105 protein-coding genes, 8 pseudogenes and 1 other annotated feature (1 of these 114 only partly in view) are annotated in these 113,235 nt (G+C 61.0%); of the genes and pseudogenes, 51 read left to right on the forward strand and 62 right to left on the reverse strand.

Annotated features, from left to right (window positions below):
• Positions 1-224: 224 nt before the first annotated feature.
• Both DQ405_RS05080 and DQ405_RS05085 read right to left on the reverse strand, forming a co-directional pair.
• Positions 225-539 (reverse strand): hypothetical protein, encoded by a 315-nt coding sequence (locus DQ405_RS05080; protein WP_057380855.1) that lies wholly within the window; start codon positions 537-539, stop codon positions 225-227.
• The gene (locus DQ405_RS05085; protein ID WP_049326336.1) at positions 539-943 is read right to left on the reverse strand and encodes a DUF6957 family protein; all 405 of its coding nucleotides are present in this window, start codon (positions 941-943) and stop codon (positions 539-541) included. Before DQ405_RS05085 ends, DQ405_RS05080 begins: the two co-directional genes overlap by 1 nt.
• 1,387 nt (positions 944-2,330) lie before the next feature.
• Between DQ405_RS05085 and DQ405_RS28080 the strand changes: the two genes are divergently transcribed.
• The 7 genes and pseudogenes from DQ405_RS28080 (at position 2,331) to mobH (ending at position 9,677) form a co-directional block, all read left to right on the forward strand.
• The gene (locus DQ405_RS28080) at positions 2,331-2,462 is read left to right on the forward strand and encodes a hypothetical protein (protein ID WP_003291465.1); all 132 of its coding nucleotides are present in this window, start codon (positions 2,331-2,333) and stop codon (positions 2,460-2,462) included.
• 251 nt (positions 2,463-2,713) lie between these two features.
• Entirely contained in the window at positions 2,714-4,213 is a 1,500-nt protein-coding gene (locus DQ405_RS05090; RefSeq protein ID WP_003291466.1) for an aldehyde dehydrogenase family protein, read from the forward strand.
• A gap of 63 nt (positions 4,214-4,276) precedes the next feature.
• Positions 4,277-5,401 carry an alkene reductase gene (locus DQ405_RS05095; protein WP_168423420.1) on the forward strand — a complete coding sequence of 375 codons (1,125 nt, stop codon included), beginning with the start codon at positions 4,277-4,279 and terminating at the stop codon, positions 5,399-5,401.
• A 66-nt stretch (positions 5,402-5,467) separates the two neighbouring features.
• Positions 5,468-6,451 carry an LLM class oxidoreductase gene (locus DQ405_RS05100; protein WP_063543695.1) on the forward strand — a complete coding sequence of 328 codons (984 nt, stop codon included), beginning with the start codon at positions 5,468-5,470 and terminating at the stop codon, positions 6,449-6,451.
• A 138-nt stretch (positions 6,452-6,589) separates the two neighbouring features.
• Positions 6,590-6,895, forward strand: a complete 306-nt coding sequence (locus DQ405_RS05105; RefSeq protein ID WP_049326338.1) for an ArsR/SmtB family transcription factor — start codon at positions 6,590-6,592, stop codon at positions 6,893-6,895.
• Between the two features lie 266 nt (positions 6,896-7,161).
• Positions 7,162-7,656 (forward strand): annotated as a pseudogene (locus DQ405_RS05110) (IS66 family transposase); the annotation flags it as partial.
• Between the two features lie 179 nt (positions 7,657-7,835).
• Positions 7,836-9,677, forward strand: a pseudogene (gene mobH, locus DQ405_RS05115) (MobH family relaxase).
• Between the two features lie 79 nt (positions 9,678-9,756).
• Here the strand turns inward: mobH and DQ405_RS05120 are convergent.
• The 7 genes and pseudogenes from DQ405_RS05120 to DQ405_RS05145 all read right to left on the reverse strand — a co-directional run bounded on the left by DQ405_RS05120 (position 9,757) and on the right by DQ405_RS05145 (position 19,035).
• Entirely contained in the window at positions 9,757-12,408 is a 2,652-nt protein-coding gene (locus DQ405_RS05120) for an excinuclease ABC subunit UvrA (RefSeq protein WP_168423213.1), read from the reverse strand.
• Between the two features lie 8 nt (positions 12,409-12,416).
• Positions 12,417-12,993 (reverse strand): annotated as a pseudogene (locus DQ405_RS05125) (ATP-dependent DNA helicase); the annotation flags it as partial.
• Complete coding sequence (locus DQ405_RS05130) at positions 12,990-14,294, reverse strand: VRR-NUC domain-containing protein (RefSeq protein ID WP_446730865.1); 1,305 nt, start codon at positions 14,292-14,294, stop codon at positions 12,990-12,992. The pseudogene DQ405_RS05125 and the gene DQ405_RS05130, both read right to left, overlap by 4 nt.
• 129 nt (positions 14,295-14,423) lie before the next feature.
• Positions 14,424-14,629 (reverse strand): annotated as a pseudogene (locus DQ405_RS28465) (VRR-NUC domain-containing protein); the annotation flags it as partial.
• A gap of 668 nt (positions 14,630-15,297) precedes the next feature.
• A complete protein-coding gene (locus tag DQ405_RS05135; protein ID WP_003291480.1) occupies positions 15,298-16,437 on the reverse strand; it encodes a glutathione-independent formaldehyde dehydrogenase in 1,140 nt (379 codons plus the stop codon).
• Between the two features lie 307 nt (positions 16,438-16,744).
• Positions 16,745-17,967, reverse strand: a protein-coding gene (locus DQ405_RS05140) for an IS3 family transposase (RefSeq protein WP_168423214.1) whose coding sequence is annotated in 2 segments (ribosomal slippage) — positions 16,745-17,682 and positions 17,682-17,967 — 1,224 coding nt in all. Because the reading frame shifts where the segments join, the coding sequence is not laid out codon by codon here.
• Positions 17,573-17,689: a sequence feature (AL1L pseudoknot), on the reverse strand. (Overlaps the previous gene by 117 nt.)
• 153 nt (positions 17,968-18,120) lie before the next feature.
• Positions 18,121-19,035, reverse strand: coding sequence for a LysR family transcriptional regulator (locus DQ405_RS05145; protein WP_021206411.1), 915 nt, complete (start codon positions 19,033-19,035; stop codon positions 18,121-18,123).
• A gap of 144 nt (positions 19,036-19,179) precedes the next feature.
• Between DQ405_RS05145 and DQ405_RS05150 the strand changes: the two genes are divergently transcribed.
• The 5 genes from DQ405_RS05150 to DQ405_RS05170 all read left to right on the forward strand — a co-directional run bounded on the left by DQ405_RS05150 (position 19,180) and on the right by DQ405_RS05170 (position 23,336).
• Entirely contained in the window at positions 19,180-19,923 is a 744-nt protein-coding gene (locus DQ405_RS05150) for an SDR family oxidoreductase (RefSeq protein WP_031310677.1), read from the forward strand.
• A gap of 60 nt (positions 19,924-19,983) precedes the next feature.
• A complete protein-coding gene (locus DQ405_RS05155; protein WP_013970887.1) occupies positions 19,984-20,208 on the forward strand; it encodes a metal-sensing transcriptional repressor in 225 nt (74 codons plus the stop codon).
• A gap of 59 nt (positions 20,209-20,267) precedes the next feature.
• A complete protein-coding gene (locus DQ405_RS05160; protein WP_003291553.1) occupies positions 20,268-21,377 on the forward strand; it encodes an S-(hydroxymethyl)glutathione dehydrogenase/class III alcohol dehydrogenase in 1,110 nt (369 codons plus the stop codon).
• Positions 21,378-21,420: 43 nt separating this feature from the next.
• Entirely contained in the window at positions 21,421-21,819 is a 399-nt protein-coding gene (locus DQ405_RS05165) for a VOC family protein (protein WP_036993209.1), read from the forward strand.
• A gap of 185 nt (positions 21,820-22,004) precedes the next feature.
• A complete protein-coding gene (locus tag DQ405_RS05170; protein ID WP_168423215.1) occupies positions 22,005-23,336 on the forward strand; it encodes a DUF3422 family protein in 1,332 nt (443 codons plus the stop codon).
• A 103-nt stretch (positions 23,337-23,439) separates the two neighbouring features.
• On the opposite strand, the pseudogene DQ405_RS05175 reads toward DQ405_RS05170, so the two are convergent.
• Both DQ405_RS05175 and DQ405_RS05180 read right to left on the reverse strand, forming a co-directional pair.
• Positions 23,440-23,634: pseudogene (locus DQ405_RS05175) on the reverse strand (transposase); the annotation flags it as partial.
• 204 nt (positions 23,635-23,838) lie between these two features.
• Complete coding sequence (locus DQ405_RS05180) at positions 23,839-24,801, reverse strand: GlxA family transcriptional regulator (RefSeq protein ID WP_168423216.1); 963 nt, start codon at positions 24,799-24,801, stop codon at positions 23,839-23,841.
• 117 nt (positions 24,802-24,918) lie between these two features.
• On the opposite strand from DQ405_RS05180, the gene DQ405_RS05185 reads away from it, so the two are divergent.
• The gene (locus DQ405_RS05185) at positions 24,919-25,221 is read left to right on the forward strand and encodes a putative quinol monooxygenase (RefSeq protein ID WP_007182542.1); all 303 of its coding nucleotides are present in this window, start codon (positions 24,919-24,921) and stop codon (positions 25,219-25,221) included.
• Positions 25,222-25,865: 644 nt separating this feature from the next.
• Here DQ405_RS05185 and DQ405_RS05190 read toward each other — a convergent pair.
• The 5 genes and pseudogenes from DQ405_RS05190 to DQ405_RS05210 all read right to left on the reverse strand — a co-directional run bounded on the left by DQ405_RS05190 (position 25,866) and on the right by DQ405_RS05210 (position 28,695).
• Complete coding sequence (locus tag DQ405_RS05190) at positions 25,866-26,369, reverse strand: type II toxin-antitoxin system YhaV family toxin (protein ID WP_168423217.1); 504 nt, start codon at positions 26,367-26,369, stop codon at positions 25,866-25,868.
• Positions 26,366-26,692: a type II toxin-antitoxin system PrlF family antitoxin gene (locus DQ405_RS05195; RefSeq protein ID WP_015275815.1), complete on the reverse strand. Its 327-nt coding sequence runs from the start codon at positions 26,690-26,692 to the stop codon at positions 26,366-26,368. The genes DQ405_RS05190 and DQ405_RS05195 overlap by 4 nt, the downstream gene beginning before the upstream one ends.
• A gap of 101 nt (positions 26,693-26,793) precedes the next feature.
• Positions 26,794-27,261 carry an inositol monophosphatase family protein gene (locus DQ405_RS05200; protein WP_157372375.1) on the reverse strand — a complete coding sequence of 156 codons (468 nt, stop codon included), beginning with the start codon at positions 27,259-27,261 and terminating at the stop codon, positions 26,794-26,796.
• Positions 27,245-27,556 (reverse strand): annotated as a pseudogene (locus tag DQ405_RS05205) (transposase); the annotation flags it as partial. The gene DQ405_RS05200 and the pseudogene DQ405_RS05205, both read right to left, overlap by 17 nt.
• A gap of 149 nt (positions 27,557-27,705) precedes the next feature.
• Positions 27,706-28,695: a zinc-dependent alcohol dehydrogenase family protein gene (locus DQ405_RS05210; RefSeq protein WP_041756905.1), complete on the reverse strand. Its 990-nt coding sequence runs from the start codon at positions 28,693-28,695 to the stop codon at positions 27,706-27,708.
• Positions 28,696-28,835: 140 nt separating this feature from the next.
• Here DQ405_RS05210 and DQ405_RS05215 point away from each other — a divergent pair, with 140 nt between their 5' ends.
• Positions 28,836-29,732: a LysR family transcriptional regulator gene (locus tag DQ405_RS05215; RefSeq protein ID WP_079329350.1), complete on the forward strand. Its 897-nt coding sequence runs from the start codon at positions 28,836-28,838 to the stop codon at positions 29,730-29,732.
• Between the two features lie 68 nt (positions 29,733-29,800).
• On the forward strand, positions 29,801-30,007 hold the full coding sequence (locus DQ405_RS05220) for a hypothetical protein (RefSeq protein ID WP_197445814.1): 207 nt from the start codon (positions 29,801-29,803) through the stop codon (positions 30,005-30,007).
• Between the two features lie 336 nt (positions 30,008-30,343).
• Here the strand turns inward: DQ405_RS05220 and DQ405_RS05225 are convergent, their stop codons facing one another.
• From DQ405_RS05225 to dsbD, 7 genes are all read right to left on the reverse strand, one after another.
• A complete protein-coding gene (locus DQ405_RS05225; protein WP_168423218.1) occupies positions 30,344-31,156 on the reverse strand; it encodes a response regulator in 813 nt (270 codons plus the stop codon).
• Between the two features lie 525 nt (positions 31,157-31,681).
• Positions 31,682-32,074: a GFA family protein gene (locus DQ405_RS05230; protein ID WP_168423219.1), complete on the reverse strand. Its 393-nt coding sequence runs from the start codon at positions 32,072-32,074 to the stop codon at positions 31,682-31,684.
• 203 nt (positions 32,075-32,277) lie between these two features.
• A complete protein-coding gene (locus tag DQ405_RS05235) occupies positions 32,278-33,195 on the reverse strand; it encodes a c-type cytochrome (RefSeq protein WP_168423220.1) in 918 nt (305 codons plus the stop codon).
• Positions 33,192-33,839 (reverse strand): c-type cytochrome, encoded by a 648-nt coding sequence (locus DQ405_RS05240; protein ID WP_168423221.1) that lies wholly within the window; start codon positions 33,837-33,839, stop codon positions 33,192-33,194. The genes DQ405_RS05235 and DQ405_RS05240 overlap by 4 nt, the downstream gene beginning before the upstream one ends.
• A 54-nt stretch (positions 33,840-33,893) precedes the next feature.
• A complete protein-coding gene (dsbG, locus tag DQ405_RS05245) occupies positions 33,894-34,673 on the reverse strand; it encodes a thiol:disulfide interchange protein DsbG (RefSeq protein WP_446730863.1) in 780 nt (259 codons plus the stop codon).
• On the reverse strand, positions 34,666-35,484 hold the full coding sequence (locus tag DQ405_RS05250; protein ID WP_168423223.1) for a TlpA family protein disulfide reductase: 819 nt from the start codon (positions 35,482-35,484) through the stop codon (positions 34,666-34,668). The genes dsbG and DQ405_RS05250 overlap by 8 nt, the downstream gene beginning before the upstream one ends.
• Positions 35,484-37,229 (reverse strand): protein-disulfide reductase DsbD, encoded by a 1,746-nt coding sequence (gene dsbD / locus DQ405_RS05255; RefSeq protein ID WP_168423224.1) that lies wholly within the window; start codon positions 37,227-37,229, stop codon positions 35,484-35,486. Before dsbD ends, DQ405_RS05250 begins: the two co-directional genes overlap by 1 nt.
• 220 nt (positions 37,230-37,449) lie before the next feature.
• On the opposite strand from dsbD, the gene DQ405_RS05260 reads away from it, so the two are divergent.
• Both DQ405_RS05260 and DQ405_RS05265 read left to right on the forward strand, forming a co-directional pair.
• Complete coding sequence (locus DQ405_RS05260) at positions 37,450-38,142, forward strand: response regulator transcription factor (RefSeq protein WP_168423225.1); 693 nt, start codon at positions 37,450-37,452, stop codon at positions 38,140-38,142.
• Positions 38,139-39,470 carry an ATP-binding protein gene (locus tag DQ405_RS05265; RefSeq protein WP_168423226.1) on the forward strand — a complete coding sequence of 444 codons (1,332 nt, stop codon included), beginning with the start codon at positions 38,139-38,141 and terminating at the stop codon, positions 39,468-39,470. Before DQ405_RS05260 ends, DQ405_RS05265 begins: the two co-directional genes overlap by 4 nt.
• 78 nt (positions 39,471-39,548) lie before the next feature.
• Here DQ405_RS05265 and DQ405_RS05270 read toward each other — a convergent pair whose 3' ends face one another.
• Entirely contained in the window at positions 39,549-39,896 is a 348-nt protein-coding gene (locus DQ405_RS05270) for an antibiotic biosynthesis monooxygenase family protein (RefSeq protein WP_168423227.1), read from the reverse strand.
• A complete protein-coding gene (locus DQ405_RS05275; protein WP_168423228.1) occupies positions 39,893-40,240 on the reverse strand; it encodes an NIPSNAP family protein in 348 nt (115 codons plus the stop codon). Before DQ405_RS05275 ends, DQ405_RS05270 begins: the two co-directional genes overlap by 4 nt.
• Positions 40,241-40,316: 76 nt before the next feature.
• On the opposite strand from DQ405_RS05275, the gene DQ405_RS05280 reads away from it, so the two are divergent.
• Positions 40,317-41,060, forward strand: a complete 744-nt coding sequence (locus tag DQ405_RS05280) for an ArsR/SmtB family transcription factor (protein ID WP_168423229.1) — start codon at positions 40,317-40,319, stop codon at positions 41,058-41,060.
• Here the strand turns inward: DQ405_RS05280 and DQ405_RS05285 are convergent.
• Positions 41,032-41,289, reverse strand: a complete 258-nt coding sequence (locus DQ405_RS05285) for a hypothetical protein (protein ID WP_168423230.1) — start codon at positions 41,287-41,289, stop codon at positions 41,032-41,034. The two genes, DQ405_RS05280 and DQ405_RS05285, sit on opposite strands and share 29 nt — an antisense overlap.
• Positions 41,290-41,726: 437 nt before the next feature.
• Here DQ405_RS05285 and DQ405_RS05290 point away from each other — a divergent pair, with 437 nt between their 5' ends.
• Positions 41,727-41,939, forward strand: a complete 213-nt coding sequence (locus tag DQ405_RS05290) for a hypothetical protein (RefSeq protein WP_168423231.1) — start codon at positions 41,727-41,729, stop codon at positions 41,937-41,939.
• 12 nt (positions 41,940-41,951) lie between these two features.
• Here DQ405_RS05290 and mdtD read toward each other — a convergent pair whose 3' ends face one another.
• On the reverse strand, positions 41,952-43,364 hold the full coding sequence (mdtD, locus tag DQ405_RS05295) for a multidrug transporter subunit MdtD (RefSeq protein WP_168423232.1): 1,413 nt from the start codon (positions 43,362-43,364) through the stop codon (positions 41,952-41,954).
• A 318-nt stretch (positions 43,365-43,682) separates the two neighbouring features.
• Here mdtD and DQ405_RS05300 point away from each other — a divergent pair, with 318 nt between their 5' ends.
• The 5 genes and pseudogenes from DQ405_RS05300 (at position 43,683) to DQ405_RS05320 (ending at position 47,013) form a co-directional block, all read left to right on the forward strand.
• Complete coding sequence (locus DQ405_RS05300; protein WP_168423233.1) at positions 43,683-44,216, forward strand: iron transporter; 534 nt, start codon at positions 43,683-43,685, stop codon at positions 44,214-44,216.
• A 13-nt stretch (positions 44,217-44,229) separates the two neighbouring features.
• Entirely contained in the window at positions 44,230-44,562 is a 333-nt protein-coding gene (locus DQ405_RS05305) for a cupredoxin domain-containing protein (protein WP_168423234.1), read from the forward strand.
• A 21-nt stretch (positions 44,563-44,583) separates the two neighbouring features.
• Positions 44,584-45,440 (forward strand): annotated as a pseudogene (locus DQ405_RS05310) (FTR1 family iron permease).
• Positions 45,437-46,813 carry a 4Fe-4S binding protein gene (locus DQ405_RS05315; RefSeq protein WP_168423235.1) on the forward strand — a complete coding sequence of 459 codons (1,377 nt, stop codon included), beginning with the start codon at positions 45,437-45,439 and terminating at the stop codon, positions 46,811-46,813. The pseudogene DQ405_RS05310 and the gene DQ405_RS05315 overlap by 4 nt, the downstream one beginning before the upstream one ends.
• Positions 46,804-47,013 (forward strand): hypothetical protein, encoded by a 210-nt coding sequence (locus DQ405_RS05320; RefSeq protein WP_446730864.1) that lies wholly within the window; start codon positions 46,804-46,806, stop codon positions 47,011-47,013. Before DQ405_RS05315 ends, DQ405_RS05320 begins: the two co-directional genes overlap by 10 nt.
• A 116-nt stretch (positions 47,014-47,129) precedes the next feature.
• On the opposite strand, the gene DQ405_RS05325 is transcribed toward DQ405_RS05320, so the two are convergent.
• The 3 genes from DQ405_RS05325 to DQ405_RS05335 form a co-directional block, all read right to left on the reverse strand.
• Positions 47,130-47,825 (reverse strand): anaerobic ribonucleoside-triphosphate reductase activating protein, encoded by a 696-nt coding sequence (locus DQ405_RS05325; protein WP_168423236.1) that lies wholly within the window; start codon positions 47,823-47,825, stop codon positions 47,130-47,132.
• The gene (gene nrdD / locus DQ405_RS05330) at positions 47,822-47,986 is read right to left on the reverse strand and encodes an anaerobic ribonucleoside-triphosphate reductase (protein WP_168423237.1); all 165 of its coding nucleotides are present in this window, start codon (positions 47,984-47,986) and stop codon (positions 47,822-47,824) included. The genes DQ405_RS05325 and nrdD overlap by 4 nt, the downstream gene beginning before the upstream one ends.
• A 124-nt stretch (positions 47,987-48,110) precedes the next feature.
• Positions 48,111-50,117, reverse strand: a complete 2,007-nt coding sequence (locus DQ405_RS05335; protein ID WP_168423238.1) for a ribonucleoside triphosphate reductase — start codon at positions 50,115-50,117, stop codon at positions 48,111-48,113.
• Between the two features lie 236 nt (positions 50,118-50,353).
• Here DQ405_RS05335 and DQ405_RS05340 point away from each other — a divergent pair, with 236 nt between their 5' ends.
• The gene (locus DQ405_RS05340) at positions 50,354-51,031 is read left to right on the forward strand and encodes a Crp/Fnr family transcriptional regulator (protein ID WP_168423239.1); all 678 of its coding nucleotides are present in this window, start codon (positions 50,354-50,356) and stop codon (positions 51,029-51,031) included.
• A gap of 93 nt (positions 51,032-51,124) precedes the next feature.
• Positions 51,125-51,511, forward strand: coding sequence for a putative zinc-binding protein (locus DQ405_RS05345; protein WP_168423421.1), 387 nt, complete (start codon positions 51,125-51,127; stop codon positions 51,509-51,511).
• Positions 51,512-51,642: 131 nt separating this feature from the next.
• Here DQ405_RS05345 and ubiT read toward each other — a convergent pair whose 3' ends face one another.
• The 5 genes from ubiT to norR all read right to left on the reverse strand — a co-directional run bounded on the left by ubiT (position 51,643) and on the right by norR (position 56,182).
• Positions 51,643-52,137: a ubiquinone anaerobic biosynthesis accessory factor UbiT gene (ubiT, locus tag DQ405_RS05350; RefSeq protein WP_168423240.1), complete on the reverse strand. Its 495-nt coding sequence runs from the start codon at positions 52,135-52,137 to the stop codon at positions 51,643-51,645.
• Complete coding sequence (locus DQ405_RS05355) at positions 52,131-53,021, reverse strand: U32 family peptidase (RefSeq protein WP_168423241.1); 891 nt, start codon at positions 53,019-53,021, stop codon at positions 52,131-52,133. Before DQ405_RS05355 ends, ubiT begins: the two co-directional genes overlap by 7 nt.
• 23 nt (positions 53,022-53,044) lie before the next feature.
• A complete protein-coding gene (gene ubiU / locus DQ405_RS05360) occupies positions 53,045-54,040 on the reverse strand; it encodes a ubiquinone anaerobic biosynthesis protein UbiU (RefSeq protein ID WP_168423242.1) in 996 nt (331 codons plus the stop codon).
• A 277-nt stretch (positions 54,041-54,317) separates the two neighbouring features.
• Complete coding sequence (locus DQ405_RS05365) at positions 54,318-54,527, reverse strand: hypothetical protein (protein WP_168423243.1); 210 nt, start codon at positions 54,525-54,527, stop codon at positions 54,318-54,320.
• A 128-nt stretch (positions 54,528-54,655) separates the two neighbouring features.
• The gene (gene norR / locus DQ405_RS05370) at positions 54,656-56,182 is read right to left on the reverse strand and encodes a nitric oxide reductase transcriptional regulator NorR (RefSeq protein ID WP_168423244.1); all 1,527 of its coding nucleotides are present in this window, start codon (positions 56,180-56,182) and stop codon (positions 54,656-54,658) included.
• A gap of 148 nt (positions 56,183-56,330) precedes the next feature.
• Here norR and ytfE point away from each other — a divergent pair, with 148 nt between their 5' ends.
• The 4 genes from ytfE (at position 56,331) to DQ405_RS05390 (ending at position 58,792) form a co-directional block, all read left to right on the forward strand.
• On the forward strand, positions 56,331-57,002 hold the full coding sequence (gene ytfE, locus DQ405_RS05375) for an iron-sulfur cluster repair protein YtfE (protein ID WP_168423245.1): 672 nt from the start codon (positions 56,331-56,333) through the stop codon (positions 57,000-57,002).
• Between the two features lie 52 nt (positions 57,003-57,054).
• Entirely contained in the window at positions 57,055-57,567 is a 513-nt protein-coding gene (locus DQ405_RS05380; protein WP_168423246.1) for a DnrO protein, read from the forward strand.
• A gap of 204 nt (positions 57,568-57,771) precedes the next feature.
• Positions 57,772-58,455, forward strand: a complete 684-nt coding sequence (locus DQ405_RS05385; protein ID WP_168423247.1) for a Crp/Fnr family transcriptional regulator — start codon at positions 57,772-57,774, stop codon at positions 58,453-58,455.
• A 145-nt stretch (positions 58,456-58,600) separates the two neighbouring features.
• Positions 58,601-58,792 carry a DnrP protein gene (locus DQ405_RS05390; protein ID WP_168423422.1) on the forward strand — a complete coding sequence of 64 codons (192 nt, stop codon included), beginning with the start codon at positions 58,601-58,603 and terminating at the stop codon, positions 58,790-58,792.
• A gap of 570 nt (positions 58,793-59,362) precedes the next feature.
• Here the strand turns inward: DQ405_RS05390 and DQ405_RS05395 are convergent.
• The 6 genes from DQ405_RS05395 to DQ405_RS05420 form a co-directional block, all read right to left on the reverse strand.
• On the reverse strand, positions 59,363-61,207 hold the full coding sequence (locus DQ405_RS05395; RefSeq protein ID WP_168423248.1) for a nitric oxide reductase activation protein NorD: 1,845 nt from the start codon (positions 61,205-61,207) through the stop codon (positions 59,363-59,365).
• Positions 61,208-61,289: 82 nt separating this feature from the next.
• The gene (locus tag DQ405_RS05400) at positions 61,290-62,717 is read right to left on the reverse strand and encodes a cbb3-type cytochrome c oxidase subunit I (RefSeq protein ID WP_168423249.1); all 1,428 of its coding nucleotides are present in this window, start codon (positions 62,715-62,717) and stop codon (positions 61,290-61,292) included.
• A gap of 3 nt (positions 62,718-62,720) precedes the next feature.
• A complete protein-coding gene (locus DQ405_RS05405) occupies positions 62,721-63,161 on the reverse strand; it encodes a c-type cytochrome (RefSeq protein WP_168423250.1) in 441 nt (146 codons plus the stop codon).
• 634 nt (positions 63,162-63,795) lie between these two features.
• Positions 63,796-64,047, reverse strand: a complete 252-nt coding sequence (locus tag DQ405_RS05410) for a cytochrome C oxidase subunit IV family protein (RefSeq protein WP_168423251.1) — start codon at positions 64,045-64,047, stop codon at positions 63,796-63,798.
• A gap of 11 nt (positions 64,048-64,058) precedes the next feature.
• A complete protein-coding gene (locus tag DQ405_RS05415; protein WP_241729842.1) occupies positions 64,059-64,646 on the reverse strand; it encodes a cytochrome c oxidase subunit 3 in 588 nt (195 codons plus the stop codon).
• A complete protein-coding gene (locus DQ405_RS05420; protein WP_168423252.1) occupies positions 64,630-65,436 on the reverse strand; it encodes a CbbQ/NirQ/NorQ/GpvN family protein in 807 nt (268 codons plus the stop codon). The genes DQ405_RS05415 and DQ405_RS05420 overlap by 17 nt, the downstream gene beginning before the upstream one ends.
• 359 nt (positions 65,437-65,795) lie before the next feature.
• Here DQ405_RS05420 and DQ405_RS05425 point away from each other — a divergent pair, with 359 nt between their 5' ends.
• Genes DQ405_RS05425 through ahbB (DQ405_RS05460) form a run of 8 tightly spaced genes read left to right on the forward strand, consistent with a single transcriptional unit; the run spans position 65,796 to position 71,299 of the window.
• The gene (locus tag DQ405_RS05425; protein WP_168423253.1) at positions 65,796-67,505 is read left to right on the forward strand and encodes a nitrite reductase; all 1,710 of its coding nucleotides are present in this window, start codon (positions 65,796-65,798) and stop codon (positions 67,503-67,505) included.
• Between the two features lie 53 nt (positions 67,506-67,558).
• Entirely contained in the window at positions 67,559-67,873 is a 315-nt protein-coding gene (locus DQ405_RS05430; protein ID WP_168423254.1) for a c-type cytochrome, read from the forward strand.
• 14 nt (positions 67,874-67,887) lie between these two features.
• Positions 67,888-68,229: a c-type cytochrome gene (locus DQ405_RS05435; RefSeq protein WP_168423255.1), complete on the forward strand. Its 342-nt coding sequence runs from the start codon at positions 67,888-67,890 to the stop codon at positions 68,227-68,229.
• Positions 68,226-69,398, forward strand: a complete 1,173-nt coding sequence (locus DQ405_RS05440) for a cytochrome D1 domain-containing protein (RefSeq protein WP_168423256.1) — start codon at positions 68,226-68,228, stop codon at positions 69,396-69,398. The genes DQ405_RS05435 and DQ405_RS05440 overlap by 4 nt, the downstream gene beginning before the upstream one ends.
• A 1-nt stretch (position 69,399) precedes the next feature.
• Entirely contained in the window at positions 69,400-69,858 is a 459-nt protein-coding gene (locus DQ405_RS05445; RefSeq protein WP_168423257.1) for an Lrp/AsnC family transcriptional regulator, read from the forward strand.
• The gene (gene ahbB, locus DQ405_RS05450; RefSeq protein ID WP_168423258.1) at positions 69,855-70,370 is read left to right on the forward strand and encodes a siroheme decarboxylase subunit beta; all 516 of its coding nucleotides are present in this window, start codon (positions 69,855-69,857) and stop codon (positions 70,368-70,370) included. The genes DQ405_RS05445 and ahbB (DQ405_RS05450) overlap by 4 nt, the downstream gene beginning before the upstream one ends.
• Positions 70,363-70,806: an Lrp/AsnC family transcriptional regulator gene (locus DQ405_RS05455; protein ID WP_168423259.1), complete on the forward strand. Its 444-nt coding sequence runs from the start codon at positions 70,363-70,365 to the stop codon at positions 70,804-70,806. The genes ahbB (DQ405_RS05450) and DQ405_RS05455 overlap by 8 nt, the downstream gene beginning before the upstream one ends.
• The gene (gene ahbB, locus DQ405_RS05460; RefSeq protein ID WP_168423260.1) at positions 70,781-71,299 is read left to right on the forward strand and encodes a siroheme decarboxylase subunit beta; all 519 of its coding nucleotides are present in this window, start codon (positions 70,781-70,783) and stop codon (positions 71,297-71,299) included. The genes DQ405_RS05455 and ahbB (DQ405_RS05460) overlap by 26 nt, the downstream gene beginning before the upstream one ends.
• A gap of 142 nt (positions 71,300-71,441) precedes the next feature.
• Here ahbB (DQ405_RS05460) and DQ405_RS05465 read toward each other — a convergent pair whose 3' ends face one another.
• Positions 71,442-71,672, reverse strand: coding sequence for a hypothetical protein (locus DQ405_RS05465; RefSeq protein ID WP_168423261.1), 231 nt, complete (start codon positions 71,670-71,672; stop codon positions 71,442-71,444).
• A gap of 317 nt (positions 71,673-71,989) precedes the next feature.
• Between DQ405_RS05465 and nirJ the strand changes: the two genes are divergently transcribed.
• The 4 genes from nirJ (at position 71,990) to DQ405_RS05485 (ending at position 76,725) form a co-directional block, all read left to right on the forward strand.
• Entirely contained in the window at positions 71,990-73,171 is a 1,182-nt protein-coding gene (gene nirJ / locus DQ405_RS05470; RefSeq protein WP_168423262.1) for a heme d1 biosynthesis radical SAM protein NirJ, read from the forward strand.
• A 104-nt stretch (positions 73,172-73,275) separates the two neighbouring features.
• A complete protein-coding gene (gene cobA, locus DQ405_RS05475) occupies positions 73,276-74,124 on the forward strand; it encodes a uroporphyrinogen-III C-methyltransferase (RefSeq protein ID WP_168423263.1) in 849 nt (282 codons plus the stop codon).
• Entirely contained in the window at positions 74,115-75,608 is a 1,494-nt protein-coding gene (locus DQ405_RS05480) for a nitrite reductase (RefSeq protein WP_168423264.1), read from the forward strand. The genes cobA and DQ405_RS05480 overlap by 10 nt, the downstream gene beginning before the upstream one ends.
• Before the next feature lie 256 nt (positions 75,609-75,864).
• A complete protein-coding gene (locus DQ405_RS05485; RefSeq protein ID WP_168423424.1) occupies positions 75,865-76,725 on the forward strand; it encodes a LysR family transcriptional regulator in 861 nt (286 codons plus the stop codon).
• An 82-nt stretch (positions 76,726-76,807) separates the two neighbouring features.
• Here the strand turns inward: DQ405_RS05485 and DQ405_RS05490 are convergent, their stop codons facing one another.
• The 15 genes and pseudogenes from DQ405_RS05490 to DQ405_RS05555 all read right to left on the reverse strand — a co-directional run bounded on the left by DQ405_RS05490 (position 76,808) and on the right by DQ405_RS05555 (position 93,178).
• The gene (locus tag DQ405_RS05490) at positions 76,808-77,947 is read right to left on the reverse strand and encodes an HPP family protein (RefSeq protein WP_168423265.1); all 1,140 of its coding nucleotides are present in this window, start codon (positions 77,945-77,947) and stop codon (positions 76,808-76,810) included.
• Between the two features lie 267 nt (positions 77,948-78,214).
• Entirely contained in the window at positions 78,215-78,652 is a 438-nt protein-coding gene (locus DQ405_RS28470) for a CZB domain-containing protein (RefSeq protein WP_446730866.1), read from the reverse strand.
• Positions 78,653-78,685: 33 nt separating this feature from the next.
• A pseudogene (locus DQ405_RS28475) lies at positions 78,686-78,952 on the reverse strand (methyl-accepting chemotaxis protein); the annotation flags it as partial.
• 400 nt (positions 78,953-79,352) lie between these two features.
• Positions 79,353-80,096 carry an SDR family NAD(P)-dependent oxidoreductase gene (locus tag DQ405_RS05500; protein ID WP_168423267.1) on the reverse strand — a complete coding sequence of 248 codons (744 nt, stop codon included), beginning with the start codon at positions 80,094-80,096 and terminating at the stop codon, positions 79,353-79,355.
• A gap of 109 nt (positions 80,097-80,205) precedes the next feature.
• A complete protein-coding gene (locus tag DQ405_RS05505; RefSeq protein WP_168423268.1) occupies positions 80,206-81,396 on the reverse strand; it encodes an NnrS family protein in 1,191 nt (396 codons plus the stop codon).
• Positions 81,397-82,372: 976 nt separating this feature from the next.
• A complete protein-coding gene (gene tatA / locus DQ405_RS05510; protein ID WP_174824650.1) occupies positions 82,373-82,555 on the reverse strand; it encodes a twin-arginine translocase TatA/TatE family subunit in 183 nt (60 codons plus the stop codon).
• Positions 82,556-82,588: 33 nt separating this feature from the next.
• The gene (locus DQ405_RS05515; protein WP_168423269.1) at positions 82,589-83,143 is read right to left on the reverse strand and encodes a nitrous oxide reductase accessory protein NosL; all 555 of its coding nucleotides are present in this window, start codon (positions 83,141-83,143) and stop codon (positions 82,589-82,591) included.
• A 25-nt stretch (positions 83,144-83,168) separates the two neighbouring features.
• The gene (locus tag DQ405_RS05520; RefSeq protein WP_168423270.1) at positions 83,169-83,996 is read right to left on the reverse strand and encodes an ABC transporter permease; all 828 of its coding nucleotides are present in this window, start codon (positions 83,994-83,996) and stop codon (positions 83,169-83,171) included.
• Positions 83,993-84,919, reverse strand: coding sequence for an ABC transporter ATP-binding protein (locus tag DQ405_RS05525; protein ID WP_168423271.1), 927 nt, complete (start codon positions 84,917-84,919; stop codon positions 83,993-83,995). The genes DQ405_RS05520 and DQ405_RS05525 overlap by 4 nt, the downstream gene beginning before the upstream one ends.
• The gene (locus DQ405_RS05530) at positions 84,916-86,223 is read right to left on the reverse strand and encodes a nitrous oxide reductase family maturation protein NosD (protein WP_168423272.1); all 1,308 of its coding nucleotides are present in this window, start codon (positions 86,221-86,223) and stop codon (positions 84,916-84,918) included. Before DQ405_RS05530 ends, DQ405_RS05525 begins: the two co-directional genes overlap by 4 nt.
• Positions 86,224-86,288: 65 nt before the next feature.
• Complete coding sequence (gene nosZ, locus DQ405_RS05535; RefSeq protein WP_168423273.1) at positions 86,289-88,190, reverse strand: TAT-dependent nitrous-oxide reductase; 1,902 nt, start codon at positions 88,188-88,190, stop codon at positions 86,289-86,291.
• Between the two features lie 32 nt (positions 88,191-88,222).
• A complete protein-coding gene (gene nosR, locus DQ405_RS05540) occupies positions 88,223-90,445 on the reverse strand; it encodes a transcriptional regulator NosR (RefSeq protein ID WP_168423274.1) in 2,223 nt (740 codons plus the stop codon).
• 450 nt (positions 90,446-90,895) lie between these two features.
• The gene (locus tag DQ405_RS05545; RefSeq protein WP_168423275.1) at positions 90,896-92,152 is read right to left on the reverse strand and encodes an acyl-CoA dehydrogenase family protein; all 1,257 of its coding nucleotides are present in this window, start codon (positions 92,150-92,152) and stop codon (positions 90,896-90,898) included.
• A 176-nt stretch (positions 92,153-92,328) separates the two neighbouring features.
• Complete coding sequence (locus tag DQ405_RS05550; RefSeq protein ID WP_168423276.1) at positions 92,329-92,769, reverse strand: CopD family copper resistance protein; 441 nt, start codon at positions 92,767-92,769, stop codon at positions 92,329-92,331.
• A gap of 55 nt (positions 92,770-92,824) precedes the next feature.
• The gene (locus DQ405_RS05555) at positions 92,825-93,178 is read right to left on the reverse strand and encodes a hypothetical protein (protein WP_168423277.1); all 354 of its coding nucleotides are present in this window, start codon (positions 93,176-93,178) and stop codon (positions 92,825-92,827) included.
• A gap of 203 nt (positions 93,179-93,381) precedes the next feature.
• Between DQ405_RS05555 and DQ405_RS05560 the strand changes: the two genes are divergently transcribed.
• The 3 genes from DQ405_RS05560 to DQ405_RS05570 all read left to right on the forward strand — a co-directional run bounded on the left by DQ405_RS05560 (position 93,382) and on the right by DQ405_RS05570 (position 96,611).
• Positions 93,382-93,783, forward strand: a complete 402-nt coding sequence (locus DQ405_RS05560; RefSeq protein ID WP_168423426.1) for a DUF488 family protein, N3 subclade — start codon at positions 93,382-93,384, stop codon at positions 93,781-93,783.
• A 216-nt stretch (positions 93,784-93,999) separates the two neighbouring features.
• Entirely contained in the window at positions 94,000-95,892 is a 1,893-nt protein-coding gene (locus tag DQ405_RS05565; protein ID WP_168423278.1) for a DUF294 nucleotidyltransferase-like domain-containing protein, read from the forward strand.
• Positions 95,889-96,611 carry a 3'-5' exonuclease gene (locus DQ405_RS05570; RefSeq protein ID WP_168423279.1) on the forward strand — a complete coding sequence of 241 codons (723 nt, stop codon included), beginning with the start codon at positions 95,889-95,891 and terminating at the stop codon, positions 96,609-96,611. Before DQ405_RS05565 ends, DQ405_RS05570 begins: the two co-directional genes overlap by 4 nt.
• Positions 96,612-96,708: 97 nt before the next feature.
• Here DQ405_RS05570 and DQ405_RS05575 read toward each other — a convergent pair whose 3' ends face one another.
• Positions 96,709-98,349 (reverse strand): BCCT family transporter, encoded by a 1,641-nt coding sequence (locus tag DQ405_RS05575; protein WP_168423280.1) that lies wholly within the window; start codon positions 98,347-98,349, stop codon positions 96,709-96,711.
• 412 nt (positions 98,350-98,761) lie between these two features.
• Entirely contained in the window at positions 98,762-99,760 is a 999-nt protein-coding gene (locus DQ405_RS05580; protein ID WP_168423281.1) for a TRAP transporter substrate-binding protein, read from the reverse strand.
• A gap of 355 nt (positions 99,761-100,115) precedes the next feature.
• Between DQ405_RS05580 and DQ405_RS05585 the strand changes: the two genes are divergently transcribed.
• From DQ405_RS05585 to DQ405_RS05595, 3 genes are all read left to right on the forward strand, one after another.
• A complete protein-coding gene (locus DQ405_RS05585; protein ID WP_174824651.1) occupies positions 100,116-101,054 on the forward strand; it encodes an NAD(P)/FAD-dependent oxidoreductase in 939 nt (312 codons plus the stop codon).
• 226 nt (positions 101,055-101,280) lie between these two features.
• The gene (locus DQ405_RS05590; protein ID WP_168423282.1) at positions 101,281-102,657 is read left to right on the forward strand and encodes an L-serine ammonia-lyase; all 1,377 of its coding nucleotides are present in this window, start codon (positions 101,281-101,283) and stop codon (positions 102,655-102,657) included.
• 172 nt (positions 102,658-102,829) lie between these two features.
• On the forward strand, positions 102,830-106,999 hold the full coding sequence (locus DQ405_RS05595) for a CheR family methyltransferase (RefSeq protein ID WP_168423283.1): 4,170 nt from the start codon (positions 102,830-102,832) through the stop codon (positions 106,997-106,999).
• Positions 107,000-107,081: 82 nt separating this feature from the next.
• Here the strand turns inward: DQ405_RS05595 and DQ405_RS05600 are convergent, their stop codons facing one another.
• Positions 107,082-108,638, reverse strand: coding sequence for a sigma-54-dependent transcriptional regulator (locus DQ405_RS05600; protein ID WP_168423284.1), 1,557 nt, complete (start codon positions 108,636-108,638; stop codon positions 107,082-107,084).
• Positions 108,639-108,904: 266 nt separating this feature from the next.
• Between DQ405_RS05600 and phhA the strand changes: the two genes are divergently transcribed.
• From phhA to DQ405_RS05615, 3 genes are all read left to right on the forward strand, one after another.
• Positions 108,905-109,690 (forward strand): phenylalanine 4-monooxygenase, encoded by a 786-nt coding sequence (gene phhA / locus DQ405_RS05605; RefSeq protein WP_168423285.1) that lies wholly within the window; start codon positions 108,905-108,907, stop codon positions 109,688-109,690.
• Between the two features lie 201 nt (positions 109,691-109,891).
• Entirely contained in the window at positions 109,892-110,248 is a 357-nt protein-coding gene (locus DQ405_RS05610) for a 4a-hydroxytetrahydrobiopterin dehydratase (RefSeq protein ID WP_045430164.1), read from the forward strand.
• A complete protein-coding gene (locus DQ405_RS05615; protein ID WP_168423286.1) occupies positions 110,245-111,441 on the forward strand; it encodes an aromatic amino acid transaminase in 1,197 nt (398 codons plus the stop codon). The genes DQ405_RS05610 and DQ405_RS05615 overlap by 4 nt, the downstream gene beginning before the upstream one ends.
• Here the strand turns inward: DQ405_RS05615 and DQ405_RS05620 are convergent, their stop codons facing one another.
• Complete coding sequence (locus DQ405_RS05620) at positions 111,442-112,125, reverse strand: type 1 glutamine amidotransferase domain-containing protein (RefSeq protein ID WP_168423287.1); 684 nt, start codon at positions 112,123-112,125, stop codon at positions 111,442-111,444.
• Positions 112,126-113,197: 1,072 nt separating this feature from the next.
• Positions 113,198-113,235, reverse strand: the end of a protein-coding gene (locus tag DQ405_RS28480; protein WP_446730867.1) for a methyl-accepting chemotaxis protein. The gene runs 841 nt beyond the window's last position; 38 of the gene's 879 nt are visible here — the last part of the coding sequence; its start codon lies beyond the right edge, outside the window — the gene reads right to left on this strand; its stop codon occupies positions 113,198-113,200.

Genomic DNA, 113,235 nt, shown 5'->3' on the forward strand with positions numbered 1-113,235 from the left:
TGAATGGTGGCGCGCTCTTCAACGCTGAGTTCGGTATAAGACATAGGGGCAGCACCGTACCGGAAAGGTCAGGTGTTGCACTCAGTTTTTGCCGCCGCCCATATCCATTGCTCGCGACAACGCGTCAGATACATCACGTGTTTGGTCGATACTTCGTTTAGTTGAACTCATCACGTCAGCACCCAAATTCGGATCAACACTCGTTGCCTCCCCCCGACTAACGGCTAGCTATCCAACCAATAATCGTCTCGAGCAATACGCCCAAACTTGTAGTCTTCATGCTGCGGGGCGTCGCCAAACAAATGATGTATGCGTCGCTCCTGTCGCAGGTACGCCAAGGTCATGAAGAAGCAGGTTTCACACATCCGTACGCGATAACGCTCACCGTCATGTCGCGCGCCGTATCCCCAGTGCGCTTGCAGCACACCGAACTGTTCGCCGTACCCAGGCACTCGCATGGAGGTACCACAGACGTCGCAAGGCACATCGGGGTGTCGGTTGTCTGGTACGTCCATGCCCGCCAATATCTGACTACGCATCAAAAAATCTTCAACACAGTAGTGAGCTCGGCGCTTTTGCGAGCCCCTGGGCCAGCAAGCACATATCGCGTATTGCGCGTTCTGAAAATGCACCCATCGGCAAACTCAATCAGTTGTGTTGTACGCACCCAGTCACCCTCTTGGAAACGGTTCGCACTGTCGTACAACACGCGGCCGGCATACACCATCGCGGGCTGTTGCCCGGCCGCCTGTAACGTTTCTCGTATCGCGTCAGGCACGATGAGATCGATCCAGATCCAGTCACGCACAACACAGAAAGGCACCTCGTCAAGCAACGCAGCCGCTGAACCACGCGCGCACGCCTCTGCTAACGACATCTCGATACCAGGCATTACCTCACCCGGGGCGTATAACAAATGAGATACTTTCTTTAAATCGTCCATACCATCTCTCTATCTGAGCCATAGATGTCTAGAGGCAGAATCTGGGCAAAACGTCCCTACCTTGACAAACCTACCAAGTATGAAAAGCTTGTTTCCCAATGAGCGTCAGTTCTGACTATTAATATATGGCCTGAGTCCAAAAGGCGAGCAGCGCAACCCCATCAACCTCCATTATTAAACCAAGTACCTTATTCATCGATGCAAGCCTATGGCATCGCCCCACTACGCTCAGTATTGGACAAAAAACAGCAACCTGAAACCAATGCAATAAAATAATCCAGCTCCAACCACTGCTCGTCAAGCACTTTTAGAAAAGAAAAAGCCAACCACTGACCATCGGTATTTGTAATACGTATATATTGACAAGGATTGCCAGAACTCACGCACCAGAAGAGCAAGAAAGATAATCCTTATCGGACTTACCCTAGGCGCGGCCAATCACTATTTGAGATCAAGACATATCTCCACGGACGATGCGAGGCTGATCCAACCGGCTCGGAGTCGTCTTTTCGAATTTTGAAATTTCGCACCGTTGGTAATCACCACAAGCGAGGCGCGTCTGTGACGCGGAAGGGTACCGCGACTCCTCGCGACTGCTTAAATTGCAAACGAAAGCGGATGACCTGAGTAATTTGTAACGAGGGGCAGGTTCGAGAAAGTCTGCGTACGCTGAGATCTGCTCACTAACATCTAGCTGCCTATCTAGTGCACGCACGAAGCGCGTCACGCGTCGAGCTGTACGGCGGGGCCACAAAATGATGGAAATTATGGCTCAGCAATAATTATGGCTGAGCCATAATTCCATATAACCGCAGCGTCACGGAAAAACCGCAATTATTTACAGCCTGCAATTGACCATGACAGCTGCCCCTCCAACGAGGGGATAGACTAAGTAGGTTAGCTAACTCGGGGCTGTGGAGATGATCGAGGATCGCGCCAATGAGCTGTTCATCAGCGCCGCTAGCATCTGGGAAACGGCCAAAACGCGATGGGCAAAGCCAGCTTTCAGTTCGATACAGGAGTACTAAGAAGGTCTCTTCTGGACGGCGACTACAAGGAGCTGTCCATGACCAGCCGACACGCCATTACGGCTGCGGCCTCGCCTCTCCTTCACAGCGCCCATTTGATCGGGTGCTCATCGGACAAGCCGCTTCGGAAGGCTTCATCCTAGTAACCAATAATCATGCTATAGCGAAGTATTCGGGGCCAATCAAGCACGTCGGTTGAATGCGCCAGCCTTCGATACCCTGTCGTAACGGGATGTCTAATGACCATACAAGCCGTCTGCCTGCCTGAAAAGTGTCCGGATGGCCGTGGAATCGGTGTCCGGATGCTCGTGGAATGAGTGTCCGGGTCAGCGTGGAATCACTGTCCGGATGTGCGTGGAATGGGTGTCCGAGTCAGCGTGGAATCCGCAATCAAACGCTCCGGCTACGGGCGCGAGCTAATCGGCTTGGGCATCAAGGAATTCGTCAATCACAAGCTGATTAGCGTCATCGATATTGACGCGCCGTTCTAACTTCATCTGCACATCAACGCAAACATCAATACCTGATGCAGCCAGCCTCCATGATGAAAAGCTCAAGGGAGCTGGCTGCATAGGCAACCCTGGCGCGAAGCACGGCGCGTTCCCAGCTGATCCAGAAGTGAGCTGCAAGGGCGTGGAAATATGCACACGTGCCGGAACCAATAGCGTTATATTGACATATATGAATATTGCGAATAGCCTGGACTCGTAACCCGCGCTAGAAACCTCAGGAGGCACCCCCCATGAAAGATTCCAGCGATACCCATCCGAATCACCTTCCCGACAGCAGCTACGGCCTGTTTATTGACAACCAGTGGGTTTCGGACGAATACGGTGAAACCCTCGACATTATCAACCCCGCCAACGGAAAAATTCTCACCAACATCCCAAACGCCACAGCTGCCGACGTCGACCGCGCGGTGCAGGCCGCACAGCGCGCCTTCATGACCTGGCGTACCACCTCACCTGCGGAACGCGCCAATGCGTTGTTGAAGATCGCCGACCTGCTGGAAGCCGATGCCGATCGGTTCGCCGTTCTGGAAACCCTTGATGTAGGTAAACCCATTCGTGAAAGTCGCTCCGTCGACATCCCGCTGGCAATTGATCACTTCCGCTACTTCGCCGGCGTAATCCGCAGCCAATCGGATGAGGCGGTCATGCTGGATGAGCAAACACTCAGCATCGCTCTCAGTGAACCCCTCGGAGTTGTGGGCCAAGTGATTCCGTGGAACTTCCCGCTGCTTATGGCCGCCTGGAAGATCGCTCCGGCCATCGCAGCGGGTAACACCGTAGTCATCAAACCTTCCGAGCTGACCCCGGTAACCATCCTCGAACTGGCGAAGATCTTCGCTAAGGTACTTCCAGCCGGCGTGGTCAACATCGTCACAGGCTTAGGCACCACAGTTGGGCAGGCGTTACTGGATCATCCGGACCTGCGCAAGCTTGCCTTTACCGGCTCGACGCGTGTCGGCGAACTCGTCGCCAATGCGGCAGCGAAGAAAATCATTCCCGCCACTCTTGAACTGGGCGGCAAGTCGGCCAACATCGTTTTCCCCGATGCGAACTGGGACAAGGCCGTGGAAGGCGCAGTCCTCGCCATCCTGTGGAACCAAGGCCAAGTCTGCGAATCCGGCGCACGGCTGTTCGTTCACGAATCCATCTACGAACGATTCCTAGCTGAGCTCAAGCATAAGTTCGAAGCTGTGCGTGTGGGTGACCCACTGAACCCGGACACCATGATGGGTGCACAGGTCAGCAAGTCCCAGATGGAACGGATCCTCGGCTACGTCGATATCGCTAAACAGGAAGGCGCTGAGGTACTGATCGGCGGCGGTCGTCTCACAGGTGCCAATTACGATGCCGGCTTCTTCATCCAGCCAACGATTCTGGTCGGTGTTCGCAACGATATGCGCGTCGCCTACGAGGAAATTTTCGGCCCTGTTCTGTGCGTCATTCCTTTCAAGGATGAAGCGGAGGTCATCGCCATGGCCAACGACTCCGAGTACGGCCTAGCCGGTGCAGTCTGGACCCAAGACATCAACCGGGCGTTACGTGTGGCACGCGCGGTGGAAACCGGACGTATGTGGGTAAATACCTACCATGAGATCCCTGCCCATGCCCCCTTTGGTGGCTATAAGAAATCTGGCCTAGGACGGGAAACTCACAAGTCAATGCTGGAAGCCTACAGCCAGAAGAAGAACATCTACGTCAGCCTCAACGAAGCACCGCTCGGGCTCTTCTGACCTCCTTGAACCATGTTTTTTTGACTTATAACATCGAATATTTTAGATATGCAGGTAAGCAAAATGACACACTCAGAACTTTTTAAAACCACTCAGCTGGGCCCATACACCCTCAAGAACCGTATCGTTCTGCCGCCACTGACGCGTTCACGCAGCTCCCAACCCGGCAATATTGCGAACGACCTAATGGCCACATATTACCGTCAGCGCAGCGGTGCTGGCTTCATGGTGACCGAGGGCACACAGATCGAACCTCGAGGACAGGGTTATGCCTGGACACCTGGCATTCATAGCCCGGAACAGATACAAGGCTGGCGTAAGGTCACCGACGCTGTTCACGCCGAAGGGGGGGTGATCTTTGCTCAACTTTGGCATGTGGGCCGCGTGTCGCACACGTCGCTGCAACCCGGTGGTGAAGCGCCCGTCGCGCCATCAGCCATCCGCGCGGACAACGTCAAGGTGTTCATCGAAACTGGCCCCGGCACGGGTACACTGGCCGACCCTTCGACCCCACGAGCCCTGTCCAACAAAGAGGTAAAGGAACTGGTTGAGCTCTACGCCCAAGCAGCCCGAAATGCTTTGGACGCAGGTTTTGACGGGGTGGAGCTTCACTGCGCGAATGGGTACCTGGTAAACCAGTTCATTTCGGCGCATACCAACCAGCGTGATGATGAATATGGCGGTTCGCTGCAGAACCGTCTTCGCTTCCTGCGCGAAATCACCCTCGCCGTTGCTGGTGTCGTCGGCAAGGAGCGCGTTGGCGTTCGCTTCGCCCCGCTGTTCGCGACCACAGACGAAGACCGCGTCTACCTTGGCCTGGTCGAAGAAGATCCTCACCAAACCTACATCGAGGCAGTGAAGATCCTCGAGGAAGTAGGCATTGCCTACCTGTCGCTCGCCGAAGCCGATTGGGAAAACGCACCCGAGCTGCCTGAGACGTTCCGGGAAGCTGTTCGTAAGACCTTCAGCGGCAAGATTATCTATGCCGGCAAGTACACCGCTGAACGAGGAAATCGCGTGATAAAAGCTGGCTGGGGCGACCTGATCGCTTTTGGCCGCCCCTTCATTGCGAACCCCGACCTGCCCGCTCGTATCGCCAACAACTGGCCGCTTAACCCAGTTGATCCAAGCAGCATGTACGGCGGTACCGATAAGGGCTACACCGACTACCCGACTTACAAATCCTAAACGCTCAGAGCCACGCCCCATAACTCAGGGGCGTGGCTTTGCGTTTGCTGACCGAGGAAGTTAAGCATGTACCAACCGAGCACGATCCCCTACCAAGAGCATAGGGGATTCAAACGAACCTTCAGGCAGGGTCATCTAAGCCTTGGGCTGTTCTTTCCCCTGGAGGCTTTCGAAGGTGATACACCGAGCATGTTAGATCAGGTCGCGCTGGCCAAACGTGCAGAGGCACTTGGTTTTTCGGCGCTCTGGTTTCGCGACGTGCCGCTCAGGGACCCAAGCTTCGGCGATGTCGGCCAGGTTTTCGACCCTTGGGTGTATCTGGGCTACATGGCAGCCCATACAACAAAAATCGCACTAGGCACCGCCTCCATCGCCCTTACTTTGCGTAATCCCTTGCACACGGCAAAGGCCGCAGCGAGCATTGATCAGTTGAGCGGAGGTCGCTTGCTCCTGGGAGTAGCCTCTGGCGATCGTCCCGTGGAGTTTCCCGCATTCAGCGTTGATCCAGAACAGCGTGGCGAGACCTTTCAAGAAAACCTCAATGTGATACGCCAAGCCCATCGAACACACTTCGAGCCCATTCGCTGGAGTCACGGCGAGTTACTGGGGGCCGATCTCGTTCCCAAACCTACGACTCGGGAAATACCGCTATTCGTAACCGGACACAGCCGCCAGCCGCTCGATTGGATCGCGCGTGAAAGCCATGGATGGATCAACTATCCACGTCCGCCAAAAATGCAGCAACTCATCGTGGAAGATTGGCGACAGGAAACGGCTAAACAATGTGGCACTATCTACAAGCCGTTCTTGCAATCGCTGTATATCGACCTGGACGAACACCCATCCACGCCGCCCTCGCCTATCCATCTAGGATTCCGACTGGGACGTAACCACCTGCGGGCCTTGCTGGATACACTTCAGGAAATCGGTGTAGATCACGTCATCCTGAACCTCAAGTATGGTAAACGCCCCGCAGCAGAGGTTATCGAGGAACTTGGCAAACATATCGTCCCGCAATTCGGCGCACAGGTGCCCGATAGTCCTACCTGACAGGACAATAGGATTCCAGTCCAAACCAGCCCGTCATTGCGACGGGCTGGCGCGCAGAGATCATGGCGAAGCCTTCCAATTTGATGCGCGAATCAGGAAGATATCTAGATATCGAAAAAAACAGGTCTCAAAAAATTCATGATTATTGACGTCAACGAAGCCCTGAAAGCATTGGCGAACCCGACGCGCCTTGCCATCCTCAATTGGCTCAAGGATCCCAGGACAGTCTTTCCCGAGCAGGAAGTCGACCCAGAAACGGTAGGCGTGTGCGTCAGTATCATCCAAGAGCGCACGGGCCTCTCGCAGTCAACGACATCGCTTTATCTCGCAGCTCTACAGCGCGCGCAATTGGTGACATCGCAGCGGATCGGCCCCTGGACCTACTACAAACGCCACGATGAGAATATCGATGCCTTCTTCAAGGCGCTGCAAGAAAGAATCTAGGGCTGCACACCCTTGTATTTCTGACTGATTTCAGTCTTTGCCGATGTCAAAAACAGCAATCTGACCAAATAACGATCAGATCATCCGAAGCTTCGAGTGATCGAACAGCATTACCAGTGATGCGGTGCGCGGAAAAAACGCTCCTATAGCAAAACTGCCACTTGATAACGCTGAAACCAGGGGCTGTACACGCAAAAGACAGCACACTCCAGAGAGGACGCGAAGCCCTTCAAGTGCTCTTCTACGGCCAACCTTCTTTAGGGGGCAGCCGCCACGGCGTCGACATCCCACGCCAGCCCCTGGCGCGTTGGGTGATCCAAAGTGGCGAGCAACTGCAACCGTTGCTCAACCTGATGCGCGACAAGCTGCTGGACTACCCCGTGTTGCACTGCGACGAAACGCGCTTGCAGGTGCTGCATGAACCGGGACGCGACCCCTCGGCACAATCCTGGATGTGGGTGCAAAGCGGTGGGCCGCCGGACAAGCCGGTGATCCTTTTCGACTACACAGCCAGCCGCGCGCAGGAGGTGCCGCTACGCCTGCTCGATGGCTACCGCGGCTACCTGATGACCGACGACTACGCCGGTTACAACGCCGTGGCTGCACGCGACGGCATCGAACGCCTGGGCTGCTGGGCGCATGCGCGACGCAAGTTCGTCGAAGCCCAAAAGGTGCAGCCCAAGGGCAAGACTGGGCGTGCCGACGTGGCGCTGAGCCTGATCAACAAGCTCTACGGCATCGAGCGTGACCTGAAGGACGCTGACCATTCCAATCCAGCGGGTTCCCCATTGACGCTGGAGCCGCATCCCATTTCCCGCTATACCGAAGCGGTTAAAGGCCAAAGGGCCGAAACGGCAAGGGAATGGGGGTGCAAGGGGAAAGGCCCTACCTCGAAAAGGCGAAAAGGCATCCCGGCCGGCCCCCCCCAGAGGACACTCACATGCTCTCCCTGTTCCAGCGAAAACGGCCTCCGGTCACTGCCCCATCACCAGCGCCCGCCACCGACCTCCCCAAAGGGCTGCTACGGCCCGAATCGGCCGCATCGCTGCTGGCGACACCGCGCCGACAGAAGCTGCTGGAACACATCTGGCAGCGCACGTCGCTGTCGCGCCGGCAGTTCGCCACGCTGTACCGCACGCCGCTGGAGCGCTACGCCGAGCTGGTCCAGCAATTCCCCGCTTCCGAGAGCCATCATCACGCTTACCCCGGCGGCATGCTGGATCACGGGTTGGAGATCGTCGCCTATGCGCTCAAGCTGCGGCAGTCCCATCTGTTGCCCATCGGCGCCAGCCCCGAAGACCAGGCGGCGCAGTCGGAAGCCTGGACCGCCGCCGTTGCTTACGCCGCGCTGCTGCACGACATCGGCAAGGTGGCCGTCGATCTGCTGGTCGAGCTGGCAGACGGCTCGCTGTGGCATCCCTGGCACGGGCCCGCTGCACCAGTCGTACCGCTTCCGCTACCGCGAAGACCGCGAGTACCGGTTGCACAGCGCCGCAACAGGGCTGCTCTACCGCCAATTGCTCGATGGTCCGCTCCTAGACTGGCTCAGCGGCTATCCGTCTCTGTGGGCACCATTGCTCTACGTCTTGGCCGGGCAGTACGAGCACGCCGGCGTGCTGGGTGAACTGGTCGTGCAGGCTGATCGCGCTTCTGTGGCACAGGAACTGGGCGGCGATCCCGCGCGCGCCATGGCCGCGCCCAGGCACGCGCTGCAACGCAAGCTGCTGGACGGGCTGCGCTTCCTGCTCAAGGAACCGTTGAAGCTGAATCAGCCGGAAGCCTCCGATGGCTGGCTCACTGAGGATGGGCTGTGGCTGGTGAGCAAGACTGTCTCGGACAAGCTGCGCGCGCACCTGCTGTCTCAGGGGATCGACGGCATTCCTGTGAACAACACCGCCGTCTTCAACGTGCTGCAGAACCACGGCATGCTCCAGCCCACCTCAGACGGCAAGGCGGTCTGGCGCGCGACCGTGACCAGTGCGACCGGCTGGTCCTACTCGTTCACCCTGTTGCGCCTCGCGCCCGCGCTGATCTGGGAATCCGGCGAGCGGCCAGCGCTTTTCGCAGGCACGGTGGCGATCGACACGACGCCAGCGGAAACCAACGGCAGTGCACCAGGCACACCGCCCGCGGTCGTGGGGCAGCCAACCCCCGAAGGTCTGGAGACTCCCCCTTGGGAATGCCCTCGCAGCGATACCGCCTTGCCGACTGCGGCCCCGCCCGTGCCTGACGTCATGGAGGACATGCTGGCGATGGTTGGATTGGATCGCACGGCCGACATGGGGAAGGGTGAAGATCCAGTGGAGAAAGTCCCTGCCCCAACCACAGCCGCAGCGTCTCCCTTGCCACTTACCCCTGCGCCTGGACCTGCATCAACTCCAACAGTCGCGATACCATCCGGGGAGCATTTCATGACGTGGCTGCAACAGGGAGTCGCCGCGCGGCGACTCATCATCAACGACGCCAAGGCGCTCGTGCATACGGTGAGCGACACCGCCTACCTGGTCAGTCCCAGCGTGTTCCAGCGCTATGCGTAGGAACATCCCAGGTGGATGCGCTGGTCAGGCAGGACAAGCAACCGGATTGGCAGTGGGTGCAAAAGCGCTTTTAGAAACTGCAGCTATACCGCAAGCACCCAAATGGCCTGAACATTTGGACCTGTGAAGTCACGGGCCCGAGGAAGTCCCGCCGACTGCATGGCTACCTCCTCGAAAATGGGTCCTTGGTATTCGCCGAAATACCGCCCAACAATCCCTATCTTGCTCTGACTCAGGAAGGATGACGCGACTCGGGCAGCGACCGTCACCACCGTGTGGCGACGATCAATGCCCCGCGAAGCTGGCAACATTTGGCGAACTAAGCTACTCGGCCCGCGCCAACTCCCGTGCAAGGAACGGAGCGGTTCGGCTGCCAGACTTTCGGGCCACCTGCTGAGGGGAACCCGCCACCACGATGCTGCCGCCGGCAGCGCCCGCGCCTGGCCCTACGTCGATCACCCAGTCGGCTTGGGCCACCGCACGCATGTCGTGCTCGATCATCACTACGGTATTACCGGCATCGACCAGGCGCTGCAACTGCACCAGCAGCCGGTCGGCATCCGACGCGTGCAGCCCGGTGGTCGGCTCGTCGAGCACGTACAGGCTTCGGCCGCGCTGGCTGCGCTGAAGCTCGGTCGCCAGCTTGATGCGCTGCGCCTCGCCACCGGAAAGCTCAGTGGCCGGTTGCCCCAGGCGCAGATAGCCCAGTCCGATGTCGCGCAGCAGTTGCAGGGGCCTTGCCACCGCGTCTTCACCCGCGAAGAATTCGCTGGCCTCGTCCACGGTCATCTGCAGCACCTCGGCGATGTTGCGCCCGTTCCACTGCACCTTCAGCGTGGCCTCGTTGTAGCGCGCGCCATGGCAGGTCGGGCACGGCGCGTACACGCTAGGCATGAACAGCAGTTCCACGCTAACGAAACCTTCGCCCTCGCAAGTCTCGCAGCGCCCCTTGGCGACGTTGAACGAGAACCGTCCGGCATCATAGCGGCGGCGTCGAGCATCGGGCGTGGCGGCGAACAGCTTGCGCACATGGTCGAACAGACCCGTGTAGGTAGCCAGGTTCGACCGCGGCGTGCGCCCGATCGGCTTCTGGTCCACCTGCACCAGGCGCTGTATGGCGTCCACGTCGCCCGCCAGATGGCCGCCGGTCGCTTCGACCACTGCCGGCCCTTCGCTGGTGGCGCTTTCGGCGGCATCGTCTTCAGGCTCGTGGCCCAGGTGCAGCAGCACCAATTCCGGCAGGGCCTGCGCGACGAGGCTGGATTTGCCGGAGCCAGAGATGCCGGTAACGGCTGTCAGCACGCCCAGCGGAATGCGCGCATCCACGCCATGCAGGTTATGGCGGTGGATGCCCTGCAGCTCCAACCAGCCGGTCGCTTCGCGTGCTCGGCTTCCGGGTGCGGGAATTTCGTCGAACAGGTAACGTGCAGTACGCGATTCGGCAATCTTGCGCAGGCCATCCGGCTCGCCGCTGTAGAGCACGCGGCCGCCACGCTCCCCGGCATCCGGCCCGACATCCACGAGCCATTGCGCGCGGCGCATCAGGTCCAGGTCGTGCTCCACCACAAACACCGAGTTGCCCGCGTCGCGCAGCCGGTCGAGTGCATCGTACAGGGCCTGGCTGTCGGAGGGATGCAGGCCCACCGAGGGTTCGTCGAGTACGTACACGACGCCGAACAGCAGAGAACTTAATTGCGTGGCCAACCGCAAGCGTTGCAACTCGCCGGCCGAAAGCGTCGGCGTGGCCCGGTCCAGCGTCAGGTAGCCCAGGCCTAGCCCGCGCAGTTGGCGCAGGCGCGCCATCACGCCTCCAGCCAGGCGCTGTGCGGCGAGGCGCTTTTCTTCCGACAGCGCGGAGGTACGGCGCACGTCGGGCGATACCGCATGGACCGCACGGCCGGTGGCAGCGCGTTCGGCACGCTCGCGCCGGGTCGCTTCCTTGTCCGTAGCCGCACCCGCTGCATGGGCGCGGAAATCGCCCTGTGCGATGGGTTCGAGCAATGCCGCCAAGTGGTCCAGCGGCATCTGCATAAACGCGCCGATGTCCACCCCAGCGAAGGTGACCGACAGCGCTTCGGGCTTGAGCCTCTTGCCGTGGCAGGTGGGGCACGGCTTGCCCTCCATGAACCGGGATACGCGCTTTCTCATCAGCGCGCTCTGGGTATTGGCGAAGGTGTGCAACACATACCGCCGGGCGCCGGTGAAGGTGCCCATGTAGCTCGGCTCCATCTTGCGTTTGAGCGCGGTGCGGGTTTCGGCAGGCGTGAAACCGGCGTACACCGGCACCGTTGGTGTTTCCTCGGTGAACAGAATCCACTCGCGATCCTTTTTCGGCAGGTCCTTCCACGGCCGGTCAACGTCGTAGCCCATACTGACCAGGATGTCGCGCAGGTTCTGGCCCTGCCAGGCGGGTGGCCAGGAAGCAATCGCCCGCTCACGGATGCTCAGGGAGGGGTCGGGCACCATGATCGCCTCGGTCACCTCGTACACATGACCCAAGCCGTGGCAGGTCGGGCACGCCCCCTGCGGCGTGTTCGGCGAAAAATCCTCGGCGTACAGCATCGGCTGGTTGGCGGGATAGGCGCCGGCGCGCGAATACATCATCCGCACCAGGCTGGACAGGGTGGTCACACTGCCCACGGAGGAACGCGCATTGCTGGACCCCCGCTGCTGCTGCAGCGCCACCGCTGGTGGCAGGCCGTCGATCGCATCTACGTCCGGCACGCCCGCCTGGTCGATCAGGCGCCGTGCATAGGGGGCCACCGACTCAAAGTAGCGTCGCTGCGCCTCGGCATAGATGGTGCCGAAGGCCAGCGAGGACTTCCCGGAGCCGGAGACACCCGAGAACACCACCAGCGCATTCCGCGGGATAGAGACGTCCACCTCTTTGAGGTTGTTCTCACGCGCGCCACGCACCTGCACGAGGCCGCTGGCCGCAGCGGTACAAGAGGATTCACCGAAAGTATTGTTTGGCATGTTCTTATCCTGTAGTTCGCCCCGCTCAGGACGGGACTTCCTGAGTGGTAGGGAAAACTGATGCTCTGCAGATGCTCGTCACGCTTGATGCGGTGCTTCTTCCTGTTCAGCCCCGCTCAGAAACAATTGGCACTGCTGATTGAAGAAGTCTTCCAGTTCAGCGGCTGTGAAGTGGTCGCTGAAGGCATGCTCGGCGTGACTCATCACGTCGAAATACACCACAGCCAATTCCAACTCTTCCAGCTCAAGCTGCTGGCAGAGCAGCCAGCCGTAGACCTTGACCTGCGCCCAATGCAGCAGCCGGTGGTTGGCCGGAATGCGGCTGATATCGCCACGGTGGGTTTTGATCTCTTCTAGGCGCCGCTCTTGCGGATCGTACCCGTCGGCCCTGCCGCCGACCAGCAGGCCGGGGTAGCTGCCACTTAGAGGTAACTCGGCGATATAGCCGTCTCCCCGCCGATCAACCACTGTCTGGTGCCCAGCCATGCCTTCCTGAGCGGTGGGGGAAGGGGTGAAGCGCAGATCCAGGTCACCTTCCTTGGCGGTGAACTCGCACAGTGCCCGCACCGCTACCCGATAGCTCATGCCTCAGCCCAGCGCACGTAGCAAACTACAACGGCGATACCGTGCTCAGCCGCGAAACTGAGCCAGCGTTTCTGGTTGTCCTGCAGGCGGTCGCCGGGGCCTTTGACCTCAATCATCCGGTAGCGATGTTCCTGCGGATAAAACTGGATCAGATCGGGCATGCCGGCGCGGTTGGCTTTCAGATCTCGCAGCAGGCGGGTAAAACAGGCGTGCAGGTGTGCAGCGGGAATGCACTGCAGGGCTAGTTCCAGGCGCGCCTCATCGAGCATGCCCCAAAAGACGAAGGGTGATTGCAGGCCGAACTTTTCCTGATACCGAGCCTTGATCAATTGCCTGTAGTCGGGTTGTTCAAGTTGCAGTAGACAGCGTTTGAACAGGTGTTGGCGGCGCGCATAAAAGTCCGGGCTGTGCAGGTCCACCGGGCCACTGTGGAACGGGTGAAAAAATGACCCCGGCAGCGGTGCGAAGATCGCCTCCCAGCACAGCAAGCCGAACAGGCTGCAGAGCAGGGTATTTTCCACATAGTGCACCGGAGCATCATCCTGCTGCAGGTGATCACGCACAGCTATCTCCACACTGCCATGTGTCGGCGCCGGCAATACCAAGTCGATGCGGGTTTCGCTCGCAGCCTTGGGCTTTTTCACCATCTGCAGGCCGAGCTTGCGCTGCAGGCGGGTGAGGGCTCGTTCCAGGCGCTGGCTTTCTTCATAGCTGCCTGGGGTTTGGCTAAAGGCCAGGGCCTGATCATAGGCCTCGGCATCGCGCCCCAGTTGTTCCAGTACGCGAATCTGTCGCCAGCGGGCTTCGCCATGCGCGCTTTGCTGATAAAGCAGCAGGGCCTGCTCCAGCTCACCGCTCCTCTCCAGTTGCTGGGCGATCTGAAACAGCAGGCACGATTGGCGGCTGCAAAGGTATGGGTTGCTTGAACTGAACGCCAGCAACGGCGGTACAATGTCCGCCAGGTCTGCGCCTTGCTCAACGCTGACGCGTAACTGGCGCAGGTGCAGGTAATCCTCAAGATCCTGGCGGCACTGAAAACCACGTGACTCCGGGCCTATATCCACCGATTCGTAACGGTAGATGCCCAGATCCGTCAGCACGAACTCGGACCAGTCCTGAGCCAGATTGCCAAAGAACATCAGGCGCAAACGATCACACAACTCGCCCACCATCAGGCTGAGTAACTGATCATCCAACATAGGGCACCAGTCCGTGAAGGTCTGGGCAGGTAGCTCCATTGCGCGCAGTTGTTCGAGCAGCTCGGCCTTTTTCTGCGCCGCGCGGCGGTCTGTGAGCGGCATATGAGTCAGCACCTCATCCTTGCGCAGCAGCTCGGCAATCTCATCGGCTGTGAGCAGCGCCTGCTCGGTGATCCATCCCTGTTCAAGCAGTGGATCGGCAGCAGCCAGGCAGTCGCCGATTTCCGGGTAAACGAGCTTGCTCAGACGAAAATGACAGCCCTTGCGCTAATCATGCGCACCAGCAAGGCCTGGGATGGCCAGGGCAGGGTATTGAAGGTGTCGAGAAAGGCACGTTCTTCATCCGCCAGTAGATCTGCATAGCGCTCAGCCACCCAGGCGAGTGCCGTACGGAAATTGCTGAGGTAGTAAAGCTCAGGGGCTAACGAGACGGACATGGTAGTGATCACTGTATTCTTGTACAGGATTGTCCGTGTTGCGGTGCCGAGGATCAACTGGCGCAGAAGCTGACGGTATCAGCAGGTGAAAGTGGCCAACTCCAGCCCGATGCTACTGGCGACTCCCGGCCGGTATCTGCCTGTCGCGTTAGGCAGGTACCGGCCGAGACTGTGTAAAAACGTTTTCAAGTGCGGCAGGTACTCAAACACAAGCTAGAAATCGTGCATCTGGGAGAAATCCACATTTGCTGACGTGCCGATAAACTCCAGATTTCACGTAGACGCGAGTACTTCAATTTTGACGAAGCGTTTTTACACACTCTGGGCCAATAGCGGTCAGTCGCGATACCATAGAGATGATTCACCATAAGGCAGCGACTGGAGCTCACGCAGCAATAATCCTTAGATCCATTGCTAACTGACTAATACAAGATGCTGCTGGTTGGCAGATTCGATTCGTTCTCTCATCAGGATCACAAGCCGTCGGTACTCAAGCTTAGGAACAGCATGGCGATTGGCAGATTTCCAAAGTCGCCATGAGTCGCTCAGAACGATGTTTCATGACCGGCGAAACTTGGATCCTGCCTGAGCATCATTGATGCTCGCATGGATTCGAACGATACAGCATCCGAGTAGCCGCCCCGAGCAGGAGACGGCTACTCAAAACACTAAGCCGCAGGCTTCATCACAACCTTCGTCCACCCCTTGTCTCGTGCATCGAAGTGCTTATAAGCACTTGGGCCATCATCCAGCTTCAATCGATGGGAAACGATCTGCGAGGGTGCGGCACGCCCGTGATGAATTAGCTCAGCCAACTGGCGGTTGTACGCCTTGACGTTGGCTTGCCCGGTGCCGATTTTCTGCCCTTTGAACCAGAAGGAACCGAAGTCGAAAGCCATCTTCCCTTCTTTGGCTAACTCGTTCTTGGCACCCGGATCTTGGGGAACGAATACCCCGACTACTCCGATACCACCGGTTGCCTTGGTCGAGGCGACGAGGTTGTTCATGGTCAGGTGATTCACCTCGTGGCCATGTTTGTCGCAGCACTGGTAGCCCACGCATTCGCACCCACGATCCGTGCCTTTACCATCGGTGTAATTCAGGATTTCATCGACAGCCTTCTGCTCGACGGAATTGATTGGCGTGGCCCCCATCTGGGCAGCCAGTTTCAAGCGGTCTGGTTGATCGTCTATTACGAAGACCTGCGAAGCGCCTTGGATAAGCGCGGAGTGCGCCGCCATCAAGCCGACCGGGCCTGCGCCGTAGATGGCAATGGACTCGCCTGGTTGCAGCCCCGCCAGCCTTGTTGCGTGCCATCCCGTGGGGAAAATGTCGGAGAGCATGACGTAGTCGTCCTCGCGCTCCTTCGCATCCTCAGGCAGCACGAGACAGTTGAAGTCCGCGAAGGGAACTCGCAGCAGCTCGGCCTGGCCACCGTCATAAGTGCCCATCTCTGCAAAGCCGTAGGCGGCACCAGCGCTGCCTGGATTGGCGGTCAAGCAATAGCCGGTAAGTCCTTTCTCGCAGTTTTCACAAAAACCACAGCCGATGTTGAAGGGCAAGCAGACCATGTCTCCAACCTTAACGCGCTCAACTCCTGCACCTACCTCGACCACCTCACCGAGGTTCTCGTGACCGAAGACTCGACCCGTCTCGAAGGTGGTTCTGCCTTCGTACATGTGCAGATCGGAACCACAAAGATTCGTGGATGTGACTCGAACGAGAGCATCCGTTGGTCTCTCGATCTTCGCATCTGGGACGTTCTGGACGCTGACGTCACGCGGGCCGTTGTAGACGATTGCTTTCATCTGGGTTCTCCAAGTCAGTTCAAAGGAGCGCCGATTGCGCTTTCGCTCCTACCTTGGTTCGTCTCCCATGCAACGCTCGTTGTTCAGGAAAACTGGTCAAAGCCTGACGGGCGGTACCGCGTTCGAGGCTGATGCAACAGCTCTAAAACGACCATTTTCCTCTATTGAAGCGCACGTCGCCGTTGCTCGGCACTGGGCTAAACTTTCCGTTTTTGCAGACAAATCGAGATGCCCAATGGAGACCGCTAAGATTCAAGCATTCGCAAACTGAATCGCCCCGGGTTTTGTGGAGGCCGTTTCGTTTAAGTCAGGCCGCCATGGCCTGACCTGCTTGTTGCTGGTGGAAGTTTGCCTCAGCCTCCGCAGGCGGGATATATCCGATTGAGCTCAGCAGGCGTTGGTGGTTGTACCAGTGCACCCATTTCAAAGTCGCCATTTCGACGGCTTCGCGGCTCTTCCATGACTGACGGTAAATCAGCTCGGCCTTGTACAACCCGTTGATGGTTTCGGCCAAGGCGTTGTCGTAGCTGTCTCCCTTGCTGCCAACCGAAGGCTCAATGCCGGCCTCTGCCAGCCGTTCGGTATAGCGGATCGAGACATCCTGGCTTCCACGGTCGCTGTGATGGATCAGACCACCCGAGCAATGCGGCTGACGGGCATACAAGGCTTGCTCTAGGGCATCCAGTACGAAGTTTGTCTTCATGCTGGTACTGACTCGCCAGCCGACGATCCGCCGTGCAAAGACGTCGATCACGAACGCCACGTACAGCCAGCCCTGCCAGGTCGATACATAGGCGAAGTCCGACACCCACAACTGGTTCGGGCGGTCGGCATGGAACTGGCGTTGGACACGATCCAGCGGGCAAAGGGCCTTGTCGCCGGCCACCGTTGTCTGCACGATCTGGCCACGTCTAATGCCCTGCAATCCGGCCCGACGCATTAACCGCTCCACCGTGCATCTGGCGACCTCGATGCCTTCTCGCCGCAGCTGCTTCCAGACCTTCACCGCGCCATAGCACTGCATATTGGCATCCCACACTCGCTGGATTTCCAGGGTCAATGCGTCATCGCGCTGAGCACGACAACAGCGCAGTGCCGGGTTGCGCTGTTGAGCCACGTGCCTGCGGTAACCGGACGGGGCGATCTGCAACACGCGGCAGATCGACTCGACCCCGAGACGGTCACGATGCTGATCGACAAACGCCCTCAGGACTTGGTGCGGCGGTCGAGCTCCGCCTGGGCAAAATACGCACTGGCCAGACGCAGAATTTCATTGGCCTTACGCAATTCCCGGTTCTCCCGCTCCAACGCCTTGATGCGTTCACGCTCTTCGGTGGTCGGGCCTGGACGCTGACCTGCGTCGGTCTGATGACGGCGAATCCAGCCATGCAACGTTTGCGCTGCACAGCCAATCTTCGGCGCGATGGCTTCAATGGCGGCCCACTCGGAGGAGTAGTCGTTCAAATGCTCCAGAACCATGCGCACGGCACGTTCACGGACTTCAGGGGAGTAGGTCGCAGTCTTTCTCATGGCCTCATCTTCTCAAGAGCTGAGGCCTCCACGAAACCCGGGGCGATTCAGGAAATCACTACGCCCAGGCGCAGTGGGCTGGGGCATACAAGATGTGAAAGTGTTTTTACACACTCTGGGCCAAAAGCGGACGATTGCTGGCAGGTATTCAAGCTATGTCCCCAGGCCCTGGGGAAATAGCTTGGGGTTTGAGAAAGCCTGCTTAAGGTGGTCGTACACCAATCGCACCCGCTTCGATACAGGACCCTGCTGCGGGCGGTATATGAACAGATCCCATGGCGCTGGAGCGAGATCAGCCAAAACAGCAACCAGCTTTCCTGACCGCAGATGAGGCTCAGCCAGATAGGCAGGAATTTGGCCAAAACACATGCCTGCCAGGGTGGCTTCCAATTCCGTATCTGGATCATCACAGATAAGCGCTGGCTGCCTGGGCGTGAACGTTTGCCCGTCGGCAAATAGCCAAGGCCAAGGGCGGCCATTTTTCCGGTCGATCAGGACTGAAAGTGGCAGCTTAGCTAAGGCATCCAAAGATTCAGGTGGTGTCTTTTGGCCTATGAGAGACGGGCACGCGACAACGTAAAACGGCACGGGAGCTAAGGCACGTGCAACGTAGCGCCGGTCGCGAATAACCCCCACCCTGATACCAATATCGATATGCGCCTCAACAGCATCAGTCATCTGATCTTCCAAGCGGAGATCGAATTGCAGGTCAGGATGTGCAGCGGCCAGGGGCTGAAGAAACGGTATCAGGAAGCGCCTGCCAATAGCATGTGGAGCCGTAATCCCCACCCTACCTGACAGCTCAGGCTCCGTCCTGTGCGACCGGAATAGCGTATCGAAATGATCCAGAGCTGACCTGGCATCTTTGGCGTAATCCTGACCGAAAGCAGTGATGCTCACCTGGCGGGTATTGCGGTGGAACAGTGATTCGCCAAGCTCAGTTTCCAGGGCTTGAATGGCTCGAGTCACCCCTTGTGGGGAGATGCCTAATCGAGTTGCCGCTTGGCGGAAGCTACCTGCCTCTGCTGCTGTGCAAAAAATCCTAACCATCTCCATGCGGTTAAGCATGTTGCCCCTCTCATTTATTCCATTTTCAGGAATAGCATAATCTAATCATTTCCATTTATTGAGATCAATCATGGGTCTAAAGTTTGCGCACTGCCAGGTTAACCAGCCATGGCGAAGTACAAACCCGCCGATGAGGTTCTCAGCATGAGCAATAACATTTCTGGAAAAGTTGTCGTTATCACCGGTGCCAGTAGCGGCCTGGGTGAGGTTACTGCGCGCCACCTTGCTGCGCTTGGCGCTCGCGTAGTGCTGGCTGCACGTCGCAAAGATAAACTCGACGCATTGGTGGCTGAGCTGACCAATGCAGGTGGTCAGGCAATCGCGTATCAGACCGATGTTACCTCTCAGGAAGAGGTCAAAACGCTCATTCAAGGTGCCGTGGACACCTACGGTCGCATTGATGTACTGGTCAACAATGCCGGACTGATGGCGATTGCACCGCTCAGCGATGCTCGCACTGACGAGTGGGATCGCATGATCGATATCAACATCAAGGGTCTGCTGTACGGAGTCGCGGCTGCATTGCCAGTCTTCCAGAAACAAAACAGTGGTCACTTCATCAACATCGCATCGGTTGCAGGCCTGAAGGTGTTTAGCCCAGGTGGCACCGTGTACAGCGGCACCAAGTTTGCTGTGCGGGCTATCTCCGAAGGACTGCGTCACGAAGTCGGTGGCAGCATCCGCACCACGACTATCGAACCGGGCGCCGTGGACTCCGAACTGAAATTCGGCAGCACCCACCAACAGAGCCGCGATTTCGTGGTGGACTTCTACAAGCATGCAATTCCCGCCGAATCGGTCGCTCGAGCTATCGCCTTCGCAATTGAGCAGCCTGCTGACGTGGATATTAACGAGATCGTTCTGCGCCCAACCGTGCAGGAGTTCTAATGAGTTGAGGGCCTGTCTCTTCGGCGTCAGGCCCCGCTTATCTGGAGTGAAAAGCGGTGAGTGCCACATGGCCCGGAAGAAAAGAAGCAAGCGCTCGATGCAGGTGCTGAATGCCCTGCAATTCTTCAGCAGCTTGCAGCTGTTCGTGGGGCTGACAACGGATTGATGGCAACGGTTATGGAGAGCTATCTACGGGAAGAGTTTCCCAGTAGCGAAATCAGGAGCGATTCGCAGAACAAGTCCATTGACGAGACCATCTCCATCGTCCGCTCCTACCTGCGGTAGAGGCACCAGGGTGCCCTCGGTGAGGGAAAATTTAGTTAGCTAGTAAAGGAAGCGACATCATGAAATCACGTGCAGCAGTTGCCTTCGGGCCTGGAAAGCCACTGGAAATCGTCGAGATCGACGTCGAGCCGCCGCGCAAGGGCGAGGTGCTTGTCAGGATCACGAATACCGGCGTTTGCCATACCGACGCCTTCACCCTGTCGGGCGAGGACCCGGAAGGCGTGTTCCCGGCGGTGCTGGGCCATGAGGGCGCCGGCATCGTGGTCGAGGTCGGCGAGGGCGTGACCTCGGTCAAGCCGGGTGACCACGTGATCCCGCTGTACACCGCCGAGTGCGGTGAGTGCCTGTTCTGCAAGAGCGGCAAGACCAACCTGTGCGTGGCGGTGCGCGCCACCCAGGGCAAGGGCGTGATGCCCGATGGCACCACCCGCTTCAGCTACAACGGCCAGCCGATCTACCACTACATGGGCTGCTCGACCTTCAGCGAATACACGGTGGTGGCCGAAGTCTCGCTGGCCAAGATCAACCCGGACGCCAATCCCGAGCATGTCTGCCTGCTGGGTTGCGGTGTGACCACCGGCATCGGCGCTGTTCACAACACGGCCAAGGTTCAGCCGGGTGACTCTGTGGCCATCTTCGGCCTCGGCGGCATCGGGCTCGCTGCGATTCAGGGGGCACGCCAGGCCAAGGCAGGTCGCATCATCGCCATCGACACCAATCCAGCGAAGTTCGAGCTGGCTCGTACCTTCGGCGCGACCGAATGCCTCAACCCGAAGGACTTCGACAAGCCGATTCACGAGGTTCTCATCGAGATGACCGGTTGGGGTGTCGATCACACCTTCGAGTGCATCGGCAACGTCAACGTGATGCGCTCGGCATTGGAAGCAGCACATCGTGGCTGGGGCCAGTCGATCGTCATCGGCGTGGCTGGTGCAGGCAAGGAAATTTCGACGCGCCCGTTCCAGTTGATCACCGGTCGCACCTGGAAGGGCTCGGCTTTCGGCGGGGTCAAGGGCCGCACTCAACTTCCCGGCATGGTGGAGGACGCAATGAAAGGCGAGATCGATCTCGCCCCGTTCGTCACCCACACCATGGGCCTCGACGACATCAACAAGGCCTTCGACCTGATGCATGAAGGCAAGTCGATTCGCACGGTGATCCACTACTGACCGCCCACTACCCATTCAACACCAACCACCAAGGAAATTAATCATGTCCACTCCTGTCATTTCTGGCGATGGCATCTTTTCGCACATTTTTATCGGCGCTGCCGACCTTCAGAAGTCGGTCGCGTTCTACGACGCCGCTCTGGGTGCTCTTGGCATCAAGAACCTCGGTCCTTTCAACAACGGATGGGTACTTTTCGGTCGCGAAAAGCCGGCTTTCATCATCGCCCGCCCGGGCAATGGTGAAGCGCCTTCCAGCAACGGCGTGACGATCGGCTTTGCGGTCGCCACTCCCGCTGAAGTGCATGCCTTCCACGCCGCCGGCCTTGCCGCAGGCGGCACTGACGAGGGCCAACCTGGCGCACGTGGTCACCTGCCGGGTGCCTATGCGGCCTACCTGCGTGATCCGGCGGGCAACAAGGTCTGCTCGTACACCTTCGTCTGAAAGCAAGGAAGCTGAGAGCGTTCTGACAGGGTCAGCACAAGCCTCTATTATACGGCGAGCCTGTTAGACGGACTGTGTAACGCGGTGCCTGCTCATGAAGATCGGCCCGCAGCCATGTGTGAAACGCATGGCTGCGGGCATTTGTTTTGAAGCGTGCTTTTCAACCAATGAGAAATGAGGTCGTTATGAAAGAGCCGGCCAATATCAATACGACGACCGTACAACCCACCCCGACCGCCACCGTGTACGGCATGCCGGCCTATGCCGATCGTGCTGCAGCCGTGGGTGAAGTGCATGCGCGCCCGCATCTGTTGCTTCAGGCCCCCCGCGGTATATTGCAGCTCTCTTTCATGACCGAAGGCGACCAGGCCAGGGATCAGATGGCGATGAGCGAGTTATCTCATCGCTTCGGCGTTGCCGAGCCCGACCACGCTACGCCGCTACACGGCGTGACATGGGATGAGGGAGACCTTCACTGTGAAAAGCACACCGAGTTCTCTACGTATCTCTGGTGCGCTTCGCTGGATTCCAAGACGGGAGAGCCTTGCGGAGAAAATCCCTTCAAATATGGATTTGTTCCTCGGCCGGTCGTATCCGGCATCCGCTTGAGACTTCTTCCGTGGATGCCAGAAACGGAGAAGGAGGCTGATCGCTTCGATCCTGCCAGCCTGTGCTACTCGCTGGTAGAGAACGGCTCTGCCGCCATCTTGACCGACTTCCGACAGGATGAGGATGGCCTGACGCAGATCCTCATCCTTGCTCGTGATTTGACCCCGGCGCGGGCAGGTGCGCTGGCTCAACGTCTATTGGAGATCGAGACGTACCGTACCTTGGCGTTGCTGTCTCTGCCGTTGACGCGATCGATGACGTCGGAGCTGCGACGCATGGAGTCGCGCCTTGCAGCGATCACTGACGAGATGTGTACGAGTTTGGTAGAACGCCGCGATAGCGACGTGCTGCTTTCCGAATTGACCGGTCTGGCCGCCGAACTGGAAGCTGGCGTCGCGGCAAATCTCTATCGCTTCGGCGCCAGCCGTGCCTACTACGAGATCGTCGAGGAAAGGCTGGCTGCGCTTTCAGAAGTGGCCGTATCCGGATACAGCACCTGGGCGGACTTCCTGCAGCGTCGCATCGCTCCAGCCATGCGGACGTGCCAATCCGTAAAGGAGCGCCAGGCCAAGCTCTCCGACAAACTGACCCGAGCCATCGCGTTGCTGCGTTCGTGGATCGACGTCGAACTTGAACGCCAGAACCGCGATCTGCTGGCTTCGATGAACAACCGGGCCAAGTTGCAATTGCGCCTTCAGCAAACCGTCGAAGGCCTGTCGGTCGCGGCAATTTCTTATTACGTCGTGAGTCTTCTCGGCTACCTGCTCAAGGGCATTCCGATCGTTCACGACAGCGTGGCGCCGGTGATGGCGGTTCTGGTACCTGCGGTGATGCTGACGATCTGGTGGATCGTCCGCAGGATAAGACACGCCCACAGCGACACGGCGGCGGAAGAGAAATCTTCCTGACGAGCTGCCGTCCTGGCGCGCGATAGCTGCGCCGTCCGTTTGAACAGAGGAGAACAACATGCCAAGCAATTCTTTCGGTGAATCCTCTTGTACCGCTGCGGCCTGCATTGAAGCGTTTGTAGACCTTATTCCAGTAGCCAAACGCCTTGGGCAGGTCTCTCCAGGGACATCCCGTGCGCATGCGGTACAGCATGCCCTCCACGGTCATTCGTAGATCACGCTTGTTGTAGATGGCCTTGTGCAGCAGAATTTCCCGCAGCTTCGACCAATGCTCATCGCTGAGCAGTAATCGGGGCATTGCAAGCTCGTATCGATGTTGGGTCAGAGCTTCAACGATACGGGCTTGCTCTTATAGATCAATGGGTTAGCGCGAAATGGCAACAGACCCTAGCAAACCAGTTCAAATAACGTGGCGCAGTAGTTTTATCAGGTCCAAATGCGCCGTTTGGCCTGCGTCAGTTTCCCGGCGGTCTCCAGCTGTACATACACCAAACGCCTCTGGTCATCCACCGCGTCGCAACTCCCTGACACCCCGGCCCAGCTTGCGGCGCAACAGGGCCCGCAGGGTCACCCCATCCGAGTACCCGACCTGTGCGGCGACTTGGTCGACGCTCGCGTTTCCGGTGCGCAAGAGATGGACGGCATGCTCCACGCGCAGGTCCTGGAAATACGACAACGGTGTCTTGCCCAAAACGCTTTGCAGCCGCCGCGCCAAGGTGCGCTCGCTTGTGCCCGCGGCGCTGGCCGCCTCGGCCAGCGAGAACCCCTTCGCGAGCTGACTTCTGGCCCAGCACTCGAAGCGCTCCACCATCGGGTCGGCATGCGCAAGGTGGTCGGGAATCACGAACTCGGCTTGCGAACTGCGTGCCTCGACCAGCAGATAGCGTGCTACTAGGGCCGCCAGCGCCGGATTGCGCCCCCGGATGATGCGCAAGGCCAGGTCGACGTGGGCCAAAGCGGCACCCGCGGTAGTGAAGCGTGTCGAGTTCACGATCATGCGTGACTCGTCCAGCGTGACGTTCGGATAGCGCTGCCGAAACATCGGCCCCAGCCACCATGACGTCGTCGCACGATGCCCATCAAGCAGGCCACTCTCTGCAAGCAAGAAACTACCGGAGCAGGCGGCACCAAGGTGCGCGCCAGCGGTGGACCACAGCTGTAGCGCGGCGACCGCATCGGGCACGTCGGGGCGTGTGAGCCGAGCCGAGAGCGTGTCAGGCATCTTGTCACCAAACGCGGGCACGAGCACGACGTCTGGTTCTGGCACACCACGCGCAGTGACCACGGGGACCGTCAAGCCTTGCGCAGTCCGGATGCGACGCCGCACGGCCACCAGCGTGATCTCGATGGGCGCGGGAGCCTGTGGCAGCGAGCCCGCCATTGCGTTGGCCAAGCCAAGGGTGTCAGTCAGGGCCGCAAGCCCCAGATCAAACACGCCATCACAAACAAGGATGTGGATTTTCATGGCAACAATGATATCAATGTTGTCATTATTGCCTATAGAGATGTCTATTATGAAGACTTAGGCTGCTGTCTCGTCGATCCCTTCACCCACTTTTCCATTTACCCCAAGGATTACAGCATGACCAAGCTCGCCCTGTTTGTTCGCCTCGAAGCCAAACCCGGCCAGGAGGCTGCGCTTGCCGACTTCCTGGCCAGCGCACTGCCACTCGCCAACGCAGAGTCCGGCACCACTGCCTGGTTCGCATTGAAGTTTGGCCCTTCGACGTTCGGTGTGTTCGATGCCTTTGCCGATGAGGCAGGTCGCCAAGCACATCTGAACGGCCAGATCGCCGCGGCCTTGATGGCCAACGCCGCGACCTTGCTCAGTTCTCCGCCCAATATCGAGAAGGTCGAACTGCTTGCAGCCAAACTGCCTGCATGACAACCCGGCCTTGACCCAATCAGGTCACGCTGCAGGATGGGGGTCACAAGCTCTACGCAGCGATCCCCCCCTCGATTGCACTTGCCCAGGGAGCTACTTTCCACAGCGATGGGGGGCAATATTGCAGCCAGAACTTCCAAGCTGCGTCAGCAAGCAGGGGCAACATCAGGGCTGGCTGTGATGTTCCGATTCGTCGGGTAGTTATCGAGAAGTACCGACTGTTTGCAACGTGTCGGTACCGAGAGCCGTCTGGGCGAGCCAGATTTCCGGCCAATCGAAAGTCCGCAGTCCGCAAGCGCGGACCGATAGAGCGGTTTGTTGAAAATCAACGACCTAGCATCGGGCCGTGCGGGCTAGTGAGGGTTTCTGGGGGTTCGTACGTAACGATTCGAACTCCTGCGGGGGCTCGGAGCCGGGGGATTTGAATCCAAAGACAAAAATACCCAGCTCAAATCAGCGTTTCAGGCACTTGGTCTCTGAAAACTGATTTGTAGGATTTCACTCTTAAGCAATATAGGAACCTTGAGCCTTCCGTCAAGAGCGCAACCAAAACGATTTCCAGTTTAAAGGCGCCGCGCGGTGCGGGAAGGATGTTCTGGGTTCAAATCCTCGATAGGGATTTGAACCGGCAGCTTGTTGGGGGCTCAGTTGACCGAGGTGGCGGCCGAATTTAATCGTGCGTTTTCCTGCGTGGCTTCATTCAGCAGCTTATCCCACGAGTCAGGTGGATGTCCGCTTGCGAGCATTTTTCGAAACACCTCGTAGGCGTCATCGCTGCTCTCATAGGCACGCTTGGTGTCTTCGTCATTAACCCACGCCAAGATGATTACCTTGCTTGGGCCGTGGTACCGGAAGAACAGCCGATACTGCTGAAAAAACTTGGCACGGAACCAGTGCTTATGTTCCTCGCCAAATGTGCCACCTTGGCGGTATTCGGGCTTGCTCGGGTCTTGTGGGATAACGTCAAAAGCCAGCTTGGTGATGGCTGCCAGCCGCTTGGCTGCATTATTCTTGCGATAACCCACGGGGTCTTTTTGTTTTGAGAGCTCAACTTGCTGAATGAGGGTTTCGAGCTGATCCAGAAACAAGGGGTGCGCAAATACTGTCCAGCCATGAGCAACCAGTGGCTTACCTTGGTCTTGGCTCATTCATCGTCTGCCGACAGCGGGGCATCCAGATCTATATCGTTGCTATCGACCAGCGAATGAATGCGTGCCACGAGATCTGAATCTATGGCTCGCAGGTGCTGAGGGTTCGCTGCGATGTCATGTGCAAGAAAGCTGAGAAACTGGCCGATTGCCGGGTCATCCTCAGTGGGCTCAGCACGGCTCAGCACGACCTCACCGCTGGGGCGAATCGAGTAATGGATTTTGTCGCGCTTGTTTAGCTGAAGTGCGCGGCGAACCGTTTCTGGTACCGTCGTCTGATAGCGGTCGGTAAGGGTGGATTCGACTTCAAGTGCTCTGGCCATGACTTGCTCCGGCTCGTGTGAGTTGTTTCAAGGTAATGCGGATGCATTACCTTGTCAATGCGGTTGCATTGTCTGAGCTGGGGCGATAGTCGAGCAATGGGCTAGCTGAATACCGTGCTCCAGTTGCGGGTAACCAGCGTCTTACATGCTTCTGAGGTGCCGCCAAAACATCTCCGAGATACTGTCTGCATGTCGGCTTCAGTGACATAAGTGATGCTGTTCCCATCCTGGTCAATCAGCACACCCCCTGCGCCAATTAGCAGCGCATGACCTGCAGCCACATCGTGTGCTGAAACCGGCACAAGCGATACGCCTGCATCCCCATCACCTGCTGCGACTCGTGCCAACCGATAGGCGATGCTGGGCATCGCCACAAAGCAACCTGGTGAGCACAATTCAGAATTGATTTCGGGCTTGTTCGTTGCCGCAGTGCTGACCATAACTCTGCTGTCTTGATTCCATTCTTTTTGGGCGAGTGTCGCTTTAATGGGGCTCCCATTGCGAAGCACACACGGTGCCCCTTTTGCCCATGCGACGCAGTCGGAATCACCAGTGATTGGGTACTTCATCCTCAAAGCCCAGTCGGCAGAACCAGCGATAGGCCAGGTTTAAGTGCACCTCTTCTCACGATCGCCGTTTGGAAAGGATGCCATAGCAGTAGCCGACGACCAGCATGCGCACCATCAATTCCGGGTCAATCGAGGTGCGCCCGATGGGGCTATAGAAATCCGCCAGGTAGGCACGCAGATCGCTGAGATCCAGGCACTGGTCGATGCTGCGTAAGAGGTGTTGGGGCGGAACGTGGTCTTCCAGATTGAACGAGTAGAACAGGCACTGCTGTCCTCCTGGTAACTGTCCCATCATGCTGTTCGCCCCCGCGCTAGCTGACAGAGCAATTCTGCCAACAGCATGGGGGGAGCAGCTACTTTTTCAACAGAATCGGCCAATAGCGGTCATCAGGGCTGGCTTGAATCGGGGCCGAAGGATTACGCTCTCAGCCCCATAATTGCTGGTCAGACAGTTACCACGATCTTGCCGATCTGCTGATTGGCTTCAAGGAAACGATGGGCATCCTGGATGTCGCTAAGTGCGAATGTCTTTGCGATGATCGGGCGCAACGTACCGGACTTCAACCCTTGCAGAATAAAAGCCTTTGCTCTCTCTAGGGCTTCAAGGTCGGCCACAATCTCTGCGTAGATATAGCCCTTCAAAGTCAGGCTTTTGCCCAGCACGGTAAACAGTGGGAATGGTGTCGGTTCAGAGCTAAGTGCGCCGTACTCCAGCAAAATTCCGCCCCGCGCCATGCTCTGCGTGAGAGGTTCAAAGGACGGCCCGCCTACAGGATCGAATACAACGCGAGCGCCTTGACCGGCAGTTATCGTCATAACACGCTCGACGATATCCTCTTCATCGCTGACGATGACATGCGCAGCGCCTGCATCAAGTAGGGCTTGCTTCTTCGCGTGAGTTCGAGTGATCGCAATCGATGTGGCGCCGACCATACGAGCCATTTGGAAGGCGGCCAAGCCAACACTGCTTGACGCGGCGGTAACGATGACAAAATCGCCCTGCCGTAGCTTCGCCTGTTCAATCAATGCCCCCCAGGCGGTGACGTACTGCATCCAAGACGCCGCAGCCTCTTCAAAGGACAAGTTCTCAGGGCTCTTTACCACCAGGTGGGCCGGTACATTGGCCAACTCGCCGTAGGTGCCCCAGCGAGCAATATCCAGAGGTGGGATCAGAGCGACCGAGTCACCAATCGTGATCTCGGTTACGTCGCTCCCAACTGCCGTTACGATGCCTGCGGCCTCGTAGCCTAAGCGGCTGGGGAACTCCGCTTCTTGTAGGTATGCGTGATTGCGGAACATCACTTCGGCTCGGTTCAAGCCAATGGCTTTAACACTAATTTGCACCTCGTTTGCTGCTGGTGCCGATACTTCCAGATCTTCCAGCTTCAGAACGCTGGCGTCACCGTATTCATGAATTCTGACAATGCGTGCCATCATAGATATCTCGTTTATCAATGGGCCTCGACGTACATCCGGAAGGTATCCGGGCACTCGAAAGGTGACGAAAATTTAGTCATTGGTTGGCGCTAGATAAAGGCCTACGATGGCGCATTACTAGAAACAGAGTGTTTATAATGGATCGCCTGACCCAGATGGCCACGTTCGTCAAAACAGTTGAGCTGGGTTCATTCAGCGCCGCTGCGGACGACCTGAATCTCTCCCCTCAATTGGTAGGGAAACAGGTGAAAATGCTCGAACAACATCTGGGTGTTTCCCTGCTGCACCGGACTACGCGCAGGCAAAGCCTCACCGACTTCGGCAGGGCGTTCTACCCGCGAGCAAAACTGATCCTTGCAGACATGCAGTCTGCCGAGAACCTGGCAGCCCTCACTCGGGGCACACCAAGCGGCCGCCTTCGCATCAACGCGCCGGTCACGTTCGGAATTCGCACGCTTTCGCCACGCCTGCTGGAATACATGGTTCGGTATCCTCAGGTGTCTGTTGACCTAACGTTATCGAACGAACTGGTCGATATCGTTGATGATGGTTACGACGTGGTATTTCGCATCGGCGAGCTGGTGAGCAGTGGGTTGAAGGCAGTGCCACTGGAGCCCTATCAGATGGTTTTATGCGCTGCGCCGTCCTATCTTGCACGTCGCCCTCCCATCATCAATCCGTGGGATCTACAGCAGCAGGAGTGTCTGGGGTTTACCTATTCTGATGGCCGCTCACACTGGAGCTTCGACAGCCCGGAGGGGCGTATAGATGTTCCTATTACAAGCAAATTAACGATCAATCAAGGTGATCCACTGCTGGCAGCGGCTGTAGCTGGTCTAGGTGTGGTTCTACAGCCGATAGAGTTGGTTAGCGATGCACTGCGCGATGGGACACTGGTGCGTCTGTTGCCGCAGTACCCCGTGCCGAATACCGCAATGCACATCCTCTATACCCCTGACCGAAGAATGACTCCAAAGCTGCGCAGCTTCTTGGAGTTTGCGCGTGAGGCTTTTGGGCAGCGAGGCCCTCTCTAACGCACGAAAATCAATGTCTGCGCTATCCGGTATTCGTAAAGGACGACGATTACCGTGGCTCACCGGATATGACCAAGCACCCCTTGCTGAGGAAGTACCTGCTGGAGCACTTCGCGGCGGAAGTCGAAGAACTGAAGGATGCCGTGTTCGTTGGCCTGGGGCCGCAGGTCCATAAGGTGCTGGACCGCCTGATCCAGGAGCGGGTGAATCGCCCCATCCATTTTCGCACCTCGCGATTGAAACCTGGAATCACACCAGGCAATCCTGCTCCATGAACCTCAAACCGCAGTCAAAATAAGACCGTAAATTGAGTTGAGGTGATTATGATCGGGTGCCAACGGGAACACCTTAGAAACCCAAGACGCCTCCCTAGATCATTGGTAACTTCAAACTCAGGAGCGTTTGGCTTCAACGCAGCCTAAACCCAACCGACTGCGGGCAGCTCTACTCGCCAACGCACGCAAAGCCACTCTCACAGATAGGTGACTGCGATGCTTGACAAGGCTCGAAAGGTTCATATACTCGCGCTCACTGTGAGCAATCCAACAAATCAAGGTTTCTTGCATAATGCGCTGAAGCCTTGATTTGGCCGGGATATTGAAGTTTGGGATTCAAATCCCCCCGGCTCCACCAAATACACATCTAAGGGCGTCCACGGACGTCCTTTTTTTTGTCTGAAATTCAGTAAACACGGGGCTTTCAGCGCTACCGGCATCCATGGATGTCCGTCGACATCCATGTGCTCGTGTATTCCTGGTGGTACTGGCGATGCTGTCGATTTCGGCCAGCAGGTGCGCGCGGTACTGCTGGGTCTGCAGCAAGGCGTCGGTGATCTTGTGCAGGCCAAGCTCGGCCCGCTGAATGGTTTCGATGGCGCGGCCGCTCTGCTCCTGGCCATTTTGCGGAGCGTCGGTCATCAGGCGCTGGCTCAGCTCGGCGAAGCCGGACGACAGGCCATTGATAGCGCTGCCGACCTGCCCACGGGCCAGATCCAGGTGCTGCCCCCACATGGGCAGAACACCCGAGACAAGCGACTGCAAACGCTCGCGTAATTGCAGACAAACGCGCTTCGCGCGCCTGTCGTTGCAAGGCTCATCGTGGCACTCGCGGCTTTGTGGCAAGGCCGCATTGACGCGATCCAGCAGCTGCTGGCCGTGTAACGGCTTTTCGACGTAATCGAACGCACCGCGACGCATCGCCTCGACGGCAGTCGCCACGTCAGCGTGACCGGTAATGAAGATGATCGGGGTGTCGATACCCCGCGCGAGCAGTTCGGCTTGAAGCTGCAGCCCTCCCATCACAGGCATGCGCAGATCCGACAGGATGCACCCGCAAGCCAAAGAAACATTCGTATCGAGAAACGCCCTTGAAGACGCGAAGCAGTACACGTTCAGACCAATGGACCGAAGCAGCGCCGCATGCACTTCGAGGATGTGGGATCATCGTCGATTAGAAAAACGCTGGCCTGCTTCGAAGGAGTGTTCATAAAACTCCAAAGATTTGTAAAGACGCCAGCCAGTCATTCTAAGCATCCCCGGCGTGCTGCCAAATCCGCAGCGTCACAGTTCCGACCGCTCCCTATCCAAAGCAAACATCTCCAGGCACACCGACATGACCTGGCATGCCATGCCGACATGCGGCACGCACCAATCACGGCGAATCACCTCAAATGAAAAGGGCCATTCACAGCTCAATCGGAGGTGATCCATGAGTATCGATCCGCTCGACCGACCGCATAATCAGCAGCCCGTCCCGGGGCAAGACCAGAATCCCAGCCATAGCCCCGCGCCCGATTTCGTCACGGATAACCCAGACGTGCAGAAACGACCGGACAACGATAACCGACCCTCCGGTAGACCTGCTCCCGGACCAGGCGTACGGCCAACCGATCCTATACGGCGCGTCAACGATCCCAACGAACCTGGGTCGGGAAATCCGCTGCCCTGAATTTATTCCTCAGAGCGCCCCGTGCCGTCACGGTCACGGTCGTAGCGCCTCGTGAGCGGAAACGGTGGCAGCCAGGATTCACGCCGGACGACCCAGCTTTCGTAGCTTGGTATCAGCTGGTCAGGCGCATCCAGGGAGCCCAGGTGCACCTCGATTTCATCGCCAGTACGTGCGAACACGGACGAACCACAGCGAGGGCAGAAGAAGCGTCCGGCGTAGTCGCGTGTTTCACCGCTGATCGTCACCGCGTCTTGGGAGAACACCGCCGCCGCGTAAAACAGGGCTCCATGATGCTTGCGGCAGTCGAGACAATGGCAAAGGCCGACGCGATATGGACGGCCTGTCGCCACGATTTGAACGTTGCCGCAAAGGCAACCACCGGTGAATCGCTCCACGCTGCTTCTCCTCACAAACGACTATGCCGGTAGCTGTGATGGCCACCGATGCCTTCAAAGACCTGGGCAGCATTTAAAACGCTGCCCCGACCACCCCTGGCCTAACCAGACCTGCATTGCAAAAAGCACATCAGCCGAAAAGTACCAGGCCGCGGCCGACAGCGATTCGACCCGCCGCAACGGCACTGGCTTTTCAGCTCGTGCTAGATGCCCTTGCCCAGCATCTGACCATTCACGATCTCGCCGTATAGGTTGACACCATCGTTTGCGTGGTATTTGTCACGCGTCTTTTCAACCGAGCCACCGATCAGACGTGGATCCTGCGGGCGCTCGTGGCTGTTCATGAACGCCGCGACATGCCAGGCGTCTTCGTCGGACAGGGAGCCGCCCTTGCCCAGTGGCATGTTCTCCTTGATGAACGCGGCGGCGGTATTGATACGGTGCATGCCGGCGCCCCAGTTGAACGAGTCCGCCCCCCACAGGGGTGGGAACACATAATTATTGCCGGACTTCTGCCCTTCACCATTCTCACCATGACATATCGCGCATTGAGCAGCGTAGACCTGCTTTCCCTTTGCAAGGTCATAGCCACCCTCGGGCTCCGGCACCTCGGGATAAGCGCGGCCTGGCAACTCCTGACCCGTCGGCGCACCGGTCGCGAGCCAGTACGAATACGCCGAGAGCGCGGCGATCACCGGGCCATCGGCCTCCGGCGCCTTGCCGTTCATGCTGAATTGAAAGCAGCCCTGCAAACGCTCAGCGTAGCTGTTCACCTTGTCGTTCTTCTTCCGGTACGCCGGATACATGGTGTAGGCAGCCCAGAGCGGTGCAGAGTTGGCTTTACGGCCCTGCTCAAGGTGGCAGTTAGCACAGGCGAGTCCGTTGCCTACGTAGTCAGGCGCCCAGTTTTTGGTGTCGACAAATATGGCGCGCCCTTCCTGCACCAGCTTTCCAAACGCATTGTCCGGCAGCTCGCTTTCCTGTGGAGGTTGGAAATACCGATCGCTGGCGGGGTCGCCCGCGCCGGTGAGAATCTGCGACTGATCCTCCATCGCGATGTCATCCGCATGCGCGGGGATGGCGAGTGCCATCAACAGCAAGGCGCTTCTGTGAACGTTCATCGTCCTGCCCCTGTTTCGGTCAGGCCGGCGAAGTACGCCGAGACGGCCTTTACCTCGTCCTCGGTAAGGTTGCGGGCGATGTGCCCCATCAGGTCGTTAGGGTCATTCTTGCGGGTGCCCTGACGCCAAGCGTTCAGCTGCGAGGAGAGATACTGAGCCGATTGTCCTGCAAGCGGAGGGAAGGATTCACCGACCCCCACTCCACTCGGCCCATGGCAGGCGACGCATTCTGGGATGTTGCGCTCCCATGCACCGCGCAGCGCGAGCGTTTCTCCGGGGCCGTCCACCACATCGTCGCGTCCGACGGGCCGGACATCGGGTCGCGGCTTGTTCGCGAGCATGGTCGTGACTGCTTTCGTTTCCTCGGGACTCAAGGCAGCGGCGATGGGCTGCATGATCGGGTTGGCGCGATCGCCGGAGGCAACATCAGCCAGCTGCTTCTGCATGTACTCGGCGGACAGTCCGGCAAGCCGTGGAAATCCGGCGGCTGCCATTCCTTCGCCTTCGGCACCATGACAGGTAACGCAAGCCATCGCGGCAGGCTTGGCCCCGCCTTTGGTATACACGGCTACAGGGTCGGCGGCCTGTGCAGTTGTTATTGATGCCGCAAGGATGCCGGCGAGGGGCCAGCTAGAGACGTTCATACAAGCCTCACTATTGTTATCGGGTTTTAGCGGTAAACCGTTGTTGGGTACCCATCACTGATCCGTCGATAACGGCCCCATGATCGCCTTAAGCGAATCAGGCCGGGGAGCGCCCTGCTGTTGCTGCAAACGGCCCTCATCGTCCAGGTAGTAAATCGCGGGTGTCGCCGAGGCGCCCATCTCACCCATCAGCATCAGGTTGGCTTCAAGCTCTTCTAGTACCTTGGGTGAAATAGTCTCGATCGGCTCAAGCTTGCTCGCCTTGCCTGCCGCTTCATGGGCGTTCAACGCTGCCTCGGGGTCCTCCGCGGCCAGCAGCGCCGCAGACTTACCGGCACTGTCCGGACGCAGCATGCCGACCATCACATGGCGAAGCTGAACGTCTCCGGCTTCGACCCAGGGCCGTGCCTGTTTCCAGAAGACATTGCAGAACGGGCAGTTCGGATCGGAGAACACATAGACGATCCGACGCGCGTCGGCTGAGCCATCGGTGATCAAGGTGCTACCTTCGAGCCGCTGCCACATTTCCTTGCCCAAAGGTTCGTAGACCAGCTTTTCAAGCGGCGCTTGTGTCAGGTCTTCGCCGCTTGCATCGAGCAGTGTGCCGATCAGGACGTGCTCTCCGTCGGGCGTCAGGTACAGCCCGATGCCCTGCCCGTTGTAGCGTGCGGCATAGCCCGTCAGACCACCTGGCGCCTCGAAGCTGCCGACGACTTCGGCACCTCGGGATTCAACAGCCTGAATTGCCGGAGGTAGAGCGTCGGCCAGCGCGATGGGCACCGACATCACGGCGATAGCAGAAAACAGCAGGGACGCTGATCGCAGATTATTCATGCTGGGCATTCCTCTCCAGTTGTTCGAGAGCCCGTGCCAGGCTGGCGCGGGACAGTTCACCCAGGTGACTGCCAACCTGGCGCCCCCCGGCGTCGTAGAAAAGCGTTGTCGGCAATGCCGTGGATCCGACGTGCTGGCCAAGCCTGCCGCCGGTGTCGAGCAGCACGTTTTCCAGGCCAAGCCCTTCGGCATTGAGAAAGTCGGTGATGACCCGCTCACCCTCGCCCTGGTTGACGAAAAGAAAGGTCACGTCCGGTTCATTGCGCTGCGCTTCGGCCAGTACGGGCATCTCCCGGCGGCATGGCGGACACCAGGTGGCCCACAGGTTGACGACCAGGGGCTTGCCGGCGAAATCGTGCAGCGCAACAGGCCTGCCCTGGTGGTCTCGCAAGCCCATTTCGGGCAGTCGCGTGCCCTGCTCGAATGCATGAAGCGCAGAGGTTCCGAAGCCCCAGCTCAACACACCCACTGCCAGCGCAGTGCCAAGCGGCTTGCGCAACCCACCGTCACGCCAGGCGAGCCAGGCGCCGAGCAGCAGGGCCACCAGCACGCCCGGCCAGGCGATGAAGCCACCGTCGCGGATATCAATCACACGCCAGGGCTCGTCATGGAAATGCTCGAGATACATCAACACGAACGCCAGGCGGGCAACCAGCAACGCCGCTAGCAGCAACCTGAACAACTGCTGCTCGGGATTGCGGTCGCTACGTCGCCCAACCCACCAGCCCGTCAGCATCGCCAGAAACAGACTCACAAGAAGCAATACATGCGGTACGGCCAGCGACAGCGGCCCCAGGTTGATCGTCAGCATCAGCCACGCTCCATCGTTTCGTTCCATTTACTCAGAAACTGGTTGGCATCGACCTCGCCGGTGATCCGCTGCGAACGGCGCTCCACCCCGTCCGGCCCAATCAACAGCAGTGTCGGCGGGCCCATCACTTGATAGCGATCAAGAAGCTCCCGGGTCGCAGCGTTGGTATTCGTCACATCGGGACGCAGCACACGTACATCCTCGAGCGAGGCCTGCACCCGGGCATCGCCAAAGACTTCCTTTTCCATGACTTTGCAGGACACGCACCAGTCTGCGTAGTAGTCGACCAGTACCCATTGTCCTGCGGCCCTGGCCGCGGCGAGCTCACGGTCAAGGGCTGCCGGCTCGCTGAAACCGACAAAACCATGCGACGCCTCGATGGGTATCGCCGAAGCGACACCGCCGGTGAATACGCCGAGCGGCCGGGTTGGATCCTGCGCACCGCCCGCCGCTCCCAACACCAGCGCCACGCCCCAGACGCCGGTCAACGCAGCGACGGACCGACACAGTGCCTGATGCAGCTCAAGTTGACGCGACAGTTGCAGCAGCCCGCTGGCGGCGATCACCAGCAGCGCCCCCCACAAACCTACCCACAGCGAGTCCGCCAACAACGGGCGGAGCACATAGAGCGCCGCAACCAGAAACAGGAAACCGAACGCGACCTTCACCCGGTCCATCCAGGGCCCCGGTTTCGGCAGGAAGCGATTGCCCAGCGTCACCAGCAACACCAGCGGCGTACCGATCCCCAGGCCCAGCGCGAACAGCACGAGGCCTCCGGTCACTGCGTTGCCGCTCTGAGCGATATACAACAACGCTGCAGCGAGCGGCGCGGTCATGCAGGGCCCGACCAGCAATCCAGACAGCACGCCCAGCGCACTGGCTCCCGCCAGGCTGCCACCCTGGCGCTTGCGTCCGGCCTGTTCCAGCCGATCACGCAGGCCGGCAGGCAGCTGCAACTCGAAGAAACCGAACATCGGCAAAGACAGCAGGACGAACAGACCAGCGAAGCTTCCGATCAGCCAGGGCTGCATCAGCCATCCCTGCAGGTTGGCACCGAGCAGCGCAGCCACGACGCCAAGCGCCGCGTACACGAGCGCCATGCTGATCACGTAAGACGCGGCTAGCGCCATGCCGCGACGAGGGCCAGCCTGGCTGCCGACCACGATACCGGCAAGGATCGGCAGCATCGGAAGCGAGCAAGGCGCAAAGGCCAGTAGCAAGCCAAGTCCAAAGAAAACCAGCAGGCTCCAGCCAAGCGCCTGCTGATCCAGGCCGCTCGCCAACGCCTGATCGTCGGCTTGCACGGTTTCTGATGGCCCTTGCCCGGCGTCACCCAGAGCTACCGTGCGCGTCTGCGGTGGATAGCAGAGTCCGGCATCGGCGCAGCCTTGCCATCCCAGTTCGAGCGAGGCGACATCCGCGTCCTGAATGACGACTTGCAGGCTGTCGCGATAGATCTGCGAGTCGCCAAAGTACTCATCGTGATAGGGCTGGCCGGGCGGCAGTACCGGCTCGCTGCCAGCCGGCAATCCAACGAAACGCAGCCGTTCCTGATAGAGGTAGTAGCCTGGCGCGATATCCCAAGTCAGGACCGTTGAGCCAGTCTCGGATCGTTCGACGTGGAGACTGAACGCCTGGTCCACCGGCAGGAACTCCTGTTGTTTCTGGCCAAACGTGAACGGTGAGGCGCTTGCCAGCTGAGCAAACCAGAGGCAACAGGTCAGAACGAGAAATATTGCTCGCATGCATCAAACCCTGTAATCAAATACGCGGCGAGCATGGCGGCCCGGGATTAAGAGCCCATTAACGAATCACCAATCGCTGGGCGCGGGTCCCGCAATGGATGTATGAAACGCCATATGACGGTTGCCGCCAGCGAACCTGATCAAGTCGGCGTACCATCCATAATGCTCCGTTAATCCTGGCCGAAGACACTGGCTGGCGTGTTTCCAACGACCTCAATCCATGCATGTTCTGCTGACAGAAGACAACGCGCTCATCGCGAGCGGAATCGTCGCTGGGCTCGAAGCTCAGGGCTTCAGTGTGGCCCACGCCGCTACGGCGGCGCAGGCCGACGCCATGCTGCGCAGTGCCCGCTTCGATCTGATGATTCTCGATCTGGGTCTGCCCGACGAGGATGGGTTGGCCTTCCTTCATCGTCTACGCCGTCGCGGAGCCGAGCTGCCCGTACTGATTCTGACCGCACGAGATGCGGTGACTGAACGGGTTTCCGGGTTGCACGCGGGTGCCGATGATTACCTGGTCAAACCGTTCGACCTGCGCGAGCTCGCCGCCCGCCTGCTTGCGCTGCTGCGGCGGGCCGCCGGCCGCACGAGTCACCTTATCGAGCACGGATCGCTGGTCTACGACCCGGCAGCCTGCGCCGCTTCCTTGAACGGCCACCCCATCGATCTGTCCCGCCGTGAACAGGCGCTGCTACAAGCGCTTCTGCACAACCCCGGGCGCGTGCTATCGGCCGAGCAGCTCAAGGACGCGGTGTACGGGCTGGGAGAAGACGTCGAGAGCAACGCCCTCAATGTCCATATCCATCATCTTCGCCGCAAGCTCGGCAATGGCATCGTCGAGACCGTACGAGGGCTTGGTTATCGCCTGGGCGCGGCCGGCCAGGATGATCCGGCTCAGGAAGCCGGATCATGAGCCTGCGCCTTCGCCTGACCGTCACGCTCGGCGCTGCATTCGTCCTGCTCTGGGGGCTGGCGGCTACCTGGATGCTGTTCGACGTTCGCAACCAATTGATGCTCTCGCTCGATCAGCGTCTGGCGGCATCCGCCCGAATGGTCGCCGGCCTGTTGGTGCAGCTTCCTCAACCCCAGCTGGGTGAAGGCGGCGCTGCCCGGCTGAGCGCAGAGCAGCTGGGCATTCCGAATGGTCTCGCCTGCCAGGTCAGCTCGTTACGTGGCGAGGTCCTGGCACGCAGCCACGCGGCGCCAGACGATCTTCTGGACGCCCAGCGCACCGGCTTTCACGATCAGATGATCGCCGATACGGCCTGGCGCAGCTTTACCCTGATCCAGAATGGCATGCGCATCACCACGGCTGATCGTCTCGATGAACGCGATGCGCTGAAGCGATCGGTTCTCCTGGCCGCCGCGCTCCCGGTATTCATCGCGCTGCTGGGGAGCCTGATCGTGCTATGGATCGGCATCGGCAACGGCCTTTCGCCGCTCAGGCGAATCCGTATCGCGTTGGCGCAACGTAGTGCCGATTCAGTCGAGCCACTGCACATCGAGCGGTTGCCGCGGGAGCTGGCGCCGCTGGTCGAAACGCAGAATCAGCTGTTCGCACGGATCGCAAAGACCCTCGAGCGCGAGCGCCGCCTGACCGACGATGCCGCGCATGAGTTACGCAGCCCGTTGACGGCCATCAAGACCCACCTGCAGGTCGCCGCGATGACCGACGGCGATACGGCCAAACGGGCCCTGGCCCAGGCCGAGATCGGCACCGATCGCCTGCATCGAACACTGGAGCAATTGCTCATGCTCGCCCGCGTCGAGGGTCGCGTTTCGTTCGATGACGGCCTTCGCTGCACGGCAATCGATGTGGCACAGCTGGCGATCACCGACGCCAGCCAGCAGGCCGGCCCAGCCATCGACATGCATGCGGCGGACAACCTGTCTCGCCGCGTTCTGGCGATGCCGCCCGCCTTGGCCATCGCAGCGTTGCGCAACCTGCTGGACAATGCGCGTCGCCACACACCGGACGGCACGGCTGTCCGCTTGACGCTCGAACCGCATGGCGAGCGCAAGGTCCGCTTCAGCGTGCAGGATCACGGACCCGGCATTCCGCCCGAGATGATCGAGCGTTTCACCGAGCGCTTCTGGCGAAGCACCGAGGGCGACGGCAGCGGGCTTGGATTGTCTATCGTCCAGGCCATCGCCGAGCGCTGTGATTGTGAGCTCAGTTTCATACCGCTTAGCGACGGCCTGCGAGTCGACCTCGTCGTCGATCTGGAAAGAACGGACTAGTGCATCGCCCGGCCGCATAGCAGCGCCACCTCCAGCGCTACCGCCTGCAAGCGCCTCTGTCACTGCACACCTGGCCGGCTATGACGGGTGCGCATGCCGCGAGTCCGTGGGCGCCTCGTCGCGATCCTCCAGGCCATAGTCGCGAATGACCGTGGCGACGCGGAGCCGGTAGTCGGCAAAGATGACCTCTCGGCCAGCCTTCTGGATGGACCGGTGAGGCTCGAAGTTCCGCCACTGCCTCACGGCCTCTTCATCCCGCCAGAACGAAAGCGAAAGTATCTTTCCGGGGTTGGTCAGGCTTTCGAAGCGTTCGATCGAGAGAAAGCCGTCGATACCGTCCAGGTGCGCGCGCAAGGCATTCGCGGCCTCGAAGTAGTTCTGGCGCCGGTCGGCATGAGGCACCACCTCGAAAATCACCGCGATCATGACGCGCCTCCTGCACTCACGGGTGCCACACCGAGCGTGCCGTCCACCACCTCGACGAACGTGCGCTCCTCCTTGAGGATCAACCGGCGCTCATGCGCCATGGCGAAGTTGCGGCGTCCGTCAGGATCGGATCGCAAACGGGCACGGTATGTCTCGTAGGCCCCCAGGCTCTCGAACGCGATCAAGCCCCAGGCGATATCGTTGGTTCCCTCGTGAGGCAGGAAGTAGCCCAGCAAGTGCCCGCCGCACCTGGGAATGATGTTCGCCCAGTGTGTGGCGTATTCCTTGAATGCGTCGCGCTGGAAAGGATCGATCTCGTAGCGGATAACGCAGGTGATGCCCATGTGCTTTCCTCCTCTCGAACAGGTAGGGGCACGGTAGCGCTTTGCCGGCCTTTGGTGGTTCGACTAGGATCGAACCATGACTGACGGCCCTAATATCGTGCGCATCGCGGCGCTTATCGGAGACAACGCTCGAGCGGAGGTCCTGTCCGCTTTGATGTCCGGTGGCGCCCTGACGGCTACTGAACTGGCGAACGTCGCCGGTGTGACCAAGCAGACCATCAGCTTTCACCTTGCTAAGCTGCTCGACGCTGGGTTGCTGAAGGTCGACCGGCAGGGTCGGCATCGCTATTTCCGCCTTGCCGGGCCGGAAATAGCGCAAGTCCTCGAGTCGCTGATGGGCATGGCGTTGCGCAGCGAAGGTTTTCGTCCACGCACCGGCCCACGCGAACCGGCTCTGCGCAGAGCCCGAATCTGTTACGACCATCTTGCGGGTGAGCTGGGGGTCCGGGTGTACGACGAGATGCTCGGTCAAGGGGTGTTCGAAATCCGTCAGGAAGGCCTTTGGCTCACCGAACATGGTCGGGCGTGGTACCACCGATTAGGGATCGACACGGATGCGGTCGCGTCTTCGAAACGCTCGTTTTGTAGAGCATGCCTGGATTGGAGCGAGCGCAGGCATCACTTGGCCGGTGCGCTCGGCGCCGCCCTCCTGATAAGAATCCAGGAGCTTGGCTGGGCGAAGCGAGCCATGGACTCGCGCGCCATCATCTTCAGCGTGGAGGGCGAGGCGTCACTGCTGGCCACCTTCGCCTCGACGCGTCCGCCGTCAGCGCCAGCCGATCCCACCCGAATCACCTCGACTGCCCCAACTGTCGCTTGAGCTGTTCGACCTGACCCTTTTCCGCGCGCAGGCCGGCGGTCAGCTCGGCTTTTTCCTGTTCGAGCCGCTGGATCACCTCGCCTAGGCCTTGTAGCAGCTCACGCAACACGCTCAACTCCTCCCTGTGCTGTTGGGTGTGCAGCCACTGCACCCAGAGCAGTATCGCCAGTACCAGCACCGCACACAGGGCGATTCCCGTTGCCAGCCAAGACACACTCATCGCACTCATATCAATTCCTTCTGCTCTGACACCGGTCGATCCCGGCAGTCGGCGCACCTTATGTCGCGTTACACGACAGGTCGATAATGTTTACCTGAACAGGTAAACAAACACAGCGGATAAACCATGCAGGAAAGAAACGTGCGAAGGCGCCGGAAAATCCGCCGCTGGCATATCTACGCGCGACGCGTCAGTTCCGCCAGGCGCTACGCGGACAGACGAGCCTGCGATATGTCGTTATTAGCGACATATAAAAAATCGAAGACCGGACGGCGCCACTGCCAATGGAGTGGTGCGCTGCGCGACCGCATCGCCAGTGAACCGTTCAGCGGAACACAACGGGAAGGCGATGAGCGGGCACTGAAATCAAGTCGCCAGCTGTCAGAATGACATCACCGCTGCAGAGGCGCAGCGACTCTTCTGAATCGAGCACGAGCCTGCTAATCATGTCTTCCGAAAAACTCTACACCATTGTCCTGGAACACAGCCTGGAGGTACTCCTCGAGGCCGCCACGATGGAGCAGGTCGAAGCGTTCTGGGATGCGTATGACACCCGCTACTTCGGCCTGCGCATGGAAGAGGAAAACAGCCACCACGCACGAGTCATCGTCACGGACGAGATTCCCGAGGATGAAGAAGCCGATCTCTGCATCGGCTGATTCCGCTTCCGGTTACTCATCGTCGATGATTCGCGCAGCCATGGCTTGCTTGCCGTCCAGCTGAAAGAACAGCGTTGCAGCCAGCATCGACATTACGCCAATGCACAGGAAGGTCAGGTGAAACGCCCGTAACACGGCCTCGCCGTCTGCACCCGGAACGGTAAAACCACCTAGTAACGCACCCGCCGAAGCCACACCCAGACTCATCGACAACTGCACCACTACCGATAGCAGGCCGTTGCCGCTGCTGGCGTTCTGGTCGCTGAGCCCAACCAGCGTCACGGTATTCATCGCGGTGAACTGCATCGAATTGACCATCCCGATCAGGCTCAGGTGCAGTAGCAGGAGCATCGTCGGGGTGTCTCCATCGATCGTTGCCAGGCTGCCGATCAGGCTTCCCAGCAACAGGGTGTTGCTAACCAGGATGCGCCGATAGCCGAGACGATCGATCAGCGGCTTGGCCAGGGGCTTGATAAGCATGGCGCCGAGCGCCAGCGGGATCATCGTCATACCCGCCTGCGCTGGCGAATAGCCCAGCGCCACCTGCAGCAGCAGCGGCAGCAGGAAAGGCAGCGCCCCGCTGCCCAGACGGGCAAACAGGTTGCCGAAAATGCCGACGGCGAAACTGCGGGTATGGAACAGCGACGGACTGAACAGCGGCTTTTCGACATGCCCGGCACGCAACCAGTACGCCGCCAGGCAGGCACTGCCGATCACCATCAACAGCAGGACACATGCGTGCGGCATGTGCATCTCGCCGAGCCCTTCGAGCGCGATGGTGATCAGCACCATCGCGCTACCGAACAGCAGAAAGCCGATAGTATCGAAGCGTGTCCGCTCGGTGCTTTTCAGGTCGGGCATGAAGCGAAACGCTGCGATACAGCCGATCAACCCGACCGGCAGATTGATCAGGAAGATCCAGTGCCAGGACGCATACTCCACCAACCAGCCACCCAGCGTCGGGCCGATCAGCGGACCGACCATGCCCGGTAGTGCGATGAAGGTCATGACCCGCACGAACTCGCTGCGCGGATAGGCGCGCAGCACCACCAGACGCCCGACCGGCAACATCAGCGCGCCACCGATGGCCTGCACCACCCGCGAAATCACCAGCTGATTGAAGCTCACACTCATTGCGCAGAGCAGCGAGCCGAGCGTGAACAGCAGGATGGCGGAAAAAAAGATTCGTCGAGAGCCGAAGCGGTCCGCCAACCAACCAGACGCCGGGATCAGCAGCGCCACCGTGAGCATGTAGGCGATCACCACGCCTTGCATGCGCAGCGGATCCTCGGCGAGATCGCGTGCCATGGCCGGTAAGGCGGTGTTGAGAATGGTGCCGTCGAGGGTCTGCATGAAGAACGCGATGGCGACCAGCCAGGGCAGTACGCGGGCGGTTCGGGCGTCCAGCACAGCGGTTTGAGGCATAGGCTCCCCTGACTTGAAAAATGCACATGGTAGGCCGCACCCCGGCGAACACACAGACAATTTTTAACGGTGGCGTATCCCGTTGGTCTTTGCCACGTGCGTGAGAACGGTGTTCTTCGCAGGGTGTGACAACTCAACGCAGCGAAGGCTGCAATCGCGCGCTACTCGCGTCTTTGAGCGTTGCGGAGGAGGTCGACGAGATGGGCTCGCGGTATACGTAACAAACTATTTCGCCCAGAATTGACGCGAATCATTATCGTTAAGCATCGCAAGTGCGACCCTCACAACTCAAATCTCATATGCCCTTTCGGAGGCTTCATGCGTATTCCCGCTACCCTCGCCATCACTTCGCTGTTGCTCGCGCCCCTCGCTCAGGCCAAGGAATACCCCATCGGTGAACCGCAGCAGTGCGGTGGAATGGAAGTGGGTGCGGTGTACCTGCAGCCAGTGGAAATGGAACCGGCCGGCATGATGCGCTCCACCGCCGACTCCGATGTCCATCTGGAAGCCGACATCGCCGCCACCGAAGACAACCGCAACGGCTGGCAGGAAGGCAGCTTCGTCCCTTACCTGAACATCCGCTATGCGCTGAGCAAGAAAGGGTCGAACGAGAAGATCGAAGGCGACTTTCATCCGATGGTTGCCAACGATGGCCCGCACTACGGCGATAACGTCAAGCTGATGGGTCCGGGCAAGTACACCCTGACGTTCGTCGTGTCGCCGCCAAATGGCGAGCACGGGATGTTCGGTCGTCACGTTGACAAGGAAACCGGCGTTGCGCCGTGGTTTGAACGCTGCGAGCTGAACTACGAGTTCACCTATGCCGGCATCGGCAAGAAGGGCGGCTACTAAGCCGGAGGTCAGCATGCGCCGCACCCTGTTCCCTGTCCTAGCCCTGCTTGCTGTCGGTTTCGCCGGCGGCGCGCAGGCCGGATTACCTACCTACGAGCTGACCATCCGCGACGGCCATTTCGAACCGGCGGCGATTGAGGTGCCGGCTCGTCAACGTTTCAAGATCGTCGTGATCAACGCCGGCAGTGGCCCCACCGAATTCGAGAGCACGCCCCTGCGGGTGGAAAAGGTGCTCTCGCCCGGTGTCACCTCGTTCGTCGTCATTCATCCGCTCAAACCGGGCCGCTATCCCTTCTTCGACGAGTTCCACATGGACCTCCCGGAAGGGGAAATCATCGCCAAGTAGTTCCTTCCGAGGAGAAGCGACATGGGCCAATCAATGTTCATCGTCTGGCGCGAAAGCGTCGAGGCGCTACTCGTCATCGGCATCCTGCATGCGTGGCTGAGCCAGCAGCCGGACAACCGTCATGCGCTGCGCATGCTCTGGGGTGGCGTGGTCGCCGGGCTGGGCCTGGCCTCGCTCTTGGGTTGGGGCATTCTCAGCGCCGGCGACTGGCTGGCCGGCCGGCCGGGGAGTGGTTCCAGTGCGCCATGCTGGTGATCGCCGCCCTGTTGATCCTGCAGATGGTCGGCTGGATGCATCATCACGGCCGCGACCTCAAGCGCAATCTGGTGGACAGCGCCGCCGCGCATCTGAGCCAGGGCAGCGGCATTGGCCTGTTGGTGCTGGCGATGCTCGCCGTGGCACGAGAAGGCAGTGAAACGGTGGTGTTTCTCTACGGCATCGGCCACCAGCAGCAGGGTGCTGACCTGACCGGTTTCGTAATTGGCGGCGTGCTCGGCTTCGTCCTCGCCCTGCTCAGCTACGCGGCGCTGCAGGCCGGCAGTCGGCTGTTTTCCTGGAAACGCTTCTTCGCAGTCAGCGAGACGCTGCTGCTATTGCTCGGTGCCGCACTGCTGATGGCCGGGCTCGACCGGCTCAGCGGCCAATTGATGGGCATGGAGTTACCGGAAGCCTTCTACGCAATCTTTGGCGATCCGCTGTGGGATACCTCTGCGCTGCTCGATGATGGCGGCACGCTGGGTGGCACCATTGCCGGGCTGACCGGCTATCGGGCCATGCCATCGACGGCAGCGGCGATAGTCATGGCGCTGTACTGGCTGGCGGTCTGGGGCTGGTTGCGAGCGAAGCCGGAGGCTCGTCTGGAGGCTCGCATCGCATGATCGCTAATACTCCCTGGCTGGCACGCATCGGTGATCTGCTGCGCCAGCATGCCTCCACCATCCGCCTGATCCAGTGGCTGGTGGTGGGCTTCTATCTGGTCCTGCTGCTGGTCCCGGCAGTGCTCTCGCTACCGCCGTCCGAGGCGCGCATGCTCGACAACATCACGGTGTTCGCCCAGTTCCTGTTCTGGGGACTGTGGTGGCCCTTCGTACTGCTGTCGATGGTGCTGTTCGGTCGACTCTGGTGCGGCGTGCTTTGTCCCGAAGGCTCGCTCAGCGAATGGATCAGCTGGCGCGGGCTGAACAAGCGCACCCCGCAATGGATTCGCTGGAGCGGTTGGCCGACCATTGCCTTCATCCTTACCACCGTCTATGGGCAGTTGATCAGCGTGTATGACTATGGCCGCGCCGCCGCGCTGATTCTCGGCGGCTCGACCGTCGCCGCGATGATCGTCGGCTTTCTCTATGGCCGTGGCAAACGCGTATGGTGCCGGCACCTGTGCCCGGTGAGCGGCGTGTTCGGTCTGCTCGCACGCCTGGCACCGATGCACTACAAGGTTGATGAGGAACGCTGGCAGGCCAATCAAGGACCGAAGCTGGCGACCCCCAACTGCGCGCCGCTGATCGACATCCGCCGCATGCAGGGCAACGGCGAATGCCACGCCTGCGGTCGTTGCAGTGGCCAACGTGGGGCCGTCGCCCTCACCGCCCGTTCACCGAACCAGGAAATCCTGATCGTCGGCAACCAGCCGCAACAGGGGCATTGGGACAGCACGCTGCTGCTCTTCGGCATGATCGGCCTGGCCATGGGCGCCTTCCAGTGGACGGTCAGTCCCTGGTTCATCACGCTCAAGCAGACGGCCGCCGAGTGGTTGGTCGACCGCGATATCTTCTGGCCGCTCGAAGCCAACGCGCCTTGGTGGCTGCTGACCCATTACCCACAGGCCAACGATGCCTTCACCTGGCTCGACGGCGCGGCGATTCTCACCTACATCGGCGGCTGCTCGCTCATCATTGGCGGCGCGCTGTGGCTGCTACTGCGCAGCGCTGTACGGCTGATGAACCGCGGCGGTGACGTTTTCCATCACCTGGCGCTGACGCTGACGCCGCTGGGCGGAGCCGGGTTGTTTCTCGGGCTTTCGGCCACCACCATCAAGCTGCTGCGCTACGAAGGGTTCATCCTCGCCTGGGCCCAGCCGGCACGCGCTCTGTTGCTGGCCGGAGCCATCGGCTGGAGTCTCTATCTCGCGTGGAAGGTGATCAGCCGCTACGGCGCCAATGGGCTGCGCCGGCTCACCGCGTTCAGCTGCGTCGTCTTGGGCACCGCGGTCGTTGCCTATGGCTGGTATCTGCAGTTTTGGGGTTGGAGCTGATCCGCCGCGCTCCGCAATGGTGGGCTGAAGCCCACCCTACTGCTAAGCGTGCCATCGGTTGGAGTCTCTATCTCGCGTGGAAGGTGATCAGCCGCTACGGCGCCAATGGGCTGCACCGGCTCACCGCGTTCAGCTGCGTTGTGTTGGGCACCGCGATGGTTGCCTATGGCTGGTATCTGCAGTTTTGGGGTTGGAGCTGATCCTTCGCTCCGCAATGGTGGGCTGAAGCCCACCTACTGCTAAGCGTGCCCTGTAGGGTGGGCTTCAGCCCACCGCAACGCCGTAATGCCGAATGCCATAACGCCGCAACGATCGCCTAGCCGCGCAGCACGAAGGACGGAAACAACTTCCCCAATCGCTCCCAGAGCTTCTGCTGATCATAGGGCGCGCGGTTTTCGCGCAGTGATTCGTCGAGCATCCGAGCCGTGCGCACGCATTGCACGGCGAAGCGTTCGACACCCAATCTGCGCAGGCGCTGCGCCATGTCCCAGAGGCGATCGGCATCGAACAGCTGCCAATGCACGGTGATCCGGCACTCGTGTGCGACGCTGCTTTCCAGCAGGTAGTCGAGGCTTTTCCAGTTGGCGCTGCCGCTACCTTCAACACCGGTGATCAACGTGCTGTGCTCGGGCAGCGCCTTGACGTCAAAGCCCACCCAGTCCACCAGCGGCAATACCTGCCGGAACAGTTTCGGTTTGATCCCGGCGCTGTGCAGTCCGATCTTGAAGCCCATTGCACGCACCTCGGCAATCGCCTCGGGTAACGCTAGCTGCAAGGTCGGCTCACCTCCGCTGAAGACCACGGCATCGAGCAAGCCCGCACGTTGCCGGAGAAAATCCAGAATGTCTTCCCAGCTTTTCTCCTGCGCGCCACTGGCGGGGATCAATTGCGGGTTATGGCAGTAACGGCAACGCCAGCCACAACCCTGGCAGAACAGCACGCAGGCCAGATGATCCGGAAAATCCAGGGTGGTCAGGGGAACCAGTCCCCCGACCCGTAGCCTCGCATTCACTCAGGCGTGACCTGGGCGGCCGCTTCGGTGAAATGCTGGCGCTCGCGGTGCTCCGATTGCTTGCCCGGATTGAATGCCGCCACCGGGCGGTGATAGCCCATGACACGGGTCCAGACTTCACAGCGCTGGCGTTGGGTTTCGGGGAGTTGAGTCGTTTTCATGGGTCGCTCCTTTTCTAACGATGTCTAACGGATGGATGAAAGTGATGTAGCAGCGAGCTTGCCCGCGAATCGTGGGCGCGCCTGTTTCGCGATCGAGGACCGGGCATCCTCTCGCTCGTAAAGGTCAGGCGCAGCAACTCTGCTGCTTGGCCAAAAGCACCTCGTCGCACTTCGGGCAGAACTCATGTTCGCCGCTCAGGTAACCGTGCACCGGGCAGATGGAGAACGTTGGGGTGACAGTCAGGTACGGCAGACGGAAACGGCCGAGGGCCTTGCGTACCAGGTTCTTGCAGGCCTGTGTCGACGAGATCTGTTCGGCCATGTACAGGTGCAGCACGGTGCCGCCGGTGTATTTGGTCTGCAGTTCGTCCTGCAATGCCAAGGCCTCGAAGGGATCATCGGTGAAGCCCACCGGCAGCTGCGAGGAGTTGGTGTAGTACGGCGCCTCGGCAGAGCCCGCTTGCCGGATGTCCGCGAAGCGCTTGCGGTCTTCCTTGGCGAAGCGATAGGTGGTGCCTTCTGCAGGCGTCGCCTCCAGGTTGTACAGGTGGCCTGTTTCTTCCTGGAAGCGCACCAGCTCCGCCCGAACATGATCGAGCAGATCGATGGCCAGAGCCCGCCCTGCTGGTGTGTGCAGGCCTTCGGCATCCTCGGTGAAGTTACGCACCATTTCGTGCAGGCCATTCACCCCGATGGTTGAAAAGTGATTGCGCAGGGTGCCGAGGTAACGCTTGGTGTAGGGATACAGTCCAGCATCCATGTGGTGCTGGATCACCTTGCGTTTGACCTCGAGACTCTCCTTGGCCATTTCCAGCAGCGCGTCCAGATGTGCGTAGAGTCCGGCGCGATCGCCCTGATGCAGATAGCCCAGACGCGCGCAGTTGATGGTCACCACGCCGAGCGATCCGGTTTGCTCAGCGGAACCGAACAGTCCACCGCCACGCTTGAGCAGTTCGCGCACATCCAATTGCAGCCGGCAGCACATCGAACGTACCTGGTTGGGCTGCATGTCGGAGTTGAGAAAGTTCTGGAAGTACGGCAGCCCATAGCGCGCCGTCATTTCGAACAGGCGGTCGGCGTTCTCGCTGTCCCAGGGGAAATCGTGGGTGATGTTGTAGGTCGGGATCGGGAAGGTGAACACCCGTCCCAGCCCGTCACCCGCTTGCATGACCTCTATATACGCACGGTTGATCAGCTCCATCTCCGCTTGCAGGTCGCCATAGGCAAACGGCATTTCCTCGCCACCGATATAGGGAAACTGCTCCCGCAGGTCTTCGGGGCAGACCCAATCGAAGGTGAGGTTGGTAAACGGCGTTTGAGTGCCCCAGCGAGACGGCACGTTGAGGTTGTAGATGAACTCCTGGATGGCTTGGCGAATCTCGGCGAATCCCAGGTCGTCCTTGCGCACGAACGGGGCAAGGTAGGTATCGAAACTGCTGAACGCCTGAGCACCGGCCCATTCGTTCTGCAGAGTGCCAAGGAAATTGACCATCTGCCCCAGCGCGCTGGAAAGGTGCTTGGGCGGCCCCGCCTCGACCCGTCCGGGAATCCCGTTGAAGCCTTCGTTGAGCAAGGAGCGCAACGACCAGCCCGCGCAATAGCCAGCGAGCATGTCCAAATCGTGGATATGCAGGTCACCCTCGCGATGGGCGGTGCCGATTTCCGGGCTGTACACCTCGTCCAGCCAATAGTTGGCGGTGACCTTGCCGGACACGTTGAGGATCAACCCACCCAGCGAATAACCCTGATTGGCGTTGGCTCGCACGCGCCAGTCCTCACGGGACAGGTACTCATTCATTGATGCGGCGACATCGACAATCGCCTTGCGATCACGGCGCAGCCTGCCATGCTGCTCGCGATAGACGATATAGGCGCGCGCGGTCGCGTAATGCCCGGCCTCCATCAGGACCCGTTCGACCGCATCCTGCGCCTGTTCCACCTCCACCACTCGCTGCGAGAGACGTCCCAGCACCTGAGCGGCCAAGGCCTGCGCAGTGGCCTGGTCGAACTCAGCGGTCGCCAGGCCCGCCGCCTCGATCGCGCTGCCTATCTTGTCCAGCTCGAACGCGACCAGACGTCCATCTCGCTTACGTAGCGAGACGGGTTGAACTATTTCCTCGAGCCTGATCATCGTGTCTCCATCACCATATATAGCTAAGAAAGAACCAAAAACCACAATATGGTGTGGAATGTAGAGAATCACCGGGCTAAACGAATTGACCATCGTCAATTCGCGTCGGGTCTTTTTCAGGCCAGCGCCTGAGCCGACTACGGCCGGCGATCTTGTCGGTGATCAAGGAAGCGCGAGCGCCAGCACTCCTACGATGCAGCTTCGAACAATCCCGGGCGCGCACCGGTGGAGGAACCATGCTCACCGAAACATCCCTTGTTGCGGAGCTCCGCCGCCATCACTTGTTCAGTCGGCTGCCCGAGGCGGCACTGCAGGAGGTCTGTGCTTCGGCCAATCTCAAGCGATTGCCCGCCGGCGCCGCGCTGTTTCATCAGGGCGACAAGGCCGAACGTTTCTATTTTCTGTTCAGCGGCCAGGTGAAACTGCATCGCGTGGTCTGCGATGGCCAGGAAAAGCTGGTCGAAGTCATCCGTGGAGGTGAGTCCTTCGCCGAAGCGCTGCTGTTCACCGGCACGCCGAATTACCCGGTCAGCGCCACGGCACTCAAGGCCAGTCTGGTGGCGAGCCTGCACGGCCCCCACTACCGACGCATGCTCGAGGAGCACCCGAGCATATGCCTGGACATCCTCGCCACCTTGAGCATCCGTCTGCATCAACGCATGAACGAGATCGACACCCTGACCCTGGCCAACGCCAGCCATCGCGTGGTGCGTTTTCTTTATCAATCACAGGAAGACGACAGCGGCGTTATCACCCTCGACGTGCCCAAACGCCTGATCGCGTCCAAGCTGGGCATTCAGCCCGAGACGTTCTCGCGCATCCTTCACCGCTTGATCGAGTCGGGCATGATCAACGTACAACGCCGGCGCATCGAAATCCTCGATAGCCAGGGTCTCGCGGCCTACCAGGACTGACTGCGGCCAATTGCCTCGGGTTCTTGATGGTCATCAAAGGCTGTCAGCGCCATGGCCGGGATACTAACCTTCGACCTATCGGATCGGGAGAATATGATGGCGACGCCTCGCCTACCGCTGGTTTATTCCTGTTCGGGCTGCTCCAACGTAGCGCAGCTGGCCAACACGCTTGCGGTACGCCTCGATCGTGCCGGCCTGGCGGAGATGTCCTGCATCGCCGGCGTTGGTGGACGGGTTCCGGCGCTAGTTAACAAGGCCGTCTCCGGCCGCCCGATCCTGGCCATCGATGGCTGCCCGCTGCATTGCGCACAGGCCTGCCTGGCGCAGCACGGTGTCACGCCGGAGGTGCATATCACCCTCAGCAGCTACGGCCTGCGCAAGCGCTACCGCGAAGATTGCTCGGAGGCCGAGGCCGACACCCTGTTCGAGAACCTGAAGGGTGTTATCGCCAGCGATCGGATGCAGCTGCGCTCGGGGTGATCACCCACCGAGCGTTTCACTGCGGTTCGATTCAATCAGTCAGGCGGTGGTGGACCGAAGCCCACCCTCCGGCCCGGCAACGACCAGTAGCAGACCAGCCATAACGTAGCGCTGCCGCTGGTTTAGATGCATCACGCTCCGGCCACCTGTGCCCGCCCAGCCGCGGCCACTTCCTCACCGGCCCCCTGCAGTAATTTCCACAGCCAGCTCGGCAAGGTGTCGGGATCGAGGCTGTCGATCAGGTTCTTGATTGCCAGGCCCAGTTCCGTGTCACCTTCAATGACCAGCCGGCGACGAAAGAACAAGGTGTCCGGGTCTTCCTGGCGACTGGCCAGCAGCAGGAATTCGCGCCAGTTGCCACGGATAGTCACCTGCACGGGCGCCTGTGCGGCGATGCGCAGCTTCTCGCGCTCGCAGGTCAAGCACCAGGCCAGGCCGAGGTCGGCGACTTCGAGCTTCATCCAATGGCCATCGAGCACATCGAAGGCACCGTCACTCAGCGCCTCGGCAAATACTTGATTGAGGCTGCGTTCCAGCGCCAGACGCTGCAACAGAAAGGGCGTCCGGGCCGCGAGCGGCAGCAGCCGCCCGCCGAGATTCACCAGGTGGGCACGCGGATTCAGCATAAGCCGGCCTCCTCTGCCCGCAGCATGCCCGGCTGGCCATGCCAGTAGCCATTGCAACCCTCGACGGCAAGCGGCGGCAGAGCGCCCTTGCGCACCGCATCGAACGCCCCGACCACCTCGATCATCCCCGATGCCCTCGGGCTCAGACGCAGCAGGTCAGCGCCGCTTTCGACCAACGCAGGATAGTCCGCCAGCAGATTGCTGACCGAGGCCGACATGGTCTGGATGCCATTGATGGTGAACAGCGCCTCACCTTCCTGGCTCAGCAATGGAATGCCTTCTGGATAATTCTGGCAGCAGAACTGGCAGTCGTCCTTCGGCCGGTTTTCCGCGCGAGCGGTGAAGCAGCGTGCCGAGTAGGCCAGCGGCAAATGACCGTAAGCAAAGATCTCGATCTCCGGCACGGTGACATCCAGACTCGACAGCTGCGCACGTGCGTCCCGGATCATCGCGCCGGAGATTTCCACCGGCGGCACCCAGCGCTGCATGCCGCTTCTGACCAGTTCAGCCAAGGCATAGCCGTTGTAGAGGTTCAGCGCCGGACCGCCAACGAAGGGCAGACCCTTCTCGGCCAAGTAATGCACCGCCCCCATGTCATTGGCTTCGACCAACAGCTCGCCGTTGTCGCAGAGCCGGCGCAGGCCGGACAGCTCCGAAGCGGCCTCGACCAGCGTCAGACCGGACAGCACCAACTGCGCTGCGGACGCCTGGGCCAGATCGCGCGCCAGTCCGATCCAGTCGTCCAGCCCCATGTCGCGGCGCTTGGAGCAGACGGTCTCGCCCAGATAGATGACGTCGAGCGGCATGCTGGCCATGTCGGCGTAGAAGTCCAAGGTGTGCTGGCGATCCCAGTAGAAGAGTACGGGCCCGAGGCTGAGTTTCATGGTTGGTTCCTTGCGAAAGGGGATCACTGCCATGCCCGGTGATAGGCGCCGAGCGTGGTTTGCGAGCCCTCGGACAGTCCATCAAGCACCGCACGCCAGTCCGGATGGACGGCATACCGCTGGGGTGCCTGCAGGTAGCAATCCAGCGCCGCGCGCCAGACCCGGGTGACCTGCTCGACATAGGCCGGGCTGCGTTGGCGGCCTTCGATCTTCATTGCGGTGACGCCGATGGCGGCGAGTTCGGGAATCAGGTCGAGGGTGTTCAGGCTGGTCGGCTCTTCCAATGCGTGGAAGCGCTCACCGTTGACCATGAAGCGACCCTTGCACAGCGTCGGATACCCGGCCGATTCGCCCTCGGCATAGCGATCGATGAGTACGTTGTTCAGGCGCGAGGTCAGCCCTTCCGGCTCTTCGCTCCAGCGCACCGCCTTGGCAGGCGAGCAGACGCCGCAGAGGTTCGGGGACTCACCGGTGAGATAGGAAGACAGATGGCAGCGGCCCTCGGCCATGATGCATAGACTGCCGAAGGCGAAGACTTCGATCGGCACCGGGCTGCTCGCGGCGACCTGCTTGACCTGCTTGAGCGACAACACACGGGGCAACACGGCGCGCTTGATGTTGTAGCGCTGCTGGTAGAAAGCCAGCGCTGCCGCATTGGTCGCCGAGCCCTGCACCGACAGATGCAGATTCAGTTGTGGATGGCGCTTTGCGGCGTAGCCCAGCACGCCGGGGTCCGCGGCAATCAGCGCGTCCACGCCCATGTCCGCGGCCTGATCCACTGCGCGCTGCCAGCGGGACCAACCTTCTGGCTGAGCATAGGTGTTTACGGCGATATAGAGCTCGCGGCGTTTCTCGCGAATCAGCTGCAGACCCTTGTCGAGCTGCTTCGCATCCATGTTCAGGCCGGCGAAATGGCGGGCATTGGTGTCGTCTCGAAAACCGACATAAATGGCATCGGCGCCCTGCTGGACGGCGGCCTTCAACGCGGGCAGGCTACCTGCCGGACAGACCAGGTGCATGGGAACTCCTAGACATGCAGATGCGCACCGCGCCGACGGCAACGGTGCCCGTCCGGGAGCGGACGGAAGGCCGGCAGTCTAGGTAGCCGACCCGCGATCGGCATTGATGGACGTCAAGGAGGCCGCGGCGCGGCAGTGCGGGTAATTCGTCGACATGTGTTTGTAGGGCGATCGGTGGGCTAAGCCACCCTACTGAGGTGCTGTCACTGTAGGGTGGGCTTCAGCCCACCACCATTCAAGCAATGCAAGTGCACCGGCCGTCCAGCCTCGGGCCTCGCTATATCCCTTCGTCGCCCTCGAACTCCTCGGTGGCGCGCGCCACCATTTGTCGCCAGGCACCGGACTCTTCAGCCAGCATGCGCATCGCCTTGAGGCTGGCAACGAAGGCCTGCTGGTAGTGCTGCGGGTTATTCTCGCTGGCGGCGCGTTCCGCATGGGCCAAGGCCTCGGTCAGCAACGCTTCGAACTGGTCATGGTCCAGAGCCATGGAAATCTCCTCGATAGGTCATGTTCTGGAGCTTAGACCACTAGGCTCACGCGACGACTCGTGCCGCTTGGCGGCAGGCATCTGAACCGAACGCCTGCCACCATCGGGGCGTGTCCGTCCGCCAACGGTTACTTGAGCTTCAGCCGCCTGGCCAGCTTGTGCAGGTTGCTCGAATCGACATCCAGCAGCCGCGCGGCTTGCGCCCAGTTTTCCCCGCTGGCTTCCAGCGCACGGATGATCGCCTGGCGCTGGCAGGCGTCGACCGATTCACGCAGCGAAACGATTTCCGCCTGGGTCGCTGGCGTCACTTCGGCGACGGGCGCCAGCGCCGTGGACGGCCCACCGTCCAGATCGAGCAGGTCGGGTTCCAACGTAAGAATTTCGCTGCGCGACGCACCTCGACTGAGCAACCGCAGCGCCGCGCGACTGATGACATGCTCCAACTCACGCACGTTGCCCGGCCAGGCATAGCCGAGCAATGCGCGTTCGGCGGCCGGTGACAGCCGCATGCTGCGCAGCCCCAGCCGCGCGCGGTTCAGTTCGAGGAAGTAGCCGGCCAGGATCAGCACATCGTTGCCACGCTCACGCAGCGGTGGAATCGGCGCCGGGTAGACGGAAAGACGATGATAGAGATCGGCGCGAAAATGCCCGTCACGCACGCTCTCACGCAGATTGCGATTGGTCGCAGCGATGATCCGCACATCGACCTGGCGCGGCTTATCGGCACCGAGGCGTTGAATCTCGCCATTCTGCAGCGTGCGCAACAGCTTGGCCTGGACCACCAGCGGCAGCTCGCCCACTTCATCGAGCAGCAGCGTGCCACCGTTGGCAGCATCAAAACGGCCCGGGCGGTCCGTGGTCGCGCCGGAAAACGCGCCCTTGACGTGGCCGAACAGCTCGCTTTCCGCCAAGGATTCGGGCAACGCGGCGCAGTTAACCAGAACCAGCGGCTTGTTTCGACGCCGCGAATGACGGTGCAGCCAGCGCGCGAACAGCTCTTTGCCGACCCCCGTTTCACCCAGCAACAGCACCGGCAGTTCGGAGTCGGCGACCACCTCCAACTCGCGCAGCAGTTCAGCGATGACCTGACTCTGCCCAAGGATCTCGCCTGCGCTCGGAACCTGGGTCGGCTCCAGCACATCGCTGCGGGCCAGGCGCAGGCCGCGGTTTTCATGCTCCAGTCGAGTGATGCGGATGGCTGCCTCGATCACCAGCGTATAACGCTGCAGGTCGCGCCGCGCATCGTCATCGAAGGTGCCGGCGTGCATCGCATCGAGGGTCAGCGCGCCCCACAACTTGCCTTCCACGAACAAGCTGACGCCCATGCAATCGTGCACCGGCAACGGCTCGCCAGCATGCTCATCGAGCAGGCCGTCGTAGGGATCAGGCAATCGACTGTCGGGCTCGAACCAGGTGGGCTCACGTTGCGAGAGGATGGCGGCAAGCCGCGGATGCTGAGCCACCACGAAGCGCCGACCGAGCGCTTCTTGCACCAGCCCCACCGCGGCCAGCGGACGCAACGTATCCTCGTCGAGACGCAGCAGCACGATCGCACCGCAGCGGAAACGCTCCTGCAGCGTATGCACCAGCCGTTGCAGGCGAACCGCATTGGGCAGTTCGGTAACCAGGTCGGCCAGCAGTGCTTCTTCCATCATGGTGTCAATTACCCTCAAGGTTTTTTAAACCCTAAACCGCCTAGGTAGATTTAACCAGCCAAATATTTTACTCCTTAGTAATCAACGGCTTCCGCATGGCACAGGGCTTGCGTTATCTCTGCTAACTCAACCCACACGGAAACGCCCGATGACGAACGCGCTGACCGAGCAAACCTTGGGCAGTCTGGCCTGCCTGATCCCTGGCGCCACCCGAGTGTTCCGCCAGTACAAGCTGGATTTCTGCTGTGGCGGCAGCACCCGCCTGCGCGATGCCGCACAGCAACGCGGTCTCGACACCGAGGCCATCGCAGCCGAGCTAGCCGCGCTGAGTGGTGACTCCGCCACCGAGCCGGATTGGCGCGATGAGCCGACCGCCGACCTGATCGAACATATCCTCGAACGCTTCCATGAACGTCACCGCGACCAGCTTCCGGAGCTGATCCGACTGGCCAACCGCGTCGAGCAGGTGCACGGCAACAAAGCAGACTGCCCGACCGGGCTCGCGGAGCATCTCTGGTGCATGCAACAGGAGCTCGAAAGCCACATGCTCAAGGAAGAGCAGATTCTCTTCCCGATGCTGCGGCGTGATAGCCAGCTACCCCAGACTCAGGGCCCGATCGCTGTAATGCGCTACGAACACGACCAGCACGGCACCGCCCTGGCGCGCCTAGCCGAACTGACCAACGACATTACCCCGCCGGCTAACGCTTGCAATACCTGGCGCGCGCTCTATAGCGGGCTTGAGGAGCTACGCGGCGATCTGATGCAGCATATTCATCTTGAGAACAACATCCTGTTCGTCAGGGCATCGGCGAACTGAGACGGAACGGCCCGAGGCGGGCCAAGCGCCCGTCCAGCCAAGTGGAGGCAACATGAAAGCAGTCATTCAACCCTTGGCCTGGGGTCTCGCCATGGCCTCGATGCTAGCGCTGGCCAGCGGTGTGGCACTCGACCTGGTCGTCGGCCCCACCCAGGCAGCGGTCAGCCAGCATGACCATGGCGAGCACAGGCCTGCGTTACCCGCTACGGGAGGGCAACAGTGGGCAACCGACGAGGCCCTGCGCGAGGGCATGACGCGTCTGCGGCAAGCACTGGATGCGGCACTGCCAAGTGATCCGACACAGGCAATCAGCGCCAGCCAGGCGATGCAGCTGCAGGCAGACGTCGAGGAGAACGTTTCCTTCCTGATCGCCAATTGCGAACTGCCCGAGCAAGCCGATGCAGCCCTGCACGAGCTGCTGGCCGATCTACTCAGAGGCGCCAAGGCACTGGCCGAGCCTGCCGAACGCGATCAGGGCGCGCAGCGTATCCTCGCCACCCTGCAGCATTACCCCGAAGTATTCGCCGCGCCCCACTGGCGAGATACGGCTGCCGCCAGTCACTGAACCGGCATCGTGATGCACTGCCATCCCGTTCGAAGCTCAACACTGGCCTGCATCAATACCCGCTCCTGATGGCTGGGCTAGGCTCAACACGGACTCAGCGCATCGTGCCTGCTACTTCGCTTGATCGGAGCAGCCAGCCGAGCGCAGCTACCCCCGCTCCGGATCATTTGCGAGCGGCGATTACTAGAAAACAGGACGCCTTGCATGGTTCTTCACCGCGTACACAACCAGATTCTCCGTAGCCACCACCTGTTCGAGCCGCTGAACGACGAGCAGATGGATGAACTGATGAGCGCCAGCCAGCTGCTCAACCTCGACAAGGGCGACAACCTTTTCCACCAGGGCGAGCCCGCCCACGCGTTCTATTTTGTGATTTCCGGCGCGATCAAAATCTACCGCCTGACCCCGGATGGGCAGGAGAAGGTCTTCGAGGTGATCGGCAATCGGCAGACCTTTGCCGAGGCGATGATGCTCATGGACACGCCCAACTATGTCGCCTCGGCCCAGTCTGTCTGCCCGACGCAGGTATATCGATTCTCCAACGCGGCCTACATGCGCCTGCTGGAAGCGAATCAGAAGCTGTCCTTTGCCTTGCTCGGCAAACTCAGCGTGCGCCTTCACCAGCGCATCAACGAGATCGAGACGCTGTCGCTGAAGAACGCCACGCACCGCGTGGTGCGCTACCTGATGACCCAGTTGGCGCGGCAGAAAGACGAAGGCAACAGCTTCGAGCTGCCGATGGCCAAGCAACTGATCGCCGGGCACCTGTCGATCCAGCCGGAGACCTTTTCGCGGATCATGCGGCGCCTGATCGACGAAGAAATCATCACCCAGGATGGCCGGCAGATCACCATTCTCGATCGCCAGCGTCTGGAACAGTTCGAATAATCGGCGATGGGCTGGCCGCACGTCGGCCCTCACTGCCACCGCCTCGGTCGCGCAGGCCGGGCGGCTTTTCTCGACGTTTGATTGCGATCAACCACGAATGCCGACGGCGCATGACAAGCTGCACATGACCAGAGAGGACGCCGCCATGGCTCAGTGCCTGTACTGCCAGCAACCCAATCCGCCGCAGGAAGCCGAATGCAGCAACTGCGGCATGCCCCTCCCCGCCCACGCCGATACCGCCGGTGAACGCCGGCAGCGCCGCTTCATGTGGTTCTGTATCGGTCTGACCATCTTTTGCGCCGCGATGATCGTCTGGCTCCCGCGCCACTTGTTTTAGCTTAAAAACGGGAAGCGACGGCGCTCTGTAGGGTGGGCTTCAGCCCACCAGCGGAACGCATATCCGTAGGGTGGATCACGCCTCACCGATCCACCGAGCTGAATCAAAACGCCGCATCTCCGCTACCGGGTAAACAGGGAATGAGCGCCGTAACGCCGAGCATCACTCAGGGTTCCGGCGCGGAATCGCCAGAGATGGTGGGCTAAAGCCCACCCTACGGGTGAAGCGGCGAGCTCTGTAGGGTGGGCTTCAGCCCACCAGCGGAATGCAGATCCGTAGGGTAGATCACGCCTCACCGATCCGCCGAGCGAGATCTACAAAAGCCGCATCTCCGCCCGTAGAGCTGACAGGTTGGGCGCCGTGACGCAGAGCATCAATCAGGGTTTCGACGCGGAATCGCCAGAGATGGTGGGCTAAAGCCCACCCTACGGGTGAAGCGGCGCGCTCTGTAGGGTGGGCTTCAGCCCACCAGCGGAATGCAGATCCGTAGGGTGGATCACCCTTCACCGATCCACCGGGTGGCGATCCACCGAACCGGATAAAGGCAGATTTAAAGAACCGACATCCACCCTACGGCTGGGTCAGCTGCTTGTACAACTGAGGCAGGCGGAACGGCAATTGTTGCGGCTCCTTGATCAGCGTGTAGCCATTGGCACCAAACATATAAGGCAGGTAATCGCCGGCCTCCTGGTCGATGGTGATGCAGAACGGCAGCAACCCCTGACGCCGCGCTTCCATCACGGCCTGGCGGGTGTCCTCGACGCCGTAACGGCCCTCATACAGATCCAGATCGTTGGGCTTGCCATCGGTCACCAGCAACAGCAGTTTGCGCCGCTGCTTGCAATTGCCGAGCAGTTCGGTGGCCTGGCGAATCGCCGCCCCCATACGGGTGTAATAACCGGGTTTGAGCGCCTGAATGCGACCGCGGGTGTCGTCGCCGTAGCGCTGGCGAAAACTCTTCAGCTCCTGCATGCGCACCTGCTGGCGACGCAGCGAGGAAAAGCCGTACAAGGCGAAATCGTCGCCCACCGCCGACAGCGCCTCACCGAATAGCAGCAGGCTATCGGTGATCACGTCGATCACCTTGTGCTCATCGTCCAGGTGCGCATCGGTGGACATCGACAGGTCGGCCAGCAACAGGCAAGCCAGATCGCGGCGACTCTGCCGCTGCTCCATGAACAGGCCGCGCTCGACGCACTGCCCGTGCTGGCGCTCGACATGGAAATCCAGCCAGGCCTGCATGTCCAGCTCTGACCCCTGGGGTTGGCCACGCAGCCATTGCCTGTCATTACGCAAGTGCTCGAACTGCCGACGCAGCTTGCGCGCCAGCGGGCTCAGGCGTAGCGGTAGCGCTTTCGGTTCGGAACCGCGCGGGAGCATCATCTGCAGATTGACGAAGTCGTCCTGCAGGCGCTGCTTGCGGTAGTCCCACTCCGGCAGCTTGATGCCGTCGCCCAGCGGAATATCGTCAACATCTGTAGGCGGGAGGTCCAGGTGCAGCTTGAGGCCGCCGCCCTTGCGCATGCGCTGGCGGGACATGGCGATTTCATCGAGATCTTCGGCCACGCGCGAGGCGTCCTCGTTTTCGCTGTCGTCGCCTTGGCGATCGAGTTCGACGTGCTCGGTCCAGCTGAACAGATTCTCCAGGCGGAACAGCATCAGGCCGCCCTTGCTGGTGCTGTCCTCGACGCGCTTGGCGCGCTTGCGCATGCCTTTCTGCTCAGTCGGTGGCGCCTGCAGGTTGTTGTCCGGATCCTCATCAGCCAGCTCGGTGGCCTGCGGCACGCCGAGATTTTCAGCCGGATACAGCCACATCGGCAGCGGCCAGGGGGCTATTTCGCTGCGCGGAAACTGCTCGACGCTGCCCGGCTCGCGCAGTGCCTGACGCAGCGCCCGCTCCAGAGCGGCCTCGGCCCGGGGCATCGAATCGGGGTCCGGGCGCAGCAGCAGATGCACTTCCACCAGGCGTTCATAGCGTGGGCGCATGGCCGGAAAACGCTCAAGAATCGTCTGGGTCCAGCGCTGGTTGTCACGCGCCCAGTGGCGCATCTCGCCCGCCTGCGCTGCAAGCAGCGCCAGCCAGCGATACAGATCTTCGTTGAGAGCAACCTCGGGAAACACTGCGAGACTCTGCGGCAGGCGCAGGTTGCTCGCATCGCACCAGGCCACCGGCAGTTGCTTGCAGGTGCCCGCGACCTGTTGCAGCAGATTGCGCCGCAACATCAGGTCACGTGCACCGGCGGCTTCCACGCCGATGCCACTGGAACCGCCCATGGCACGGAAAAGCACCGACAGCGATCGCCGCATGCTCTCCAGTTCGACACAGGCTTCGGGGAACTCAGGGTTTGCGCGACGGGTGATGAAACGATGCCAGACGCTGCCGACCCACTCTTCGACTTCGATGGTAAAACCCATGGCAATCACTCCGTAGCGCAAGAAGAAAACAGAAACGGCCCGCTAGGTATCAGCCGGGCCGTTGGTCATGTCGCGATCGGACTCAGGCCACAGTGGCTGCGGCAGGCACGTCCGCCGTCACCCGACCACGCTGCCTGAAGCTGTACAGGTAGCAGATCAGACCGATCATGAAGAACACACCAGCGATCAGTCGCAACCAGAAGAACACGGCCAGTTGATCAGTGGTATTCATGAAGGACATCGCGGCGCCATCGGCAGGGATACGCTGCAGCCAGACCTGAACCACACCCGCAGCGGTCAGGAACAGTGTGATGGCAACCATCGACACGGTCATCAGCCAGAAACCCCAGATTTCGATGCGCTGTGCACGTGCATCAGGTGCTTCACCCAGGCCACGCAGACGCGGCATGGCGTAGCTGATGATGGTCATCACGATCATCGCGTAGGCACCGTAGAAGGCCAGGTGACCATGCGCGGCAGTCAGTTGCGAGCCGTGTGTGTAATAGTTCACCGGAGCCAGGGTGTGCAGGAAGCCCCACACGCCAGCGCCGAAGAATGCAGTCACGGTAGTACCGATGGCCCACAGGGCAGCAGCCTTGTTCGGATGCTGACGGCGACGACGGCTCACCATGTTCAGCGAGAACAGCACCATGGCGAAGAACGGCAGCGGTTCTAGCGCGGAGAAGATCGAGCCGAGCCACAACCAGACCTCAGGCGCACCGATCCAGAAGAAGTGGTGACCGGTACCGATGATGCCCGAGATGAGCGCCATGGCGATGATCACGTACAGCCACTTCTCGATCACTTCGCGGTCGACGCCGGTGATCTTGATCAGGACGAAGGCCAGCATCGAACCCATGATCAGCTCCCACACGCCTTCTACCCAAAGGTGCACCACGAACCACCAGTAGTACTTGTCGCGCGCCAGGTTTTCCGGGTTGTAGAAGGAGAACAGCCAGAACACCGCCAGACCGATCAGACCGGTCATCATGACCATGCTGATCGCGGTCTTGCGACCTTTGAGCAGCGTCATGCCGACGTTATAGAGGAAGCCCAAGGCGACCACTACGATGCCGATCTTGGTGATCGTCGGCTGCTCCAGGAACTCACGTCCCATGGTTGGCAGCAGATGGTTCTGAGTCATTTCGGCCAGCCCGGCGTACGGCACGAACAGGTAACCGAGAATGGTCAACACGCCAGCGGCAGCGAAAACCCAGAACAGAATGATCGCCAGCTTCGGACTGTGCAGTTCACGGTCCGCTTCCTCGGGGATGAGGTAGTAAGCCGCTCCCATGAAGCCGAACAGCAGCCAGACGATCAGCAGGTTGGTGTGAACCATCCGCGCCACGTTGAATGGCAGCAGCGGGAACAGGAAGTCACCAACTACATACTGCAGGCCCATGATCAGACCGAACAGGATCTGACCGACGAAGAGCATCAGCGCAAACACGAAGTAGGGCTTGGCGACGGCCTGCGATTGGAATTTGAGATGCGGATTCATAACGCTCATCTCTCAGCCCTCCTTGTTTGGCGGCCAGTTATTGGTATCAATCTTCGACGTCCACTTGAGGAATTCGGCCATATCGTCGACTTCCTGCTCGGTCAGATTGAACTGCGGCATCGCTCTGCGGCCGGGCACCCCAAGCGGCTGAGCTTTCATCCAGGCCTGCAAGAAGGGTTTGAAAGCCGCATCCTCACCGCGACGGACGAAGACATTCCCCAGCTCAGGCGCGAAGTAGGCACCTTCACCGAGCAGGCTGTGGCAGCCGATGCAGTTGTTGTTTTCCCAAACCTCTTTGCCTCGCACCACCGCTTCGGTCAGTTCCGATTCGTTGGATCGCTCTGGAAAGGTCTGCTCTGTGTGATAGGTCAGGCCCAGGAATACCAGGAAGAAGAAAACGCTTCCCCCGAAGTAAATGTTCCTGGCCATTCCCTTGGTAAAGGTATCGGACATGGTCGCCTCCTCATGGCGTTGGCGTGGCCAGTTTAAGAAGGCAGCTATCGAAACCTGCTTGATGCCAATCAAGAAAATCCTGAACGTGGCGCTTGGTCTTTTGCGGGCCACGGTCGTTGGCGTTGGCGTTGGAGAGGCGGCGTGCTAGCCGGTCGGTCTGTAGCGGGGCTTTACCTATATCCATGCGAAACGGCGGGCGGTGGTCGGCAGCGCCTGTCGAAGGATGGAGAGCTGATCGACGCTGGGGCGGTGGGCTGAAGTCCACCCTACGTGGCACTGCCCGTTGGATGCCGGGTTGCCGGACGGCCAATCGGCAGCGATGCAAAGCGGCTGATGAGCATTGAGCTGGAGCCAGATAAAAGCGCGGCGGGAGCGGCGATTGCCGGCGCCTTTCATGGTGGGCTGAAGCCCACCCTACCAGGATCTCGGGCAGCAGCACGGGATCTGCCGTTGGCCGGGTATGGAGTTGTCTTGTCGCTGGGTTTTAACAGAACCGCGGACGAGAGCCTGGCTCGTTAGGCTGGACTTAAGCTCCGTGGGTGGGCTTCAGCCCACCACGTCGAGCCGCCGCGCAACAGGCCGCATAACCGCTAACGGCGTCGCGCCCGGCCTGTAACCGATTGCCTACGCAACCTTACAGGCTCATCGCGAGCAGGATGCCGCCGGCCATCGCGAGCGGCCAGCCGAGCAACAGCAAACGCCACATCGGAGGCGCATGGCGCAACTCCATGAAGCCATCGGAGATCAGCCAGGCCTTGACCAATGCAACCGCCAGCACCGCGGCGGCGAGCAGCAGGGTCGAGCCGGCGCTGCCCAGCACCACGGTGAGGGTGGTTAGCACGGCCAGCCCGAACCAGCAAAGGATCAGCACTTTCGAAGCGGACATGGCGTACCTCGTTAGTTGATTACGTAAACCAGCGGGAACAGCAGCACCCAGACCATATCCACCATGTGCCAATAGAGCACCCCGGACTCCAGTCCGGCGCAGTTGGTCGCTGTGTAGGCACGGCGGCGGCAGCGTTCGGCCATCCAACCGAGAATGACCATTCCCAGCAGCACGTGAAGGAAATGAAAGCCGGTAAGGATCCAATAGAGGGTAAAGAAGGTGTTGTACTCGAGCCCCAGCCCCAGGCCGGAAAGGTGGCCGTACTCGTTGAGCTTGAGCACCACATAGACGCAGGACGTGACCAGCGCGGCCAGCAGCAGCGCCGCCGCACGTTGCGGTCGCTGCATGCGTACCTGCTCCACCGCCAGGGCGGCAAACAGGCCAGAGGTCAGCAGGCTCAAGGTGAGTGCCAGCCCGATGGAGCTGTCCAGCACCGCGCGGCTTTCGCGAAACAGCTCGGGATAGAGCACCTGCGTCACGGCGAACGCCAGGATCAGGATCGCGAAGACGGTCAGCTCGGCGAGAATGAAGAACCACATCGCCAGGTCGCCCGGCAGACGGCGGTTCACCTCTATGACGTGATCATGCAAAGTGGACATCGACTACATCCATCAGGGCGGAAACGGTTTGCGGATCATCCGACAGCGGCTCGGCGAGACAGGCCATGCAGGCCTCGCGCGGGCTCATGCCGGAACGGATCATCCGGGCAGTGAAGATCAGCAGGCGGGTCGAGGCGACCTCTTCCAGATCGTGCTGTTCGAGCCGGCGTAGCGCCTGCCCAAGCTTGACCACCTGCGCGGCCAGCTCGGCATCGACCTGCGCTTCGTTAGCGACGATACGCTGCTCCTCGATGGCCGGCGGGTAGTCGAAGCGCATGGCGACGAAACGCTGCCGGGTGCTGGGCTTCATGCCCTTGAGCAGGTTCTGGTAACCGGGGTTGTAGCTGACCACGAGCATGAAACCCGGCGGCGCCTTGAGCGCTTCGCCGGTGCGCTCGATAAACAGTTCGCGACGATCATCGGCCAGTGGGTGCAGCACCACGGCGGTATCCTGGCGCGCCTCCACCACTTCATCGAGATAGCAGATGCCACCCTCGCGCACGGCGCGGGTCAGTGGCCCGTCCTGCCACCAGGTGCCCTGCGCACCGATCAAGTGACGCCCGACCAGATCCGCGGCGCTGAGGTCATCGTGGCAGGCCACGGTGTATAGCGGCAGATTCAATCGATGGGCCATGTACTGTACGAAACGGGTCTTGCCGCAGCCGGTCGGGCCCTTGATCAGTATCGGCATGCCGTGGTGCCAGGCCTGCTCGAACAGCGCCTCTTCGTTGCCCAGAGATTGATAGAACGGAGCACCGGTCAGACCGGCAAAGTTCTCGGGCGCGTTCATTGGCAATACCTCACTGCAGCAGTTGGATAATCATCTGCCACCAAACTAACCGCCACACCGCCCCCTCTCAAGCCATCCGCTGGCGAAGCTTGATTACGATCAAGCCCAGGCTGAAATGAGCGGTTGGCGGGCCAGGCAAGCCCGATTTCCAAGCCCACCGACCTTTACCTGCAACCTGCTGCGATCCCCTCCCCCGCGACACGACGTCACGCTTGGGCTATCCCGAATCGACTCTTGATTGCCATCAAGCGCATTCGCAAAAGCCCTCTCTAGCATGCGAGCCGCACACAGCAAGACCCGGGAACTGCCACATCGCCGTCATAAGCAGGAACCGCAAAATGCGGTCAGAGGAGAAAAGTATGAGCAAACCCTTACTGGCGGGCATCATCGCCGGCTTTTCACTGCTCGGTCTGGCAGTCGCCCAGGCCGCGTCCAATCCGGAAAGCACCGACGCCGCACTCAAGGGCCGCGGGTCGCCGATCGACCCGGCCAGCGCACAAACCGTACATTCGCCCGGCGCGCCGAACCTGACGCCGGCCGAGTTCGATAAAGCGAAGGAAATCTACTTCCAGCGTTGTGCAGGCTGCCACGGCGTGTTGCGTAAGGGAGCCACCGGCAAGCCGCTGACCCCGGAGATCACTCAGGAACGCGGCCAGCAGTTCCTCGAAGCGCTGATCACCTATGGCTCGCCGGCAGGCATGCCCAACTGGGGTACCTCGGGCGGGCTGACCGCCGACGAAATCACCCTGATGGCCAAATATATTCAGCACACGCCACCGACTCCGCCGGAGTGGGGCATGGCTGAAATGAAAGATTCCTGGAAGGTACTGGTCAAGCCGGAGGACCGTCCGACCAAGCAGCTGAACAAGCTGGACCTGCCGAACCTGTTCTCCGTCACGCTGCGGGACGACGGCAAAATCGCGCTTATCGACGGTGCGACCAAGAAGATCGTCCAGACCATCGACACCGGCTATGCGGTACACATCTCGCGGATGTCGGCATCGGGCCGCTATCTGTTCGTGATCGGTCGCGACGCCAAGATCGACATGATCGATCTGTGGGGCAAGGAGCCGATCAAGGTCGCCGAGATCAAGGTGGGTATCGAGGCCCGCTCGGTGGAGACCTCGAAGTTCAAGGGCTACGAGGACAAGTACGTGATCGCCGGCGACTACTGGCCGCCGCAGTTCACCATCATGGACGGCGAAACCCTTGAGCCGCTGCAGATCGTGTCCACCCGCGGCATGACCGTCGGCACCCAGGAATACCACCCCGAACCGCGCGTGGCGGCGATCATCGCCTCGCATGAACACCCCGAGTTCATCGTCAACGTCAAGGAAACCGGCAAGGTTATGCTGGTCAACTACGAAGACATCGACAACCTGACCACTACCATTATCGGCACTGCACCGTTCCTGCATGATGGCGGTTGGGACGTCAGCCACCGCTACTTCATGACGGCGGCGAACAACTCGAACAAAGTCGCCGTAATCGACTCTAAGCAGCGCAAGATGGCCGCTCTGGTGGATGTAGGCAAGACGCCCCATCCGGGCCGTGGCGCCAACTTCATCCATCCGACCTACGGGCCAGTCTGGGCAACCAGCCACCTGGGCGACGAGACCATCTCGCTGATCGGCACCGATCCCGAAGAGAACCCGGATCACGCCTGGAAAGTGGTCGAAACACTGAAAGGACAAGGGGGCGGGTCGCTGTTTATCAAGACCCATCCAAAATCCAACCATCTCTACCTGGATACGACTTTCCACCCGGATGCCAAGGTCAGCCAATCGGTCGCCGTGTTCGACATCAAGAATCTGGCCAATGGTTACAAGGTACTGCCAATCGGTGACTGGGCCGGCATCAAGGATGGCGCCAAGCGAGTCGTGCAGCCGGAGTACAACCAGGCCGGTGACGAAGTCTGGTTCTCGGTATGGAGCGGCCAGGAAGAGGAATCGGCCATCGTTGTGGTCGATGACAAGACGCTAAAGCTGAAAAAAGTGATCAAGGACAAAAGATTGATTACCCCAACCGGTAAATTTAACGTCTACAACACTCAGCACGACGTGTACTGAGTGCCACAACGGGGGAGCGAAGACTCCCCCATCTAGCCTTGAGGAAGTAACTCATGAAGAAAGTTCTCGTTCCCCTGCTCGCCCTCGGCGGCGCGATGATTCTGCAGCCGGCCGTGGCTCAGGATGGTGAAGCGCTGTTCAAGAGCAAGCCTTGCGCGGCCTGCCATAGCATCGACGCCAAGCTGGTTGGTCCGGCATTCAAGGAAGTCGCGGCCAAGTACGCCGGCCAGGACGGCGCAGCAGACCTGCTCGCTGGCCACATCAAGAACGGCAGCCAGGGTGTCTGGGGTCCGATCCCGATGCCGCCAAACCCTGTCACCGAGGAAGAAGCCAAGATCCTCGCCGAGTGGGTTCTTAGCCAGAAGTAACAGCGGAGGACATCATGATTCAGTCCCGACACGCAGTATTCGGTTTGGGGCTCGCCCTGGTGTCCCTCCTCCCCTTTTCCGCTGCCCTGGCCGACAGCCCTACAGCTGAACGCCAGGCCCAGCTCGAACACCTGCTGGTGCAGGACTGCGGGTCCTGTCACGGCCTGCGAATGACCGGTGGTCTTGGCCCGGCCCTGACGCTGGACGCGATTGCCAATAAACCCCGCGACAGCCTGATCGCCACCGTCACCCACGGGCGGCCCGGTACTGCCATGCCCGGCTGGAACGCCCTGCTCAGCGACCAGGACATCGCCTGGCTGGTCGATCTTCTTCTCGAAGGATATCCAAAACCATGATTCGTCCCCTGCTGCTGGTCGCCGCCAGTCTGCTCGCGGCTTGTGCGCAACAACCGCTGCGCGGCACCGGTGATCTAGGCGTGGTGATCGAGCGCGCCACCGGCAGCCTGCAGATTATCGAGAGCAGCGGCATGACTCGCCTGGCGCGTGTCGAGGGGCTCGGCGATCTGTCGCACGCCTCGGTGGTGTTCTCCCGCGATCAGCGCTATGCCTATGTATTCGGCCGCGACGGCGGGCTGAGCAAGGTCGACCTGCTCGAGCAGCGCATCGACCGCCGCGTGATTCAGGGCGGCAACAGCATCGGCGGAGCCATCAGCCAGGACGGTAGCCTGATCGCCGTCGGCAACTACGAGCCGGGCGGGGTCAAGGTATTCGACGCCGAAACCCTGGAGCTGGTCGCCGATATTCCCGCCACGCCTTTGGCCGATGGCAGCCGCCATTCGCGCGTTGTCGGTGTCCTCGACGCGCCCGGTCGACGCTTCATCTACAGCCTGTTCGATACGAACGAAACCTGGTTGCTGGACTTCAGCCAGGGCAACACGCCCGCTCTCACGCGCTTCGAGAACATCGGTAAACAACCCTACGACGGGCTACTCACTCCGGACGGGCGCTACTACGTGGCCGGCCTGTTCGGTGAAGACGGCATGGCCAAGATCGACCTTTGGCACACCGCACGCGGTGTCGAGCGCATCCTCGATGGCTACGGCCGCGGCCAGCAGAAGCTGCCGGTCTACAAAATGCCGCATCTGGAGGGCTGGACCGTCGCCGGCAACCAGACCTTCGTTCCGGCAGTCGGCCAGCATCGTGTGCTGGTGATGGATTCGCAGAGCTGGAAACAGACCGATGCGATCGACGTCGCCGGCCAGCCGATATTCGTCATGGCGCGCCCGGACGCACGGCAGATCTGGGTCAATTTCGCCCATCCAGACAACGGCAAGGTTCAGGTTATCGACAGCGAGACCCACGAGATCGTCGCCGAACTCGAGCCCGGCCCCGCCGTGTTGCACATGGAATTCACCGCCCGCGGCGATCAGCTCTGGCTGTCGGTGCGTGACGGCAACGAGATCCAGGTCTGGGACCCTTATAGCCTGAAACTGCTCAAGCGCCTGCCGGCGGAAAGCCCCAGCGGCATCTTCTTCAGCAGCCGCGCCCACGAAACGGGGTTATGACATGCAGATCGATGCCCTCAGCCGCCGCTTGATCGACCGCTTCCAGCACGGCATGCCGCTGTGCGCCGAACCCTACCGCGCCATGGCCGAGGCGCTCGATTGCAGCGAAAACGAGGTGCTGGACTGTCTCGAACGCCTGGAACACGCCGGGAGCCTTTCGCGCATCGGCCCGGTGTTCGAGCACAGCCGCGCCGGCGCCAGCACGCTGGTTGCCCTGGCCGTGCCTGACGCACGGCTGGAATCGGTCGCCGAGCACATCAACAGCTTTCCTGAGGTCAATCACAACTACCTGCGTGAGCATCACTACAACCTCTGGTTCGTGATCACCGGCCCCGATCGAGCCCATGTCGACGCGCTGCTGGCACGAATAGAGACGGAAACCGGGCTCACGCCGCTCGATTTGCCGATGCAGGCGGCATACCGCATCGACCTTGGTTTTCCCATCGGCGACGCACTATGAACGCCATGCTCGATGCGCTTCAGGCACTGCAGCTGCGTCGCCTGCTCGAAGCGGGCCTGCCGCTCGCCGCTCGGCCCTATCAAGTTCTGGCCGAGCGCGTTGGTACCAGCGAAGAGGCGGTGCTCGAACAGGTTCGATGCTGGAACGAAAGCGGACTGTTTCGCCGCATCGGGTTGGTCATCAAGCACCGCGCCCTGGGCTTTCGCGCTAACGCCATGCTGGTGATGGATATTCCGGACGAGATCGTCGATGACGTCGGCCGCCGCCTGGGCCAGGCCGCTGGTATCAATCTCTGCTATCAGCGGCCGCGGCGACTGCCCGACTGGCCCTACAACCTGTTCTGCATGGTCCACGGCCGCGAGCGCGAGCAGGTCTGCCGGCTGATCGCCGACCTGCTCGCCGAGCACGGCCTGAGCGATGTGCCTCATCAGCTGCTGTTCAGCACGCGCGCGTTCAAGCAATGCGGCGGCCGCTACGCCCCGCCAGCCGCGCCGGAGGCCGCCCATGAATGAGTTCGATCGGCGCCTCATCAACCGTCTGCAACATGGTCTACCACTGGTGCGACACCCCTGGCAGGCGCTGGCCGAAGAACTCGGCGGCGACCCGCAGCGCCTGCGCGAGCGCGTGCAGGCGTTGCTCGACGACGGCACGCTTACCCGCTTCGGTCCGATGTTCGACATCGAGCGTCTCGGTGGCGCCTTTACCCTCGCCGCGCTGTCTGTGCCCGAGGAATGCTTTGACGCTGTGGCCGAGCAACTCGCGTCGATGCCGGAGGTGGCGCACAACTATCGTCGCGAGCACGCCTGGAACATGTGGTTCGTGCTTGGCTGCGCGACACCCGACGGTATCGCCCAGACCATCGCGCGCATCGAGGCACAGACCGGCCTGCCGGTGCTCAACCTGCCCAAGGAGGAGACCTACCATGTCGGCCTGCATTTTTCTGTCTGAATCCTCTGGCCCGTCTGATCCGGCGCTTGCAACACGCCTGGTCGAACTCACCGAGGCGGGACTGCCATTGGTGGAGGATCCCTGGGCCTGGCTCGCCGAGCACCTTGGCATCAGCGTCGAGACCACGATTGCGCTGCTGCAACGACTGCAGGCAGAAGGCGCGATCCGCCGCATCGCCGCGGTGCCCAATCACTACCGCCTGGGTTATCGCCATAACGGCATGACCGTCTGGGATGTCGAGGACACCGAGATGCCCCGCCTCGGCCCACTGGTTGGCGCGCAACCCTTCGTCAGTCATTGCTATCGGCGCCCGCGGCAGGAAGGCTGGGGCTACAACCTGTTCGCCATGGTGCATGGCCGCGATGCCGACGAGATAGAGACCTATCGAGCCGAGATCCGCCGGCTGCTCGGAGCGGCCTGTCGCGCCGAGGATATGCTGGTCAGCAGCCGCATCCTGAAGAAGACCGGACTGCGCGTCGGCAACCGTCGCTAGCCGTCACTTACGCACCTATAGGGCGGGCTTCAGCCCACCCTTATCTCGACCAAACTGAGTCGTTGGGCTGAAGCCTACCTACGCACTACGACCTGTTCGCCAAGCGGCAGTGCGAGGAGTTGACCGTGCCCGCGCAGGGCTGTCAGAAGCGCCACTCGGGCTTGAACAAGCCAACCACAAAGAAGAGCGTGGAGAAGCTCCACATAACCAGGGCATAAAGGCGGATCTGCTCAGCACTCCAGGGCCAGGCGAACCAGTCCAGCATAACCATGCTCTTCCAGCCCTCGATCCACTGTGCGCCGCCCCAGCTGATGATCCACTTCCAGAACAGGCTGTTCAGGCAGTACAGCGCAACGAACTCTCCGATCTCCATAGATCATCCCCTCAGCGGTCAAGGAGCGGCAGTCTATGCGAAGCAGCCGTTTACAGGGCCTGACGGCAGTCTCGTTGCAAGCCGACAAGCATCGCAGCTTGGTCCGGGAGGAGCTCCGCTTCAGCCCAGAAGGACACCGCGCCGTCGGCGATTACGGTGGGCTAAAGCCCACCCTACGTCTGCCATGATCCGGTCGCCAGCCCCCGTGCTACCACCCCTTTATTTGTTTCGGATCAAGGACCCGTCACCTCACCTCGGCAATGCTGTCGTCATCGATTCAGCACCCACGAAGCCGCCGCTTCCTGAGGAGACGCCCGATGTTGAGAATCAGCCATTACCTGCGTGCCCTCGCCCGGCCAGCCATGCCGGTGCTAGGCGCGCGGAGCACAGGTGCGAGCCGGCCGCCTGTGGTGATCTGGAATCTGTTGCGGCGCTGCAACCTGACTTGCAGGCATTGCTACGCGACCTCTGCCGACAGTGAGTTTCGCGACGAACTGGATACCGCCGAAGCAATGAAAGTCATCGATGACCTGCACGAAGCCGGCGTTCGGGTGCTTATCCTGTCCGGTGGCGAGCCGCTGCTGCGCGACGACATCTTCGAGCTATCCGAATATGCCCGGTTGCGCGGATTCTTCGTCGCGCTGTCCACCAACGGCACGCTGATCGACGAGCGCAACATCGAGCAGATCGCCGCTGCAAAATACGACTACGTAGGCATCAGCATCGACGGCCTTGAAGCGGTGCATGACGACTGGCGCCAGCTCAAGGGCAGCTTCGCCGCCTCGATGCATGCCATCGACCTGTGCCGTCAGCACGGCATCCGCGTCGGCCTGCGCACCACCCTGACCCAGCACAACTACCCGCAACTGCCCAAGCTATTGGCGCTGATGCGCGCGCACGATGTGCAGAAGTTCTACCTCTCGCACCTCAACTACAGCGGCCGCGGCAAGCGCAGCCGCAAGGCCGACGCCCATCACCAGATGACGCGTGATGCCATGTACCAGCTGTTCGAACAGGCCTGGGACGACGTGCAGCAGGGCCGCGAAACCGATTTCGTCAGCGGCAACAACGATGCCGACGCCGTGCTCCTGCTGCAGTGGGTCGAAGCCCGGCTGCCGGAGCATCGCGACCGTCTGGAGCGGATGCTCCGCGCCTGGGGCGGCAATGCCTCGGGCAGCGGCATCGCCAATATCGACAATATCGGCGACGTACATCCTGACACCTACTGGTGGCAGCACACCGTCGGCAATATCCGTCGGCAGTCGTTCCGCGAGCTGTGGCTGGACAATCCCGAACCGCTGCTGACCGAGCTGCGTCAGCATCCGCGGGCTGTCGGTGGTCGCTGCGCCCAATGCCGCTGGTTGCCGATTTGCAACGGCAACACCCGCACCCGCGCCTGGGCTGAGGGCAACCTCTGGGGCGAAGACCCCGGCTGCTACCTCAGCGACCAGGAAATCGGGCTCGCGCCACCGCAATGCATTCCCAGTGTGGCGATTTGAGCAACAGCCTGCGCCAACCGCCGCATACGCCGAATCTGAGGGTCGACAGAACCCTCTTCCGCCACGCGTAAACCGTCAGCCAGATGAGATTTTCAGGAGTCCGCATGGATCAGCCAACCACCATCCCCGCTTCTCTCGGCGCCACCCTTGCCGCCGGCGAAGTCGCCTTGATCGGGGCCGGTCCCGGAGACCCCGGATTGCTTACGCTGCGCGCCTGGAGCCTGCTGCAACAAGCCGATGCGGTGGTGTACGACCGCTTGGTCAGTGCTGACCTGATGCAGCTTCTGCCGGCCCGTTGCGCCCGGCATTACGTCGGCAAGACCAGCGGCTACCACAGCCTGCCACAGCCACACATCAATCAGCTGCTGGTGGACCTGGCGAAGCAGAACCTGCGAGTTGTGCGCCTAAAGGGCGGCGATCCCTTCATCTTCGGCCGAGGCGCCGAGGAGCTTGAGCATCTGCTCGAGCACGGCGTCAACGGTCAGGTAGTACCCGGCGTTACCGCGGCTGCCGGCTGCAGTGCCTACGCCGGCATCCCCCTGACCCATCGCGACCTGGCGCACTCCTGCCAATTCATCACCGGCCATCTGCAGGAAGACGGCGCCCTGCAGCTCCCCTGGAACAGCCTGGTCGAGGGCAAACAGACGCTGGTGTTCTACATGGGTCTGGCCAGCCTCGGCGAGATCTCGCGCAACCTGATCGCCGCCGGCCTGCCGGTCAACACACCCGCTGCGCTGATTGGCAGCGGCACCCGACCGGACCAACAGGTGGTGCGCTGCACGCTGAAGCAACTGCCGACCATGGCACTGGAACAACAGCTCAAGCCCCCGACCCTAACGGTAATCGGCCAGGTGGTTGGCCTTTTTGCAGGCCGAACCCTGGAGTTCCCGGCCCGCCTGTGCGCAGGCGACCGGGTTACACAACCTGACGTCGTGGAGGCCCTATGCGACTGACCTCCTTCGCCGTGCTATTACTCTGCGGCGCGGTCCAGGCGGCGCCCGGAGCCGTATCGCTGGAACAGGCCGGCGTGCTCTATGAACGGCACTGCCAGAGCTGCCATGGAGCAAACCGCCTGGGCGGTGCCGGCCCTGCCCTGCTGCCGGAAAGCCTCAGCCGGATCAAGCCAGACGAGGCGCGCGCGATCATTAGCAATGGCCGTCCGGCCAGCCAGATGGCGGCTTTCTCGGATAGCCTGAATGCCGCCGAGATCGACGGATTGGTCAGCTACCTCTATCAACCCGCCGCGACACCACCGACCTGGAGCGACGCCGACATCCGCGCCAGCCATCGCATGCTCGCCGATGTAGGGGCGCTGCCGAGCACGCCGAAGCACGACGCCGATCCGCTCAACCTGTTCGTGGTGGTCGAGGCCGGCAACCATCACGTACGGGTACTGGACGGCGATCGCTTCGAGGAGCTGGCCAATTTCCCCTCGCACTTCGCCCTGCACGGCGGCCCGAAATTCTCGCCGGACGGACGCTTCGTCTACTTCGCCTCGCGCGATGGATGGGTCAGCGTCTACGACCTGCACAACCTGACCATGATCGCCGAGGTCCGCGCCGGGCTGAACACCCGTAACCTGGCCGTCAGCAATGATGGTCGTTGGGTGCTGGTGGGTAACTACCTGCCGGGCAATCTGGTGCTGCTGGATGCCCGTGACCTGTCGCTGATCAAGCACATCCCTACCGTTGGCCTGGATGGCACGTCATCACGGGTCAGCGCCGTCTACACCGCGCCACCGCGCGACAGCTTCGTGGTCGCCCTGAAGGATGTGACGGAGGCCTGGGAGCTGTCCTACGCCGGCGAGCCGACCTTCGAGCCGCGCCGCATCGAGGCTGCGGACTTCCTCGATGACTTCTCCTTCACACCGGACTACCGCCATCTGCTCGCCACCTCGCGCAAGGCCCACGGCGGCCAGGTGATCGACCTCGACACCGGCAAGGCGGTGACCGACATTCCGTTGCCGGGCATGCCGCATCTGGGTTCGGGCATCTACTGGAAGCGCGACGGCAAATGGGTGTTCGCCACCCCGAACGTGAGCAAGGGTCTGATCTCGGTGCTCGATCTGCAGAGCTGGGAACTGATCAAGGAGATCCCTACCGAGGGGCCCGGTTTCTTCATGCGCAGCCACGAGAACTCGAAATACGCCTGGACCGACGTGTTTTTCGGCCCCAACAACGACGCCGTACACCTGATCGACAAGCAGACCCTGGAAGTCGCCCATACGCTGCGCCCGATGCCAGGCAAGAACGCCGCGCACGTCGAGTTCACCCGCGATGGCCGGCATCTACTGCTGAGCGTCTGGGATACCGACGGCGCGCTGATCGTCTACGACGCCAACAGCCTTGAAGAGATCAAACGTATCCCGATGAACAAGGCGTCGGGCAAATACAACGTCGGCAACAAGATCGAGTTCGCCGAAGGCACCTCGCACTGAGCGGAACAACGGCAAGCATGAGCTGAGACGAAACTGGTTGGCGTGAAGCGACCGTTACAGCAGGTAGGGTGAGCTTCAGTCCACCAGAGCGAGCGCCGGATCGGACTCCGGTGGGCTGAAGCGCAACACCACTGGCCGTCCTTCCTGTTCTACATTTCATTGCTGACGCTTCAAGCCGGTCTTCAGCGCCCTGATCGGCCTTCCAACTTTCATTCCAAACTGCTTTCATATCACGCTCTTTGATATGAGCATTCTTATGGACATCGATCTCGCCCGCACTTTTCTCGAGATCATTCGCAGCGGCAGCTTCATTGCCACCGCCGAGCGGTTGCATATCACCCAGACGGCCGTGACCGCCCGAGTACGCAGCCTGGAAACGCAGCTCGGCTGCCGATTGTTCGTACGCAACCGCGCGGGCGCGCGGTTGACCGGCGACGGTGAACGCTTCGTCGCCTACGCCACACAGTTGGTACAGACCTGGGAAACCGCACGGCGGGACCTGCCGCTGCCACGCGGTCACGACAAGCTGCTGTCGCTGGGCGCCGAGGTCAGCCTATGCAACCCGCTGATGCTCGCCTGGGTGCAACGCTTGCGACAGGTGATGCCCGAGCATGCTTTTCGCAGCGAGGTGGCCAGCGGCGACGAGCTTCAGAAGCAGCTCGACCTCGGCGCGCTGGACGCCGCGCTGGTGCATCAGCCTGAATACTGGCCGGGCCTGCAGGTCGAGCAACTGCTCGAAGAAAAGTTGATCCATGTCGTACAGACCGTCAATCCGGAGCCTTACATCTACGTGGACTGGGGGCCGGCGTTTCGCCGACAGCACGACCTTGCCCTGCCCGGCCACATCCGTGCGGAGTTGTCGTTCAGTCTGGGGCCGCTGGCGTTGCAGTATCTGGTGCAGTACGGCGGCCGCGGCTACTTCCGTACACGGGTCGTGCAGCGCTATCTGGACGAAGGCATCCTCAAGCGCGTCGAGCAGGCGCCGGAATTCAGCTACCCGATCTACCTGGTCTATTCGCGCGCGGCGCAGTCGCCGGCCCTGTTCAAGGCCATCGAGCAGCTGCGCGACGTGGCCGAGGATGATTACGACTGGTCGCGCTGGACCTACGAGATCTGAGCCCACCGGCACTTCAGCCGATTCATCCAGCGCCCGCACGAATCTGCTTGCCTTGCTGGTGTAGCGGTCAGGCACCACCGGTTCAGTCAGGCAGGTGCTTGAGCCAGTTCCGATAGAGCGCCGCGATCAGGTCGGTCTGGGTGATCATGCCCACTAGGCGCTGCTCATCGTCCACCACCGGCAGGGCGTGCAGGCCACGATCGGAGAGCATGAACACCAGATCGACCATGTGGGTGTCTTCGGTCACTGAAACCACTGGTGTACTCATGATCGCGCGCAGGTGGACGCCGCGAAGAAACTTCAGCTGCCCGAAGTTGATGCGTGCCGGCGCCGGGCGGAAGTGTTTGAGCAGGTCGACGAGGGTCACGATACCCACCAGCTCGTGGGTATCCGGCCGGAGCACCGGCATGGAATGCAGACGGTGCTCACGCAAGCTTTGCCACGCCCGCTGGATAGTGCAATCCGGGGTGCTCCAGTAAAGATCGCGGGACATGATATCTCCGGCGGTGATTTCACCCATGCTTCGCCGCAGTGCATGCTTCTCGGTCTGCTTGATCAGCTGGGCGAGGTCGTCACGGGTGACATCCACATACTCGCCGAAATCCGCCAGCGCCCGCTCGACGTCGTCTTCGCTGAAACTCATGCGCTCGCTGGGAAGCGGATCGAGCGTGTGATGAGTGTTGCCCTTCTGCGCGCGCGGCTTCGGATAGGCATGCCCGCTGAGGTTGTTGTAGACCAGCGCAACCGCTACCAGCAGCAGCGAATTGAACGCCACCGGGTAGAGCAGTTGAAAGCCATACGCATGCAGTTCCGGACTGCCCACCACCGCCACAAGCGCCAGCGCCGCACCCGGCGGATGCAGGCAGCGCAGACCGAACAGACAGACGATCGCCAGGGCGCCGGCCAGACCAGCGGCCGTGGCCACGGGCAGATCACTGATCCCCAGCGCAACGCCAATCGCAGTCGCCAACAGATTGCCCGCAATCACCGACCACGGCTGGGCAAAAGGACTCGACGAGGCGACGAACAGCAACACTGCCGATGCAGCTGCCGGCGCCGCCAGAGGCAAGGTGATCGAGACGCCGAAAACCCAGGCGCTGAGGGAAATGACCAGTAGCAGTGCTAGCCCGATGCCAGCGGCGGCGCGCAGCCATTCAGCGGGACGCGCCGACAACGGCGCGGGCACAAAGGATCGGCACCAGTCGAGAAGGCGTTCTTGCATGGTTCCTGCTTGTGTTGGAGCTGATTAGATAGCGCTCGGTGCTCGGCGATACACGCCGGGCGCCGCATCAGCACTGTAGAGGGCGGTCCGGCGCACCGAATAAGTGCACCGGCCAAAATCGCGCGCACATTGTCGGTGCGACAACGATGCACGGCCAATGAATAGTATTGCTTGCTGGCCGCAATATTTTTGTTAATAGGACGGATCGTCCGCCGATTCGGCGGCCATTCGGTCATCGACCTGCACGTTCTAGCTGGCGCTCAGGCGCTAGGACGTCGTGAGACTGGCCCGTTGAGCGCCCTGTTCGTGCTCGCGGATCACCATTGCGACGATACGCATCACGTCGAGGTTGGCCTCTTCCATTCTGCCCAGGTGTGCGAGGGTTTCCTCCATCGCCTGCCGGCCGAACGCATCGAGCGCCTGCTGCCCCTGTTGATGCACCGCGGTATGCGGCCGCTCGATCTGCTGGAAATGATCCAGCTGCTGCATGCCACCCTTGCTCTGTGCGTAGTACCAGCGGCCGAAACGACATTCGCGCTCGCTAGGTAGCACCGGCTCACCCTGCCCGCCCGCGCCGAGCACATGGTTGTAAACGATGAACTTCAACGACAGCTCGTCCAGGTTGGCCAGCTCAATGCCGGCGCGGAAGGACGAGCGCTCGATACCGTCGCGCATGGTCCCGGCCAGCTGATGCAGGCGCTGCATGGCCGCGACGGCTACCTCGGTGGTGCGGCTGAAGCCCTGTGCCAGGTCGCTCTGTAGCCTGATGTAATCATGCACACCGGCAATCTCGGCCTGCACCTCGGCAATCTTGTGCACGATATCGGCGGTGGCCAGCGCGGTCTTTTCCGCCAGCATGCGGATTTCCCCGGCGACTACGGCGAACCCGCGGCCTGCCTCACCGGCACGTGCCGCCTCGATTGCTGCGTTGAGTGCAAGCAGATTGGTCTGGCTGGCGATGCCGCTGATGAGATCGACGATGCCGTTGATCTCCTGCGAATGCGCCGCCAGGGTGTCGACCTTCTGCGAAGCCAGGTTGAGCCCGCTTTCCATGCCGACCGCCTTGCTCTGCAGCTCGCCGAAATGCTGCTGGTTGCTGAGCGCCGCATCCGCAACCTGCTCCGCACGATCACGATTCTCGCCGAGCTGGCCGGTGAGGTACTCGAACGAGTCGCCCAGATGCGCCACCGAGTTGCTGAAACGGACCAGATTGCCCGCCACGCCCCGGTAGTAATCCAACTGACGTTTGCCGTTGTCATCGGCGGCATTGGCCGCCGCCAGCTGCTCCTCCAGCGCCGCGATGCGTGCCGCCTGTCCATCGCACGTCTGCTGCAGATGATCGCGCTGCTGCTGCAGCGCTCGGGCGGTCCGCTTCCATTTAAACAGCATCGGCAACCTCACGGACTCAGTTGATGGTGTAGCCGTTATCGACCACCCAGTCCTGCCCGTAGACGCCACGCGCGCCCTGCGACAGCTGGAACAGGATAACGTTGGCAATTGCCGACGATTCGAGGAAATGCCCCGGCAACAGGCGTTTCGTAACGTTTTCGGCGACCTGCTCGAGCTGCTCGTCAGGCAGCCCCAGCGCGCCCCATATGGCCGTTGCGGTCGGACCTGGCGATACCAGGTTGATGCGTACGTCCAGCGGCGCGAACTCCACAGCCAGGGTGCGGACCTGAGCGGCCAATGCCGCCTTGGTCGCGATATAAGCGGCCAGCCCGGGGAACGTGCCACGCGTCAGGAAGGTGCCGACGAACACCACTGAGGCCGGCTTGCTCAATTCGGTACGCAATGCCGCCAGCGTGTTCAGCGCGCCTGCGCCGTTGACGGCCCATTGACGGTCGAAACAGGCCATGTCGAGGCTGTCGCCCAGCTCGGCGATACCGGCGTTCGGCACCAGATAGTCCACCGGACCTAATTGGGCCGCGCGGCGCGCCAGCGCTTGCAGATCATCCGACAAGGTCACGTCACCCGCGACCCAGTGCAACTGCTCGGGATAGGTTTCCATCAGTTGTCCCAGCCCACCGATGCCGCGTGACATGGCCAGCACCCGCGCGCCACGCTGCAGCAGCGCCGCGCACAGCGCCAGACCGATCCCGGAGCTGGCCCCGGTGACGACCGCCAGGCGGTCCTTGAACTCACTCTTCATCATCATCTCCGATGTCGGCATTCGCCGAGCCGCAGGCTGCCCGTCCCGGGATGGGCAGGCAGCGTTTTCTCAATGGGGTGAAACGGAATGCTGGGTGTTGTGATGGTGCTTAGCCGGGATGCCCATCAACCCGCGCCGCCACCAGCATCGGGGCATAGCGCCAGGCGTAGAGGGCGAAGGCCAGCGCCCAGCAGATCGCCGCCAACCATAGGCCGGCGATCGGCCACTGGTTCGAGAGGAATACCCGCGCCGCCGCGCCGAGGTTGAACAGCACGAAGGCGCCGACGATGCCCGACGGCAACTGCAGCGGCCGCCCGGTATGACCCAGGGTGACTCGCGCGATCATCGCCAGAATCAGGCCGCTCATCGACCCTACCGAAAGCGCATGCAGCGAAGGGCTGGAGCTGGTCAGCAGACCGAAGTTCCACAAGGCCAGCCCCGCCGCCGCGACCACCAGCCACAACATCGCCAGATGCAACGACCAGAGCAGCGGTACGCGCCAGATGCCACTGTCATACCAGCGCATCAGCCGCAGCAGATGGCCAGCAGCGATACCGAGGAACAGCAGGCCGATCAGCAAGTTCTGTTGCAGCGCGACACCGGCGGCATGGAGTATCGCGATCAGGCCGGTGCCGACCAGCAACCCCACGTCGAGCCAGACCCAGGGCTTTACCGCATCGGTACGGCCGAGGCCGCGCTGAGTGAAGAAGGGAATCACCCGTCCTCCGATGATCGCCATCAGCGCCGCCACCAGCCACAGCCCGGCGAGCACACCCTGACGCTGCAGGCCATCATCACCCAGGGCGACACCGCACAGCACCAGAACATCAGCACCGATCATCAGGCTGAGGACGGCAACGATGGGGTAGTTACGCTTCTGTCTGACCACCCAGAGCATGCGAGTCATCAGTCCGGTCACACCGAGCAGGAACAACAGATCCAGCAGAATCAGCAAAGCGACCGGCATCCCGAATAGCCAGCCCAGCCGCGCCAGCAACCAGACGCCTGCGAGCACCATCAGGCGATTGCCGGACACACCAGGCTGGCCGGTCCACGTCTGCCCGGCGGTCAGCAGAAAGCCGGCGACGATGGCCATGGCAAAGCCGAACAGCATTTCGTGGCGGTGCCAGGACAACCAGCCACCGGTAGGCTGGAAGCCAGGCCACAGGCCCGTCCACGCGGCGATCCAAAGCGGAATCGCGAGCATCGCGAAGAGGCTGCCAGCGAGAAAAAACGGGCGAAAGGCGAGCCGCCATATAGGCGGGATATTCAGGGCTTTTCGCCGATCGATAACTTGCACAAGGGCCTCCTGAAATTCTTCGTGTCTGCCCGGCGGGTTGAAGCCGGCCGGGTGGAACAGTGATCGCCCCCGATATCGCGGAGCCAGATTTACTTTCTACAGGTTAGAGGGCTCCGACAGACTTGATTGCAATCATCTTTTTGCCGAGCCGCCTCGGTGCCGACGGTCGGCAACGCTCCAGGCCTGGGCGCGGAAGCGTCCAGCTGGGGTTCCGGCGCGTGAGCGTGACGTCAGCCGTACCGCTTATTTCGGGATCATCGCGCTTTCTCGGGGAAACAAGGATTGAGGTCGGACTGGCGAGTTTGGGTGTGTTGAATGAAAGTTTGGGATTGATTGCGATTGACGAGTCGCTTGAGAGCTTGGTTTCGCCCTGCTGGGCGAGTCACTTTTTCCAAACGCGGAAAAAGTAACCAAAAACGCTTGCCCCTGCATCCGGCCCCGGCTGCGCCGGGATTCCCTCGCTCCATCACTGCTCCGGGGGCCGGCGTACAAGGGCCATCCATGGCCCTTTACGCCTCTCGCGGCATCCATGCCGCTCGCGCCCCTACACAGCGACTCCACTCGGCCTCCTGAAAGGGACGGTTGGTGTCGCCTGTTAGTTCGTGCACAACAAAGCGAAGCCAAAGCAAACATCAAATCGTCCAAGCGACTCGGAGCCTGTGCCCCGTCAGGAGGCCGAGTGGAGTGTCGCGCAGGGGGATGCGAGGCAGGACACCGAGCAAGGAACGAAGGGACAGGGACGTCCCTTCGTGACGGCCCCCGGAGCGGCACCGGAAGGAGGGGACCCCGGCGCAGCCGGGGCCGGATGCAGGGGCTAGACTTCTTGGTTCCTTTTGGGTGCGACTGCCAAAAGGAACTCGCCCAGCAGGGCGAAACCAAGCCATCAAGCAACTCGATAAACGCTTATGAACCCAAAACTCCCAAACTTGCCACTCCCAGTGTCAAGCAACCATGTCCCTATGAAATACGAAAAACCTTATTTCAACTCTTGCTTGACCGCATCAACCTGCGTTGCGCTTTCCCCATCGTTCATGGATTTGCGAAAACCACTAATCGCTCCACCCAGATCCGAGCCAAGACCGCGCAGGCGCTTGGTGCCGAACAGCATGACCACGATCAACAGCACGATCAGGAGTTGCCAGATACTGATACCCATCATTTTTCGTTACCTCATCGAGTTGTAGCTTGCAGTCTAGTGACCGGCATGAGCCTGTTGATGATCGGACATGCCGTGATGCATGCCAGATGATTGTTGAAGTACTGACTGATCGATGTCATCGAAGCGCAGCACCCGACCGCCTTGCTCTTCAGCCAGGGCCTTGGCGGCGGCCTCGTCGGCGAAGGTCGCCAGCACGGCACCCATCGCACCCTTGAGCGAGGTGCCGGCGACATAGTAGGCGCTGGAGGCATCGATCAGGTATTCGTCATTGGGCTGCTCCCACGTGCTGCGGCCCATGTCGTGAACGTAGAGCTTGGCATTCGTCATGCGGTTTTCCGGTTGCAGCCACCAGCCGAGCATCTCGGCGGTGGAACAGAATTTTCTGACCCCTCCCTTCTCTACCGCCTGGCCCTTAGGCCCGGGGAAATCGCCGATCACCATACCGCAGACGTGACATTCATCTTCGGAGTGGAAAGCGACCGGCTCAAGCACCTGCTCGCTCTGCTCGGCCTCGTTGCAGCCAGCCAGACCGAGCAACAGCGCAGCGCCGATCAGGACGCGTGAGGCTCTGGTATATAGCGCATTCATCGTTACAGTTTCCTTGTTGTGGAGGTCATGCCAGGCGCCGGCGGAACACGCCATAGGCCAGCAGCAGTGAAGCGCCCACCCAGAGCAACAGGCACAGCCAGAGCGCCGCAGCATGGATCGGCAACTCGCTGCCCAGCGACAGCACGCCCATGGCGTTGCCGCCTTCAAAGCCGGACAGATTGATCAGGCGATAGATGTCGGCAGGGTTGAGCAACAGCAGCCAGGGCAGTACTTCAGGGCTGAACGTGCCCTCGCTGAGCACCAGCAGCGCCAGCAGAACCAGATCGAATACCAGCACGAAGAGAAACCAGACGCCAAGCGCCAGCCCGGCCGCGCTAGATTTCTCACTGACCTTGCTGCTCAGCACATAGGCCAAAGCCAGGAATACCCAGCCAAGCAGCGTCGAAGAGATCATGAAGCGGCCGAACGCCCAGAGCAGCAAGCCGATCTCGATATCCTCGACCAGCACGGCGATCGCCAGCATGGCGCAGCCGAAGCCGATCAGTACCGCCAGCGCGAGGATCAGCCCGTGACCGACGAACTTGCCCAGCAGGATCTGGCCGCGCCCCAGCGGATAGGTCAAAAGCAGCATCAGGGTACCGCCCTCGTCCTCGCCGACTATGGCGTCGTAGGCCAGCAGCAGCGCAATCAGCGGCATCAGGAAGGTGGCGAGACTCGCCAGGCTGGCGATCGTCGCCGGGATCGACGTGAAACCAAGTTGGCCGGATGCCGCCGCGCCGAGCCAGGCGATACCCACTGCCAGTACCGCGAACAACAGACTGATCGCCAGCAGCCAGCGGTTGCGCAGGCCGTCGCTGAGTTCCTTGCGGGCAATGTTCCAGATCTGGTTCATAGCGTGCCCTCCGCAGCGCGGACGTCTCCGGCGCGCTCCATGTAGTAGCGATACAGATCTTCCAGCGATGGCTGATGGATCTCGATGTCATCCGGCTCGCCTTCGCCGAGCAATTCGCGTAGCAGCGGCAACTTGTGGCCATTGACGGCCGACACTTCGACGCTGCGTTCACCCAGCAAACGGGCTGCGTGCCCAGCGGCGTCCCAGCGCTGTAGCCAACCTGCGCTGTCGCCCATGCCACTGGCGCGGATGCGCACCGGCAAGCCCGCCTCGACGCGCAATTGCGTCAGGCTGCCGACCGCCTGCAGTCGGCCCTTGGCGAGAATCGCCGCTCGATTGATATGCGCCTCGACGCCCGGCAGCACATGGGAACAGAGAATCACGCTGGTACCGCGCTGCCGCAGACGGTCGATCAACTGGTAGAGGTCGCCAGTCGCGATAGGGTCGAGGCCTACGGTCGGCTCGTCGAGCAACAACAGGCGCGGCTCGCCGAGCAGCGCCTGAGCCAGACCGAGCCGCTGGCGCATGCCCTTGGAATAGGTTTTGACCCGGCGCTCTGCCGCATGGCCGAGCCCGACCTGCTCAAGCAGATCATCGACCTGTTTGAGCGGCGCACTTTTCAACCGCGCGAAGTGCCGCAAGGTTTCGCGGCCGGTCAGCTGCGGGTAGAAGGTCACGTTTTCCGGCAAGTAGCCGAGCTGGCGGCGCACAGCAGGATCAGCCGGCTGACGCCCAAGTACCCGCACCGAGCCTTCGCTGGGTGCAAGCAGGCCGAGGATCAGTTTCATGCTGGTGGTCTTGCCGGCGCCGTTATGGCCGAACAGGCCCAGCACCTCGCCCTCGCCCAGGGTCAGATTCAAATCATGCAGCACGCTCATGCTGCCGTAACGCTGGCTTACGCCCTGGATCTCTACAGCGCTCATGGCGTTGGCTCCTGCGTCTTGCTCGACAATAGTTCGGTTGGCGGCATCATCAGCGGATGACTGTCTTGCACGCCAGGTGACTTGATCACCGGGAAGGCGCGCTGCACCCAGCGCAGCACTTCTATGCTCGGACTGTTCATCAGCAGGCGCACCTGGGGATACAGCCACAGCAGGCGGTCGACATTGTCGTTGGGCTCGTAGGCCACATCGCCCAGGCCATCATTATTACGGTCCCAGCCCAGGTAGTCGCTCCAGTAGTTGCCGCGCCCATCCTGCGACCATTCCTGGGTGCGGTTGGCGACGTACTTGACCTGTTGCTGGTTGCCCATGAAGGCGTTACCGGCGATGCGGTTGTTTTCCGACCCTGCGGTGAGGTGGATACCCAGCGCGCTTTTCTCGAAACGGTTGTTCTCGATGTTATTGAACAGTGAGTTGTAGATGAACAGCGCCTTGCCCTCGGCACCCGAGATCATGCTGTCGCCGGTCGACCCACTGCGCACATCGCTGACGACATTGTCGCGAATGGTCGAGTAGGTGATGTAGTTCATCAGGATGCCGTAGTTCTCATCCTGCTCGGAGCGATTGCCGATGACCTCCAGCTTGCGGCTCTGCATCAGCGCATAACCGGTACGAGTGCGACGCGTGACGTTGCCGATCACGCTGTTGTCGTTGGCGAACATGTAATGCACGCCGTAGCGCAGATCCTCGAGTACGTTACTTTCGAGGTGATTACCGTTGGACGTATCGATATAGATCCCATCACGGGTGTTGCGCACCTGGTTGCCGATGATGCGCGCACCACTGACCGCGTACAGATGGATGCCGTTGCCGCGGTCCTGGGAGCGTACGCTCGGGTCGCCTTCGATGACGTTGCCCAGCAGGCTGACATCTTTCGAGCCGTCGACCCAGACGCCAAAGCCCGGCCCACGCAGCTGGTTGTTGCGGATGACGACACGCTGCGCCTTCGGCTGGATAAAGACGGCGGCGTTCATCTCGGTGAGATCGCGCCCCCAATCGAGCAAAGTGCAGCCGTCAACCGTGACATCGGAGGCCTCGATCAGCAGCCCGTTACCCTCGCCGCCTGCCTGCAATACCGCGCCGGGTTCGCAATGCAGCTCCATGGACTGGTCGATGCTGAACTGACCGATGTATTCACCGGCAGGCAGGCGCCAGCGGTTTTGCCCTTGCGCCTCGAGCGGCAAGGTGGTGATAGGTTGCGGTGCCGCCTGGGCCACACCGCCGAATAGAGCCAGCAGCAGCGCTGCCAGCGGTTGAAGCTTGGATGTCGCCTGAGACCTGAGCACTACGTTGTTCCTCTTCAGCTTCCAGGCAGGTGAAAGGCGGGAGCGATCGCTCCCGCCCGGTCCTGTTACGCCGGCTCGACCAGCATACGGCCGACCATTTCCATGTGCAGCGCGTGGCAGAACCAGCTGCAGTAGTACCAGTGCAGGCCCGGCTTATCGGCCGTAAAGGTGATGGACGACGTCTGCTGCGGGCTGATCTCCATGCTCGCACCGTGGTTGGTCATGACGAACCCGTGGGACACGTCCTCGATCTGGTCGATGTTGGTAATGACCACCGTCACCTCGTCGCCCTGTTTGACGTTGAACTCGGTCAGGCCATAGGTCGGTGCCATCGACGTCATGTATACCCGCACCTTCTTGCCATCGCGGATGACCTTGTTGTCGGTTTCGAGGTTGATGCCGTCCTTCTTCGCCATTTCCACGGTAGGCGCAAAGAAGGGATCGTTGCGGTCCCAGATCTTCTTCGGCTTGATCTGGTCACGACGCGCGAGGATGCAGTCGTGCGGCTCGGCGTAGGTCGGGCCGTCGTGCACCAGCTTCATTTGCTCGCCGGAGATGTCGATCAGCTGGTCGTTTTCCGGGTGCAGCGGGCCAGTCGGCAGGAAGCGGTCCTTGGAGAACTTGCACAGCGCCACCAGCCACTTGCCATCGGCTTCGCTGGTTTCGGTCAGCGAGGCATGCAGGTGGCCCGGCTGGTACTGCACGTCGAGCTTCTGCTTGATGTAGTTGACCTTCTCGCCCTTGTACGCACGCACCGCGTCGGCCATGTTCCACTTCACCACCTGGCTGTCGATGAACAGCGTGGTGTAGGCATTGCCGCGACCGTCGAAGGTAGTGTGCAGCGGGCCGAGGCCCAGCTCCGGCTCGGCAGCGACCACGTCGCGCGGGTCCTTCAGCTTGTCGTCGAACAGGTCATCGAGCTTGGCGATTTCGATCATGGTGACGGTCGGCGACAGCTTGCCGGCGGCGATGAAGTACTTGCCGTCAGACGAGGTGTTGCAGCCGTGCGGGTTCTTCGGCACCGGGATGTAGCGGGTGAACTCAGAGCCAGCGCGGCCGTCGACCACGGGCACTTTCGAGTCGCCGATGGTGCTGAATTTGCCGGCCTTGATCGCCGCCTCGATGCGCGGAATGTTGTACACCACCACCCAGTCGCGCTCGTTGCGCATCATGCCGCCCAGGTCATAGGCCTTTTCCGAGTTGTAGCAGGTGGAGGCGGCGTACTTACCGGTGTAGTCGGCGTCGGTGTTGTCCAGGTTGCCGTCAACGATGACCTGGAAGGCCATTTCCATTTTTTCCGCGTCGATGACGTTGAACATGGTGTAGGCGTTTTCGGCCTGCAGGTCATAGGAGCTGCCGTCGTTGGGGTGCGGAATGACGAATTCGGCGTTGGCGAACACGTACTTGGTGTGCGGCACCTTCTGCAGACGCAGGCCGTGGATGGCCTGAACGTTCGGCACGGTGATCATCTTGTCGCACTTCATGATGTCGAGACGGATTCGCGCGACGCGGCTGTTGGCCTTGTCGTTGATGAACAGGTACTTGCCGTCGTACTTGCCGTCTGTCATGGAGATGTGCGGATGGTGACAGTCGCCGTTCAGGAACTTGGCGCTGTCGCCCATGATGTGCTTGCTTTCGTTGGTCAGCCCCCAGCCGGTGGCAGAGTCGATGTTGAACACCGGGATACGCATCAGCTCGCGCATCGAAGGCACGCCGACCACGCGTACTTCGCCCTGGTGGCCGCCACTCCAGAAGCCGTAGTAATCATCCAGTTCGCCCGGCGCGACATGGATCTTCTGCTGCGCGTCCTTGACCGCCGCGGCCCAGGTTTCGCGGCTCATCACCGCTCCGCCGAAGGCGGTGGCGGCTACAGCGGCGCCGGTCAATGCGCTTGCGCCGAGGAAGCCACGGCGACTCAGGCCGGCCTTCTCCAGGACTTGCGGATTCTTGGTTTCTTTGTCGCTCATGTGATTGCTCCTTTGGGACAGCATCAGTCAGGTCAAACGATCGGTTGTAAGTGTTCGCGGTCAGGCGTGCCGCCCTGAGGGTCCATCATCTGCACCACCGGAATCAGCGTTGGGCCGGCCGGGGCTTTCTTGCCGCGTTTGGCGCGCTTGTTCTTCACGATCAGTGGCGGGCACTTGTTTTCGTTGTGGTAAGTCATCTGACAATCGAGGCAGTAGTGGCATTCGTTGTGGTTGATATGCCCGTCTGGATGGATCGCCTGCACTTCGCATTCGTTGGCGCAGACCTGGCAGGGGTTGCCGCACTCCTTACGCCGCTTGAGCCAGTCGAACAGACGGAAGCGGCCGGTGATCGCCAGGCCCGCGCCCAGCGGGCAGACGTAGCGGCAGTACACCTTGCGGGTGAAGATATTGACGACCAGCAGCAGCACCGCATACGCCACGAACCACCACTGACGATCGAACTTGAGGGTGATCGCCGTCTTGAACGGCTCTACCTCGGCGGCCTGCTCAGCGACCGACATGGATTCGAGCGAGATGCCGAACAGCACCAGCAGGACGATGTACTTGATGGCCCAGAGCCGCTCGTGGATGGCGAAGGGCACGTCGTACTGAGGGATCTTCAGCTTGCGCGCGGCCTCGTTGATCAGTTCCTGCAGCGCGCCGAAGGGGCACAACCAACCGCAGAACACACCACGCCCCCAGAGCAGGATGCTCGCGGCGGTGAACACCCAGAGGATGAAGATCACCGGATCGGTCAGGAACAGCTCCCAGCGGAAGTCCTGCACCAGCGCATGGACAAAGGTCAGCACGTTGACCACCGACAGCTGCCCCAAGGCGTACCAGCCGATGAACACAACGGTGAAGATCAGGTAGCCGTGCCGCAGTCTCTTCAGGAAGGTCGGGTGCTGGGTGAACTTGTCCTGCAGGAAGAGAATCACCGTCAGCAAGACCAGCGCGGCAATGATCACGCCGATCTGGAAGCTCTGCTGGTACCAGATATTGACCCACATCGGCCGGTTGGCTTCCTCGATGGCCGCCAGCTCTTCCTCGGTAGGCTGAGGCCGCTCGATGTACTCCTCGGGCACCTGGTAGGGTAATTCGAAGCTGGTGAACATGCCGCTGACCGGCCCGGTCTGGCGACGCACCAGCAGTTCCAGCGTCCAGGGTGATCCGGGGTCGAACTCCACGTGCTCGCGGACGATGAACACGGCCATCTCGTTGAAGTCAGGCATACCCTCGGCGTACACATCGTCCAGCCGCTGGAAATCCATGTCGCGAAAGCTGATGACATTGCCGAACTGTCGCAACTGCACCCGATCGAAGATGCCGCCCCGCACATAGCCCGATCCCTTGAACGAATACTCGCCACTGCCCAGCACGGCGATGGCATGCTCGCCCGGCTTGAGGTCTTCCATCAGGAAGCGGTACTGGTTGTCACCCAGCAGATTGCGACCGATGGTTGGCGGGTTCAGATGGGCGGCGTAGAGATCGACAAAGGTTTCATTCACTTCATCGGCAGGCGCTTCGTCAATCCCCTCAGCCTCGGTGCCCTTGAAGCCTTCGTTGATGTCGCCGTTGGTTAAATGCAACCGGCGGATTGCGCCATTCCCCGTTAGCTCGGACCAGCTGGCAGGCTGATAAACGTCTTCCAGCACGACAGCGGGCTTCTGCCGGGCGTCGAGGTTGCTCTTGACCAGCCCGAGAGAGGACGCCACCTCATGAGCAGAACGCATGACGATCTCATTGACCACCATGACCGTCACCGTAGCGCCTGTCACCGCATCCACTGTCACAGCCTTCGGGTCTTTGGAACGACCGACAACGACCCGCTGATCAGCCTTGATGCCGGCGTATTTGGCGGTGAAGTCGTGCAGCTTCTGCTCGGGGATACCGATCAGCAGGATGGGCTCGTGATGCTCCAGCACATAGGCATCGATGATGGTGCCGTCAGGCCCCAGGAGTACCTGCATGTTGATCGGCTTGCCTGAATACGCCGGGACGTCCACGACGTCCATGCTCTGATAGGCGTAACCATAAACCGTGCCCACGCCATCCATGAGCGTACGGACTTTGTACTCGCCTTCCGGCTCAGAGATCTGCGTGACTTTCGGGAAGAATTGGTCGATGCGCTGTTGCTCGGCCTCGTATTCCTTTGCTTGCAACGTGAAGGTGCTGAACATCAACAGCAGCAGCAGGGCGAAGCCCAACCTCCATGCGCCTTTGGCGCGAGCTGCGAAAGAGAAAAAGGAAGTCATGGCCTACCTACTTCGGGTGTATGAAACGTGAGGTGATGGTAGGGAGCGGGCCCGGCGCTCTCCTTGACGTACATCAAGCTTGGCCGGGTAAGAACGATCGCATTGAGCCACGTCAATACTGCGCAGGCGCAACATGTCGAAAGGGTAGCCGGCGAGACGGGTCGAATGAGTCGTCCGTCAGATAACCGGAGTACGCGCCGAAGGATGGGCTTCAGCCCAGCAGAACGCGTCGCGGACGCTCCGCACCGAGCCCCAGAGGCTCCAGAAGAGCGGCGCCGATGCGCAGCGCCAACCTGCCTTATGGTGGTCGGCTCAAGCCCACGCTACCGATTGCAAAGGGTCGTAGATTGCGAAACGGAACGCCGCCCGACCCGCCCTTAGCGCGCTCACCGACACCGGCGTCGACTGCAGCGGCGACAGCGTAGAGTGGACTTCAGCCCACCGGATGCCTCACGAACCCTGGCGCCCCGGAGGCGTCAGGTAGGCGGCGGTGGCGCCGCGGCTGGCTTCACTGGCCTTGATTTCCATGCGGGCAACGCTGCGTAGGTGCACCTGATCCGGGCCATCGGCGAAGCGCAGGGCGCGGCCGCCGGTCCACATGTCGGCCAGCGGCGTGTCCGGCGTCAGGCCCATGGCGCCGTACACCTGCATGGCCCGGTCAGCGACATTCGTCAGCATACGAGGCACCAGCACCTTGATCATGGAAATTTCCTTGCGCGCAGCCTTGGCGCCAACCTCGTCGATCATCCAGGCGGTTTTCAGCACTAGCAGCCGCGCCTGCTCGATCTCGATTCGCGACTCGGCAATCCAGTCGCCGACATTCGAATACTGCTGAAGGTACTTGCCGAACGCCTTGCGCTCCTGACAGCGCTCGACCATCAGTTCCAGCGCAAGCTCAGCCATGCCGATCGAGCGCATGCAGTGGTGGATGCGACCCGGCCCGAGGCGCGCCTGAGCCATTTTGAAACCGTCGCCTTCCTTACCCAACAGATTGCTCGCCGGCACCCGCACATTGCGCAGCACCAGCTCACTGTGCCCTTCCGGGGCCAGGTGATTCATCACGGGGATATTGCGCACCAGCTCGACGCCAGGGGTATCGAACGGCACCAGGATCATGCTCTGCTGCTGGTGGGTATCGGCGTTCGGGTCGGTCTTACCCATGACAATCAGCAGCTTGCAGTTGGGGTGCGAGGCATTGGTGATGAACCACTTGCGCCCGTTGATCACGTATTCATCGTCGTCGCGGCGGATCAGCGTCTGGATGTTGGTGGCATCGGAGGACGGCACATCCGGCTCGGTCATGGCGAAGGCCGAGCGAATATCGCCTCGCAGCAGCGGGTTCAGCCAGCGCTCGCGTTGCGAGGGCGTGGCGAACATGTGCAACAGCTCCATGTTGCCGGTGTCCGGCGCGTTGCAGTTGAATACCTCAGAGGCCCAGTGCACACGCCCCATGATCTCCGCCAGCGGCGCATATTCCAGGTTGCTCAGGCCCATGCCCGGCTCGTCTACTCCGAGCGATGGCAGGAACAGATTCCACAGCCCCTCCGAACGCGCCAACGCCTTCAGATCCTCCATGAATGACACCGGGTAAGCGCCCGCGGCGACGTCGTCATGCCAGGCGCCGATACGCGGCACGATGTAATCATCCATGAAGGTGCGCAACTGCTGGCGCAGCGCTTCGACGCGCGGACTGTAGGCAAAATGCATCGGTTACCTCGGCAAAATGGCTGACTGATGCACTCACCATAGGCCTGGATTAACGCAAAACAAACGAGCCTAAGGCGGCTGAATCAGCCGCCAATCAGCTCCCCTGCTATAGCGCCCGGCATTGACCAACGTCATCGTCAGCCGCACTCGAATGCAGTAACGACCGCCGGAACGCATTACCAGTGCAGGTAGAACATTCCCTTGGCCAGTAACACGATGCCGATCATCTGAGCGAAAATCGCCCAGTAGATACGTCGATAGCGCGCCGGCGTCATGCGCCCGCTGCGCAGCAACATGGCGACCATGCCGAAGGTGAAGAACACCCCGATTGCGAGCAGAATCTTCAGCGCCAGCAGCGTCGCGAAACTGCTGGCGAACGGGTCGGCCAATGCCTGGCGGTGATACCAGGCCAGGCCTATGCCGGCCCCGTAGACGAACAGCACCACCCAGTGCAGCACCACACGCAGGCGGGCACCTACTGCCTTGTCGACCCGCTGCATCAACGCCGGCTCGATTTGTTGACGCACCCGACTGAGCACCATCACTTCGACGAACAACGTGCCGATGAAGAAGATGGCCGCCAGCAAATGGATGACGTGCAGCAGGGAATAACTCATCTCGACTCCTTCGGGGCAGCATGTACCAACTACAACACGGCTGAACAGCAGACACTCAATGACTCAGCGCAGTCAACTTGGCACCATCACGCTCAACCTCTTGCCCGACAACGAACCCGTTGTCCGAGCTTCGCACCCGCGACCGACTGCCATCTTCGGCTTCGATTACGTAGCGCGTCTGCTCGAGCCCGGCCGCCTCCTGTACGCCTTGTCCGGCGAAATAGCCCAGGCCGCCGCCGATCAGCGCCCCGATCGGCCCACCGGCCGCAGCGCCGAGCATGAACCCGCTCAACCCGCCGAACCCGCCTCCAACTATCCGATCCTGACCAGCCTCCACTACCTCATCGGCGCCTGCCAATGTGCTTGTCAGCAGTATTGCGCCTGCAACCAAAGCGACTAGATTCTTCATGTGATGCCCCTCGAAGGATTGATGTTTGTGCTTTGACTATAGTCACGAAGCGTGCCGGTTTTTAATGCTTTATTATCAATAGCTTAATGTAGTTTAGGTGTTTTTTACCACAAACAAGCGGGGTAACAAGGACCACACTAATGGTTTTTAAAACCATGATTGATCTCAACGAATTTATCGTCCAACCGTACGGAGCCTGCCGAGTGATCCAGTGCAAACGCGCCTATGAACCCTGCGAAGCCGGTGATGGCTATCGCGTGCTGGTCGATCGCCTTTGGCCACGAAACATTCGCAAGGAAGCACTGTTACTGAATGAGTGGCTGAAAAGCGTGGCGCCTTCAACCGAGCTGCGTCGAACCTTCAAAACTGGCGAGCTGGGTTTCGAAGCTTTTCGTGACAGGTATCGCCGGGAGCTGGCCGGCCATCCCGAGCACTGGTGGCCGCTGCTGGAGATTGCCGGCCGGGGCCCGCTTACACTGATCTATGGGGCTCGTGATGAGCAGCAAAACAACGCACGGGTACTGGCCGAATGGCTCGAGGAAGAGCTGGAGCGACGAGGTGTGCCGAGCTCGCCAACCTGCTATGCCGGCGAGCGAATGGCGTGAGGCTTCAGGAGTAGCGAATGAGGCGCAGCGCGGCGCGGGTACGTCGGCTCCGCCCTGTTTCATCGCAATGCCACGCTGCATTCACTCACACTGCTGTTCAAGCGAACCTGAGCGCCGCCAGCGAGCGACACGCGACTGCCTGCCAACGACTCGCATCGACGCCGGACGCCGCGCCTATGGTTCAATGCATCAACAAAATTGCGCCAGGGGCCCCGAATGCAGGTCGAGCTGCTCGAAATACGCGACCACCTGAGTCGCTTCCCCCCCTTCGACGGGCTGCCAGACGACACCCTCGACGAGATCGCCCGGCAGGTCGAGGTCGGCTATTTCAAGGCCGGTAGCGATATCCTCCGCTACGGCGAACCGATCGAGGAACTGCACTACATCCGCAGCGGCGCGGTGGAAATCTACCGGCGCAACGGCGAACTGTATAACCGCCTTTCCGAGGGCGAGGTGTTTGGCCAGTTCGGCCTGCTGCGCGGACACAAGGTGCGCCTGCCGGCGCGGGCGATCGAAGACAGCCTGATCTATTTCATTCCCGGCCAATTGTTCGAGCAGCTATGCGAGGCCAATGACGCCTTCGCCGACTTCGTCGAGGCCGAGGGCCAGTCGCGCTTGAAGGTGGAGGAACCCCAGGGCAAGGCCAGCGAGCTGATGAAGATCAAGGTGCGCAAGCTGGTCACCCGACGCACCGTAAGCGTGCCGCTTGGCACCAGCGTGCAGGAGGCGGCACAGGTGATGACCGAACATGGCGTCTCTTCGCTGGTGATCTTCGGCCCGCCGGCGAGCGACCCCGAGCCGCCCAGGAGCCAGGTCATGATCGGCATCACCACCGATCGCGACCTGCGCATCCGAGTCTTGGCCGAAGGCTTGCCGCTGGATACGCCGGTCGACACGGTGATGTCGCCCAACCCGATCACCATTCAGGCCGACGACTCGGTATTCGAAGCGATGCTGTGCATGCTGCGCAACAACATCCATCACCTGCCGGTGATGCATCGCCAGCGCCCGGTCGGGGTGATCAACCTGTCGGACATCATCAAGTACGAATCGCAAAGCAGCCTGTACCTGGTCAACAGCATCTTCAACAAGCAATCGGTGGCGGAGCTGCAGGCGTTGCTGCCGGACTTGCGCGCCACCTTCCTGCGCATGGTCAACGAGGAAGCCACCGCACACATGATCGGCAGCGCCATGTCGGGGATCGGTCGCAGCCTGACGCATCGCCTGCTGGAGCTGGCCGAGCAGCGGCTGGGGCCGCCCCCGGTTCCCTACTGCTACATGGTTCTGGGATCGATGGCGCGCGACGAACAGCTGATCGTCACCGACCAGGACAACGCCCTGGTGCTCGACAACCGCTTCGATCCGCGAATCCACGACGAATACTTCCTTCAGCTGGCGAGCTTCGTCAGCGACGGCCTGGCGGCTTGTGGCTATAGCTACTGCAAAGGCGGGATCATGGCCAGCAACCCGAAATGGCGCCAGCCGTTGCGGGTCTGGAGAAGCTATTTCACCCAATGGATCGAGAAACCCAACCCGGAAACCCTGCTCAACAGCAACATCTTCTTCGACCTCGACAGCGTCTATGGCGAGGCCGGGCTGGTGGAAAACCTCAAGGACCTGATCGCGCAGAAAGCCAGCGGCAACCCGCTGTTTCTCGCCTACCTGGCGCGCAACGCGCTCAACCGCACGCCGCCGCTGGGCTTCTTCCGCACCTTCGTGATGGAGAAGGATGGCCAGCAGAACAACATCATCAACCTCAAGGGCCGCGGCACCGCGCCACTGACCGACCTGATCCGGGTGCACGCGCTGGCTGTCGGCTCCAAGGCCCAGAACTCGTTGGAACGCCTGGATGCCATCGCCGCCACCAAGTTACTGACCGAAGACGCCATCACCCAGCTGCGCAATGCCCTGGAGTTCCTCTCGATCGTGCGCATCCGCCATCAGGCCATGGACCTGCTAGAAGGACGCGAACCGGACAACTACATAGAACCGGAAAAGATCTCCGCCAACGAGCGACACAACCTCAAGTCGGCCTTCCAGGTGTTGAGCAATGCGCAGCAGTTCCTGCGTTTCCGCTACCCTGGCCAACTTCCAAGCCGACCGCTATGAGGCGTAGCGGACCCTCGCCCTGCCCCGACTGGCCAGCGCTATTCGCCGAGCTGGCGCAGACGGCCCGCGACCCTCGCCTGGCGCGCTTCTACCAGGCTGGCACCGTAAGCGCCGACACGCCGCTGGAGCAGGCGCCCTTGCTGGCACTGGACGTCGAGACGACCGGCCTGGACAGCCATCGCGACTCGATCGTCAGCCTTGGCCTCGTGCCCTTCGACCTACGCCGCATCCGCTGCCGTGAGGCCAGTTACTGGGTCGTCAAACCGGTATGCGAACTGAGCAGCGAGTCGGTCACCTTCCATCACATCACCCACTCGGATGTGAGCGAGGCGCCAAGACTGGCGACCGTACTCGACGAACTGCTCACCACCATGGCCGGCAAGATCGTGGTGGTGCATTACCGCAACATCGAACGGGGTTTTCTCGACCAGGCGGTGCGCCACCTGCTCGGTGAAGGGCTGCAATTCCCGGTGATCGACACCATGCAGCTGGAAGCTCGCATGCATCCACGCCGGCGTCGATCGGACTGGCTGCGCCAGCTATTCGGCAAGCAGCCGCCGGTATCGATACGCCTGGCCGACAGCCGTCTGCGCTATGGTTTGCCACTTTACCAAGCCCACCATGCCCTGACCGACGCCCTGGCTACCGCCGAGCTGCTGCAGGCGCAGGCGGCCAGGCACTATCCGCCGACGACAACGGTTGGCGATCTCTGGAACTGAAAAGGCGCGACCGTTAACGGTCGCGCCTTTCGATATCACGCTTGCTGGGTAAGAACGATCGTAACTCGGCCTGCGCCGCAGAAACGCCTAAGCCAAGCTAGCGTGGCTCGCTCATCAAGCCCTTGACGATGGACACGCAGCCCACCAGCAGCACGATGGTGAACGGCAGGCCGGTAGACACCGCCATGGCCTGCAGCGCGACCAGGCCACCGCCGAGCAGCAAGGCGACGGCCACGACACCCTCGAGGATCGCCCAGAAGGCTCGCTGCGGCACCGGTGCATTGACCTTGCCGCCAGCGGTGATGGTATCGATGACCAGGGAGCCGGAATCCGACGAGGTGACGAAGAACACCACCACCAGCACGATGCCGATGAAGGAGCTGATCTGGGTCAGCGGCAACTCGCCGAGCATGGCGAACAGTTTCAATTCCAGCGCCGCATCCTGCACCCCGGCGAAGCCATCGGTGACGACCTGACCCAGGGCCGTGCCACCGAACGCGGTCATCCACAGCACCGAGACCAGCGATGGCACCAGCAATACGGAGATCAGGAATTCGCGCACGGTGCGGCCGCGGCTGACCCGGGCGATAAACATGCCGACGAACGGTGACCAGCTGATCCACCAGGCCCAGTAGAAGGCAGTCCAGCCCTGGCTGAAGTTGGCATCGGCGCGACCGATCGGATTGGACAGCGCCGGCAGGTGCGTCAGGTAGCTGCCAAGGTTACTGAAGAATCCCGTGAAGATCGCCAGCGTAGGCCCCGCGATGATGATGAACAACAGCAACAGCAGGGCCAGCACCATGTTGATTTCCGACAGGCGCTTGACCCCCTTGTCCAATCCGGCCAGTACCGACATCAGGGCGATCAGCGTGATGCCGGTAACCAGCAGCACCTTGCTGGTGTCGGTGTCAGGAATATCGAACAGGAACTTGAGGCCAGCCGCCGCCTGCTGGGCGCCCAGCCCCAGCGAAGTGGCCAGACCGAACAGGGTGGCGAATACCGCCAGGATATCGATCACATGGCCCGGCCAGCCCCACACCCGCTCACCGAGCAGCGGGTAGAAGATCGAGCGAATGCTCAGCGGCAAGCCCTTGTTGAAGGAGAACAGCGCCAGCGCCAGCGCCACGATGGCGTAGATCGCCCAAGGGTGCAGGCCCCAATGGAAGATGGTGGCGGCCATACTCAGACTGGCCGCCGCCTGGGCATCGCCGGCTGCGGCGCCCAGGGGGGCCCAGTCGGTACGCACACCGTTCTCTACAGTGGTGCCGCCCATCGCAGTGGAGAAATGCGACATGGGTTCAGCCACGCCATAGAACATCAGGCCAATGCCCATGCCGGCCGCGAACAGCATGGAAAACCAGCCCGTGTAGGAATAATCCGGAGTCGCCTCCCTTCCGCCCAGGCGCACCTTGCCCAGGGGAGAAAGAATCAGCCCCAGGCACAGCAGGACGAAAATGTTCGCCGAACCGAGGAAGAACCAGGCCAGGTTGCCGGTCAGCCAGTCGCGCACGGCGGTGAACAGCGGTTCGACCTCGCTTCGCAGGGCCAGTGTGAGGATCACGAACAGGACGATGGTCAGCGCGGAAATGCTGAACACCTTGCTGTGGATATCCAGGAACCTGCTCTTGATGTTGTCCTGACCGATGACGTAGTCCGTGTCGATCAGATTGGCCGCTCCGGTCGGCGCGGGGATACTCTCCACGGACGCTGCCGTGTCTTGTCCGGGATTAGTTGCCATCTGCCGTTCTCCTTATTCTTGGTTGGCACGTCAACACACACGTACAAAGGACTCTGCTCGATAATGCTAACAGCCAGGGTCCGGTGCGTAACGACCAAGACCGGCATCGACGATCCCAGAACCGTCATATCCGAGGACGGGGCTTGCCGTCTCCCTAGCAGGTGATGTATCGGCGTGCTCGTGCCGTGACGGGTACAGACGCTGGGTGGCAACAACTCGGCGCTATCGGTCGGCGGGTGGCGAAGCGGCCTTTGCCGCTAAGACCATCGTGGCGGACGCAGCGTCAACAATGCCGCTCGCGACGAACAGCAGCACAAGGCAAGTGCGGGAGAATGGCTGGCAGGAAGGAACTGAAGCGGCGCGGCGCGCCAAGCTCGCCAGCTGTGGGCTGGCGAGCGGTGTACTGAACACTTTAGTGCTTGCGATTGACCGTCAGCGCGGCGCGGATTACGTCTGCACCGATTTCCGCTTCATAGGATTTCCACACCGGCATCATCTTCTCGCGCCAGGCCTGACGCTGCTCGGGCGTAAGCGTGACCAGCTTGCTGCTGCCACTGGCGAAGATCCGGTCGCGATCGCGCTGATTCAGCGCCGCGGCTTCGCGGTTCACTGCCTGGGTCACTTCCAGAACGATGCCTTCGAGTTCTGAACGCACCGCGAATGGCATGCTCATCCAGAACTTCGAGTTGGTCACCAGCATATAGTTGAGCACGCCGTGGTTGCTCTCGGTGATGAAGGGCTGAACCGTGTGCATCTGCTGACTGACGATGTTCGACCAGGGGTTTTCCGCGCCTTGGACGACACCGGCCTTGAGTGACTTGTAAACATCGGCGAAGGGCAGCACCACCGGCTTTGCGCCAACCGCATTGAACTGCGCGTCCAGCACGGCGGACGGCTGAATACGGAATGCCAGTCCAGCGGCGTCCTCAGGCAAGCGCAACGCCTGCGTAGCGGAAAGCTGCTTCAGGCCGTTGTTCCAATAGGCCAGACCATAGATACCCGAATCGGCCATAGAGCGCAGCAGATCACGGCTCGTCTCGCGCTTCTGAAAGCGCTGAACGGCGGCCTGATCGTCGAACAGGAATGGCAGGTCGAACACCTGCAGCTTCCTGGTGTATTTGCCGAACTTGGACAGCGACGGCGCCAGCATCTGGACCTCGTTGTTCAGCAGCGCCTGCATCTCGTCGGCATCGCCGACCAATGTCGAGTTCGGGTAGACCTCGACCTTTACCTTGCCGGCCAGGCGCTCGTGCACCAGCTTCTGGAACAACACGGCACCCTTGCCCTTGGGCGTGTCATCGGCCACCACGTGGGCGAACTTGATGACGAAGGGCTCCCCTTCGGCGGCTGCGGCCGGGGTACTCAACCAACACAGGACTGCGATTAGCGCAGCAACACAAGATTTGAACATCTGCCCCCCACGGGAAAAGCTCGAATCGGGCGCTTCGTGAGCACCGTTCGGGCGGTTTATCGATTGCGATAGGTCTCGACTCACGCGGCTGCGCGGCGGATCCATGTCAAGTTGGATGGCCCGCTCATCACGGCGACGGAACGCCGGCGGCTGGCCTTTATTGGAATGCAGCTTTGTGAAACACCGATGCTAGAGCGGTATCGCACGAAGGCGAGAGTCTTGGTCATAGGCGCATCTGATACAAGCGCGAGAAAGTCCAACCAGCTCTCAAAACCGCACATTGCATTGATCGGGCAAACAGAACTTCCCGCCATTGGCCGCTTCTACTGGCAACCACAAGCCGACTGCCGATGCCATGAACCAACACTCACCACAACCTACCCTGATCGACTGTCTGATTGTTGGTGGCGGTCCGGGCGGACTGACCGCTGCCCTCTACCTGGCCCGCTTTCGCCGCAGCTGCCTGGTGATAGACGCCGGCTCCAGCCGAGCCTCGTGGATTCCACGCTCCCGCAATTATCCGGGCTTCCCCCCGGGGATCAACGGCAACGATCTGCTGGTACGCCTGCGCGAGCAGGCCAGCGGCTACGGCGCCAGAATCGAACACGGCCGGGTCGAAAACATCGAGCCGCATGCGGACGGGTTCAGCGTCAGCTACGGCGATCGAACCTGCGTCACCCGGCGAATCATCCTCGCCACCGGCATCGAGGACACACTGCCGGATATGCCGGAGGTCGAGCAGGCGATCGCTGAAGGCAAGGTGCGGTTGTGTGCTATCTGCGACGGCTATGAGGTCGATGGCGACAACGTCGCGGTCTATGGCGAGGCGGAAAACGCCATCAGCCACGCGGTGTTCCTGCGCACCTTCAGCGACCGCGTCACGGTGGTGGTACACGGTGAGCAAGATGCCTGCGATCAAGCCATCGCATTGGCCGAACACTACGATATCCGCCTGATCAGCGACCGCGTCGAAGCGCTGCGCCCCTGCGAAACGGGTATCGAGCTGATCACCCACAGCGGCGACAGCCATCACTTCGATATCATCTACCCCAGCCTTGGCGCGCGCTTTCGCTCGGAACTGGCTCTGCAGCTGGGCGCGGAATGCGATGAATGCGGCGGTGTACGGGTCGACGATCATCTGCAGACATCGGTGCGCGGACTTTATGCCATCGGCGACGTGACTCTGGGGCTGAAACAGATCAGCGTTGCCATCGGTCAGGCCGCACAGGCAGCCACCAGCGTACACAACAGCCTGGAAGCCAACCCATGGGGCGGCTCGGCGGCGACTCGCTGAGCGCCGCTCTGCTCGATCACATCCAGCACCTAGGCAAGTCTTTCAACACGCACCATGGCGAAGCGCCGCCCGGTGAAAAGCAAGCAGTCCCGGCTCTGCCGAACCTGCTGACCGGTCCCGCCGCGCAAAACGCGGTAAGCGGCATGACGAACATTCCATTTAAAGCGTTCAGAAGTTTGCGGCGGTCTAGGATGAATACAAAGCCTATTCACCTGGAGCGCACCGCATGTCACTCAGCGTTTTCGACCTGTTCAAGATCGGCATCGGACCGTCCAGCTCACACACCGTGGGCCCGATGCGCGCGGCGTTGCGCTTCGCCGAAGGGCTAAGGAGTGACGATCTGCTGGACGCCAGCGAGCATCTCAGAGTCGAGCTGTACGGCTCCCTCGGTGCCACCGGCAAAGGCCACGGCAGCGACAAGGCCGTGTTGCTCGGGCTCGAAGGCGAGCTGCCCGAGGAGGTCGATACCGAGACCATTCCACAGCGCATGGCAGCGATGCGTGAATCTCACGAGTTGCGCCTGCTGGCCGAAAAAAGCATTCGCTTCGATATGAGCAGCGACCTGCAGTTCATCCGCAAACCGCTGGCCTTCCACCCCAACGGCATGATCTTCCGCGCCTTCGATGCGGCCGGGCTTCAACTGCGCAGCCGCGAGTACTACTCGGTGGGTGGCGGGTTCGTCGTCGACCAGCAGGCCGCTGGCAACGATCGCATCGTCGAAGACCGCACACCGCTGCCCTATCCCTTTCACAGCGCTGCCGAACTGCTTTCGCTGTGCGGCGAGCACGGGCTGTCCATCAGTCAACTGATGCTGGCCAACGAGGCCGTCTGGCGCCCGGAAGCCGATACCCGCGCCGGCCTGCTGAAGATCTGGCGGGTGATGCAGGACTGCGTCAAGGCCGGCTGCCGCACCGAAGGGGTGATGCCCGGCGGCCTTAAGGTCCAGCGCCGCGCCGCCGGCCTGTACCGGCAACTCAGCGAACACCCGGAAGCCAATCTGAGCGACTCGCTCAACGTGCTGGACTGGGTCAACCTGTACGCGTTGGCCGTGAATGAGGAAAACGCTTCCGGCGGGCGGGTGGTGACTGCGCCAACCAATGGCGCAGCGGGAATCATCCCGGCACTGCTGCATTACTACGCACGTTTCATCCGTGGCGCCAACGAGGACGGCGTGGTGCGCTTTCTACTCACCGCGGCGGCGATCGGCATCCTGTACAAGGAGAACGCATCCATTTCCGGCGCGGAGGTAGGCTGTCAGGGCGAGGTCGGCGTCGCCTGCTCGATGGGTGCGGGGGCGCTGTGCGAGGTGCTCGGCGGTACGCCGAGCCAGGTCGAGAACGCCGCCGAAATCGGCATGGAGCACAACCTCGGATTGACCTGCGACCCGGTTGGCGGGCTAGTACAGGTGCCCTGCATCGAGCGCAACGCCATGGGTGCGGTCAAAGCCATCAACGCGGCACGCATGGCATTGCGCGGCGACGGCAGCCATTTCATCTCGCTGGACAAGGTCATCCGCACCATGCGCCAGACCGGCGCCGACATGAAGAGCAAATACAAGGAAACTGCCCGAGGCGGACTGGCGGTCAACATCATCGAGTGCTGATAGGTGTCATGCTCGCCGGCTCACGCAAATAGCGGCAATCGGCACCCTCACGCTTTATCATCCGCTGCACCTCAGGCGTCGGAGGAAGGAATTCGCGCTACGGGTCTGCTGTCTTCTCCAAATGCCGCTAGAGCACAACATAAAAATGCCGGATCACCACGCCGAGGAACCGATGAATAGCCCCGAGCCGTCCACGCCGAAGAACACCCGTCTGGCCCGGAGCACGCTGGATTATCCCGTGGTTGGCATCGGCGCCTCGGCGGGTGGCCTGAAAGCGCTGATAACCTTTTTCGAGCAGATGCCCAGCGATTGCGGCATGGCCTTCGTGGTCATCATGCATCTGTCGCCCAAGCATGAAAGCAATGCGGACAAGATCCTCCAGAACGCTACCCGGATGCGCGTGCTGCAAGTCAACCAACCGGTGCCCATCGAGCAAAACCACGTATACGTGATACCGCCGGCGATGGATCTGTCGATGAATGATGGCTATCTGCGCCTGATGAAACCCACCCGCGAACGCGGGCCGCAGGTGGCCATCGATCTGTTCTTCCGCGCACTGGCCGATGTCCACCATACCCACGCGGTAGGCATTGTGCTTTCTGGCAGCGGTGCAGATGGCTCGGTCGGGCTCTCGCGCATCAAGGAACAAGGCGGCATCACCCTGGCGCAGAGCCCGGAAGATGCCGAGTATGATTCGATGCCGCTCAGCGCCATCGAAACCGGAATGGTCGATATCGTACTGCCGGTGGCGGAGATGCCGCAGCGGCTGGTGGAGCTGGCGCTCAATCTGAAAGCGCTGCTCGCGCAGCAGCAACCGATCCCCTCGCCCGGCGAAAGTGAGCAGGCAGGCGAGAACCAAGGCGAGTTCGAGCACGCCCAGGCCCATAGCCAGTCCAAAACCAGCGAGCGGGCGCTGCAGGAGATACTCGCGTCGCTTCGCACCCGCACCGGCCATGACTTCCGGCACTATAAGCTCGCGACCGTACTGCGCCGCATCGAGCGACGGATGCAGGTCAACGCCCTGCGGGACATGCCCAGCTACTCGAGATACCTGCAAGAACGTCCCGAGGAGACCCCTGCACTGCTGGCGGACATGCTGATTGGCGTGACCAATTTTTTCCGCGATCGGGAAGCGTTCGAGGCGCTGGAACGCGACGTGGTTCCGGCGCTGTTCGAGCAGAAGGCAGACTCCGAGGACAAGTCCCTGCGGATCTGGTCCGCGGCATGCTCGTCTGGAGAGGAGGCGTACTCGCTGGCCATACTCTTTGCTGATCAAGCCCACGTCAGCGGGCCCGGCGCCGAAGTCCATCTACAAGTATTCGCCACCGATATCGACGATCGCTCGCTGGAGGCCGCTCGCGCCGGGATCTATCCCGAAGCCATCGTGACTGATGTCGCACCCACCCGCTTGCGTCAATACTTCGTCAAAGAACAGAGCCACTACCGCATGCAGAAGGAGCTGCGTGAACACATCCTGTTCGCGCGTCACAACATCCTTCGAGACCCGCCGTTCTCCCGGCTCGATCTCATCTCGTGCCGCAATCTGATGATCTACCTCGACCGGGACATCCAGATCGAAGTACTGCGCATGTTCCACTTTGCGCTCAACCCCGGCGGCTACCTGTTCCTAGGCAGCTCCGAAACGGCGGATGCCTGCAGTCAGCTGTTCGAGCCGGTGGACAAGAAGAACCGCATCTACCGGGCGAAAAATGTCGGTTCCAATCTCCGCCGCACGCCCGCAGGCCCATTCCAGCCAATCAACGCTACTCCGCTGAACACGGCGCCACGCAGCGAACCGCCCAGGCGCAACCGGAAGTTCTCCTTTGCTGATGTGCATCAGCGGGCGCTTGAGCAGTACGCCCCGCCCAGCGTGATCGTCAATCACGAAGCCGAGATCGTACACATGTCCGACCGGGCCGGAAATTTCCTGCGCTATGTCGGCGGCGAGCCATCGCTGAACCTGACGACGCTGGTCCATCCGCAACTCCGCCTCGAGCTACGCACGGCGCTCTACCAGGCCACCCACACGGGTAAAAGCATCGAGGCGCGGCGGGTACAGCTGGAGCGCGACGGCCGGCACTATTACGTGAACATGGTGGTGCGACCGTTCCGCGATAACGAAGCTGGTGGCCAGTACATGCTCGTAATCTTCGATGAAGTCGAAGACACCATGGACAGCAACACGCCAGCAAAATTTGATACCAAAGACAGCGTACTCACCCAGCTGGAAGCCGAACTGCAGCAGACCAAGGAACAGCTGCAAGTGACGATGGAGCACTCGGAAACCTCCACCGAGGAGCTGCGTGCCTCTAACGAGGAGCTGCAGGCGATCAATGAAGAGCTGCGCTCGGCCACTGAGGAGCTGGAGACCAGCAAGGAAGAGCTGCAATCGATCAACGAAGAGCTCACCACGGTCAACTTCGAGCTCAAGACCAAGGTCGATGAAACGAGCAAAATCAACGACGACCTGCAGAATCTGATCTCCTCGACCGACATCGCCACGCTTTTCGTCGATCGCAGGATGCGCATCAAGTGGTTCACCCCTCGAGTGCGCGACATTTTCAACGTGATCGGCAACGACGCCGGACGTTCGCTGCTGGATATCACCCATCGCCTCGATTATCCGCAGCTGCACACGGACGCCATCGAGGCGTTCGAAGCGCTCCATCTGGTCGAGCGCGAGGTCGGCAGCCGTGATGGGGAGCGTTGGTACCTCGCGCGACTTCTGCCGTATCGGACGCTGGATGATCGTATCCAGGGCGCGGTCCTGACCTTCATTGACATCACCGACCGCCGCCGCGCCGAAGAGAGGGTGCGTGCCGGCGAGGCCCATTTGAAGCTATTGGCGCAGAGCACCAAGGGCTACGCCATCATCACCCTGGACTGCGACGGCATCATCACCACCTGGAACGTTGGCGCCGAACACATCTTCGGCTACACCGAGCAAGAAATGATCGGTCAGTGCATCGACATGATCTACACCGCGGCGGACCGCCTGAACGGAGTGCCGGAAGCCGAGCGCAAACGCGCATTGGAGCAGGGGCAGGCCGCCGACGAAAGATGGCATATGCGCCGGGATGGCACGCAGTGCTTCTTCAGTGGCCTGGTCAATCCGCTGGTGGACCAGGCCGGAAAGGTGACAGGTTTCGCCAAGATTGCCCGCGACGTGACTGAGGATCGCCAGCGTAGCAACGATCAGCAAAGCGAGCTGGAAATCATCCAGGCAGCCAATCAGCAAAAAGACCAGTTCTTTGCGGTGCTTTCCCATGAGCTCAAGCACCCGCTCAATCTTATCCAGCTCAACACCGATCTGATCTCACGCTCCCAGGCGGCCAAAAGCGCACCAGGCCTGAGCAAGGCCACCCAGGCGATCCAGAACGCCGTGCGCAGCCAGTCGCGGATTATCGACGATCTGATGGACGTCTCTCGCATCCGTACCGGCAAGCTCAAACTCAACTTCACCACGCTGCAGTACCAGGACGTGCTCAAGGGTATCGAAGCAGTGTTCGGCCCACTGGCCCGGGCCGAAGGCGTTAGCTTCGAAACGTTCAAGCCAGAGCAGCCCATTTTTGTCTACGCCGATGCCACGCGGCTCGAACAGATCATCTGGAACCTGCTGAACAACGCCTGGAAGTTCACCAAAGGCGGCGAGCGCATCTGCATGCAACTCGAGCGCGATGGTGACCAGGCCCGGCTGGACGTGATCGATACCGGCGAAGGGATTTCCGCCGATTTTCTGCCTAAGGTCTTCGACATGTTCGGCCAAGCCGAAATGCAGCACGCCCAGCGCTCCAAGCATGGCCTGGGGATCGGCCTCGCCCTGGTCAAGCAGCTGGTGGAGGCACACGGTGGCCGTATCGATGCGTTCTCCGAAGGGCTTCGCCGAGGCGCGCGCTTCAGTGTCTGGCTGCCGATGCATTTGCAGACCGAACTGGAGCTCAGCGAGCTAGCCAACGCCAGCGAGGCCGGCGGACTGGCCGGCATCCGCATTCTGCTGGTGGACGACTCACCGGACATCCTCGACACCATGTGCGAATTGCTGGAAAGCGAAGGTGCCATCGTGACCACCGCAGGCGGCGGTGCGCAGGGCATCGAGCAGGCCGAGACCACTCGCTTCGATGTGATCGTCTCCGATATCGGTATGCCGGTCATCGACGGCCACAAGATGATGACCGAGATACGCCGCGGCACCACCAATGCCGAGACCCCGAGCATCGCCCTGACCGGTTACGGGACCCTGCGCGACGTGGAAACTGCCAAGGCCGCAGGCTTTACCCTGCATCTGCGCAAGCCGATCGACCTGCAGGCGCTGATCGACGCCGTGACCCAGGCGGTGCATTAGATGCAGCACGCCACGGCTCGCTCTTCGTAGGAGCGAGCTTGCTCGCGATCCGGGGCGTTTATTGCGCCGCAATTTTGCAGCCTCAACCCTCCTTGCCAATCCCATACTCACGCAGCTTGTTGGCAATGGTGGTGTGTGAAACGCCCAGGCGCTTGCCCAGCAGGCGGCTGCTCGGGTGACGCTGGTAAAGCGCCTCCAGCACCGCCTTCTCGAAGCGCCCGACGATGCCATTCAGATCGCCCTCCAGGGAGAACTCGCCCAGTGGCTTTGGCGTACCGTAGTCCGGCAAGCGTATGTGTTCCGGTTTGATCACCCCGGCCTCGCACAGCGAAACCGCCTGAAACAGGGTGTTCTCCAGCTGCCGCACATTGCCCGGCCAGTGGTAGGCGGCCAGCCGTTCCAGCGCCTGCGCTGACAGGCTCGGCAGGGCGCAACCGATCTGCCGGCTGGCCTGATCGAGAAAGTGCAGCGCCAATGGCTCCAGCCCATCCAGGCACTCGCGAAGTGGCGGAATATGCAGCGACAGCACGTTGAGGCGGTGATAAAGATCCTGGCGGAATTCTCCCTTGGCACAGAGTTCGGACAGGTCCAGCTGAGTCGCGCAGATCACCCGCACGTCCAGGTAGACCTCCTCGTCGCTGCCGACCCGACGGAAGCAGCCGTCCTGGAGAAAGCGGACCAGCTTGGCCTGCAACCGCGCGCTCATCTCGCCCACGCCATCGAGAAACAGCGTGCCACCCGAGGTCAGCTCCAACAGGCCGAGCTTGCCTTCGGGACGTGCGCCTTCGAAGGCGCCCGGGCCATAGCCGAACAGCTCGGTCTCGGCCATGGATTCCGGCAGGCCGGCGCAGTTCAGCGCCATGAACGGCGATTGCCCGCGCGGGCTGGACAGATGGCAGGCACGCGCGAGCAGCTCCTTGCCGGTGCCGGTCTCGCCTTCGATCAACAGCGGCGCGTCCAGCGGGGCCATGCGCCGGGCTTCACGGACCACGGCGGCCATTACCTTCGAGCTCTGGAAAATGCTGTCGAACCCGCGCAGCTCCTGCTTGCGCACGTTGTAGATGCGCTCGCCGACGCGGTCGGCACGATGCAACGTGAGGACCGCGCCGGCCAGCGCCTCACTGTCGTCGTGCTCCGATTGCAGCGGGGCGATATCGGCGAGGAATACATCGCCCTTGATGGTCACTCGCAGGCCGTTGATACGCGCCTTGTTTGCCCGCACCAGCTCCGGCAAGTCGAAATCCTCGGCGTAGCGCGACAGGCTCATGCCCGGCACCTCATCCACCCGCACGCCGAGCAGCTGCGCCGCCGCGCGGTTGGCGGCAACAATGGCGCCAGCCATGTCGATGGACAGCACCGGAAATTCCAGTGCGCCGAGCAGCGCATTAAGTTCCAGCGAATGTCGTTCGCTGGGCATCAACCCGACCTTGCGCACTTCGAACACGCCTTGCAACGCCTCGATTTTTGGCCGCAGCGCCTGCAGCTGCAGGTTCATCAGGTTGGGGCAATGCAAGTAGACCGCATTGCCGTGCTCGCCGCCGACTTCGCCGCGCGCCACGTTGATGCCGTAATCCACCAGCAGCTCGAGCATGTCCCGAAGAATGCCGATGCGGTTCTGGCAAAGAATCTTGATACGCATGGAAGGGTGCCTTTGGGCTTGTTGTTATGACCGGCGTCGGACTTTTTGCGGATCGCCGTTGATTTTCGTCAAGATTATTTGACAGTGATGAGGGCGAGCAAGGCGATTTTCATGCAATCGCGCCACATCGTAATCATTTCGTTACGGACAACCGGGGCGAACTGCGGCAAACCGGCCGCGCACGGCTCGTCATACGGGACTCAACGCGATCAGATGAGGCATCCATAACAACAAGACTCACGCGGCCATCCCGCTCAGGAGGTCAGATGAAAGCTACGAAATACGTCGCCCGCGAACCGGATGCGCAAGGCCGGATTCACTACCCGGACGCCGAACATGCTGTCTGGCAGACCCTCATCGAACGCCAGCTGAAGCTGCTCGACGGCCGCGCCTGCCAGGAGTACCTGGATGGCATCGAACAGCTCGCCCTGCCCCGTGATCGCATCCCTCAATTGGACGAGATCAATCGAGTGCTGCAAGTCACCACTGGCTGGCAAGTGGCACGGGTACCCGCCTTGATTCCCTTCCAGACCTTTTTTGAACTGCTGGCGAGCAAACGCTTTCCGGTGGCCACCTTCATCCGAACCCCGGAAGAGCTGGACTACCTGCAGGAGCCGGACATCTTCCATGAGATCTTCGGCCACTGCCCGCTGCTGACCAACCCCTGGTTCGCCGAATTCACCCACACCTATGGCCAGCTTGGCCTTAAGGCGAGCAAGGAAGAACGCGTCTATCTGGCCCGGCTGTACTGGATGACCATCGAGTTCGGCCTTGTGGATACAGCCGCCGGCCGGCGCATCTATGGCGGTGGCATCCTCTCCTCGCCGAAGGAAACGCTCTACAGCCTGTCCGACGCCCCCGAGCACCAAACATTCGACGTGGTCGAAGCCATGCGCACGCCGTATCGCATCGACATCCTGCAGCCGGTGTACTTCGTTCTACCGGAACTCAAACGGCTGTTCGATGTGGCCCACGAAGACATCATGGCCCACGTGCGCAAGGCCATGCAGCTGGGCCTGCATCAGCCGAAGTTTCCGCCAAAAGCGGCGTAGGGTAGAAAACTGCGAAGCATTTTCCACGCGTTGGTCCGGCCGCCACCAATCCGTAGGGTGGATGACGCCGAAGGCTCATCCACCGACCACGACGAGGCCTCTTCGCAACGTGGCGGACCGAACCCGACGCGTGGACAAGCCTCCGGCGTTGTCCACCCTACGCTGCTTAACTCTTATGACCCTCACCACAAGGACCAAACCATGACTGCTCTCACCCAAGCCCACTGCGAAGCCTGCCGCGCCGATGCACCGAAGGTCTCCGATGATGAACTGGCCGAGCTGATCAAGCAGATCCCGGACTGGAATATCGAAACCCGCGATGGCCACATGGAGCTGGAGAAAGTTTTCCTGTTCAAGAACTTCCGCCACGCCCTGGCCTTCACCAATGCCGTTGGCGAAATTGCCGAAGCCGAAGGTCACCATCCAGGTCTGCTCACCGAGTGGGGCAAGGTCACCGTCACCTGGTGGAGCCACTCGATCAAGGGCCTGCATCGCAACGACTTCATCATGGCCGCGCGCACCGACGAGGTCGCCAAAACCGCTGAGGGCCGCAAGTGAAGCATTTCAGCGATGTCGCTCGGGTCCCCGGCGATCCGATTCTGGGGCTACTCGACGCCTACCGCGCCGATCCGAACCCGGCCAAGCTCGATCTGGGTGTCGGCGTCTACAAGGACGCGCTGGGCCTGACACCCATTCCCAAGGCGGTCAAGCTGGCCGAGCAGCGGCTGATCGACAGCGAAGCGACCAAGAGCTACATCGGTGGGCATGGCGACCCGCTGTTCGGTGAGCAGTTGCTGCGCCTGGTGCTCGGCGAAGACTCGCCTGCCTTGATCGAAAGTCGTGCCGGCTGCACCCAGACACCCGGCGGCACCGGCGCACTGCGGCTGGCTGGCGACTTCATCGCCAAGTGCCTGCCGGGTCGCAGCCTCTGGCTCAGCGACCCTACCTGGCCAATCCACGAAACCCTGTTCGCCGCAGCTCGGCTCAAGGTCGAGCACTACCCCTACGTGAACGCGCAGAACCAGCTGGATGTGCCGGCGATGCTCGCCGCGCTGGAGCACATTCCGGCTGGCGACGTGGTGTTGCTGCACGCCTGCTGCCACAACCCCACCGGTTACGACCTGGACCAAGACGACTGGCGCCAAGTGCTGGACATCGTCCGCAAGCGTGAGCTGCTGCCATTGTTCGACTTCGCCTACCAGGGCTTCGGCGACGGCCTGGACGAAGACGCATGGGCTGTGCGGCTGTTCGTCGAGGCGCTGCCGGAAGTGCTGATCACCAGTTCCTGCTCAAAGAACTTCGGGCTCTATCGTGAGCGCACCGGTGCGCTGATCGCGGTTACCGGCGATAACCAGTCTCTAATCGACGTACGCAGCCAGTTCGCTTCGGTGGCACGTAACCTCTGGTCGACGCCGCCGTCGCATGGTGCCGCCGTGGTGGCAACTATTCTGGCTAACAGTGAGCTGCGCCAGCTCTGGCAACAGGAAGTCGCGGCCAAGCGAGAGCGCATCGCTGGGTTGCGCCAGGGGCTGGTAGAAGCCCTCGCGCCGCACGGACTGGCCGAGCGTTTCGCGCATATCGCGCGCCAACGCGGCATGTTTTCCTACACCGGCCTGACCGCCGAGCAGGTGTTGCGCCTGCGAGCCGAGGACGCCGTGTATCTGGTGGAAAGTGGCCGCGCCAACATTGCCGGGCTGGATGCCGAACGCCTGGACCAGCTGGCCCAGGCTATCGCGCGGGTCGTGCGATGATCAGCCGGCCTTCAGCAGTTTGAGCAGCTCCCGCGCGCCCTCTTCGGACGATGCGGGATTCTGCCCGGTGATCAGCAGGCCATCGACCAGCACGTAGGACGACCAGTCCGGCCCCTTGCTGTACTCACCGCCAAGCGCCTTGAGTTTATCCTCCAGCAGAAAGGGCACCACCTCGGTGAGCTGCACGGCTTCCTCCTCGGTGTTGGTGAAACCGGTCACGCGCTTGCCCTTGACCAGATATTCCCCGTCCTCGCCACGAACCCCGACCAGTGCCGCCGGCGCGTGACAGACTGCCGCCACCGGCTTGCCCGCTTTGATGAAGGACTCGATCAACGCGATCGATGTCTGGCTGGTGGAGAGGTCCCACATCGGGCCGTGGCCACCCGGATAGAACACCGCATCGAAGTCCGCCGCGGACACGTCGTCCAGCGTGCGGGTGTTGGCCAACAGCGACTTGCCTTCGGCATCGTCCTTGAAACGCTGGGTCGCCGCGGTTTGCGCATCGGCCTCGTCGCTCTTGGGGTCCAGCGGCGGCTGACCGCCCTTGGGTGACGCCAGGACGATCTCGGCGCCGGCGTCCTTGAATACGTAATAAGGCGCAGCGAATTCCTCAAGCCAGAAACCGGTGGGTTTGCCGGTGTTGCCGAGCTTGTCGTGAGAGGTGAGCACGATGAGGATTTTCATGGGGTCTCCTGTGATCCGAGGCCCTTCGAATGCGGGCCGTGGTTCATGTCGACCATGGGGGTGGGGAATGGGTCAATAGCATTGGCCGCAGCCAAAGCCGCGACACCCGCTGCCTCTCTGCTTTTCGTATGGGCAAGCTTTGGCCGCGAAGTATTCAGCTTATCCATCCGACCCGTTTGCCGAGTGGGCTAGAGCATTGGTTTCGCCCTGCTGGGCGAGTCACTTTTTCTTGAGTGGACCAAGAAAAAGTAACCAAAAAGAAGGCCACCCCTGCATCCGGGTTTTGCTTCGCAAAACTTCCCTCCCTCCGGCGCTGCTCCGGGGGCCGTCGCGAAGGGACATCCATGTCCCATCACTCCTCGCTCGGCATCCATGCCTCGCGTCCCCCTACGCAGCACCTACGCTCGGCCTCCTGAAGGGGACTCGGGACCGAGTCGTCTGGAAGTTTTTGAACAGCGACAGCAACAAAGCACTTCAACCGTCGGCGGGCTTCGTAGGGTGGAAAAACTGCGAAGCATTCTCCATCGCAATCGACGCTGCAATCGGTATCGAACTTTGCCGACGAAAATCGGTGGGTAAGCTTCGCGTTACCTACCCTACGATCGCTCGATACTCGCACAACCGCTTCGCTGCACTGCCCAACGGACACCACCGAATCGCCCCTTTCAGGAGGCCGAATGGAATCCGCGCGGAGGGGAGCGAGCGGCATGGATACCGCGAGAGGCGTAGGCATCCCCGCGATAAAGGGCCAGGGATGGCCCTTTATCGCCGGCCCCCGGAGCGTGGATGGAACGAGGGAAGTCGAGCGCAGCGAACCGGGGACGCCTAGTCCGGATGCAGGGGCAAGACCTTTTGGTTCCTTTTGGCGGGGCCGGCCATCCGGAGACTGCCAAAAGGGACTCGCCCAGCAGGCGAAACCAATGCCTCAAACAACCCGGCCAATCGGGTAACCACGCGAGCCCGCAGCACAAAAGCTTCGCCGCAGGGACTCCGCGTCCCTAGCTCCTACGGCAGTGCAAACTCGGCAAAATAAGAAAGGGCGCCGAAGCGCCCTCCTTCCAAACCCAATCGATCAGATCCTGAAGCTCCCCACCAGCTGCTTCAACCGCG

The sequence above is a fragment of the Pseudomonas sp. SST3 genome, assembly GCF_003325755.1.

What these genes read in the sequence shown, in the direction of transcription:
- DQ405_RS05410 (WP_168423251.1), bottom strand. Translation starts at nt 64,047, where the DNA reads ATGTCCGCTTCGAAAGTGCTGATCCTTTGCTGGTTCGGGCTGGCCGTG.
- DQ405_RS05220 (WP_197445814.1), top strand. Translation starts at nt 29,801, where the DNA reads ATGACCAAGCACCCCTTGCTGAGGAAGTACCTGCTGGAGCACTTCGCG.
- ytfE (WP_168423245.1), top strand. Translation starts at nt 56,331, where the DNA reads ATGACGAACGCGCTGACCGAGCAAACCTTGGGCAGTCTGGCCTGCCTG.
- DQ405_RS05235 (WP_168423220.1), bottom strand. Translation starts at nt 33,195, where the DNA reads ATGAACGTTCACAGAAGCGCCTTGCTGTTGATGGCACTCGCCATCCCC.
- DQ405_RS05180 (WP_168423216.1), bottom strand. Translation starts at nt 24,801, where the DNA reads ATGAAAATCCACATCCTTGTTTGTGATGGCGTGTTTGATCTGGGGCTT.
- DQ405_RS05415 (WP_241729842.1), bottom strand. Translation starts at nt 64,646, where the DNA reads ATGTCCACTTTGCATGATCACGTCATAGAGGTGAACCGCCGTCTGCCG.
- DQ405_RS05290 (WP_168423231.1), top strand. Translation starts at nt 41,727, where the DNA reads ATGTCTTCCGAAAAACTCTACACCATTGTCCTGGAACACAGCCTGGAG.
- DQ405_RS05270 (WP_168423227.1), bottom strand. Translation starts at nt 39,896, where the DNA reads ATGATCGCGGTGATTTTCGAGGTGGTGCCTCATGCCGACCGGCGCCAG.
- DQ405_RS05170 (WP_168423215.1), top strand. Translation starts at nt 22,005, where the DNA reads ATGAAAGAGCCGGCCAATATCAATACGACGACCGTACAACCCACCCCG.
- DQ405_RS05585 (WP_174824651.1), top strand. Translation starts at nt 100,116, where the DNA reads ATGAACCAACACTCACCACAACCTACCCTGATCGACTGTCTGATTGTT.
- DQ405_RS05355 (WP_168423241.1), bottom strand. Translation starts at nt 53,021, where the DNA reads ATGAAACTCAGCCTCGGGCCCGTACTCTTCTACTGGGATCGCCAGCAC.
- DQ405_RS05210 (WP_041756905.1), bottom strand. Translation starts at nt 28,695, where the DNA reads ATGGCACGCATTGTCAGAATTCATGAATACGGTGACGCCAGCGTTCTG.
- DQ405_RS05095 (WP_168423420.1), top strand. Translation starts at nt 4,277, where the DNA reads ATGACACACTCAGAACTTTTTAAAACCACTCAGCTGGGCCCATACACC.
- DQ405_RS05420 (WP_168423252.1), bottom strand. Translation starts at nt 65,436, where the DNA reads ATGAACGCGCCCGAGAACTTTGCCGGTCTGACCGGTGCTCCGTTCTAT.
- nosR (WP_168423274.1), bottom strand. Translation starts at nt 90,445, where the DNA reads ATGACTTCCTTTTTCTCTTTCGCAGCTCGCGCCAAAGGCGCATGGAGG.
- DQ405_RS05600 (WP_168423284.1), bottom strand. Translation starts at nt 108,638, where the DNA reads ATGCGTATCAAGATTCTTTGCCAGAACCGCATCGGCATTCTTCGGGAC.
- DQ405_RS05555 (WP_168423277.1), bottom strand. Translation starts at nt 93,178, where the DNA reads ATGAAGAATCTAGTCGCTTTGGTTGCAGGCGCAATACTGCTGACAAGC.
- ubiU (WP_168423242.1), bottom strand. Translation starts at nt 54,040, where the DNA reads ATGCACCTGGTCTGTCCGGCAGGTAGCCTGCCCGCGTTGAAGGCCGCC.
- DQ405_RS05315 (WP_168423235.1), top strand. Translation starts at nt 45,437, where the DNA reads ATGATCGCTAATACTCCCTGGCTGGCACGCATCGGTGATCTGCTGCGC.
- DQ405_RS05580 (WP_168423281.1), bottom strand. Translation starts at nt 99,760, where the DNA reads ATGTTCAAATCTTGTGTTGCTGCGCTAATCGCAGTCCTGTGTTGGTTG.
- ubiT (WP_168423240.1), bottom strand. Translation starts at nt 52,137, where the DNA reads ATGCTGAATCCGCGTGCCCACCTGGTGAATCTCGGCGGGCGGCTGCTG.
- DQ405_RS28080 (WP_003291465.1), top strand. Translation starts at nt 2,331, where the DNA reads ATGGGTGTCCGAGTCAGCGTGGAATCCGCAATCAAACGCTCCGGCTAC.
- DQ405_RS05400 (WP_168423249.1), bottom strand. Translation starts at nt 62,717, where the DNA reads ATGAGCGTTATGAATCCGCATCTCAAATTCCAATCGCAGGCCGTCGCC.
- DQ405_RS05465 (WP_168423261.1), bottom strand. Translation starts at nt 71,672, where the DNA reads ATGGAGATCGGAGAGTTCGTTGCGCTGTACTGCCTGAACAGCCTGTTC.
- DQ405_RS05195 (WP_015275815.1), bottom strand. Translation starts at nt 26,692, where the DNA reads ATGGCCAGAGCACTTGAAGTCGAATCCACCCTTACCGACCGCTATCAG.
- DQ405_RS05385 (WP_168423247.1), top strand. Translation starts at nt 57,772, where the DNA reads ATGGTTCTTCACCGCGTACACAACCAGATTCTCCGTAGCCACCACCTG.
- DQ405_RS05240 (WP_168423221.1), bottom strand. Translation starts at nt 33,839, where the DNA reads ATGAACGTCTCTAGCTGGCCCCTCGCCGGCATCCTTGCGGCATCAATA.
- DQ405_RS05265 (WP_168423226.1), top strand. Translation starts at nt 38,139, where the DNA reads ATGAGCCTGCGCCTTCGCCTGACCGTCACGCTCGGCGCTGCATTCGTC.
- DQ405_RS05390 (WP_168423422.1), top strand. Translation starts at nt 58,601, where the DNA reads ATGGCTCAGTGCCTGTACTGCCAGCAACCCAATCCGCCGCAGGAAGCC.
- tatA (WP_174824650.1), bottom strand. Translation starts at nt 82,555, where the DNA reads ATGATGGGTATCAGTATCTGGCAACTCCTGATCGTGCTGTTGATCGTG.
- DQ405_RS05525 (WP_168423271.1), bottom strand. Translation starts at nt 84,919, where the DNA reads ATGAGCGCTGTAGAGATCCAGGGCGTAAGCCAGCGTTACGGCAGCATG.
- DQ405_RS05520 (WP_168423270.1), bottom strand. Translation starts at nt 83,996, where the DNA reads ATGAACCAGATCTGGAACATTGCCCGCAAGGAACTCAGCGACGGCCTG.
- DQ405_RS05275 (WP_168423228.1), bottom strand. Translation starts at nt 40,240, where the DNA reads ATGGGCATCACCTGCGTTATCCGCTACGAGATCGATCCTTTCCAGCGC.
- DQ405_RS05250 (WP_168423223.1), bottom strand. Translation starts at nt 35,484, where the DNA reads ATGCTGACGATCAACCTGGGGCCGCTGTCGCTGGCCGTACCGCATGTA.
- DQ405_RS05435 (WP_168423255.1), top strand. Translation starts at nt 67,888, where the DNA reads ATGATTCAGTCCCGACACGCAGTATTCGGTTTGGGGCTCGCCCTGGTG.
- DQ405_RS05300 (WP_168423233.1), top strand. Translation starts at nt 43,683, where the DNA reads ATGCGTATTCCCGCTACCCTCGCCATCACTTCGCTGTTGCTCGCGCCC.
- DQ405_RS05565 (WP_168423278.1), top strand. Translation starts at nt 94,000, where the DNA reads ATGCAGGTCGAGCTGCTCGAAATACGCGACCACCTGAGTCGCTTCCCC.
- DQ405_RS05260 (WP_168423225.1), top strand. Translation starts at nt 37,450, where the DNA reads ATGCATGTTCTGCTGACAGAAGACAACGCGCTCATCGCGAGCGGAATC.
- DQ405_RS05365 (WP_168423243.1), bottom strand. Translation starts at nt 54,527, where the DNA reads ATGGCTCTGGACCATGACCAGTTCGAAGCGTTGCTGACCGAGGCCTTG.
- DQ405_RS05165 (WP_036993209.1), top strand. Translation starts at nt 21,421, where the DNA reads ATGTCCACTCCTGTCATTTCTGGCGATGGCATCTTTTCGCACATTTTT.
- nrdD (WP_168423237.1), bottom strand. Translation starts at nt 47,986, where the DNA reads ATGAAAACGACTCAACTCCCCGAAACCCAACGCCAGCGCTGTGAAGTC.
- DQ405_RS05130 (WP_446730865.1), bottom strand. Translation starts at nt 14,294, where the DNA reads ATGCCGCTCACAGACCGCCGCGCGGCGCAGAAAAAGGCCGAGCTGCTC.
- DQ405_RS05150 (WP_031310677.1), top strand. Translation starts at nt 19,180, where the DNA reads ATGAGCAATAACATTTCTGGAAAAGTTGTCGTTATCACCGGTGCCAGT.
- DQ405_RS05345 (WP_168423421.1), top strand. Translation starts at nt 51,125, where the DNA reads ATGATGGCGACGCCTCGCCTACCGCTGGTTTATTCCTGTTCGGGCTGC.
- nirJ (WP_168423262.1), top strand. Translation starts at nt 71,990, where the DNA reads ATGTTGAGAATCAGCCATTACCTGCGTGCCCTCGCCCGGCCAGCCATG.
- DQ405_RS05395 (WP_168423248.1), bottom strand. Translation starts at nt 61,207, where the DNA reads ATGGGTTTTACCATCGAAGTCGAAGAGTGGGTCGGCAGCGTCTGGCAT.
- DQ405_RS05425 (WP_168423253.1), top strand. Translation starts at nt 65,796, where the DNA reads ATGAGCAAACCCTTACTGGCGGGCATCATCGCCGGCTTTTCACTGCTC.
- DQ405_RS05280 (WP_168423229.1), top strand. Translation starts at nt 40,317, where the DNA reads ATGACTGACGGCCCTAATATCGTGCGCATCGCGGCGCTTATCGGAGAC.
- DQ405_RS05545 (WP_168423275.1), bottom strand. Translation starts at nt 92,152, where the DNA reads ATGCATTTTGCCTACAGTCCGCGCGTCGAAGCGCTGCGCCAGCAGTTG.
- DQ405_RS05340 (WP_168423239.1), top strand. Translation starts at nt 50,354, where the DNA reads ATGCTCACCGAAACATCCCTTGTTGCGGAGCTCCGCCGCCATCACTTG.
- DQ405_RS05145 (WP_021206411.1), bottom strand. Translation starts at nt 19,035, where the DNA reads ATGCTTAACCGCATGGAGATGGTTAGGATTTTTTGCACAGCAGCAGAG.
- DQ405_RS05490 (WP_168423265.1), bottom strand. Translation starts at nt 77,947, where the DNA reads ATGCAAGAACGCCTTCTCGACTGGTGCCGATCCTTTGTGCCCGCGCCG.
- DQ405_RS28470 (WP_446730866.1), bottom strand. Translation starts at nt 78,652, where the DNA reads ATGCAGCGCCTGCATCAGCTGGCCGGGACCATGCGCGACGGTATCGAG.
- DQ405_RS05135 (WP_003291480.1), bottom strand. Translation starts at nt 16,437, where the DNA reads ATGAAAGCAATCGTCTACAACGGCCCGCGTGACGTCAGCGTCCAGAAC.
- DQ405_RS05500 (WP_168423267.1), bottom strand. Translation starts at nt 80,096, where the DNA reads ATGAAGAGTGAGTTCAAGGACCGCCTGGCGGTCGTCACCGGGGCCAGC.
- DQ405_RS05590 (WP_168423282.1), top strand. Translation starts at nt 101,281, where the DNA reads ATGTCACTCAGCGTTTTCGACCTGTTCAAGATCGGCATCGGACCGTCC.
- DQ405_RS05485 (WP_168423424.1), top strand. Translation starts at nt 75,865, where the DNA reads ATGGACATCGATCTCGCCCGCACTTTTCTCGAGATCATTCGCAGCGGC.
- ahbB (WP_168423260.1), top strand. Translation starts at nt 70,781, where the DNA reads ATGTCGGCCTGCATTTTTCTGTCTGAATCCTCTGGCCCGTCTGATCCG.
- DQ405_RS05480 (WP_168423264.1), top strand. Translation starts at nt 74,115, where the DNA reads ATGCGACTGACCTCCTTCGCCGTGCTATTACTCTGCGGCGCGGTCCAG.
- DQ405_RS05445 (WP_168423257.1), top strand. Translation starts at nt 69,400, where the DNA reads ATGCAGATCGATGCCCTCAGCCGCCGCTTGATCGACCGCTTCCAGCAC.
- DQ405_RS05335 (WP_168423238.1), bottom strand. Translation starts at nt 50,117, where the DNA reads ATGATCAGGCTCGAGGAAATAGTTCAACCCGTCTCGCTACGTAAGCGA.
- DQ405_RS05570 (WP_168423279.1), top strand. Translation starts at nt 95,889, where the DNA reads ATGAGGCGTAGCGGACCCTCGCCCTGCCCCGACTGGCCAGCGCTATTC.
- DQ405_RS05575 (WP_168423280.1), bottom strand. Translation starts at nt 98,349, where the DNA reads ATGGCAACTAATCCCGGACAAGACACGGCAGCGTCCGTGGAGAGTATC.
- DQ405_RS05105 (WP_049326338.1), top strand. Translation starts at nt 6,590, where the DNA reads ATGATTATTGACGTCAACGAAGCCCTGAAAGCATTGGCGAACCCGACG.
- DQ405_RS05080 (WP_057380855.1), bottom strand. Translation starts at nt 539, where the DNA reads ATGCGTAGTCAGATATTGGCGGGCATGGACGTACCAGACAACCGACAC.
- DQ405_RS05610 (WP_045430164.1), top strand. Translation starts at nt 109,892, where the DNA reads ATGACTGCTCTCACCCAAGCCCACTGCGAAGCCTGCCGCGCCGATGCA.
- DQ405_RS05185 (WP_007182542.1), top strand. Translation starts at nt 24,919, where the DNA reads ATGACCAAGCTCGCCCTGTTTGTTCGCCTCGAAGCCAAACCCGGCCAG.
- DQ405_RS05190 (WP_168423217.1), bottom strand. Translation starts at nt 26,369, where the DNA reads ATGAGCCAAGACCAAGGTAAGCCACTGGTTGCTCATGGCTGGACAGTA.
- DQ405_RS05620 (WP_168423287.1), bottom strand. Translation starts at nt 112,125, where the DNA reads ATGAAAATCCTCATCGTGCTCACCTCTCACGACAAGCTCGGCAACACC.
- DQ405_RS05160 (WP_003291553.1), top strand. Translation starts at nt 20,268, where the DNA reads ATGAAATCACGTGCAGCAGTTGCCTTCGGGCCTGGAAAGCCACTGGAA.
- DQ405_RS05100 (WP_063543695.1), top strand. Translation starts at nt 5,468, where the DNA reads ATGTACCAACCGAGCACGATCCCCTACCAAGAGCATAGGGGATTCAAA.
- dsbD (WP_168423224.1), bottom strand. Translation starts at nt 37,229, where the DNA reads ATGCGAGCAATATTTCTCGTTCTGACCTGTTGCCTCTGGTTTGCTCAG.
- dsbG (WP_446730863.1), bottom strand. Translation starts at nt 34,673, where the DNA reads ATGAATAATCTGCGATCAGCGTCCCTGCTGTTTTCTGCTATCGCCGTG.
- mdtD (WP_168423232.1), bottom strand. Translation starts at nt 43,364, where the DNA reads ATGCCTCAAACCGCTGTGCTGGACGCCCGAACCGCCCGCGTACTGCCC.
- DQ405_RS05595 (WP_168423283.1), top strand. Translation starts at nt 102,830, where the DNA reads ATGAATAGCCCCGAGCCGTCCACGCCGAAGAACACCCGTCTGGCCCGG.
- DQ405_RS05085 (WP_049326336.1), bottom strand. Translation starts at nt 943, where the DNA reads ATGGACGATTTAAAGAAAGTATCTCATTTGTTATACGCCCCGGGTGAG.
- ahbB (WP_168423258.1), top strand. Translation starts at nt 69,855, where the DNA reads ATGAACGCCATGCTCGATGCGCTTCAGGCACTGCAGCTGCGTCGCCTG.
- DQ405_RS05090 (WP_003291466.1), top strand. Translation starts at nt 2,714, where the DNA reads ATGAAAGATTCCAGCGATACCCATCCGAATCACCTTCCCGACAGCAGC.
- DQ405_RS05380 (WP_168423246.1), top strand. Translation starts at nt 57,055, where the DNA reads ATGAAAGCAGTCATTCAACCCTTGGCCTGGGGTCTCGCCATGGCCTCG.
- DQ405_RS05430 (WP_168423254.1), top strand. Translation starts at nt 67,559, where the DNA reads ATGAAGAAAGTTCTCGTTCCCCTGCTCGCCCTCGGCGGCGCGATGATT.
- DQ405_RS05550 (WP_168423276.1), bottom strand. Translation starts at nt 92,769, where the DNA reads ATGAGTTATTCCCTGCTGCACGTCATCCATTTGCTGGCGGCCATCTTC.
- cobA (WP_168423263.1), top strand. Translation starts at nt 73,276, where the DNA reads ATGGATCAGCCAACCACCATCCCCGCTTCTCTCGGCGCCACCCTTGCC.
- DQ405_RS05515 (WP_168423269.1), bottom strand. Translation starts at nt 83,143, where the DNA reads ATGAATGCGCTATATACCAGAGCCTCACGCGTCCTGATCGGCGCTGCG.
- DQ405_RS05440 (WP_168423256.1), top strand. Translation starts at nt 68,226, where the DNA reads ATGATTCGTCCCCTGCTGCTGGTCGCCGCCAGTCTGCTCGCGGCTTGT.
- DQ405_RS05405 (WP_168423250.1), bottom strand. Translation starts at nt 63,161, where the DNA reads ATGTCCGATACCTTTACCAAGGGAATGGCCAGGAACATTTACTTCGGG.
- norR (WP_168423244.1), bottom strand. Translation starts at nt 56,182, where the DNA reads ATGATGGAAGAAGCACTGCTGGCCGACCTGGTTACCGAACTGCCCAAT.
- DQ405_RS05215 (WP_079329350.1), top strand. Translation starts at nt 28,836, where the DNA reads ATGGATCGCCTGACCCAGATGGCCACGTTCGTCAAAACAGTTGAGCTG.
- DQ405_RS05305 (WP_168423234.1), top strand. Translation starts at nt 44,230, where the DNA reads ATGCGCCGCACCCTGTTCCCTGTCCTAGCCCTGCTTGCTGTCGGTTTC.
- nosZ (WP_168423273.1), bottom strand. Translation starts at nt 88,190, where the DNA reads ATGAGCGACAAAGAAACCAAGAATCCGCAAGTCCTGGAGAAGGCCGGC.
- phhA (WP_168423285.1), top strand. Translation starts at nt 108,905, where the DNA reads ATGAAAGCTACGAAATACGTCGCCCGCGAACCGGATGCGCAAGGCCGG.
- DQ405_RS05200 (WP_157372375.1), bottom strand. Translation starts at nt 27,261, where the DNA reads ATGAAGTACCCAATCACTGGTGATTCCGACTGCGTCGCATGGGCAAAA.
- DQ405_RS05285 (WP_168423230.1), bottom strand. Translation starts at nt 41,289, where the DNA reads ATGAGTGCGATGAGTGTGTCTTGGCTGGCAACGGGAATCGCCCTGTGT.
- DQ405_RS05120 (WP_168423213.1), bottom strand. Translation starts at nt 12,408, where the DNA reads ATGCCAAACAATACTTTCGGTGAATCCTCTTGTACCGCTGCGGCCAGC.
- DQ405_RS05455 (WP_168423259.1), top strand. Translation starts at nt 70,363, where the DNA reads ATGAATGAGTTCGATCGGCGCCTCATCAACCGTCTGCAACATGGTCTA.